The sequence below is a fragment of the Streptomyces sp. NPDC047072 genome (genome assembly GCF_040643855.1).
Taxonomy (GTDB): domain Bacteria; phylum Actinomycetota; class Actinomycetes; order Streptomycetales; family Streptomycetaceae; genus Streptomyces.
Genome location: NZ_JBEYVC010000025.1, coordinates 1 through 88240, shown reverse-complemented (window position 1 = coordinate 88240; position 88240 = coordinate 1). Strand labels below are relative to the sequence as shown.

The window sequence follows — 88240 nt, the reverse complement described above, 5'->3', positions numbered from 1 at the left end:
CACCAGGGCGACCACGGTCAGCTGCAGGGGCGGGATCGCGAAGGCGAAGGTGCTCGCGCTCTCGCCGTCGGACGCCTTGACCAGGACCCAGCCGAGGAAGGCGCCGAGCCCGAGCCCTCCGGCGGTGCCGAAGGCGGCCACCAGGATCGACTCCCAGCGGACCATGGCCCGCAGTTGGGACCGGGTCTGGCCGACAGCCCGTAGCAGCCCCAGTTCCCGGGTGCGCTCGTGGATCGCCAGGGTGAGCGTGTTGGCGATGCCCAGCAGGGCGATGAGCACGGCCAGGGCCAGCAGCGCGTAGACGAGGGTCAGCATCATGTCGATGCCGCCCGCCGAGGACTGCGCATACTCGTCGCGGGTCTGCACCTCGGGGTTGCCGTAGTGAGCGGCGACCTTCTCCACCGCCGCCTTGCCCGCGGCCGTGGAGACGCCGTCCTTGAAGGAGACGGCGACAAGGGTGTCGGAGTCCTGGGTGCGGTGCGGGGCCCAGGCCGCCCGGGTGATGACGTAGTCGCCGGCCAACTCCGAGCGACCGTAGACCGCGCGGACGGTGAAGGTCTTCTTCTCCCCGTCGGTGAAGGCGAGTTGGGTCTTGCCGCCCGGCTTGAGGCCCTGCTTGTCTGCCTCCGTCTCGGTGATGGCGATGCCGTCGGTACCCAGCTCGGTCAAGGAGCCCTGGACATCGCCCAGATCGAAGGTACGGCTCAGGGCGATCGGGTCGGTCACGGTCAACGCCCGCCCCTCGCCGTCGACTTCGGCCACTCCCCGCCCGAGTCCTACGGCGGTGTCGACCTCCGGCAACTGCTGGACGGCACCGGCGAGTCGGGGACTGAGGCCGCTGCCGCCCGCGCCGAACGAGGGGGTGCTGACGGCGACGTCACCGGCGAAGGAGCGGGACACCGTCTGGTCCATGGTGGCCTTCAGGGACGCTCCGAAGACCGTGAAGAGCGACACCACGGCCACGCCGATCATCAGCGCGCTCGCGGTGGCGGCCGTCCGCTTGGGGCTGCGCAGGGCGTTGCGCCGGGCCAGGGCGCCGGTGACACCGCGCAGCCGGTCGAGGGGGACGCCGAGCAGTCGTACGGCAACGGTGGAGGCGACGGGGCCGAGGACCACGAACGCGGCCAGGGCCAGGACCGCGCCGGCCGCCGCCAGCCAGATCGACGGCGAGACGAGAACTCCGGTGAGGGTGACGGCCACGGCGAGTGCGGCCAGTCCGCCGCCGAGGACCGCGCGGGTCCGGGACGCGGCCGACTGGTCGACCGCCGTCTCGCGCAGTGCGGCCAGGGGCGCGGTGCGCCCGGCGCGTACGGCGGGCAGCAGGGCGGAGCCCAGGCAGACGACGATGCCGACGGCGAGCGGCAGCGTCATGGACAGGGCGCTCACCACCAAGTCGCCCTCGGGGAAGGGGAATCCGATCGCCGGGAACAGTGCCTGGAGTCCGGCGGCGATGCCGATGCCTCCGGCGAGACCGGCGACCGACGCCGTCACGGCCACCACACTCGCCTCGGCCAGGGTCAGCGCGGCGACCTGGCGGCGGGAGGCGCCCAGTGCCCTCAACAGGGCGTTCTCGCGGGTGCGTTGGGCGACGACGATCGCGAAGGTGTTGTGGATCGAGAAGGTGGCGACCAGGAGGGCGACTCCGGAGAACACCAGGAGGAAGGTCGTGAAGATCCCCAGGAACTGGCTGGAGATCATGTCGGTGTTCTCCTCGGTCGACTCCTGACCGGTGATGGCCTCAACGCCCCTGGGCAGGACGGGAGTCAGCCGGTCGACCAGCCCCTGCTGGCTCACTCCGGGTCCGGCCCGCACCTGGATGCTCGCGGCCTCGCCCGGCTTCGCCGTGAGGTACCTCTCGGCGTCCGCCTGGGTCATGCCCGTGAAGGTCACCTGGGCCATGCCGTCCTCGCCGCCGAAGGTCGCGAGGCCGACGATCATGACCTCGACGGGGTCGGGCGTCCGCAGGACCGTCCGGTCGCCGATCTTCAGGCCGCCCTTGTCGGCGGTCCCCCGGTTGACGACGACCTCGCCGGACTTCTCGGGGGCGCGGCCCTCGGCGAGCCGGTACGGGTTGAGCTGCGGGTCGTCGATCCAGTTGCCGGCGACGGTGGGCGGGCCCTGGCCGCCGATCGGCTTGCCGTTCGCGCCGACCAGCTGGCCCGCGCCCTGGATGTCGGGGGCGGCGGCCGCGACGCCGGGGACCTTCTCGATGCTGTTCACCAGGTCCGTGGCGACCGGTTCGCGCACGCCCTGACTCTCCCCCGGCGTGGTGATGGCGTCGGCGCTGCGGACCACGGCGTCGGTGCCGCCGGTCGCCCTGCCGAACATGGTGTCGAAGCCGGCGCGGAGCGTGTCGCCCATGACGAGGGTGCCGGCGAGGAAGGCCACGCCGAGGAAGACCGCGAGGAAGGTGCCGGCGAAGCGGCGCTTGTGGGCGCGGAGGGAGGAGGCGCTGAGGCGGAGGGAGGCGTTCATGACGGCACCTCTGTCCCTGAGGGCAGCTCGAAGGCCTTCATGCGGTCCAGGACCTTGTCCGCTGTCGGGGATTCCATACGGTCGACCAGGCGCCCGTCGGCGAGGAAGACGACCTCGTCGGCGTGGGCGGCGGCCACCGGGTCGTGGGTGACCATGACGACGGTGCGGGCGGTCTGGCGTACGGTACGGCCGAGCAGCCCGAGGACCTCCTCGCCGGAGCGGGAGTCGAGGTTCCCGGTGGGTTCGTCGGCGAAGACCACGTCCGGCCGGCCGGCGAACGCCCGTGCCACGGCGACGCGTTGCTGCTGTCCGCCGGAGAGCTGGGAGGGCCGGTGGTGCAGCCGGTCGCGCAGGCCGACGACGTCGACGAGCGCGTCGAGCCACTCCGGGTCGCCCCTGTCCCCCGCGAGGTCCAGCGGCAGCCGGATGTTCTCCGCCACGGTCAGCGTCGGCACCAGGTTGAACGCCTGGAAGACGAAGCCGACCCGGTCGCGGCGCAGCAGGGTGAGGCGGCGGTCGTCGAGGGTGCCGAGTTCGGTGTCGCCGACGTACGCGGCGCCCGAGGTGAGGGTGTCGAGGCCGGCCGCGCAGTGCATCAGCGTGGACTTGCCGGAGCCCGAGGGCCCCATGATCGCGATGAAGCGGCCGGCCGGGAAGTCGACGCTCACCCCGTCCAGGGCCCGCACCCCGGTGTCGCCGACGCCGTACACCTTGACGGCGTCGACGACCCGGGCGGCGGTGCGCACGGCGGTCGTGGCGGTCATGCCGCACCGCCCTTGCCCGCCGTACGGCCGAACTGCTCGTCCAGGACGGACAGCCGGCGCCAGTACTCGTCCTCGTCGATCTCGCCGACGGCGAAGCGGCGGCCGAGCATCGCGATCGGCGAGTCGCCGGAGGGGCCGGAGTCGGCGGCGGGGCGCCACGGTCCGCCGTCGCCGGTCGCCCGCTACGGTCCGCGGCGGCCACGCCAGACCGTGCGGCGCAGGACGGTGACGACGCCGAGCACGGCGGCCGCCCAGATCAGCGGGAAGAAGAGGATCCAGGGGCCGGGGCCGCCGTCGCCGAAGTGAGCCAGGGTCTCCATGTCGAGTCATCTCCTCGGTGAGTTCGGTGGTGATGACTCGAGACTCGCGCCGGGGAGGGGGCCGAGTCGTCGTACGGCCAGCGACAGTGGGCGTACGTCCTGGGGAGTACAGCCGCTCTCGACTTCTGTAACTACTAGTATGTACAGTGAGCGCATGAGCACCTCGGAGCGCCTGATCGAGTCCACGCGCGAACTGCTGTGGGAGCGCGGCTATGTGGGCACCAGCCCCAAGGCCATCCTGGAGCGCGCGGGGGCCGGGCAGGGCAGCATGTACCACCACTTCAAGGGGAAGCCGGATCTCGCGCTGGCCGCGATCCGGCGGTCCGCCGAGGAGCTGCGGGCTACCGCCGAGGGAGTACTCGCCGGGCCGGGTACGCCGTACGAGCGGATCGAGGCGTATCTGCGGCGCGAGCGCGATGTGCTCCGCGGCTGTCCGGTCGGCCGGCTCACCATGGACCCGGACGTGGTCGCCAGCGACGAGTTGCGGGCACCGGTCGACGAGACGATCGACTGGATCCGTGAGCGGATCGCCGGGATCGTCGAAGAGGGCAAGGAACAGGGCCAGTTCGCGGCCTCGCTGGACGGCGAGGACATCGCGGCGACCGTTCTCGCGACCGTGCAGGGCGGCTATGTCCTGGCCCGTGCGTCCGGCTCGCCGGCGGCGTTCGACGCGGGCGTACGGGGTCTGCTCTCGCTGCTCGCGCCTCCGTCAACGCCCCGTTCTTCGTGAAGTCGTGAAGTCGTGAAGGAGTGCACCTGTATGCAGATCAACATGCACGCCCTGCAGTACGAACTCACGCTGCCCGCCGACTACGACATGGGCGTCATCCGCGGCCGCGTCGCCCGGGTCGGCCATGTGCTGGACGACTGGGACGGGCTCGGTATCAAGGCGTACCTGGTGCGGGAGCGCGGGGCGCACGGCTCGCCGGTCAACGAGTACGCGCCGTTCTACCTCTGGAACACGGTCGAGGGCATGAACGCCTTCCTGTGGGGAGGCGCCTTCCAGAGACTGGCCGACGATTTCGGGCGCCCCCAGGTGCAGCAGTGGACAGGGCTCGCGTACGAGGAGGGAGGCGCCGCCGGTTCCCCCGCCGCGTTCGCCGTACGGCGCCGTCTGGCGGTGCCGCCGGGCGTGGAGCTGAGCGCCTTCATGGCGGACACGGTGGACGGGACGGCGCGGCTGGCCGGGGAGGACGGCGTGGTGCTGGCGGCGGCCGCGGTCGACACGCGCGCGTGGGAGGTCGTGCACTTCTCGCTCTGGGAGCACGACACGCCCAAGGCCGAGGGAGACGTCTACGAGGTCCTGCACCTGTCGGAGCCCGGCCGGGGCTCGCTGCCGCGCGGCAGGCAGTGGTGAGCGCAGTCCGTACGGTCCTCGGGGATGTGCTCCCCGCGGACCTGGGCGTGGTCGACGCGCACGACCACCTGTTCCTGCGCAGTCCGCGACTGCCCGGGCAGGAACTGAACGACGGTGCCGCCGCGCGGGCCGAGCTGGCGGCGTTCCGGGCGGCGGGCGGGGCGGCCGTGGTCCAGTGGACGCCGTACGGCATGGGGCGCAGGGCCGCCGATCTGCCGCTGCTGTCCCGGGAGACCGGAGTGCACCTGGTCTGCGCGACCGGTCTGCACCAGGCCGCGCACTACAGCCCGGAGCTGCTCCGGGAGGTGCGCGGGAGCCTGGCCGAACTCTTCGTGTCCGAACTGACCGTGGGCATCGGTACATCGGGAGTGCGGGCGGGGCTCGTCAAGGTGGCCGGCGGCTTCCACTCCCTCGACGCGCACGCCCGGTGGACGATGACCGCGGCGGCCGAGGCCCATCGGACGACGGGCGCACCGATCGCCGTGCACCTGGAGCTGGGGACGGGCGCGCTCGACGTACTGGACCTGTTGTGCGGGGAGTTGGGCGTGCCGCCGCATCGGGTGGTCCTCGGCCATCTCAACCGCTCCCCCGACCCGGTCGTCCATCGCCAGGCCGCCGAGGCGGGCTGCTGGCTGGCCTTCGACGGTCCCTCGCGTGCGCATCACGCCACGGACTGGCGGATGCCGGACGCCGTACGGGCGCTCGCGGAGGCCGGCTTCGGGCATCGGCTGCTGCTCGGCGGGGACACCGTGGTGGCCGGGGCGCGGTCGGTCGACGGTGGGCCCGGGATGCCGTACCTGCTGCGTCGGGTACGGCCGCGGCTCGCGCACGAGCTGGGTGAGGAACTGGTCGACCGCATTCTCACCGAGAACCCGGCCAGGGCCTTCGCGGCGGAGTGGCCGGATCGACGGGAACCCTGACCGGAGCTCTACGGAAACGGGGGTCACCCGGCCGGTCGCTCCGGACGCGACGGGGCAACCGTCCCCTGCCAGGCTGAGACGCGTGGACGACTCCCTCTCGCGTCTCCCCTCCTCCCCCGCGCCCGTCCCACGTGAACGGCAGTGCCGGGCGCCCGTCGGGGACCCCGATGCCGGTCAGGTGTGCGGTGCCGCCGCGCGGTTCGAGATCGGGCGGCACATCGACCATCCGCTGCGGGTCTGCGCGGTGCATCTGGGGCCGTCGCTGTTGTGGGCGCGCAATGTGCTGTGGCCACCGGAGATCGCGCTGTTCAGACAGCCCCGCGTCTAGGACACCGAGATGTCCACCGACGGGCGCAACTTCGACGCCGCGGACAGGGCCTCGTGGGCCGGGTGTGCGACGAACGCCTCCAACAGGGCCGTGTCTGCGGGCTGTTCGGCGGCCGGGTAGGCGATCTGCTCGTACGCCGCCTGGAAGCGCGGGCCCCAACGGCGGGCGCCGAGACGGGCCGTGCGGGAGCAGTTGTCGACCATGTAGGCCACGTCCCTGGCGTGCATATAGGGCAGGAGGGAGTCGACGGCCTCGATGACGGACTCGTTGACGATCTCCGACCAGGGGTGGCCGCGCTCGGCGAACTCGTCGATCTGGGCGAGCATGGTGGCGACGAAGACTCCGGCGGTGAACGGGTCGACGGACAGCTCCCGTTCACCCCGGCGAGCCCGGACCCGACCACCCACGGCCCACATGGGCGAGCCACCGATCTCGCTCATCTCCCTTGCCCCGAGCCGCCGTTCGGCCAGGATCACGCTGCGCAGTTCGGTGCCGTCGGCGACCTCGTCGTAGATCTCCGCGACGATCTCGCGGGCGGGCCCGTAAGTCGCCGTGTACACACGGTCGAAGACGTCCTGCCCCGCGCTGTCGAGCGCCTCGCGGACCGCCCGCAGCCCGGAGCGGGAGATCGTGCGGGCGATCGGCCCGGTGATGTTCTCGCAGGACCTCTCGTACGCCGTGGTCTCGTCGTCGCCGTCCAACCGGTAGCGCGTGTACAGGCTCTCGACGATGCCGTGCACCGCACCGAGCAGGATGGCCCGTTCGCCGACGATGTCGGAGAGGTACTCGCTCTCCAGCGTGGTGCGGAAGGTGTACGGCGATCCGAGCGCGACCGACCAGCCGAGCGCGAGGTCGACGGCCCGGCCGTCGGGGTCGGCGTGGACGGCGTAACTGCTGTTGATCCCGGCGCCGTTGACCTCGGCGCCCTGCTGGTAGAGACGGCGCACGGAGTCGCCCATGCCCTTGGGGCAGACGGCGATCACCGGGTGCCCGGCGGGGAACTCACCGCCGGTTTCCCGGAGATGGCCGAGCAGGAAGCCGTGGGAGAGACCGATCGCGGCGCCGGACTTCAGGGCGGCGAAGATCTCCTCGTGGTGGGCGGCGAGGGCCGCGTCCGCGATCAGGAGGATCACCAGGTCGCTGTCGGCGGCGACCGCGAGCCAGTCGCCGAGGGTGCCGTCCTCCTCGGTGAAGCCGTGGGAGCGCGCGTCGGTGGCGGAGGGGGAGCCGGGGCGCAGGCCCACGGTCACCCGGATGTCGGTGCCGGTGAGGGAGTCGCGCAGGTTGAGGGCCTGGGCGCGGCCCTGCGGGCCCCAGCCGAGCACACCGATCCGGCGCACCCCGGCGAAGGCCCGGTGCAGCAGCGGGAAGAGGTGCCGGCCGCCGCGCAGGACGGTCTCCGTGCCACCGGGGACATCCATGGTTTCGAGGGGGAAGACGCGGGAGGCGTACGTGGTGGAGGTCATGGTCGAGTTGTAGGCTCCGGCGGAGTGTTGCGGCAAGCGCAACTTGTGCAGCGGGCTGTTGCGGGAAGTGAAAGGCGCAGGTCACATGGACGACCATCGGGAGCTGCGGCTCTTCCTGCATCTCGCGCAGACGCTGAACTTCGGACGGACGAGCCTCGACTGCCATGTGAGTCCGGCGACGCTGACCCGGACCGTGCAGCGACTGGAGGCGGAGCTGGGGCATCGGCTGTTCGACCGTGGCCCGCGGGGGGTGTCGCTCACGGCGGAGGGGCATCGGTTCCGTGAATACGCCGTACAGGCACTGGAGTTGTGGCGCGCGTACCGCGAGGAGCATCCCGATCCGGCCGAACTGACCGGCAGACTGGCCGTGTTCGCGACGGTGACCGCCTGCCAGGCGCTGCTGCCCGACCTGTTGGGGCCCTTCCGTACGGCCCATCCGCAGGTGCGGCTCGATCTGCGCACCGGTGACGCGGCGGCCGCGCTGGCCCGGCTGGACGAGGGCGAGGTCGACGTGGCCGTGGCGGGAATCCCGGCGCGGCTGCCGGAGGGGCTCGTCGGTCGTACGGTCGCGGTGACCGACCTGGTCCTCGTCACCGCGCGGGACCGGCCCGATCCTGATCTGGAGGGGCCGTTCGTGCTGCCGCACCGCGGGCTGGTCCGGGAGGCGGCCGACCGCTGGTTCCGCAGCCGGGGCACGGTCCCGGACGTGGCCTGCGAGCCGGACGGTCACGAGGGACTGCTGACGCTGGTCGCCCTGGGCTGCGGGACGGGCGTGGTGCCCCGGCTCGTACTGGAACACAGCGCGGTGCGGGAGCGGTTGGCGGTGGTGCCGGGCGATGCGGCGCCGGAGCGGTTCCCGATCGGGCTGTGTGTGCGGCGGGCGGATCTGCGGCGGCCGTTGGTGGCGGCGTTGTGGAGTCTGTGCGGGTGAGGCCACCGGGGGCCGGCAAGAACCGGTGTCCGGCCAGGGCCGTTTGTCCAACCAGGCCGGCCAGGGCTGTTCGTCCAGCCGGGCTAGGGCCGTCGGTCATCCTGCCGGGCTAGGGCCGCCGGTCCTCCAGCCAGGCTAGGGTCGCCGGTCCTCCAGGCGCCCCACATGCGCCACGTTCCCCCGGTCCTCCGCGTCCGCGCTCGGCTCCCCCGCGAACCACGCGTCCAGGATCTCCTTGAGTAGCGGCTCGGACGTCAGTCTCAGGCTCAGCGCCAGCACGTTCGCGTCGTTCCAGCGCCGTGCCCCGTCCGCCGTGTACGCGTCCGTGCACAGCGCGGCCCGTACGCCGGGGACCTTGTTGGCCGCGATGGACGCGCCCGTGCCGGTCCAGCAGCAGACGATCGCCTGGTCGGCCGCCCCGGCGGCGACCTCGCCCGCCGCGGCCGACGAGCAGACTGCCCACTGCGGGTCGGCGCCGGGGCGCAGCGCGCCGTGGGGCGTCACGTCGTGGCCGCGGGCGCGCAGTTCGTCGACGAGCGCGCGGGCGACCGGCTCGTCCATGTCCGAGGAGACGGAGATCCGCATGTCACGAGCCTACTCGGCGGGCGATCCGGCGCAGGACGGGTTCCAGGTAGGCCACGTGAGGTCCGGCGAGGCCGGTCAGGTCGGCCGGGGAGCGGATCAGAGCGATGCGGTCGAACTCGGGGGCACGTCCGCGAGCCCGTTCCGCGGCCACGAGAGCTTCGTACCGCTGGTGGACGAGTGGTGCAGGTCGGGGCGGTGCGAGGTAATGGACGCCGATGTGTCCTGCCTCGCCGTGGGTGACCAGGCACCGGACGAGTCGGTCGGCGGGGATGTCGAGGCCGGTCTCCTCGGCCAGTTCACGGGCGGCGTGGTCGCGCAGGGCGGTCTCGTCCAGGGGTACGTCGTCCGGGGGCGGTTCGACGGATCCGCCCGGGTACTGCCAGCGACCGACGGCCGCAGTGGCCGTGGACATGCGGCCCACGAGCACGCGGCCGTCGTCGGTCGGCTGGATCACACTCACGAACAGGGACCGCTGGACCGGGGCACCCGGAACCAGGCGCAGGGCAAAGCGGCGGTAAGTCGTGCGGGACCAGGAGACGACGAGGGTGTGCGGCGCCGGCCGGTCGAGGCCCGCGCCGACTGTGACCGGGCCGTCGAAGAGGCTGGGGTTGGCCAGGAGCGCCTGGTTCCACGCCTGGTTCATGGCCTCCAGGTGCACGGCGGACAGCGGCTGCACGGGCACCTCGACCAAGTGGATGCGCTCCGGCTCCAGCAGTTCCACTCCGTCAGCCACGGGCGAGTGCCCCGAGCGGGTCGTCCAGGACCGGCTGCCAGGCCAACTCGGCCGCTCCGACAAGGCTGTTGTGGTCGAGGGTGCAGGCGAGGATGGGGACGCCGCCGCTCTGCCCCCACAGGCTGCGCTCGGCGACGACCGCGCGCAGGCGCTCCGGGTCGGCGTCCAGGAGGGTGCGGTGGAGGCCGCCGAGGATGATCCGGTCGGGGTTGAGGATGTTGACCAGGCCCGCGAGGCCGAGGCCCAGACGGTCGATGAGGGTCTCGGTGGCCGTACGGACGGCCGGGTCGTCGTAGTGGTCGCCGACGAGGTCCTTGGCCTGCTGCAACAGCGACTGCTCGGGGCCGGGGTCGCGCCCGGCCGCCGTGAGGAAGGCCAGCGGGTCGGCCTCGACGTCCAGGCAGCCCCGGCTGCCGCAGTGGCAGGGGCGGCCCTCGGGGTTGACGGTGAGGTGCCCGACCTCCAGGGCCAGGCCCGAACTCCCGGTGTGCAGACGGCCGTCGAGGACCAGGGCACCGCCCACACCGCGGTGCCCGGTCGCCACGCACAGCAGGTCGCGGGCGCCGCGGCCCGCGCCGTGGCGGTGCTCGGCGAGCGCGGCGAGGTTGACGTCGTTGCCGGTGAACGCCGGTCCGGGGATCCCCGCCGCGCGCACGCACTCGGTGAAGATGCGGCGCACGGGGGCACCCGCGGGCCAGGCCAGGTGCAGGGGGTTCAGGGCGAGCCCGTCGGGTTCGGCGACCGCGGACGGGACGGCGAGCCCGGCGCCGACGCAGCGTCTGCCGGTCGTACGCAGCAGGTCGGCGCCCGCCTCCACGACCGAGCCGATGACCTTCGCCGGGTCGGCGTCGACGGTCTCGCGGGCGGGCGCGGTGGCGACGATACGGCCGCCGAGACCGACCAGGGCCGCGCGGTAGCCGTCGGCGTGGACCTGCGTGGCGAGGACCACGGGACCGTCGTCGGCGACGGCGAGGCGGTGCGAGGGCCGGCCCTGCGATCCGGCGGCCGCGGTCGGCCGGGCGTCGACGCGGATCAGGCCGAGCGCCTCCAGCTCGGCGGCGACCGCACCGGCGGTGGCACGGGTGACCCCGAGCTCGGCGGTGAGGACCGCCCGGGTGGGCGCGCGTCCGGTGTGCACGAGCTCCAACGCGGGCCCGAGCGCACCGCGCCCCCGGTCCAGCCGCGCTCTCGAGGTGGTCCCATCCCCCGCCGGCCGGGGGTCCGCCTTGCCGCTCATGAGGGCGAGTCTCCCATGATCCGCGACTTCACCCGGTTACCGGCCGCTGACCCGGAGCGTGATGTTCAGCCTTCCGGTCAGCCCCAACTCCGGCGGCGCGGTGCCGGGATGCACCCGGGGCACCCCGTGGTACGCGAGCCGCGAGGGGCCACCGAAGACGAACAGGTCCCCGCTGCGCAGTTCGACGTCCGTGTACGGCCTGGTCCGGGTCTCGGGGTTCCCGAACCGGAAGACGCAGGTGTCGCCGAGGCTCAGGGAGACGACAGGGGCGTCCGCCTTCTCGTCGGCGTCGCGGTGCATGCCCATGCGGGCGTCCGCGTCGTAGAAGTTGATCAGGGCGATGTCGTACCCGGTCGCCTCGACGCCCAGCGCGTCCCGTGCCGCTTCCCGGCCCAGCTCGCCGAGCCGGTCGGGGAAGGGCTTCACCGGGGTGCCGTCGCCGTCGACGACCGTGCGGGCGTAGCCGTACGGATACCAGTGCCAGCCGAGGCACACCTGCCGGGCGGTCATGGTGCCGCCGCCGGGGGTGCGGACCGTGCGCAGGCCTGCGGGCGGGCGTGCCCACTCCCGGCAGGCCGCCAGCAGGTCACGCTGCCGCTCCGCGTCCAGCCAGTCGGGGACGTGCACCGCGCCGGGGGCGACCTGGGTCCGGGGTCGGGGGAACAGCTCGGCGTCCATGAACCCATCCTGCCCGAGCGGGCCCGAGCCGCGGTGTCCTCCCGAGCGGGCCTGAGCTGCGGCTCCGCTAGCCTGGACGCACGATGACCGACCGTATGACGACCCCCTGGGGCGACCTCGCGCTCACCCGCTTCCCCGAGGACCCGCGCGAGCAGCTGCGAGCCTGGGACGCCTCCGACGAGTATCTGCTCAGGCACCTCGCGGACGAGGGGGTGCCGCTGAACGGCACGGTCGTGGTCGTCGGCGACCGCTGGGGCGCGCTGGTCACGGCGCTCGCCGCGCACGGACCGGTGCAGATCACGGACTCCTTCCTCGGCCAGGAGGCGACCCGGGCGAACCTCGCGCGCGCCGGTGTCGAACCGGGCGCCGTACAGCTGCTCACCACGCAGGATCCGCCGCCCGCCCGGATCGACGTCCTGCTGGTGCGGGTGCCGAAGAGCCTGGCGCTGCTGGAGGACCAGCTGCTGCGGCTGGCGCCCGCGGTGCACGCGGGCACGGTGGTCGTCGGCACCGGCATGGTGAAGGAGATCCACACCTCGACGCTCCGGCTCTTCGAGCGGATCATCGGACCGACCCGCACCTCGCTCGCCGAGAAGAAGGCGCGGCTCATCTTCAGCGCTCCCGACCCGGCCCTCGAACGACCGGTCAATCCCTGGCCGTACGGCTACTCGCTCCCGGAGGACATCGGCGCCGCGTCCGGGCGGGCCGTCGTCAACCACGCGGGCGTCTTCTGCGCGGAGCGGCTCGACATCGGCACCCGGTTCTTCCTCCGGCACCTGCCCGAGAGCCGTGGCAGCCGGCGGATCGTGGACCTGGGCTGCGGCAACGGCGTCGTCGGTACGGCGGTGGCGCTGGCCAATCCGGAGGCCGAGGTGCTGTTCGTGGACGAGTCGTTCCAGGCGGTGGCCTCGGCGGAGGCGACGTACAAGGCGAACGGCGTGCCCGGGCACGCGGAGTTCCGGGTCGGGGACGGGCTGGCGGGGGTCGCCGCGGGCAGTGCCGACATCGTGCTCACCAACCCGCCGTTCCACTCCCATCAGGCGACGACCGACGCGACGGCGTGGCGGATGTTCAGCGGTGCGCACCGCACGCTGCGGTCGGGCGGTGAGCTGTGGGTGGTCGGCAACCGCCATCTGGGCTATCACGTGAAGCTGCGTAAGGTCTTCGGCAACAGCCAACTGGTCGCCGGCGACCCGAAGTTCGTGGTGCTGAAGGCCGTGAAGCGGTAGGGGGCGCATGTCGGGTTCCTCAGGTTCCTCGCGTTCCTCGGTGCGGGACTTCTACGACGGGCTGGCTCCCGACTACCACCGGATCTTCGCCGACTGGGATGTCAGCATGGCCCGTCAGGCGGCGGTGCTCGACGCACTCCTGGGCCCTGGACCGCACCGGATCCTGGACTGCTCGTGCGGGATCGGCACCCAGGCGATCGGGCTGGCCCGCAGCGGGCACGAGGTCGTCGGCACCGACATCAGTCCGGTGGCCGTGGCGCGTGCCTCGCGGGAGGCCGCCGCGCGGGGCGTCCGGTTGCCGGTGGCCGCCGCGGACATGCGCCGGCTGCCGTTCGTCGCGGGCGCGTTCGACGTCGTCGTCTGCGCGGACAACGCGCTGACGCACCTGCTGTCCGCGTCGGACGTGACCGCCGCGCTCGATGAGATGCGGCGGGTGCTGCGGGACGACGGCCTGGTGGTGCTCACCCTGCGGGACTACGACGAGATCCTCCGGACCAGGCCCGAGGCCGCGCCACCGCAGGTCTCGCAGACCGACGAGGGCAGGGTGGTCACCTTCCAGCTCTGGCACTGGCACGAGGACGGCGAGCGCTACGACATGGAGCACTTCCAGCTGGTGCCGACGGCCGGGGACGGCTGGCACGTACGGGTCCGGCGAACAACCTGCTGGGCGCTGACGCGGGCGCGGCTGACGGAGTTCGCGACGGCGGCGGGGTTCGTCGACGTCGGGTGGCACGCTCCGGAGGTCACCGGGTTCTACCAGCCCGTCCTCACCGCGCGGTGCCGAGCACCTCGATGATCCGGCGGGTCGCACCGACCATCGCCTCGCGTCCCACGCTCAGGTATTTCCGTGATTCCACCGCCTCCGGGTGCGTGGCGAGGAACTCCCGAATCGCTTGTGTCATCGCGATGTTGAGGGCGGTGCCGACGTTGACCTTGCTGATGCCGCCCGCCACGGCCGCCGTCAGTTCGTCGTCGCGGACTCCCGAGGAGCCGTGCAGGACGAGGGGGACGTCCAGGGTCGTGGCGAGGCGCTTGAGGAGGTAGTGGTCGAGGGTGGCGGTGCGTTCGGTCATGGCGTGGGCGCTGCCGACGGCGACGGCCAGGGCGTCCACACCGGAGTCGGCGACGAAGGCACCGGCCTCGGCGGGGTCGGTGCGGGCTCCGGGGGCGTGCGCGTCGAGGGGCGGTTCGCCGTTCTTGCCGCCGACCTCGCCCAACTCCGCCTCGATCCACAGCCCTTGGGAGTGCGCCCAGTCGGCGGCGGCCCGGGTGGTGGCGAGGTTCTCGGCGTAGGGCAGGCGCGCCGCGTCGTACATCACGGAGCTGAAACCGGCGTCTGCCGCCTGCCGGAGCAGGTCGTCGCTCTGCACGTGGTCCAGATGCAGAGCTACGGGTACGGCGGCCTGTTGGGCGGCCGCGACGGCGGCGCGGGCGAGCGGGAGCAGGTGACCGTGCCTGAACTTCACGGCGTTCTCGCTGACTTGGAGGATCACCGGTGTGCGCAGGGACTCGGCGCCGGCGACGGCGGCCTCGATGTGTTCCAGGGTGATGACGTTGAAGGCGGCGACGGCGGAGCGGTCGGCGGCGGCGCGGGTGACCAGGTCACCGGTGGTGGCGAGGGGCACGGCTTCTCCTAAGAACGGGCGAGGATCACCGAACGGGTGAGGTGACGCGGCTCGTCCGGGTCGAGGCCGCGCGCCGCTGCCACGGCGACGGCGAGCCGCTGGACACGGACCAGTTCGGCGAGCGGGTCGAGGCCGCCGGGCACCCACAACCCACCGGTCTCGCGGACCTGTTGGGCCAGTCCCGCGGGCGCCTCGCCGAGCATCCAGGTGGCCGTACCCCGGGTCGTGATGCTGATCGGCCCGTGCCGGTACTCCATCGCCGGATACGCCTCCGTCCAGGCGAGCGCGGCCTCGCGCATCTTCAGCCCGGCCTCGTTGGCGAGCCCGACCGTCCAGCCGCGGCCCAGGAAGGTGAACTGCGTGCAGTCCACGAGCCCTTCGGGCAGCGGGGCGGTGAGCGCGGTGCGGGCGTCGGCGACCACGGCGTCGGTGTGCAGGCCGAGGTGGGCGCGGAGCAGGGTGAGCGCGGTGGTGGCGAACCGCGTCTGGACCACGGAGCGTTCGTCGGCGTAGTCGAGGACGACCGTGTCGTCGGCGGCGGCCATGACAGGGGTGCGAGGGTCGGCGGTGAGGGCGGTCGTGCGGGTGCGGCCCTTCAACTCGCCCAGCAGGTCGAGCACTTCGGTCGTGGTGCCCGAACGGGTCAGGGCGATCACACGGTCGTACGACCGTCCGCGCGGGAACTCCGACGCGGCGAAGGCGTCCGTCTCGCCCTGGCCCGCGCCCTCCCGCAGCGCCGCCGCGGCCTGCGCCATGAAGTACGACGTGCCGCACCCGACGATCGCGACCCGCTCCCCCGCGGCCGGGAGCACCGCGCGGTACCGCGCCGCCTCCTGCGCCGCGCGGATCCAGCACTCGGGCTGGCTGGTCAGCTCGTCCTCGACGTGGGTCATCCCGTACCCCTTACTCCGGCTTGATTTTTCTTGCACGATTCAGCCACGTTTCGAGCATAATAGAGCAAACGACGGAAGGGGACGAATGTCTCGGGACGCGCGATGGCAGGCGCTGCTGGAGCTGCTCGTCGAGCGGGGACGGCTGGACGTCGAGGAGGCGGCCGGTGCGCTGTCGGTCTCCGCCGCGACGATCCGCCGGGACCTCGACCAGCTGGCCGAGCAGCAGATGCTGGTGCGCACGCGGGGCGGCGCGGTGGTGCACGGGGTGTCGTACGAGCTGCCGCTGCGCTACAAGTCGGCCCGGAACGCCTCCGAGAAGCAGCGCGTGGCGAAGGCGGTCGCGGAGCTGATCGCGCCCGGCGAGGCCGTGGGGCTGACCGGCGGGACGACGACCACCGAAGTGGCCCGGTCGCTGGCCGTGCGCGGGGATCTCGGCAGCGGCTCTCCGGCCCTGACGATCGTCACGAACGCGCTCAACATCGCCAATGAGCTGGCCGTCCGTCCGCAGTTCAAGATCGTGGTGACGGGCGGGGTGGCCCTTCCGCAGTCGTACGAGCTGATCGGGCCGCTCGCGGACGGGGTGCTGTCCCAGATCACCCTCGACGTGGCGGTCCTCGGTGTCGTCGCCTTCGACGTCACGCACGGCGCGGCCGCCCATGACGAGGCGGAGGCCGCGATCAACCGGCTGCTGTGCGAGCGGGCCGAGCGGGTGGTGGTGGCCGCCGACTCCAGCAAGCTCGGCGGGCGGGCGTTCGCCCGGATCTGCGGTGTGGAGCAGGTGGACACGCTGGTCACGGACGCGGGGGCGGACGGGGAGACGGTCCGGCGGTTCGAGGAGGCGGGGGTGCGGGTGCTCACGGTGTGAGGGCGGTCTTCGGGGCACCCGCCGTTTTCGGGACACCCGCCGGCCTCGGGGCGCCTGCCGTCCTCAGCACACCCGCCGTTCTCAGGACAGCCGCGGCCGAACCTGCCTACGCTGATCGGCAGGGAGGCTGCGATGAGCGGATCACCTGGGCACGACACGGGCTATCTGCCGATCGCCGAGCACGGTCTGATCGGCGATCTGCGCAGCGTGGCGCTGGTCGGGACGGACGGCACGATCGACTGGTACTGCTGCCCGTCCTTCGACGCCCCCAGTGTCTTCGCGTCGATCCTGGACGCGGAGCGGGGCGGCCGCTTCGAGCTGGTGGCCGCGGTGCCGGCCCGGACCAAGCAGTTCTACTTCCCCGACACCAACGTCCTGATCACCCGGTTCTTCACCGAGGACGGTGTGGGCGAGGTGCAGGACTTCATGCCGGTGGACGGCGACTCCGTGGAGATCGACCGGCACCGGCTGATCCGGCGGGTGGTGTGCGTGCGCGGCTCGATCCCGTTCCGGGCCCGGGTGGCGCCGCGTTTCGACTACGGCGCCGAGCCGCACACCCTGCGGATGGTCGGGGAGGTCGCGGTCTTCGAGTCCGCCAAGCTGTCGCTGGGCCTGACCGCGACCGTCCCGCTGGAGGCCGAAGGGCCGGACGCGCGGGCCGACTTCAAGCTCGCCGAGGGCGAGTCGGCGGTGTTCGCCCTGGACCAGGTGGGTGGGGAGATCACCCCGCGCCGGTGCGCGCACACCGAGGCCGAGGAGCAGTTCGCCGCCACGGTCGCCTACTGGCGGCACTGGCTGTCCGCGTCCAAGTACCGGGGACGCTGGCGGGAGATGGTGCACCGCTCCGCCCTCACCCTGAAGCTGCTCACCTACGCCCCCACCGGCGCGATCGTGGCCGCGCCGACGACCAGCCTGCCCGAGCAGCCGGGCGGCGAGCGCAACTGGGACTACCGGTACGTGTGGGTGCGCGACGCGGCGTTCTGTGTGTACGCGCTGCTGCGGCTCGGCTTCACCGGCGAGGCCGAGGCGTTCATGAACTTCCTGATCAGGAACGTCAGTCCGACCGACCACGGCCCCTCGGGGCCGCTCCAGATCATGTACGGCATCGACGGCCGCACCGATCTGACGGAGCGTGAACTCGGCCACCTGGAAGGGCATCTGCGCTCCGCGCCGGTCCGGGTCGGCAACGCCGCCGCCGAGCAGCTCCAACTCGACATCTACGGCGCGCTGATCGACTCGATCTACCTCTACGACAAGTGGGCCAAGCCGATCTCCAGCGACCAGTGGGACGACGTGTGCACGCTGGTGGAGTGGGTCTGCGCGCACTGGGACCAGCCCGACGAGGGGATCTGGGAGACCCGGGGCGGCCGCAAGAACTTCCTGTACTCACGGCTGATGTGCTGGGTGGCGATCGAGCGGGCGATCCGCATGGCCCACCGGCGCGGGCTGCCCGCCGACCTCAACCGCTGGCGGGAGTGCCGCGACGCGATCTACCGGCGGATCATGAAACGCGGCTGGTCCGAGGCCCGGCAGGCGTTCGTGCAGCACGAGGACGGGGACGTGCTGGACGCGGCCGTCCTGATGATGCCGCTGACGAAGTTCATCGCGCCGACCGACCCCAAGTGGCTCTCCACCCTGGACGCGTTGACACAGGAACTGGTGTCGGACTCGCTCGTCTACCGCTACGACCCGCTGGCCAGCCCCGACGGACTGCGCGGTGACGAGGGCACGTTTTCCATCTGCTCGTTCTGGTACGTCGAGGCCCTGGTGCACGCCGGGCGGCTCGACGAGGCGCGGCTGGCCTTCGAGAAGATGCTCACCTACGCCAACCATCTGGGCCTGTACGCCGAGGAGATCAGCAACACCGGTGAGCAACAGGGCAACTTCCCGCAGGCGTTCACCCATCTCGCCCTGATCAGCGCGGCGTTCAACCTGGACCGGGCCCTCGGCTGAGCCGGCTCAGTGCCCGTGCTCCTCGCCGTGGCCCGCCGTGCCGGTGCGGACCGTGAAGGCCGCCGTGTGGACCTTGCCGTCGTGCTTGAAGTCCAGGAAGAGGCGGTAGCTGCCGGGGCTGGGTGCGGTGGCCGTGAAGGAGATGGCCGGGCCGGGCTTCGTGGTGCCGTCGCCGGGCTCGCCGTTGGGGTGGACGTGCAGGTAGGCGAGGTCTCCGGAGCGCAGGGCGACGAGATGGCCGTAGGCGCCGAGGTAGGGCTGGAGGTCGGTGACGGGCCTGCCGTTCCGGGAGACCGTGAGCTTCAGTTCGCCGGCCGCTCCCGTGCGCAGGGCACCGCCCAGCTGCACCTCGTAGCCGTCGACCGCGGCCGTGGTGTTCGAGGCGGGCAGTTCCTGCGGGGCGTAGGTGCCGGAGACGGCGAGGTCCGCGCCGAGGGTGAGGTTCTCGGCGTTCTTCGCGGCCGGGGTGAAGTCGGCGAAGACGCGGTAGCCGCCCGCGCGGGGCAGGGACACCGGGATGCTCCAGGTGCCGTCGGCGGCCCGGGTGGGGTGCAGGTGCCGGTAGGTGTTCAGATCGCGCGAGGCCACGATCAGGTGGAGTTCCTTCTCGTGCTCCCGGCGGTACGCGGTGACCGCGCGGCCCTCGGCGTCCCGGACGGCGAAGCGGAGGGCGGTGGTGCGGCCGGCCGTCATGCGCGGGGTTTCGAGGTCGAGGGTGTAGCCGTTCTCGGAGATCTGGAGGCCGCCCGCGGGCGGTGACGCGTCGTGCCCGGAGTGGCCGTCGCTCTCCTCCGCGTGTGCGTCGTGACGGACCGGCGCCTTGTCCTCGACGACCGGGCCGACGCCCTGGCCCACCCCGTAGGCGGTGCCGAAGGTCGCGGCCAGCGCGGCGGCGAACGCGGTGATCTTCAGTCCTGCGTGCATGGTCGGCACCTCCGCAATGGGTTCTCAACGCACTTCACAGTACCCCCGGGGGGTATAAAGTCAACCCGCCCGTCCAGCTTGCTTCAGATACCCACCAGGGGTATACAGGTATCACAGTCCAACATACCCCTTCCCGGTATCCATGAGGAGCGGCGATGACCACCACCGAACTCTCCATCGGCGGCATGACCTGCGCCTCGTGCGCGGCGCGGATCGAGAAGAAGCTCAACCGGATGGACGGGGTCACGGCCACCGTCAACTACGCCACCGAGAAGGCGAAGGTCAGCCACCCCGAGGGGGTATCGGTCCCGGACCTGATAGCGACCGTCGAGAAGACCGGGTACACGGCGCGGGAACCGGCCCCGCCGGAGCCCGCCGCCGCGGACGACGCCAGGGACGCCGAACCCGATGAACTGCGGCCCCTGCGCGAGCGGTTGGTGACCGCGGTGGTGCTGGCGGTCCCGGTCGTCGCGATGGCGATGATCCCCGCGCTCCAGTTCGAGTACTGGCAGTGGCTCTCGCTGACGCTCGCGGCGCCCGTCGTGACCTACGCCGGATGGCCCTTCCACAAGGCCGCGTTCGTCAACGCCCGGCACGGCGCGGCGACCATGGACACCCTGATCTCGGTCGGCACGACGGCCGCGTTCGGCTGGTCGCTGTGGGCGCTGTTCTTCGGCACGGCCGGCATGCCGGGCATGAAGCACCCCTTCGAGCTGACGATCGCCCGCGGTGACGGGACCGGGAACCTCTATCTGGAGGCCGCCGCCGGTGTCACCGCGTTCATCCTGGCCGGGCGCTACTTCGAGGCCCGGTCCAAGCGCAAGGCGGGCGCCGCGCTCAAGGCGCTGCTGGAGCTCGGCGCCAAGGACGTGACCGTGCTGCACGAGGGCGGCCACGAACAGGTCGTGCCGGTGGCGGAGTTGAAGGTCGGCGACCGTTTCCTCGTACGGCCCGGCGAGAAGATCGCCACCGACGGCACGGTCGTGGAGGGGACCTCGGCCGTGGACGCCTCCATGCTCACCGGTGAGTCCGTGCCGGTGGAGGTCGTCCTGGGCGACTCCGTCACCGGTGCCACGATCAACGCGGGCGGGCGGCTCGTCGTCGAGGCGACCCGGGTCGGCGCGGACAACCAACTGGCCCGGATGGCCCGGCTGGTGGAGGACGCGCAGAACGGGAAGGCCGCCGCGCAGCGGCTCGCGGACCGGATCTCCGCCGTCTTCGTGCCGATCGTCATCGCGCTGGCGCTGGGCACGCTCGGGTTCTGGCTCGGCAACGGCGCCGACGCTGCCGCCGCCTTCACCGCCGCCGTCGCGGTGCTGATCATCGCCTGCCCGTGCGCCCTCGGTCTCGCCACCCCGACCGCGCTGCTGGTCGGCACCGGACGCGGCGCCCAACTCGGCATCCTCATCAAGGGTCCCGAGGTCCTGGAGTCCACACGGAAGGTCGACACCGTCGTCCTCGACAAGACCGGCACGGTCACCACCGGCCGGATGACCCTGCTGGCCGTGCACGCGGCCTACGGCACCGACGAGGCCGAAGTGCTGCGGCTGGCGGGCGCCTTGGAGCACGCGTCGGAGCATCCGGTCGCCCGTGCGGTCGCGGACGGGGCGCGGGAGAAGCTGGGCTCACTGCCCGCGACCGAAGACTTCGCTAACGTCCCGGGGCTCGGTGTGCAGGGTGTCGTAGACGGGCACGCGGTGCTCGTCGGGCGGCAACAGCTGCTCGCCGAATGGGCGATCGAGCTGCCCGAGGAACTGCTCCTCCTGAAGGCCACGGCGGAGTCGGCCGGCCGTACGGTCGTCGCGGTCGCCTGGGACGGCGAGGCTCGGGCGGTGCTGGAGGTCGCCGACGCGGTCAAGGAGACCAGCAGGGAGGCGATCGCCCGGCTGCGGGGGCTCGGGCTCAGGCCGATCCTGCTGACCGGGGACAACCGGGCGGTGGCCGAGTCCGTCGCCCGCGAGGTCGGCATCGCCGCCGGGGACGTGATCGCCGAGGTGCTGCCACAGGACAAGGTCGACGTCGTCAAGCGGCTTCAGGGCGGGGGGCGTTCGGTGGCGATGGTGGGTGACGGTGTCAACGACGCGGCCGCGCTCGCCCAGGCCGACCTGGGGCTTGCCATGGGTACGGGTACGGACGCGGCGATCGAGGCGGGGGATCTGACGCTCGTGCGCGGGGATCTGCGGGGTGCGGCGGACGCGATCCGGTTGGCCCGGCGGACCCTGGGCACTATCCGGTCCAACCTCTTCTGGGCGTTCGCCTACAACGTGGCGGCGTTGCCGTTGGCGGCGGCGGGGTTGCTCAATCCGATGCTGGCCGGGGCGGCGATGGCGTTCTCGTCGGTGTTCGTGGTGGGGAACTCGCTGCGGTTGCGTTCTTTCCAGGCCGTGCGCCCAGGAGCTCGGTAAGGGTTGCCTCGCGGGCGGCTGCGGGTGATATGTGGCTGGTCGCGCAGTTCCCCGCGCCCCTGGGCGAGCCTTCGGCTCGGCAGGGGCGCGGGCATCAGGAGAAAACCTCAGCGGAATTCGGCGCCTTGTCGGACATCAACAGCGGTTAGTGCCAGTGCCAGTGGGCCGGGGACCAGGAAGGCCAGGGGGACCAGCATCCAAGAGCACAGTGCTGCCGTCGCGACTGCGAGGAGTACCAGGGCGCTGCCCCCTATGTCCTGTAGCGCGTCCCGGGATGCCTCTCGCACGGCGGCAGGCCAATTGGTGAGGGACTCGGGGCGGGCGCAGGATCTGAGGCCCACCACGAGGGCGGCCGTGCCGATGGCGGCGGCCACCACGGCGAATGCCGGTGCTCCCGGCAGTCCGGCACCGGCCAGCGCCAGGTCCGCCAGGAACAGCAGCGCACCCAGCAGGGCTACCGCGCCCGCCGCCAGGTCGCCGGGCCGTAGGCGTTGTCGTAGCACCGCCAAGTACCGCCCAGCGGTGGCCGGTTGTCCCTCCCCCGCGCCCCGCAGGACCGCGCACGCGGTCGACAGGGCGGCGGGGATCGTCACAACGGGCAGGCACACCAGCGCGGTTGCCAGGCCGACGCTGAGGGTGTCGGCGAACAGGGTCATCCGGGGGCCGAAGACCTCACCGGGTTCGCGTGTGCGCATGCCCGTCATCCCTTCAGTCCGGAGCTGGCCATGCCCTCCACCAGGAAACGCTGGAAGGCGAGGAAGAACAGGACGATCGGCAGCAGGGCGATCACCGACATGGCGAACATCGGGCCGAACGCGGACTGGCTGGAGGCGTCGACGAAGGACCTGAGGGCGAGGGTGAGCGTGAACTTGTCCGGGTCGAAGAGGTAGATGAGCTGGGTGAAGAAGTCGTTCCAGGTCCAGATGAAGGTGAAGATCGCCGTGGTGATCAGCGCGGGCCGGGTCAGCGGGAGGATCACGCTGAAGAAGCTGCGGAAGGGGCCGCAGCCGTCGATCCGGGCCGCCTCCTCCAGCTCACGCGGCAGACCGCGCATGAACTGCACGATGAGGAAGACGAAGAACGCCTCCGTGGCGAGGAACTTGGGCAGGATCAGCGGCCAGTAGGTGTTCACCAGGCCGAGCTTGTTGAAGATGATGTACTGCGGGATCAGGATCGCGTGGTGCGGCAGCATGATCGTGGCGATCATGAAGGCGAACAGCGGGCCACGGAAGCGGAACCGCAGCCGCGCGAACGCGTACGCGGCGAGCGAGCAGCTGATGACGTTGCCGAGGACCGCGCCGCCCGCGATCAGCAGGGAGTTGGAGAGCAGCCGCCAGATGGAGACGTCGCCCACGCCCTCGAAGGCGGTCTCGTAGTTGGACCACTCCAGATGGCTGGGCAGCAGGTCGAGGCTGGCGATGACCTCGTTCGCGGGCTTGAGCGAGGTGGCCAGCAGCCAGGCCAGCGGGTAGAGCATGACGAGCAGGGCGGCGAGTGCGCCGAGGTGGAGGGCTATCCGGCCCCAGCGAACGGGCTTGCGGGCAGCGGCACTTGAGACGACGGTCATCGGTCCCCCTCGGACGCGTAGAAGACCCAGGAGCGGGACGTGCGGAACAGCACCGCCGTGACGATGCCGATGACCAGGAGCAGCGCCCAGGCCATGGCGGAGGCGTAGCCCATGTGGGAGGCGACGAAGCCCCGGTCGTAGAGGTACATCGTGTAGACGAGGGTGGAGTCGGCGGGCCCGCCCTTGCCGGCGCTCACCGCGAAGGCGGGGGTGAAGACCTGGAAGGCCTGGATGGTCTGGAGGACCAGGTTGAAGAAGAGGACCGGGGACAGCATGGGGACGGTGACCGACAGGAACTGCCGCCACTTTCCCGCTCCGTCGACGGCCGCCGCCTCGTACAGCTCGGTGGGTATCTGTTGCAGGCCGGCGAGGAAGATGACCATCGGCGCCCCGAACTGCCAGACGGTCAGCAGCGCCACGGCGAGCAGCGCCCAACCGGGCTTGTTGACCCAGCCGCCGGTGCCGAAGAGGTGGTCGACGGTACCGCCGTCGTTGAAGATCGCCCGCCAGACCAGTGCGATGGACATCGAGGCGCCGAGCAGCGAGGGGGCGTAGAACGCGGACCGGTAGAAGGCCTTGCCCCGCTTCATGGACTTCAGGGCGAGCGCGACGACCAGGGCCAGTGCCAGCTGTGTCGGCACGGCTATGACGACGTACAGCAGGGTCGTGGTGACCGAGCGCCAGTACCGCGGGTCCTCGGTGAACATCTGCGTGTAGTTGCGCAGGCCCACCCAGTGGGGCGGGTCGAAGAGGTTGTAGTCGGTGAAGGACAGGTACAGCGAGACGGCCATCGGCAGCAGGGTGAGGACGGTCGCGCCGAGGACCCACGGGGACAGGAACACCCAGGCGGCGCCCTGCCGTTCGCGTTTGGGGCGGCGCTTCGGGGTGGTGGCGGTGGCGGGCTTCGCGCCCGTCGGGATCGCGGTGGTGGTCATGACCTCAGCTCCGCCTTCGCCTCGGTGACGTAGTTCTCGGCCGCCTCGCGGGGTGACATGCGCTCGTAGGAGACCTGGTCGTAGTCGCGCTGGAAGGTGCTCTGGAGGGCGTTGTCGCCGGAGGGCGGGGCCTGCGGCGGGTCCTTCAACTTCCCTCCCACGGACGCCTGGTAGTGGGCGACGGTCTTGTCGAAGTCCTTGAGCAGCGGCGCGGTCCGCACGCGGATGGTCTCGTTGACGGGGATGCCGCGCGTGGCGCCGAGGATCTTCGCCGCGTCCTCGTCGTTGAGCAGGAAGTCGACGAGCTGTGCCGCCTCCTTCGCGTGCGCGGTGTGGGCGCCGACTCCGAGGAACATCGACGGCTTGAAGTACTGGCCGGGCGTGCCGTCGGAGCCGGAGGGCATGGGCGCGAGGGCGATGCCTGTGGGGATCAGGGCGAGGTAACCGCTGGAGGGGGCGTCCCAGTTGAAGTCGGCGGTCGCCTTGCCGCGGCCCAGCGGGGTGTTCTCGACGGAGCCGTCGAGCTGGGTGGTCTGCTCGGCCGGGGAGACGGCTCCCTCGCGCCGGAGCCGGTCGGTGAAGGTCCACCACTCGGTCACGTCGTCCGCGGTGAAGCCCAGTTCGCCGTCCGCGGTGTAGAGGGCCTTGCCGCGACCGCGCAGCCAGACCTCGAAGGCGTCCTCGCTCTGGCCGGGGTCGGTGGCACCGGGGCGCCCGGTCTTCTCGGCCAACTCCCGCATGGCGTCGGCCCATTCGGACCAGGTCCAGGCCGCACGCGGGAGCGGTACGCCGGACTGCTTCCACGCCTTCACGTCGTAGACGACGGTCTCAGTGCCGCGGCCCTGCGGAACGGCGTACTGGACGCCGTCCACACGGCCGGTGGCGAGCAGTCCCTGGTCGATCTCGGAGGTGCGCAGGGCGGCCTTCTGCTTCGCCAGGTCCAACAGCACGCCACCGGAGGCGTATTGGTCGATCTGGCGGTAGTCGAGCTGCATCACGTCGGGCGCGTCACCGCCCGAGGCCTGGACGGCGAGCTTCTGCCTGTAGGCGTCGTACCCCGAGAACGACGTCCGCACCTGGACGTTCGGGTGCTGTTTCTCGAACAGGGCGACGGCCTGCTCGGTGCGTTCCGCGCGGTCGGGGTTGCCCCACCACGTGTAGCGCAGCACGACCTTGCCGCCGCCGACCGTCTCCCCGGATCCTCCGCAGCCGGCCGCCAGCGCGCAGAGCGCGAGTGCGACGGCCGAAGCGCAGAACCCCTTTGTCCTGTGTCCGGGCATGCCGAGGTCACCTCATCCCTTCCTCGGACTTTCTACGGCCCCCCTCGAAACTCCCCCCTTGAACTCCCCCTGGAGCAGAGGGTGTTACTCGCCGCGGTACGGCAGTGTCGTACCCGGCAGGTTGTACTCGTCCCGGCGGCCGCACATCCCGAAACCGCCGAGCCGGGTGGGCGCCGCCTCGTGAGCGGTCGCCTCGTCGAGATACGCCGGCTCGCCCGCCGCGAGGGCGTCGAGCTGGGCGCCGGTGCGTTCGGCGGTGGCAAGCGCGCCCGCCCGCCACAACTCCCGCCAGTTCGGCACCTTCTCCCGGATCAGCCGGGCGGCGGCCCGCTGGAACTCCCGGTACGGGCCGACGTCACCGGCGACCAGGGCCGCGCGCAGTCCGAGGTAGCCCTCGACGGCGAGGTCCCGGCGCCGCCGGGCCGCCGCTGCCGTCTCCGGCCCTGTGCCGGGCGGGAGTTGGGCGGCCTCGGCGTACCGCGATGGGTCCGCGAGCACCTCCGGCGGAAAGGTGAACACGGCGTCCCCGGCCTCGGGCAGACCGCTGTTCTGCATCAGCACGGTGATGCGCAGATCGCCGCCCTGCACCATGCGGTGCACGGTGCCCGGGGTGAACCAGGCGATCGAGCCCGGCTCCAGGGGGATCTCCCGGTAGCCGTCCGGGCTCAGCGTCTGCACCGCGCCCCGGCCGCCGGTGACGACGTACGCCTCCGTGCACACCAGGTGCAGATGCGGGCTGCCGCCGCAGACCCCGTCGGCGGCCTCCCAGTCGTAGGCGCTCAGATGGGAGAGGCCGACGGCGCCGGGCAGCGGGTGGGGCAGCTCCGGCTTGGGCACCATGGGGGGCTCGGTCACCACGACAGCCCCTCCAGGTGCTCACCCACCCGTTCCGCGTCCCAGGCCCCGTCGGCCACCACCAGCCGGTAGCGGTAGGCGAAGGACTCCCCCGGCGCCAGCTCGAACTCCTCGAAGAACGCCCAGGAGAACGCGACCGTCGGGAAGGGCTCGGAGCGTACGAACCAGTGCGACTCGTGGATCGCGTGCGACGGATCGAGGTTCTCGGGGGCGTGCGCGAAGACGAGGGTGGAGTGGGCGTCCACGTCGTCGTGCTCGGTGGTGAAGGCGAGCCAGGGGCTCTGGCTGCCCATCAGCTTGTCCGCGTCGGCGTCGGTGTCCGGGGCGACGACCGTGCCGCCGGTGAAGTCGCGCGGGCCGCGCCACTGGAGGCCGGTGTAGCCCGCCATCTCACGGCCCGCGGTGGTCGGCGAGCCGAAGCGCAGCGGCTCGGACCGCAGGTTGGTCAGCCGGATCGACCAGTCGAGCGCCCAGGAGCCGGCCGTCTCGTCGACCGAGTGCACGGCCAGGCCGCGCTCCTCACGGGCCCACTCCTCGCCGCCGTTCTCCACCCAGGTCAGCGCCTCCGTGACGTCCAGCCGGGACGCGGAGGCCGTGAACGCGGTGAAACCGTCGTGCCGCATCGAACCGACGCGCTCGGGCAGCGGCAGATAGCCCTGACCGTGGATGTAGCAGTTGCCGCCCCAGAAGTTCTGGCCGGAGAGATGACTCGCCGTCATCTGCAGGCCCTTGTGCCAGCGGTGGTCGTTGGGCCGGTAACCCGTGACCGTGCGGCCGGCCAGGGTGCGCACCGGGTGGGCGTAGGGCTTCTTGGCCTCGAAGGCCTCGGGGTCGGGTCGGTAGACGTAGCGGAGGATCTCCGTGCCGTTCGCCGCCTCGACGGCGATGTGCTCGCCGTGGACGTGGCTGACGCGGATGCTCATGCGCGCTCCTTGGGGGCCCAGTGGGGGTGGTCGCCGTGCATGGCCTGGTAGTAGGGGTCGCCGGGCCCGATCTCGCCCGCGAGCACGGGAGCGCCCGTGAACGCGGCCTTGTAGAGGGCGGCGGCGAACTCGAGGGTCGCACGGGCGTCGGTGCCGCTGCCGGGAGGCCTGACACCGTTGTCGTACGCGTCGAGCAGCGTCGCGAGCTGGGCGGTGTGCGAACTGGGCACGTCGGTGGGGGGCGTGCGCCAGGCCTCGGCGCGGTCGGCGGCCACGTGCGGGGCGGGGGTGTAGACCCAGTCCTCGTTGCGGTGGCCGTACAGATGGGTGAGTTCGACGGTCGCGTCGGCGCAGTCGATGCGGATGCGGCTCACCTCGTCGGGTGAGAGCACGCTGTTGACGACGGTGGCCAGGGCGCCGTTCTCGAACCGGACGAGGGCGGTGGAGACGTCCTCGCTCTCGGTGTCGTGGACCAGCCGGGCGGCCATGGCGCGGATCTCCGCCCACGGGCCGAGCAGGTCCAGGAGAAGGTCGTACTGGTGGATGCCGTGGCCCATGGTGGGGCCGCCGCCCTCGCTGGCCCAAGTCCCGCGCCACGGCACGGCGTAGTAGGCGGCGTCCCGGTGCCAGGTGGTCTGGCAGTGGGCGACCCGGGGGGCGCCCAGCTCGCCGCTCGCGATCAGCTCGCGCGCGTGGACGGCGCCGGAGCCGTAGCGATGCTGGAAGACGACGGAGGCGTAGGCGCCGGAGGCCTCCTCGGCCGCGGCGATCTCGTCGTACTCGGCGAGGGACAGCGTCTGCGGCTTCTCGCACAGCACCCAGGCGCCCGCCTTGAGCGCGGCCACCGTCTGCTCCCGGTGCAGGGAGGGCGGGGTGCCGATCAGGACCAGGTCGGGGCGTACGGCGTCCAGCATCTCGTCGACCGAGGTGAACCCGGCGACCTCCGCGCCCGCGAGGTCGCGGAAGGCGTCGAGTCTGCCCTGGTCCACGTCGACGGCGGCGACCAGTTCGACCCGCTCGGCGTGGGCCCTGAGCGCGGGCAGGTGGCTGCCGCTGACGATGGCGCCGGTGCCGACGACGGCGACCCGGCGGCGGGCTGGACGGGACATATACGGGTCCTCCTCGGGCGTCCGCAAAGGGGGACGCTGACGTGCGGGGAAAGCGCTTGCCCTCCAGGGGTCGACCCTAGATCCCCGCCGATTGTCCTAACAAGACCCCGTGCCGCGATATCGGTGAACACGACACGCACGCAATTTATTTGCTTGACTCAAGTAACTCCAATATGCTTGCCTAACTCAAGCAAAAGGGGACGGCGAGTGCGGCTCTCAGCCCAGACATCGAGGAGGAACTCATGGGACATACCGTGGCGAGACTCGCCGTGGTGCCGCTCGACAGCGAGCGGGCGCAGGACCCCGCGGTCACCGGCGCCAAGGCCGCCAACCTGGCCCGCTCGGCGGTGGCCGGGCTGCCGGTCCTGCCCGGTTTCGTCCTGGTCCCCTCCGACCGGGCGCCCGGGGCGGCCATAGGCGAGGAGGCCGTACGCGACGCCTGGCGGGCGCTCGACGCAGGGGCCGAGGCCCTCGTCGTCAGATCCTCCTCCGCGCACGAGGACACCGAGGACTCCTCGATGGCGGGCCGCTTCGACTCCGTGCTGGACGTGCGCGGCTGGGAGGCCTTCACGGCCGCCGTGCGGACCGTGCTGGACTCGGCCCGGCGGGTGCGGCCGCTGCGCCCCACCGAGGAGGCGCCCGGGGACGACGGGATGGCGGTCCTGGTCCAGCCGATGCTGCGGGCGGCCGTAGGCGGTGTGATGTTCACCGCGGACCCGGTCGCGGGCCGCACCGACCGCATGCTGGTGAGCGCGGTCGACGGCAGCACCCAGGGCGTGCGCTACCAGCTGACGCGCTTCGCCCGGCTGGTGCGCACCGAGCCCGCCGAGCCGGCCGGACAGCGGCTGCTGACCCACCGCCGCATCACCCGGTTGGTGACGCTCGCGAAGAGGACCGAGCGGGTCTTCGGCGGACCGCAGGACATGGAGTTCGGCTTCGACGCCGACGGGAAGCTGTGGCTCTTCCAGGCCCGCCCGATCACCGCGATGTCCGCCCGCCCCGCGCCCGGGGCCCGGCTGCTGGGCCCCGGCCCGGTCGCCGAGACACTGCCCGGGGTGCTCCAGCCGCTGGAGGAGGACCTGTGGGTCACACCGATGTCCCACGGTCTGACCCTCGCCCTGGACATCGCGGGCGCGGCCCCGCGCCGCACGCTGCGCAAGCTGCCGGTGGTCACCACCGTGGGCGGCCGGGTCGCGGCCGATCTGCGGCTGCTGGGCGCGGTGCCGTCCGCGCACCCGGTCCTGGACTTCATCAACCCGGCGCCGGGGGCACGCCGGGCCGGAGCCGCCTGGCGGATCGGACGGCTCACCTCCGCGCTGCCGCTGCTGGCGACCGACCTGATGGCGGACGTGGACCGCGCTCTCGCCGACATCCCGGAGACCGGCCAACTGCTCGGCGGACAGCTGCTGGACGCCGTGTCGTGGGGGCGCGAGGTGCTGTCCTCACTGCACGCCCAGGAGTCCCTGGCCGGCGCGCTGCTCGGCCCGGGTTCGGGGGCCACCGGAGCAGGTGAGGCGCTCGCCGCGCTCGCCGAGGGCCGCTCCCGCGGGCTCGACGAGGAGGAGCTGCTGGCCCGGCATCCGGTCCTGATGGCCCTGCTGCCGCCGACCCTCGGCGCCCCCGCTCCGCTGCCCGGCCACACCGGCTGGACCGCGCTCCCCCGGGGCGTGGGAGCGCTGCCGGTGCGCGAGGGGCTGCGACTGCGCATCCGGTGGGTGCAGGAGATGCAGGCCCGGATGGTCCGCGAACTGGCCGTCCGGCTCCGCGCCGGCCAGTGCGCGCCCGGGCTGTCCCGGCTCGCGCTGCTCAGCTGGGAGGAACTGGTTCTGGCGACCGAGGAGGGCGTGCTGCCCGAGGATCTGCACGAGCGGGTGCCGCGCACCCCGGACGCCGATCCGCTGCCCGCCGCGTTCCGGCTGGCCGACGGGGTGCCGGTCGCCGAACTCCCGCCCGGCCGACGGAATTCGGGCGACGGACAGGGCGCCGGCGGCGGCTTCGGCACCGGGATCGCCTGGGACGGGCGCGGGGAACGCCCCGAGCACGCGGTGCTGGTGGTGCGCTCGCTCGACCCGGCTCTTGCGCCGGTGCTGCCCGGACTCGCCGGGCTGGTCGCGGAGACCGGCAGCGCGCTGTCCCATCTCGCCGTGCTGGCCCGTGAGTTCAAGGTCCCGACGGCGGTCGGCGTGCCGGGCGCGGTGGACCGCTTCCCGGGCGGTGTCGCGCTCACGGTCGACGGCGCCACCGGCGCGGTGACCCAGCAGAACGCCGAGAACACGCAGGGAGAGGAGTCGGCGGCATGAAGAGCGTGAGAATCGTCGGGTATGCCTTCGGCGGACTGTCCGCCGCCTACGCCGGCTACTACATGGTGCTCTACCTGACCCGCTGGGAGTGGCAACGTGCCCTGATGTCCGGGGTGTTGCTGCTGGTGGTCGAGGTCTTCCTCGCGACCGTCGTCCTGCTCACCCGGTTCTCCCGGCTGGAGCAGCGGATGGAGCAGTCCGAGGCCCGCGTCGAGGAGGTGCGCCAGCGGCTCCAGCAGACCCGGGGACCGCATCCGAACCGGTTCCGCTGGATGAGTTCGGCCCAGATGCAGGAACTGGACGGCACCCAGCACACGTTCGTGTTCGTGCCGGTCCTGATGGCGGCCGGGGCCGCGCTGTCCGGCATCGCAATGGTCCTCCAGAAGCTGGCGGGCGCCACCGCCCGGCCGGGCGCGGAACGCCGACTCGCCGGACGCCTGGCCGCCCTCACCGCGCCACCGCTCGGACCGAGGGTCGGCCGTACGGCCTTGGAGGGCCGCCCGGCCGTGCCGCCCGCCCGGACCCGGACCACGCTGGTGGGTGTCGGGGCGGCCGTCGCCGGACTGGTCCTGGTACCGGTGCTGTGGACGGCGCTGGCCGACGCGACCCAGACCCGCGCCGAGGAGACCCCCGACGCGGCGGGCACGACCATGGTCTTCCGTGTCGAGACGACCGCCGCCGGCGGCGACACGGCCCTGCGGCTGGCCGCACAGGACCTCTGGGAGACCTGCCGCCGCTCCACCGCCGCCCAGAACGACCGGGCCACGCTGAGCCGTCTGGAGGACGGCGTCTACAGCGCGGTGATCCGGCCCGCCCTGCCCGATCACGACGTGATGCGGCTGCGGGGGTGCATCGAGGACGCGAGCACCAACCGGACGAGTGCGGTGGTGCTGGGCGAGGGGCAGGCGCACACGCGGAGGTGACGGCCCTCAGTGCGTGACGCGGATCTTGGACTGGCCGTGCGGGAGTTGCTCCCAGTCGTCCATGAACCGGGCCCGCAGGCCATGCCGTCGGGCGAGGGCCAGGAGGGTCTCGGTGCGGTAGTAGAAGTCCTCTCGCAGGACGTGGTGTTCCTCGCCCTCCGTGCGGTCGAAGGTGAAGTCGAACCAGCCGCCGGGGGCGAGGACCCGGCCGACATGGGCGAGGCACTCCTCGATCACGGACAGCGGTGAGTGCGAGAAGACGCTGTGGGCGTGGACGACGTCGAAGTGGGCGTCCGGGAGGAAGTCCAGTTTCAGGTCGTGGACGGGGGTGAGGACGGGCAGGCGCTTCTGCAGGCCCATCTCCACGAGCGTGCCCTGCGCGGCGAAGAGGATGTCGGGCGAGATGTCGACGCCGTAGTAGTGGCCGGGCTCCAGATGGCGGATGAAGCGCCAGCCGCCGCGCAGGTTGCCGCAGCCGATCTCCAGCATCCGGTGCTCGGGGCTGAGGCCGTGGCCGAGCAGGTAGTCGAACTGCAGGGCCCCCAGCGCGAGCCAGCGTTCGCGGTTGCGGCTGCCGACGGCCGCGTCCGGGTCGGCACGGGTGTCGGAGCGCATCACGGCCCGGTAGTAGGAGACGTGGTCCGGGTGGCGCCGGCGCAGCCACAAGTCACGCGCGGCGCGGGCCAGATGGCGGGGGACGCGGTCGGGGTGGCGCAGGGCGTAGCCGACGCGGTGGCCGAGGGCGGCTCGGTTGGCGGTGAGGTTCTTGGTGGGCACCGGGGTCTCTTTCCTGTTTCCTGTGGACGTCTTCGCTGGTCCCAGCCTCGGTGCGGCGGCCGGGGGTGCGGCTCGGCCAACAGGCTCGTGCCCGGGCGCGGTTCGGCCGACCGGCGTGTCAGCCGATCGGTTGATGCGGCGGCGCGTCGATCGCGTTAGACACGGAGCATGAACCACACCGATCCGGAGGAGCGCTGGCTGGGCGCGATCGTGCACGGGGCGTTCTTCCTGCTCCTGGGCTCCTCGTTCGTCCGCTTCCTCTCCCGCGACCAGGGCGGGGTGCGCACCGGGTGGGTGGCGGCGCTGTTCGCCGTGTTCTGCCTGCTCTACGTCCTCGGGCACTTCCTCGCCCCGCCGCCCCGTCCGGGCCTCGCGCCCACCGCACGCCATCTGGGCTGGCTGGGCGCGGTGACCGCCGTCTGGGTCGTGCTGCTCGTCCTCGCGCCGAGCGCCACCTGGTGTGTGATGCCGCTGCTCTTCGCGGGGCTGCACGCGCTGCCGCCGCGGATCGCGGTCCCGTCGGCGGCCGTGCTCACCGCGCTGGTGGTGCTCTCGGAGATACGGGTGGCCGACGGGCCGCTCAACCCGAACATGATCGTGGCCCCGCCCGCGGTCGCCGCGGTCGCCACCGCCGTACTCGTGCATCTGCAACGGCAGGGGGCCCGGCAGCGCGTGCTGATCGAGGATCTGGTGCGCACCCGGCACGAACTCGCCGTCACCGAGCGGCGGGCCGGGGTGCTCGCGGAGCGGCAGCGGCTGGCCACGGAGATCCACGACACCCTCGCCCAGGGGCTCTCCAGCCAGCGGATGCTGTTGCAGGCCACCGAGCGGGTGTGGGACGCGGATCCGGACGCGGCCCGGGGGCATGTGCGGGCGGCCGCCGAGATCACCTCCCACAGCCTCGCGGAGGCCCGGCGTTTCGTGCACGACCTGGCGCCGGCCGATCTCGCGGAACGCTCGCTGGAGGAGGCGCTGGAGGTGCTCGCCGCGCGGGACAGCGGGCCGGGGCTGACCGTGGAGTTCCGGCTCGACGGGGAGCCGGGCCCGCTGCCGGAGCGGGTCGCGGGGGCGCTGCTGCGGATCGCGCAGGGCGCGCTGGCCAACGTACGGGAGCATGCGGCGGCGACGCGGGCGGCGGTGACGCTGACCTGGCTGGACGACCAGGTGTCGCTTGACGTGGCCGACAACGGGCGGGGGTTCGCGATGCATGTGGCGGACAACGGACGGGGGTTCACGGTGGGTGAGGCGTCTTCGGGGGAACGGGGGCACGGTCTGCCCGCCATGCGGATCCGGGCGGGGCAGTGCGGGGGGACGCTCGGTGTGGAGTCGGTGCCGGGTGAGGGCACCGTAGTCTCGGTGGCCGTGCCCCTGCGCGCGGTCGAGGAGGCCGCCCTGTGACCGCATCCGCTGTGCGCATCCTGCTCTGCGACGACCACGCCGTCGTCCGTGCCGGGCTGCGGGCCCTGCTCTCCAGTGCCGCGGGCATCGACGTGGTCGGCGAGGCGGCGACCGGCGAGGAGGCGGTCGCCATGGCCGCGCGCCTCGCGCCCGACGTCGTCCTGATGGATCTCCAACTCGACGGCGGAATGGACGGGGTGACGGCCACCCGGCAGCTGACGTCGGGGCCCGAGGGCGGTCCGCGGGTGCTCGTGCTCACCATGTTCGACACCGACGCCGACATCACCCGGGCCATCGAGGCGGGCGCCACCGGCTATCTCCTGAAGGCCGAGCAGCCCGAGGAGCTGTTCGCGGCGATCCGGGACGCCGCCTCCGGCCGTACCGCGCTCTCCCGTCCCGTGGCCGACCGGCTGCTGACCCGGCTGCGCAGCCCGCGCCCCGCCCTGTCCGGACGCGAGCAGGAGATCCTCGCGCAGCTCGCCCGGGGCCTCGGCAACCGGGAGATCGCCCGCGCCCTGTTCATCAGCGAGGCGACGGTGAAGACCCATCTCGGGCGGATCTACGGCAAGTTGGGCGTCGAGACCCGGGCCGGTGCGGTGGCGGTCGCCAAGGAGCGACGGCTGCTGCCGTGAGTGGCGGCGGGAACCAGGGGTAAGCGATACGCGTTCTTACGTTACGGCAGACACCCTTGACAGCATGCGTACTGTTTCGCGACGTTTGATCCTTGCCGACACTTCGTTCGGCGGGACGCGGACAGCGCGTCGTGGGGGGATTTGGGGGGAGCGGTCGCCCATGCGATCCATGAGCAGTGACACGGACATCACCATCCACAGACCCGACGAGCTCAGCACCTCGCACCACAAGGCCTGGCACGAGGCGATGGACGCGTCGCCGGACTACGCCAACCCGTTCCTGGCCCCGGAGTTCACGGCCGGCGTCGACCGGCACCGCGGCGGCGTGCGCGTGGCGGTCCTGCACCAGCGCGGCGAGCCGGTCGGCTTCCTGCCGTACGAGCGCAACGCCGTCGGTGTCGGCCGGGCGGTGGGGCTCGGGCTCAGCGACTGCCAGGCCCTGGTGCACCGCCCCGGTGTCACCTGGGACACCCGGGCCCTGCTGCGGGCCTGCCGGCTCTCGGTGTTCGAGTTCGACCACCTCGTCGAGGGGCAGCAGCCCTTCGCCCCTTATATGACCGGGTCGTTCGCCTCCCCGGTGATCGACCTCAAGGTCGGCAGCGACGACTACCCCCAGTGGCTGCGCGGCGCCTACCCGGGGCTCGCCAAGACCACGCTGAAGAAGGAGCGCCGGCTCGCCCGCGACCTCGGCGAGATGCGCTTCGTGTTCGACGAGCGGGATCCGGCGGCGCTGCGCACGCTCATGCGCTGGAAGTCCGCCCAGTACCGCAGGACGGGCCGGATGGATCGTTTCGCCCGGCCGTGGATCGTGGATCTGGTGGAGGACCTGTTCGAGGTCCGCGAGGAGCATTTCACCGGCGTCCTGTCGGTGGTGTACGCGGGCGACCGCCCGGTGGCCGCGCACTTCGGCCCGCGCTCGCGCACGGTGTTCGCGCCGTGGTTCACTGCCTACGACCCCGAACTGCGCTACTACTCCCCCGGGTTGATCATGCATCTGCGGATGGCCGAGGCCGCGGGCCGGGACGGCATCCGCGTCATGGACATGGGGCGTGGCGACAAGGAGTGGAAGGACTGGCTCAAGACCCGTGAGCTGCGGGTCTGCGAGGGCTTCGCGACCCGTCCGCATCCGGTGTCGGCGGCGCACCGGCTGTGGCGCCGCCCGGTGCGCGGCCTGCGCAACACGGTCAACGCCCACCCGGCGCTGCGCGAGCCGGCCGACCGCCTGCTGAAGACGGTGGGCACGCTGCGCACGTCGAGCCGGACGCAGCCGGGCAGGCCGGACGGACACCGCTCGGACTCCGACTCCGACAGAGCGGGGCCGCTGGCGAGCTGAGCGGGTCGCGGGGCAGGGGACTCCCGTAGGCACGGGGTCTCCCGTAGGGGGCACGCTGCAGGGCACTCCCGTGCGGGGGCGTCCCCGCAGGAGCAGCGCCTCTCCCGCGCGCTTCAGGTCCCTCCCGCACGGCGTTCGCCAGGCCCTCCCGCCCCGCGAGGGGGCCGCGCGGGTCGCCGTGCCGTCATGGCTCCTTCTGCTACGGCCTTCCCAAGGCCCTTCCACCCAAGGGGTGCCGATGCCGTACGGCTCGCGGCTGGCAGCGACGATGACCCGGCGACTGGGACGCGAGTGCGTCTACACGCCCTCGGCCCGCCTCGCCCTGTACCTCGCGCTGCGGCGCTGGTGCCGGCCGGGCGCGCGGGTGCTGATGTCGCCGGTGAACGACGACGTGATCCTGTTCGTGGTCCTCGCGGCCGGGCTGCGCCCCGTGGCGGCCCCGGTCTCCGCGTGGGACGGCAACATCGACCCGGTCGCCGTACCGGAGGCGACCTGGCGCGGCGTGGACGCCGTGCTGACCACCAATCTGTACGGCGTGCCGGACCGGGTGGTCGAACTGCGGCGCCGGTGCGACCAGTTGGGGATCCCGCTGTTCGAGGACGCGGCGCACGCGATCGGCAGCCATGTGGACGGGCAGCCGGTCGGCACCTTCGGCAAGGCGGCCGCGTTCAGCCTCTCCAAGCATGTGGCGGGGATGGCGGGCGGTTTCCTCGCCGTCGAGGACGCCCGCGCCCGGAGGGAACTGGAGCTGCTGCGGGACGACCTGCTGACCCCGGGCCGGCTGCGCCAGGACCTGGCGACGACCCTGCGTCCGCTGGCCCGCTCCTCGGTGCGCGCGCTGCACCTGGTGCGCCCGGTGTGGCGCACGATGGAGCGGCTCGGCCTGATGGAGCGCGACGCCTTCCGCATGGACCTGCGGGCACCCCGGCTCACCGCCTCCGCCCGGGAGGCGCCGAGCCTCACGGCGTACGACCCGTGGGTCCGCGTCGATCTGCACGGCTACCGCTCACGGCACGGCGTGCTGGTCCGCGGGCAGCTGGGGCTGCGGCTCGCGGGGCTGGACGACGACCTGGCCCGGCGCCGGGCCGGGGTCACCCTGCTGGCGGGCACGCCCTGGGCCTCGCCCGCGCTGCGCGACCGTACGGCGCACGACGGACCGCTCGCCCTCTTCCGGGTCCCCCTCCTCGTCCACGACCGGGACGCGCTCGTCCAGCGGCTGGTGCGCTACGACGTGGTCTCCGGCTACCTCTACGACCCGCCGCTGGACGACTACGCGGGCGCGGAGTTCGTGGACCCCTCCCCCGACCCGTCGGCGGCCCGCTGGTTCGCCTCGCACGCGCTGCCGGCGGATCCGCTGCTGGCCCGCCGGATCGTGCACGCGTTCACCCGGGAGCGGGTCGCGGACGCGCATCCGGCGCTGCTGCGGCCGGTCCCCGGCATCACACCGCCCCGGATCGTGGGGCAGTGAGGTGCGCCACCCCGACGATCGATCAAAACATCGGGGGGTTAGCATATGAGCGCCGTCTAGCTCGAAAGAGAATTCTGTGACTGTCAAGGGCGACTCGTTCACCGACTGGAAGAACCGCGAGGAGATCGCGGAATCGATGATCCCGATGATCGGGAAGCTGCACCGCGAGCGGGACGTCACCGTCCTGCTGCACAGCCGCTCCCTGGTGAACAAGTCGGTGGTCAGCATTCTCAAGACCCACCGGTTCGCCCGGCAGATCGCCGGCGAGGAGCTGTCCGTCACCGACACGCTGCCCTTCCTCCAGGCGCTCACCACGCTCGACCTGGGCCCCTCCCAGATCGACATCGGCATGCTGGCGGCGACGTACCGCACGGACGACCGCAGCCTGTCGGTCGAGGAGTTCACCGCCGACGCCGTCGCCGGGGCCACCGGCGCCAACAAGATCGAGCGGGGCGCCGGCCGTGACGTCGTCCTCTACGGCTTCGGCCGGATCGGCCGCCTGGTGGCGCGGCTGCTGATCGAGAAGGCCGGGTCCGGAAACGGGCTGCGGCTGCGCGCGATCGTCGTCCGTGGGGGCGGCGACCAGGACATCGTGAAGCGGGCCTCGCTGCTGCGCCGGGACTCCATCCACGGACAGTTCCAGGGCACGATCACCGTCGACGAGGCCGAGGGCACGATCATCGCCAACGGCAACACGATCAAGGTGATCCACGCGAACGACCCGTCGGAGATCGACTACACGGCGTACGGCATCAGCAACGCCATCCTGATCGACAACACCGGCAAGTGGCGTGACCGGGAGGGCCTTTCGCAGCATCTGCGGCCCGGTGTCGACAAGGTCGTGCTGACCGCGCCGGGCAAGGGTGACGTCCCGAACATCGTGCACGGCGTCAACCACGACACCATCAAGCCGGACGAGCAGGTCCTGTCCTGCGCCTCCTGCACCACCAACGCGATCGTGCCGCCGCTGAAGGCGATGGCCGACGAGTACGGCGTGCTGCGCGGCCATGTGGAGACGGTCCACTCCTTCACCAACGACCAGAACCTGCTGGACAACTACCACAAGGCCGACCGCCGGGGCCGTTCGGCGCCGCTGAACATGGTCATCACGGAGACGGGCGCCGCCTCCGCCGTCGCCAAGGCGCTGCCCGACCTCAAGGCGCCGATCACCGGCAGCTCGATCCGCGTGCCGGTGCCGGACGTCTCCATCGCGATCCTGAGCCTGCGGCTCGGCCGTGAGACCAGCCGCGAAGAGGTCCTGGACTACCTCCGTGACGTCTCGCTGACCTCGCCGCTCAAGCGCCAGATCGACTTCACCACGGCGCCCGACGCGGTCTCCAGCGACTTCATCGGCTCCCGGCACGCCTCGATCATCGACGCGGGCCCCACCAGGGTCGACGGCGACAACGCGATCCTCTACCTCTGGTACGACAACGAGTTCGGCTACTCCTGCCAGGTCATCCGGGTCGTACAGCATGTGTCGGGGGTGGAGTACCCGACGTATCCCGCTCCGGAGGTCTAAGGGGTCGAGGGCAGCCGGCCCGTCTGGACCAGGAGGGTGCGGCTCCGTCGCGAGACGAACTGGCCCCGGCCCGGTGGCAGGGGCCGGGGCCGCGCGTCGCCGAGGAGCGCGCCCTCGACGGGGTCGCCGGAGAGGATCACGCCCTGCGGGCCCAGTTCCTTCATCCGCTGGAGGAACGGCTCGAAGGACGCACGGCCCGCCCCGCCGGAGTTGCGGGCGACGAGGAAGCGCACGCCGGTGTCCCGGGCGAACGGGAGGTACTCGGCGAGCGCCGCCAGCGGGTTGCCGCTCGCCGTGGCGATCAGGTCGTAGTCGTCGACGATCACGAACATCACGGGTCCCGACCACCAACTGCGCCTGCTCAGCTGCTCGGACGAGACGTCGGGGGCCGGGATCCGGGAGCTCAGGAGGGACTTGAGTTCGTGCGTGTGGGCCTGCACCGCGGAGGCCGAGGCCGTGTAGGCGGCCAGATGGGTCTCCGGGACGGCACCGAGGAGGGAGCGCCGGTAGTCGACGACGAGGACGCGGGCCTCCTCGGGCGTGTAGCGCTCGCAGATCTGCTGCGCGAGCAGCCTGAGCAGGTTGCTCTTGCCCGACTCGCTCTCGCCGTAGACGAGGAAGAACGGGTCCTTCTCGAAGTCGGCGTACACCGGCCGCAGGGTGTCCTCGTCGATGCCGAAGGCGACGCCCAGTTCCGGCTTGCTGTTGCCGGACGGCAGCCGGCCGGACGGCAGTTCGCGGGGCAGCATCCGCACGGCGGGCGCCGCGGGTCCCGGTGCCGCGTCGGCGACGGCGCGGGCGAGGACGGCCGTGGCCTCCGCCAGGCCGTCGTCGGAGTGGACGCCGTCGGCACGTGGCACGGCCGCGATGAAGTGCAGCTTCTCCGGGGTCAGTCCGCGGCCCGGAGCGTCCGACGGGACGTACTGCGCCACGGACCGGGACACCTCCGACTCCACGGGGTCGGCGAGCCGCAGTTCGAGCGTCGCCCCGATCTGGTCGCGGATCGCGGGACGCACCTCTCCGGCACGGTTCGCGGTCAGGACGACGTGGACGCCGTAGCCGAGACCGCGGTGGAGAAGGTCGGCGACGACCGGTTCGAGGGCCTCGTACTCCTCCCGGAAGCCGCGCCAGCCGTCGACGACGAGGAAGACGTCGCCCCAGGGCTGATCCGTCGCCTCTCCGCGGGCCCGGCGCTGCCGGTATTCGGTGATCGAGGCGATCTCGGCGGTCCGGAAGTACTCCTCGCGCTGGGCGAGGATGCCCGCGACCTCGGCGACGGTGCGCCGGACCTGTTCCGCGTCGAGCCGGGTGGCCACCCCGCCCACGTGCGGCAGCCCCGCCACGGCGGTCATCGCGCCGCCGCCGAAGTCCAGCCCGTAGAACTGGACTTCCTGCGGGGTGTGGGTGAGGGCGAAGGACGCCACGAGGGTGCGCAGCAGGGTCGACTTGCCGGACTGCGGGGCGCCGGTGACGAGCAGGTTGCCCGCGCCGCCGGCGAAGTCGCACCACAGGACGTCCCGGCGCTGCTCGAACGGCTTGTCCACCACGCCCAGGGGCACCACCAGCCGGCCCATGCCGCGGTATGCGGGCGCGGTGAGGCCGCGGCCCTCGACGACGGTCAGGCCGGGCAGCAGTACGTCGAGCGGCGGGGGCTGGTCCAGGGGCGGGAGCCAGATCTGGTGGGCCGGAGGGCCCTGGTTCTCCAGGCGCTTGAGGATCAGGTCCATGGGCGAGTCGGCGTCGGCCGCGCGTGGGTCGTTCCCGGCCCAGCCGGAGGCGTAGGCGGCACGGAAGCCGACCATGTGGTCGACGTCGAACTTCAGATAGCCGGAGCCGGGCGCCGACGGCAACTGGTAGGCGTCCGGTACGCCCAGGACCGCCCGTGACTCCTCCGCCGAGAAGGTGCGCAGACCGATGCGGTACGACAGGTAGGTGTCCAGGCCACGCAGCCGCTCCGCCTCCAGGCGCTGGGAGGACAGCAGCATGTGGATGCCGAGGGAGCGGCCGATGCGGCCGATGGTGATGAGCACGTCGATGAAGTTCGGCTGGGCGACGAGCAGTTCGGCGAACTCGTCGACGACCAGGACCAGGGTCGGCAGCGGGACGAGCGGTGCTCCCGCCGCGCGGGCCCGTTCGTAGTCCTGGTGGCTCGCGTAGTTGCCCGAGGCCCGCAGGAGTTCCTGGCGCCGGACGAGTTCGCCGCGCACCGCGTCGCCCAGACGGTCGGCGAGGGACAGGTCGGAGGCGAGGTCGGTGATGACGGCCGCGGTGTGCGGCAGCCGGGTCATCTCCGCGTAGGTGGCGGCACCCTTGAAGTCCACCAGGACGAAGTTGACGGTCTCCGGGGAGTGCGTGACCGCGAGGCCGAGGACGAGGGTGCGCAGCAGTTCCGACTTGCCGGAGCCGGTGGCGCCGACGCACAGGCCGTGCGGGCCCCAGCCGCCCTGGGCGGCCTCCTTGAGGTCCAGGACGACCGGCGAGCCGCCGGAGTCGACGCCCACGGGCAGGGTGAGCCGCTGGGCTCCGCGCGCGATCCAGGCCGAGGAGGGGTCGGTGTCCCAACTGTCCGGCAGCGGCAGCAGATCGAGCAGACGGGGGATGCTGTCCTCGCCGTCACCGGACCTGCTCAGCCGCCCCGCGCCGGGCAGGTTCCAGGCGGCGGTCACCTTACCGAGGAGCGCGTCGAGTTCCTCGCCCTCGTCGCCGTACGACGTCGTCCCGGTGCGTGCGAGGGCGGGCATCGCGAGCCGGACGTACCGCCGTCCCCGGGTCAGCCCGAAGCCCGGCTGTCCCGGTGGGATGCCGCCCGCGAGGTCGCTGTCGATGCGCGACTCGCGCGGGTCGGCCAGGGCGAGTTCGACCCAGGTGCCGAGGTGCAGCAGGAGGTCCTCGGGCAGGTCCCGCCAGCGGTCGGCGGAGACGGCGAGATGGATGCCGTAGTAGACGCCCTGCTGGGCGACGCGCAGGAGTTGCCGGGACTCGTCGGGGTAGCGGGCGGCGAAGTCCGGCCAGGAGTCGACGAGGAGGAAGACCTCGCCGTTGGACTCGGCCTCCAGCGCCTTCTGGGTCCGCTTCTGCCGGAACGCCTTCGGGGAGCGGATGCGCAGCGCGTCGCAGATCCGCTCGCGGCGCTTGAGGGTGGCCATGACGCCCTCGACGAGTTCGCGTACGTCCTCGCCGCCGGAGTAGTCGGCGACCATGCCGACGTGCGGCAGGGCGGCCAGGCGGGTCATCCCGTCGGGTTCGCCGTGCAGGCCGTAGATCTGGACCTCTTCGGGGGTGTGGGTCAGGGCGAGCGAGCAGGCGAGGGTGCGCAGGACCGAGGTCTTGCCGCTCCAGCGGCTGCCGACGACGCCGATGTGGGGTGCACCGCCGGACAGGTCGAGGGTCAGGGTCTCCTGGAGACCCTGGGCGGGGTCGTACATCCGGCCCAGGGGGACGGTGAGTTGGCCGTTCGGCGGCCAGTCCGGTGCGCACAGCCCGCGTTCGGGACTGATCGCGAGGGCGGGGAGCAGGTCGCCGAGCGGGAGGCTGTCGCCGGAGAAGGGGTCGGCCTCCTCGCCGCGGCCGCGGTGCCACAACGCGGCTTTGGCGAGGGGGATGTTGCCCTGGACGCCGGAGCGGAACTCGGTCGGCGTCTGCGGGGCGCCGCTCTCGCGGACGTGGCGCTGGATGTGCTGGAAGAGTTCGTTCGCGGTGATCACGCCGTCGTTGTCGACGTCCGCCCGCCCGGTGCTCAGTCCGTCGATGACCGCCTCGGTGAACACCGAATGGAACTCCCCGGAGCGGCTCTTGACCGTCTCGCCCTCGAAGGCGAACTCCAGGACGTCGGAGGCGGTCATCACATACGTGCCCTTGCCGGCCGCCTGCGCCGACAACTCGCCGTCGTCGGGCGCGAAGGGGGCCATGCCCTGGACGTAGGCGCCGCCGAAACAGCAGTCGAGGAGGAGGACCTTGCGCCGGGAGCGGCAGCGGCTCATCTGCTCCTCGATGAACCGCGCGGAGATCGCGGTCGACTCGGGCAGGTCGCGTTTGGTGCGCAGGGTGGTGAAGAAGAGGCGGCCGTGCTTGTCCCGGATGCCGTGGCAGGAGACGTAGAGCAACAGGGTGTCGTTGGGGCCGAGATCGCGCAGGACGCGCTCGATGTGCTCCTCGATCTCGGCCTTCGACTCGTTGACCAGGGGGATGACCCGGTCGAAGTAGCCGATCGCCTTGTCCTCCAGGAGCGCGCCGAGGCGCCGGGCGTCGGCCGCGGGTGAACGCAGGCGGCGCAGGCCGGAGTCGAGGTAGTCGGTGGTGGCGACGAGCAGGGCGACGCGGCTCACGGTCCCTCCGACGCGCCTACGACTGCGGGGTGTTGTCGTCGGAGCGCCGCTGGAGCCACGCCTCGATCAGTTTCCGTTGATCGGCGGCCGAGAGGCCCTCGACGACCAACGAGTCCTCCCCCACGGTGAGTTCGACCCGGCGCGCCTGCGCCCGCTGCCGCCACTCCCCCACCAGGCCGACCAGCGAGGTGAGCGCGGGCTTCGAGAACGCGCCGGTGACCAGGAGGACTCCGAGCGTGGTGACCGTCCCGCTCTTGGCGCCCTCGGGTGCGGTGTCCCCGTCCGGCCGTACGACGGACTCGGCCGCGTCGAGGAGCAGCAGCTCCTCCTGGAGCTCACGGGTCAGCGCGTCCGTCTCGACGGTGTCGCCGTCCGCCGCCTCCACGGCAACGGTGATCTGCATGGTTCCCCCGTCCCTCTGCGGTGCGTCGCACCGGCCTCGCCCACAAATGCCGTAGTCAGCATAGTCGTTGGCCTCACGCGCACCGGGACCGTGTCAGGGGTGCCGCTCGCGGTACAGGTCGCGCAGGAGGGCGATCTCGGCTCCGTGGTGGAGGAGTTCCTGGTTGACCCACCAGACGATGTCGAGGAAGGGCTCCTCGGGGTCGCTGCCGTGGGGGTAGGTGGAGCGGCCGACGGTGTCGAGGTCGGTGTCGGTGGTGCCCTCGAGCGTGGTGCGCCAAGCTGTTGCGCCCTCTTCGAAGGCGGCGAGCGCGTCGGCGGCGCCGCCGCTGATGACGTAGTCGTCCCGGGTGAGGGTGTGGGTGCCCGAGGTGTGGTCGGCGCGCAGGAGGAGCATCTCGCTGAGGTGGCTCAGGCGCCAGGCGAGGGTCGTGAACGGAGGGGGCACGGGGTGCGGGTAGGGCGCGAAGTCCCGTCCCCAGTCGCCGGTTCCGGACAGGAGAGTCGCCCGCGGTGCCGGCGCGTCGGTGCGCCGCCGGACCGACCAGCTGCCCGGTACCGGTTCCCAGAGGTACTCGTCGTCGGTGAGCGGTCCGACCTTGGTCGGGCTGCCGTCACCGCTGTCGGTCTCCGGGCCGGCCAGGCGGCCGGTCAGGCGTTCGCGCGCGAAGTCGAACTGGTCGAGCAGCGGGGTGAGTCGGGGCGCTGGTTTCACGGGTACTCCCAGGAAGAGGGTCGACCTCTCACCCTGGCAGTCCCGGCAGCGCCTCCGCCTCTCGATTTCCGTCGGTCCAACAGCCCCTTCAGTGTCCTTTGAACGCCTCCTCCAGCCACCACGCGCCCCGGTCCCGGACCACCTTGGCGTCGACGAGCAGGGGCGCGGACCGTGGACCGCCCACCCAATCCGCTACGGCCTTCAGGTCGGCTCGTGTCCGCACGGTGACCGCCTCGAAGCCGTACCCCCTCGCCACGGCGGCGATGTCCGTCTCCGGGAACTGGACGGTGTCCAGGGGATGCCCGGCGGGTCCGAAGTGGTGCACTTCCGCCCCGTACGCCTCGTCGTTGTAGACCACGACGACCATCGGGAGCCCGAGCCTGCGTACGGTGTCGAGGTCGGCCGCGCCCATCAGCGCGCCGCCGTCGCCGAGGGCGGCCACCGGCAGGCGGTCGGGCCGGGCCAGGGCCGCGCCGATCGCGGTGGCGAGACCGAGGCCGATCGACTGGAACGCCTGGGTGAAGCAGAAGCCGTCCTGGTCGGGCACGGACAGGTAAGTGCTCGGGTAGCCCATGAAGTTGCCCGAGTCGACGCCGATCACCCGTTCCGCGGGCAGGATGTCGTCGAGGGCGATGCTGAGCGTGCGGGGGTCGATCCGGTCCCGGGTGCTCGTGTCGTCGTACGGCACGTCCCGCAGGCGTACGCGGGAAGCGATCGCCTCTTGGGTCTCGGGGGTCCGACAGCCCTCCCGTTCACCTGAAGAGGCCTCCAGGGCGCGGCGCGCCGTGAGTTCGACGTCTCCGGTCACCCCGAGGTCGATGGCGCGGTGGGCGCCGAGGGCCGACGGGTCGTCGTCGACCTGGACGACGGTCGCGTGCTCGCCGATCAGGGCGCCGTGTCGCATGGTCCACATGTTCAGCGCGCAGCCCCAGCCGACGATCAGGTCGGCGGCGGCGATGAGTTCGGCCGCCAGAGGGGAGGCGAAGCCGCCGGAGACGTCGAGCGACCAGGGGTTGCGGTGGAACAGGCCGCGGGCGACGGCGGAGGTGGCGAGGAGCGCGCCGTGGCGTTCGGCGAGGGCTTGCAGCGCGTCCCTGGCTCCGGGTGAGCGGGAGCCGCGGCCGGCGACGAAGACGGGACGGCTGGCGCGCTCCAACGCCTGTGTCAGACGCACCACTTGCCCGGCTTCAGGCTCGACCACCGGTCGCGGCGGGGGCGGTGCGGCCTGCGCGAGGACACCTTCTGGTACGTCCAACTCCTGTACTTCCAGAGGGACGTTGAGGAGCACCGTACGTCGCTCGTGCAGAGCCCGTCGTACCGCGTCGCAGGCCGCTGCCACCGCACCTTCGGCGGAGGTGATGCGCATCGGGACCGCGCCCACCGCGCGGGCCAACGCCTCTTGGTCCACAGAGAAGTTGGAGGTCGGTCGAGTGACCTCGGCGGCCAGGACGACCAGAGGTGTACGGCTCTTCGCGGCCTCGGCGATGCCCGTCATCGCGTTCGTCAGGCCGGGCCCCTGGTGGACGCTGAGCGCGGCGACGGAGCCGCTCACGCGGGTGTACGCGTCGGCCATGGTCGCCGCGCCGCCCTCGTGACGCGCGGCCACGAACCGGGCCCCGGCGGCGACCATCGCGTTGGTCAGATGGAAGTTGCCGGATCCCACCACCCCGAAGACCTGGCCGATCCCGGCCGCGCACAGCGCCCGTCCGACGGCCTCCGCGACCTTCACGACCGCTCCACCAGGGCGAGCACACGCGCGGGCGAGCCCGATCCCGCGACGATGGGCAGCGGTCCGGCGATGACGACGCTGCCGGTCGCGGGCAGCGCGGCCAGGTTCTGGAGCTGGGTGAGGCCGTACTTGTCGCTGCCCATCAGATAGGAGTGGCAGGGGAACGCCGGGTCGAAGGAGTGCCCGCGACCGGCGTCCGTGCCGACCGTCTCCACGCCGAGGCCGATCACGGGCGACTCCTCGGCCACCCAGCGGGCGCACTCCGGTGACAGGCCGGGGGTGTGCGGGCCGTTCTCGTCCGCGTTGAGGAACGCCTCCTGGGAGTGCGAGCGGGCGTCCCAGCCGGTACGCAGGAGCAGCCAACCGCCGTCCGGCAGCGGGCCGTTCTGCACCTCCCACGCCTTGACGTGCTCCACCTCCACCAGGAAGTCGGGGTCCTTGGCGGCCTCGGCGGTGAAGTCCAGTACGGCGGCGGGGGCGATGAGCCGCTGGGCGGGCACGGAGGCCACGTCGGCGAGGTCCCGGCCGGTCACCCAGTGGTTGGGGGCGTCGAAGTGCGTGCCGGTGTGCTCGCCGCTGCGGAAGTTGTTCCAGTACCAGGCCGGTCCGCGGTCGTCGTAGCGGCTGATCTCCTCCAGCGCGAACACCGCCGTCTGGCCGAACTCCGGCGGCAGTTGGATCACCGGTGTCGCGGACGACAGCGGCGAGGTGAGGTCGACGATCTCGATCGAACCGCTGCGCAGCGCGGACACGAGCGAGGCGAGAACGGACGGCTGCTCGGGCATCAGGGCCTCCTCAGTCACTCCGGGAGCTGTCAGCATGTCACCGACAGTCCGGGTGAGGGGACCGAAGGACAGGGGGCAGCGGGATGGGCAGAGGTACGGCTTCCATGCTCGTGCTGGGGGCGCTGGGGCTTGCGGGGTGCGGGTCGGGGGACGACGTGACCTGGCTGCCGGGGTCGAGCGGGACGGTCTCGACGTCGGCGCAGGCATCGGCCTCGCCTTCGCGGTCGGTGTGGCCGTCGGCGTCGGCATCGAGGGCCACCTCCCCGTCGGCGTCCGCCCCTGCCGCCGGCGCTACGGCGGCTCCGTCACCCGTCCCCGTCACCGGCCCCGACCAGAAGCTGGTGACCATGACGATCACCGGCGGCTTCGCGGGCGTCCACCGGACGGTGATCCTGCACGGCGCCGGCACCGCGTACACCAGCGAGAAGGGCGAGCCCGTGGTGCGCCGCCTCAGCGAGGAGCGGTTCGTGGAACTGCGCACGCTGCTCGGCGATCCGGCTCTCGACGACGTGCCCTCGTTCTCGATGCACGCGGGGGCGGCGGACATGTTCCAGTACACGCTCACCTACGGCGGCCGGACCGTCGTCACGGACCAGCCGGAGAGGGAGCCCGCGCTCGGCCGTCTGGTCTCGGCCCTGAGCGAGCTGCTCCCCAAGACCTGAGCCAACTGTCGACAGAACCCACCTTTCACAGCTTCACGACTCTTGACCAGGCTCTAGTGTCGACACTAAGAAGGGAGGGCGAGCCGCGCCGCGGTCGCGTACGACTGCCTCGACAAGGGGGTCCAAGTGACCGGCAGGCTCTCCGGGAAAGTCGCTCTCGTCACCGGCGCGGGCGCCGGGATCGGCCAGGGCTGCGCGCTGCTCTTCGCCGAGCAGGGGGCGACGGTGATCGGCTGTGACATCGACGAGGCCGCCGCCGAGGGCACCCGTAAGGCGGCCGCGGACAAGGGGCTCGCCGTGGAGGTGCTGGCGCCGCTCGACATGACGTCACCCGGGGACGCCCGGCGGTTCGCGGACGAGGCGTTCGGACGGCACGGGCGGGTGGACGTCCTGGTGACGGCGGGGGCGATCGCCCCGCACATGGCATCGGCAGCTTCGATGGACTTCGACGCGCAGTGGACGCCGACGATGCGCGGTGAGGTCGACGTGGTCTTCCTGCCCGTGCAGGCGGTGTGGCCGCACCTGGAGGCGTCCGGGGGCGGCTCGATCGTCAACTTCGCCTCGGTGAACGCCTTTCGGGGCAGCGGCACCTTCGGGATGGTCGCGCACTGCGCGGGCAAGTCGGCGGTGCTCGGGCTCACCCGCCAACTCGCCGTGGAGGGCGGCCCCTTGGGTATCCGGGCCAACACCATCGCGCCCGGTATGGTGCGCACCCCGGCCACCGAGTCGGCGGGCGCCCACGAGGGTTCGGCCCGGGACGCCCTCCTCGCCCGCATCCCCCTCGGGCGGGTGGGCAGGCCGGAGGACATCGCCTGGTGCGCGGTCTATCTGGCGTCGGACGAGTCGACGTGGGTGACCGGGGGGAACTTCCCGGTCGACGGCGGGGTCATGGCGAAGTGACCTCGCGGCGAGGCCTTCTCACGAGGCAGCCCGGCGCCGCCGTACCGGCTTCCTCGCCACCGCGTCCTGCTCCAGCTGTTCCTCCACCGCCCGCTGCGCACGCACCGTCGCCCCCGCGATCAGCGCCGACGCCAGCTCGCCGTCCCGTTCCTCGCACGCCTGGAGGAGGCGTTCCTGGTCGTCGATGCTGTAGGCGAGGCGGCCGGTGCGGGTCAGGCTCAGATGGCGCAGCATCAGCGTGCGCAGGGCCAGCGAGTCGAGGATCTGCTTCAGGGTGGGGTTGCCGACGATCTCGGTCATCCGTTCCTGGAGCAGCACATGGCTCCAGAAGTACGCGTCCACGTCACCGTCGTCGGCCAGCTTCCGCATCCGCTCGACCCGGGTGCGCAGCTCGCCCAGCTCCTCGTCGCTCGCCCGGTCCACCAGCAGGCCCGCGAGCATCGACAGAAGGTTCTTGCGGACCTGGTAGATGTCCCGGATGTCCTGGAGCGAGGGCGCGGCGACCCGGGGCCTGCGGCGGGCCTTCATCTCGACCAGGCCCTCCTGCTCCAGCAGCATCAGGGCCTCGCGGACGGGCGTACGGCTGGTGTCGAACCGGTGGGACAGATCGACGCTGTTGAGGTCCTGGCCCGGCTCCAGCCGGCCCTCGATGATCCCGGCGCCCACCCACTCGGCGATCTGCGCGACCAGCGGCTCGCGCCGCTCCCGCAGCCGCAGGAGGCGCTCCAGCACGAGGTGCGTGTCCTGATCGGTCATGCGGCACTTCTCCCTGCCTGGTCGGGGGCGCACAGCCCACGCAACGGTGTCGACACTATCTCACTGCCCTCCCGGGACCGACGCCGGCCGCCCCTGCCTCCTGTCGACAGAGCACAACCTTTAGCGAAGGGATGGAAACCCATGAACCACGCTCTCTCCAGACGCGCCCTCGTCGCGGGCACGACCCTGGCCGCGCTCGCGGCGGGCTCCCGTACGGCGGAGGCCGGCACCGCCTCCGAGACACCGTGGGTGCCCGTGCCGGTGCCCGCGCAGGTCCCGGTCACGGAGTACCAGGTGCCGGTCGCCGGCGGCGGCAGCCTGTGGTGCTGGGACACCGGCGGCGACGGCGAGGCCGTCGTCCTGCTGCATCCCGGTTCCGGCAGCGGGGAGAGCTGGCCCTACCAGCAGCCGGTGCTGGCGGCGGCCGGACTGCGGGTGATCGGCTACTCGCGGCGGGGCGCGTACGGCTCGGTGGCGGGCACGAAGGCGCAGGCCGACACCGCCTCGGGCGACCTCGACACGCTCGCCGACCACCTGGGCCTCGGCCGCTTCCACCTCTCCGGTTCGGCGGCGGGCGGTCCGGTCGCGATCGACTACGCGCTCGCGCACGAGGACCGGCTGCTCAGCCTCACCGTCTCGGGCAGCATCATGGGGATCATGGACGCCGAGTACGAGGAGCTGACCTCGGTGCTCCAGCCCGACCCGTTCGGCGACCTGCCGGTCGACTTCAGGGAGCTGGGGCCCTCCTACCGCGGTGGCGACCGGGACGGCGTGGCCGCCTGGCTGGCGATCAACTCCCGCGCCAGGACGGCCGACGCCTTCGCCCAGTCCCTCGCGCACACGATCACCTGGTCCGCGCTGGAGACGCTGATCCTGCCGGTCCAACTCATCACCGGGGACGCCGACTTGTACAGCCCGCCCTCGGTCATGCGGCTCAACGCCGAGCACCTGCGGGACGTGGAGACGCACGTGGTCCGCGAGGCGGGCCACAACCCGCACTGGGAGCAGCCCGCCGCCTGGAACCGGCTGCTGCTGCACTTCCTCAGACGGCACCGCACCTCCTAGACGTCCAGGGCGACCAGAAAGCGGGACACCATGTTGTACGCCGCCACGGTCGCCGTCAGCTCCACCAGTTCGGCGTCGGTGAAGTCCACGCGCAGGGCGTCGAACAGCTCGTCGGGCACCTGGATCTCGCGGGTCATCGCATCGGTGTAGGCGATGACCCGCGCCTGACGGGCGTCGAGGGCGGGTTTCTCCCGGCGCACCTCGTCGAGGACGTGCTCGTCGAGTCCGGCCCGCCGGGCATCGGATTCGTGCGCGGTCCACTCGTAGGGGGCGCGGTTGAGGACGGCGATCCGGAGGATCACCAACTCCCTGATCTCCGGCGCGAGTTGTATACGTCCGCGGATGGCCCCGAGCAGACTGTTCCAGCCGTCGGCGAGCTGCGGGCTGTGCAGGAGCATGCGGTCGAGCGGGCGCAGCTCGCCGCCTCGCCGTTCCCGGATCCGCTCGGCGATCTCGCCGGTGCCTTCGGTGTCGGGGAGCCGTGCCATTCAGGGGTTTCCTTTCACAGGGGTCGGCTAGAGCGGGCCAACAGCCGCATCGCTTCCAGGCGTTCGAAGGGTCCCGCCGCCACCCGGTCGCCGAAGACCATGACCTGCTCACCGGTGAAGGTCGGCCAGCGCGGCAGCGCCCCGCCGTTCGGGTCGCCGGTCGTGACGAAGCGCGCCCAGGTGTCCGCCATGGTGCGGGCGAGGTCACGGTCGGTCTCGGTCCAGGGCCATGGGCGGCGGTCCAAGTTGTCCAAGGCATAAGGGAGTTCGGCGGTGTGGTGGACGCCGTATCCGCGTAGTCCGTCCTTGGGCGGGGCGAGGTCCAGGTCGGGCGGGAGCGGTGGGGTGCGGGTGAAGCGGTACATCCAGGTGGGGGCGGTCTCGCGGTGGGCGGTGGCCCAGTGCCAGACGGGGTAGGTGAAGCGGCTCTCGCCGGTGAACCGCCTTGCGGTCAGGCGGAGTTCGTCGGTGTCACGGACGGGGTACAGCTCGTCGGTGCCGGGTTCCACCGGGAGTCGGCGTACGGCGTCCAGGGTGGCGTACACCGAGCCCTCGTCGGTGTTGGTGCCGACCAGCAGCGGTACGGCGTGCTGGCGGCCGGCGGCGAAGACGTCGTCGCTGGGCTCGGTCAGGACGCGGCCGTCCACCACGGGTCCGAAGTGGCCGCGCAGCACCAACTCCGCGCCGTCGAGCCGCCGTAGCCCCTCGACGGACCGGCCGCCGAAGCCCTCGGCCCATCGCAGCCCCTCCTTCTGCGCGTCCTCCTGCGGGGGAAGCGGCCCTTCGGCGCGGCCGACCCCGGAGGCGCTCTGGCCGAGAGCCGCGCGGAAGAGCGGCCGGGCCGCGGAGGACGCCATGAGGTGGCAGATGTGGGCGGCTCCGGCGGAGTTTCCGGCGAGGGTCACCCGGTCGGGGTTGCCGCCGAAGGCCGCGATGTTCTCCCGCACCCAGGTGAGGGCGGCAACGATGTCGAGGAGCCCGTAGTTGCCGGACGCGCCCAGGTCGTCCTCGGCGGCCAGTTCCGGGTGGGCGAGGAAGCCGAGGGCGCCGAGGCGGTGGTTGAGGGTCACGACGGCCAGGCCCCGGGCGGCCAGAGCCAGGCCGTCGTGTATTTCCTGGCCTCCATGGCCGTAGCGGTTGCCGCCGCCATGGATCCAGATCATCACCGGCAGCCCTGCGGCGGGCGCCGGGTCAGGTGTCCATACGTTCAGATAGAGGCAGTCCTCGCTCATCACCAGGGCCCGCCGGTCGGCGAAGTTGGTGTGGTACATGATCGAGTCGCGCGGCGGCTGGGGCTGGAGGGGCGCGGGCCCGAAGTCGTACGCGCGTCGCTCACCGTCCCAGCGGGCGGCGGGCCGGGGTGGCCGCCAGCGCAGCTCGCCGACGGGCGGTGCGGCGAACGGGACGCCCCGGAACACCGCGACCCCCTCGTCCCACTCCCCGGCGAGCCGTCCCGCCGCCGTCCGCGCGCGGATCACACCGGCGCCTTGTGGAGCTTGCCGTCCTTCATGATCACCGTCAGCCGGTGGCGGTCCTGGAGGATGCGGATCTCCTCCAGCGGGTCGCCGTCGACGAGGACGAGATCGGCGAGGAACCCCGGCCGGATCAGGCCGAGTTCGTCCTCCATGCCCATGATCTGGCCGCCGTACCGGGTGGCAGCGCGCAGCGCGTCGGCCGGGGTGAAGCCGAACCAGTCGACGAAGAGTTCGAGGTCGCGGAGGTTTCGGCCGACCGGGTTCCACGCGAAGCCGTAGTCGCCGCCGGGCACCACGCGGATGCCGCGCCGGGCGAGTTCGGGGACCACCTGGCGTACGGCCGCCGCCGTGGCCTCCACCTCCATGCCCGGCTCGGGCTCGCTGCCCGCCTCGTACAGGTTGGCGTGGATGATGCCGGGGGTGGGGGCCACGAAGAGGCGGTCGCGGGCTGCTTCGAGGAGGTCGAGGGCCTCCTCGTCGGCGAAGGTGCAGTGGTAGACGGCGCGGATGCCGTGGCGTACGGCCATCTTGATGGACTCGGCGGCATGGGCGTGCGCGGTGAGCCAGACGCCGTGCTTCTGGGCCATGAACGACGCGGCCGCCACCTCGTCGTCGGTGAACTGGACGATTCTGGAGGTCCCTTGGACCACCGCGCTCTCCCCCGAGAGCGACAACTTGACGATGTCGACACCGAGTTCGGCCATCCCGGTGACGAAGCGGGCCACCGAGTCCGGGTCGGAGGCGCGGCCGTCGACGCCCGGGAAGTCGTAGACCCCCGGCTCGACCATGCCCGCGCTGCCCTCCCAGGACGCGGCCTTCAGGCGCGGCCCGGGCATCCAGCCCTCGGCGAAGGCCTTGCGGGCGGCGGTCTCCGTACGGGGCAGGCGGTTGCCTCCCGAGTAGGCGCTGGTGATGCCGTGGTCGAGGAGGACCCGGCCTGCGTGGGCGACGAGCAACACCTTCTCCTCCTCGGGCTCGTCGCGGCGGCGCGAGAGGTGCTCGAGGGTGGAGCCGAAGCCGAGGTGGGCGTGGGCGTCGACGAGACCGGGGAGCAGGGTGCCGCCGCGTCCGTCGATCACCTGGGCGTCCGCGATCCGGTCGCGGGGGATGCGGTCGCCCACCTCGGCGATGCGGTTGCCCTCGACCAACACCTGGGCAGGGAACGGGTCTTGTCCAGTTCCGTCGAAGACCTGGACGTCGACGAAGAGGGTCGAAGCCATCCTCACACCCACTGTTCCGCGGCCGGTTCGTCCTCGCCGTACGCGTCCCGCCAGGAGACGACCGGGTTGCGCAGCACCCCGAGTCCCTCGATCTCCGCCTCCACGACGTCTCCCGGCTTGAGGTAGTTGGCAAAGGGGTCCTCGGTGCTCGCGGCGACCCCGGCGATGGTGCCGGTGGTGATGAGGTCGCCCGCGCTGTAGGTCTGCGGGGAGTGGTAGGCGACGAGTTGGGGGATCGAGACGGACATCCGGGCGGTGTTGGACTTCTGCCGGACGTCTCCGTTGACCCGGAGTTCCATGTCGAGGGCGTGCGGGTCGTCGATCTCGTCCGCGGTGACGATGTACGGGCCGATCGGGCAGAAGGTCTCGATGGCCTTGGAGAAGGAGAAGACTCCGGACTCCATCTCCTTGCGCTGGATGTCGCGGGCGGTGATGTCGTTGAAGACGACGTAGCCGGCGATGTGCTCGACGGCCTGCTCGGCGGAGAAGAAGCGCCCGGGTTTGCCGATGACGATGGCGAGTTCGAGCTCGTAGTCCAGTTCCTGGGTGAGGTTGGCCGGATACACGATCGGCTGGTCGGGGCCGATGATCGCGTCGACGTTCTGGAAGAAGACGATGCCCTTGTTCACGGGGTGCGACCAGTCGACGCGGACCAGGTCCTCGTGGTGCTCACGGAAGTTGCCGGCGGTGTGGAAGAACTTCTTCGGTGTGACGGGGGCGCGCAGGGTGACGTCGGCGAGCGCGAACGTCCGTCCCGTTTCGCCGACTTGGCCCTCGCGCTCGAAGTAGGCGCGGGTGGAGGGGACGTCGAGTTCGACGACGGTGTCCGCGTCGAGCCGGCCGACCAGCCCCTCGTCGAACGTCACCAGTTTCATGAGATCTCCCTCAAAGTGTCGACACAATGGCGGCTTTGGCTTACGGTCGGGGCCCGGCCCCCGGGAATCGGTTCGCATCTTTCCCCGGGGGCCGGACCTCTGTGGTGCGGGCTGGGTCAGGCCACCGTGAGGGTGAGCGCCCCCGTGTACGTCTTCCCCGCTTCGATGGCCGTGGCGGTGCCGTCGACCGTCAGCGACACGGTCTTCCCCGAGGGTGCCGTGACCGCCGCGTCGGAGGCCAGGGTCAGGGAGCTGAGGTACGAGGTGCCGGTGACGGTCCAGGTCGATCCGGTGCCGAGGGTCACGAGGACGCCGTTGTTGACCACCGCGCTCGGCGTGTTGGTGACCTCGCTGATCTCGCGGTACTCGTCCTTGGTGATGGTCGAGACGCTGTGCTCGGCGGTGCTCGCGGAGATGACGCCCTCGACGGTGGAGCGGGTGAAGGACAGCGTGAGGTTCTGCCCCTGGAGGCTCGCGTTGCCGCCGCCCCGGACCGAGTTGTAGAAGTCGCCGGTCAGGTCGATGTCGGTGAAGGTGCCCTTGGCGTCGGTCGACTGGGAGCCGGTGGTGGTCCAGCTGGACGACTTGGCCGGGGAGCCGGTGGGCTCGGTGTAGGTGCCGATGGTCTCCGAGGACCAGGGCTGGCCGGACACGCTGACACTGCTCGGTCGGTCGGTGTCCATCAGCTGGAAGACGACGCCGTTGCCGGGGTTGATCGTGGCGCCGTCGGACCCGTCGACGGTGACGGAACCCGCGACGGCCTTGGCCACGAAGGCGGTCTCGCCGGTGGTGACCTGGGTGCCGCCGTCGATGGTGACGGAGCCCGTCGCGTACCACAGGACCATGAAGCGGCCGGAGTCGACGGTGGTCGACTTGACGGGCAGGGCGCTCAACTCGGCGCTGGTGAGGCCGATGTCGAGCGAGTCGTTGAGGGCGGCGACCGCGTCCTTCGTGCTGTCGCCGTAGTGGGCGGAGGCGCCCCAGTGGATGAGGGCGTAGTCGCCGACGTCGAAGGTGCAGCCGAGGAAGTGCTCGGTGACGTTGCCGATGGCGTACGAACCGTAGCCCTGGCCACCGGTGTTGGCGATCGTGGAGTTGATCGCCGTCAGGGTGCAGTAGCTGCCGCCGTCGACCGAGAGGGCGCCCCACTTCTCGGAGGAGATAGTGGAGTTGATGTACGACGCCTTGGTGCTCGCGCCGAGCAGGTTGGTGGTGCGGACGTTGCCCGAGAGGCCGAGCATCCACGGCACGGTGATCATGTAGCGGGTGTCGCCGGTGCCGGCCGCCGGGTACTCGTCGGGGACGACGCCGTCGGCGCAGTGCAGGGTGGAGTTCTTGACGACGACGTTGGCGGTGGCGTCGGCGATGACGGCGGTGCGGACCACGCCGACGTTGCTGATGTTCGCGCCGTCCAGGACGAGCGTGGTGTCCGCGCCGGTGCCGACGACGGAGGCGCCGTACCCGATGAAGTCGCAGCGGCCGTTGCCGTCGAAGGCGATGGTCGGGTCGGTGAGGGTGTAGCTGCCGCCGCCGGTGACGTAGACGCCGTTGAACGCCTCGCCGTTGGAGGCCAGCGTGATGCCGGTGGCGCCGGTGTCGGTGACGGTGCCGCCGAGGACGTCCGAGGGCACGGACTTGGACTCGTCGACCCCGTCGGCGTCGACGTAGATGGCCTGGCGGAAGGGGAAGGTGAGGGTGGAGTAGGCCAGGTCGTTGGCCTCGGCGACGGTCAGGACGATCTTGCCGCGGTAGGTGCCGGCGGCGATCGCGGTGGCCACGCCGCCGGAGCCGTCGGTGAGCGCGGCGAGGTCGCTGCCGGTCTCGACGCCGTTGACCGTCAACGAGAGGCTGTAGCCGTCGGGGACGGTGATGGCGCCGCCCTCGGCGATGGTGAGCCGGGTCGCGGTGGTGGTCTCGGTCAGCTCCAGGGTCTCCCCGGCGCCGACGGTGATCCGCTTGCCGGCCTTGGCGGTGGCGGCGTGCGCGCTCGCGGGGGCGACGAGCGTGGGCGCCATGGCGGCGGCCACCGCCACGAGCAGGGCGCGGGGGCGGGCCCGGTAGGTGAAGTCGGGCCCTGTCCTGCTGGTCCGTGTCACTCTGAACTCCCTTGTTCTCGGTGGGTTTTCGGGCAGGGCCGACCGCCGGAGGGGGGTGGCGGTCAGCCGGGGGAAAGAGGTGGGGACTGTCAGTCGAACCGGTTGATCAGCTCGATGAGGTTGCCGAACGGGTCCGACACGAAGGCCATCCGGCCGCCGGGACGTGGTGCGGGCCGAGGGCTCATGCGTACGCCCGCGCCCGCGGCCACGAGCCGGGCGAACTCGCTGTCGACCTCGTCGGCCGTGTCCACCGCGAGGCAGAGGTGGCCGTAGCCGAGGGTGCCCGCCGCCTCCAGCGGACTGTCGGCGAGCAGGCCGGGTGCGGCCTGCGGCCGGTGCAGCAACTCGACGCGGTAGCCGCTGTGGTGACGGAGCATCACCCCGCGCAGATCGGTGCCGGGGACGGCGAAGGCGCGCTCCTCGGTGAGGCCGAGGGCCTCGCGGTACCAGGCGACCGCGACCGTCAGGTCGGGTACGGAGACGCCGACGTGGTCGAGGCGCGCGGTCACTGGCGGGCCACTTCCGGTGGGGTCGGAACCTTCTCGCCGCGGATCAACGCCAGGACGCGGGTGCGCAGTTCGGCGAAGCGGGCGTCGGCGCGGGTGGTGAGCTGGTCGCGGTCGGTGCCGAGCGGGATGGTGAGGGTGTCCAGGACGGCGGTGGGCTTCCCGCCGAGGACGATCACGCGGTCGCCGAGGTAGACGGCCTCGTCGATGTCGTGGGTGACCACGACCACCGTGATGCCGAGCTGCCGCCGCAGTTGCAGGGTGAGGTCCTCCAGGTCGAAGCGGGACTGGGCGTCGACCGACCCGAACGGCTCGTCCATGAGCAGCACGGGAGCGTCGTAGGCGAGACCGCGTGCGATGGCCACCCGCTGCTGCATACCGCCGGAGAGCTGCCAGGGGTACTTCTCGCCGACGTCCGGGAGGCCGACCGCCGCCAGGCACTCCAGAGCCCGCGCCTTGCGGACGGCCTTCTTCACGCCCCGGCCCTGGAGCGGGAAGGCGACGTTGTCCCACACGCGCATCCACGGCAGCAGGGAGCCGCGGTAGTCCTGGGAGACGACGGCGATGTCCGCGTGGGGCTCGGTGAGCGGCCGGTCGCCGTAGCGGACCCGGCCGCCGGTGGGCGGGGTCAGTCCGGCCAGGCAGCGGAGCAGGGTCGTCTTGCCCGCGCCGGACGGGCCGACGAGGCACACGGACTCCCCCGGATCCACCCGCAGGGACACTCCGCCGAGCACGTGGTGCTCTCCGAAGCTCATGGAGAGGTCCTCGACGTGCAGGCTCGATCCGCGTGTCATACGACGACTCCGTTGCTCTTGGCGCTCTCGGTGCTCGGGGTGGGGACCGGCCGGGGCGAGCGCACGCGGGGCGCGCGCTGGTGGTACCAGCCCAGCAGGCGGTGCTCCACGAGCAGGAGCAGCACGCTCAGGCCGTAGCCGACGATGCCGATGAGGAGGGTGCCGGCCCAGGTCTCGGCGACGTGGAAGCTCGATCCGCTCTGCAGGATGAAGTTGCCGAGCCCCACGGGCGAGCCGTAGATCTCGCTGACGACCATGAGGACGACGGCGATGGACAGGGCGACCCGGATGCCGGCGAGGATCTGCGGCAGGGCGCCGGGCAGGATCACCCGGCGGAACCGGAGCAGGCGCGGGACGCGGTAGCTGTGCGCGGTCTCGTGCACGGCCGGGCCGATGGCCTGGACGCCGCTGATGGTGTTGAGGAGGATCGGCCACACCGAGCCCAGGAAGATCAGGAAGACCTTGGGTCCGGAGCCGATGCCCAGGGTGAGGATGATGACCGGCACGAAGCCGACGGTCGGGGTGGCGCGGGCGAAGTCGAGGAGCGGGCCGGTGGCCAGGCGCAGGACGCGGACCTCGCCGATGACGAGCCCGGCGCCCACGCCGACCACCGTGGCGAGGGCGAGGCCGGCCAGGATGTTGCGCAGGCTGAACAGCAGGTCCTCGACGAGTCCGCCGTGCAGGAGTTCGTCCCACAGGGTGCTCAACACCTCGGTGAGGGGCGGGAAGTAGAAGCTCGTACTGTCGGCCGTCGCGGCGAGGAGGGCGACGAACACCAGGGCGGGCAGCCACAGTTGACGCAGGACCGGTTTCCACGGCATGGGCTACTCCCCTCCCATGTGCGCGGGCGGACGCCAGCGCAGCAGCCGGTGCTCGGCGAACTGCGCGAGCAGGGTGATCGAGTAGCCGATCGCCCCCGCGGCGAAGATGTAGGCGTACGCCCGTGCCGAGGCGCCGGCCTGCTGCGACTCCATGATCATGTGGCCCATGCCGGGGAGCGTGGTGAGCACCTCGACGCCGATCGACACCAGGACCGAGGTGGTCGCGGCGAGCCTGAGGCCTGTCATGATCGAGGGCACCGCGCCGGGCAGGATCACCCGGCGGAAGCGGAGCAGACGCGGGACGCGGTAGCCGCGCACGGTCTCGTGGACCGCGGGGGTCACGGCCCGGGCGCCGTACTGGGCCTGGAGCAGGACGGGGAAGACACAGGCGATGAAGACGACGGTCGCCTTCATGCCCGGTGTCGAGCCGAGGACCAGCAGGAACACCGGCAGCAGGGCGATCACCGGGAAGGAGCGCAGCATCTCCGTCAGCAGCCGGGAGGACTCCTCGGCCGCCGCGTACACCCCGGTCACCAGGCCCACCGGGATGCCGACGGCGATCCCGACGAGCAGTCCGGTGACCGCGCCGCGCAGGGTCTCCCCGAGCGCCTGCCAGAAGGTGCCGCTGCCGAGCAGGTCCCCGAGGGCGGCGGCCACGGCGCCCGGCCCCGGGAGCGCGGTCGAACTGACCACGCCCGCCGCGGCGATCAGCGCCCACAGCAGCAACACGGCGACCAGGGCGCCGAGTTGGAGCAGTCGGACCTTGGCCATCCCTACTCCCCGGTGGTGGTGGGCGCCTGGTCCCAGTAGAGGGCGTCGTCCTTGGGCTCGGTGTCGAGCAGGTCGAACTCGTGCATCTTGGTGATGACCGTGCGCATCACCGTGGTGTTGAGGCTCTTGTCGTAGTAGTTGGTGTCGTGCTTGTCGATGAAGTCGGCCGGGACCTGGGTGTACTTCTTGTCGATGGCCTTGACGGCGTCGTGGTGCGCGTTGGCGTAGGTGATGGCCTTGGCGACGGCGTCGATGAACCTCTTCGCGGTGTCGGCGTTCTTGGCGAGGTACTCCTGGCTGGAGAAGAGCAGTCCCTGGACCATGCCGGGCACGTCGTTCATACCGTTGCCGATGGAGCGCAGCCCGCTGTCCTTGCCCGCGAAGTAGAAGGGGCCGAAGGAGAAGACGGCGTCGGTCTTGCCGGAGGTGGCCGCGTCGGTGAGCGAAGTCGTCGGCAGGGCGACGAACTTGACCCTGCTCGGGTCGCCGCCGGCCTTCTGGACCAGATACTCGCAGATGAACTGGATGGTGCCGCCGAGCGCCGAGATCCCGACGGTCTTGCCCTCCAAATCCTTGAAGGACTCGATCTCGCTGTCCTTCTTGACCAGGAGTCCGTCGGTGGGGTCGGTCTTGGTGGTCGCCGACTGGAGGCCGGTCACGATCCGGATGGGCATGTCCTGGGCCGCGCCCTTGAGGAAGCCGGAGCTGTCTGTCATGGCGAACTGGGCCTCGCCGTTGAGCACGGAGGGCGCGTTCTGCGAGGTGTCCTGGGCACCGGCCTTGATGGTGACGTCGAGGCCCGCGTCCTTGAAGTAGCCCTGCTGCTCGGCTATGTAGAGCGGTTCGAAGATGGCGCCGTTGGAGCGCAGGACGGTGATCTTCGCCTTGCCGTCGGAAGTGGTGGCCGCTCCGGAGTCGCCGCCGCAGCCGCTCAGGGTGAGGGAGGCGGCGGTGGCCAGGGCGGACAGTGCGATGAGGGTGCGCCGCCGCGGGTGTCTCGAAGTCTGCATGGAACGGCTCTCCTTTGAGCTCATGAGTGCGTGTGCGTCCGCGCGTGGCCCGCGGCGGCGTATGCGGTCGTGGATTCCCGGGGGGCCATGTAGGTGCGGAAGCGCCCCTCGGGGTCGTGCACGGCCCGGATCTCCTCCAGGCGCGCGGAGTTGGCAGGGCTGAGCCCGTGGTCGAAGCGGTCGGCGAGGTTGTTGTCGGAGAACTGGAGCCCGCTGGACAGGTGTTGGATCTCGGCGAGCAGCCCGTGCGCCCACTGCTCGTGGCGGAGGTCCTCCGCGGGGTCGGTCCAGCCGGCGTTGGGCGAGAGGTAGAGCTTGGCCTGGCTGGACCAGCAGGCGTTCGCCCGCTCGGGGAAGTGGCCCCAGAGCATCCACAGCACATGGCTGGTGGTGTCCGGGATGGAGTCGAACAGCGGCCGGGAGGCGGCCACCACCTTGTCGACGGGTTCGTCGGTCCAGATCCCGTCGAGCGCCCAGCGCATCCCGGGCGGGGTCATGCGGTCGGCGTAGTCGTACAGCGTGGCCATCGTGGTCTCCTGCGCGACCACCTCGCGGATCGTCCGGCTACGGAAGGGCGCGCCCTCCAGAGGGGCGAGGATGTTCTCGTCCGTCTCACAGAACGCGGTGGCCGTCACGGAGACGGTCTGGCGGTCGAGGCCGGGGGTGAACCCGATCTTCGCGGAGAACTCCACGGCGGGCGACAGCTCGTCGAGCATGGCGTACGACCACGCCAGCACCTCGTCCCTGAGCTCCAGGGGGTAGCTGTGCACGGTCCGCAGGATGCGGCGCGGTCGGTCGTGCAGGGCGAGGTGGAAGCGGGTGACGACGCCGAAGAAGCCGGGGCCGCTGCCGCGTGCCGCCCACAGCAGTTCGGGGTGGGTGGTGTCGGTGGCGTGCACGAGGGTGCCGTCGGCGAGTACCACGTCGATCGCCTCGATGCTGAGACAGGCGGGGCCGAGCCGCCGGGAGTCCCAGCCGTAGCCGCCGCCCAGGATGAATCCGCCGATGCCGACGGTGGGTGCGTGTCCGGTGGGGAAGAACAGCCCGTGGGGAGCGAGCCGTTCAAGCAGGGCGGGACCCGTGACCGCGGGCTGCACGGCGGCGGTGCCGGCCAACGGGTCCACGGTGATGTCCGTGAGCCGCGAGAGGTCGAGCAGCATGCCGCCGTCCCGCACTCCGTTGCCCACCCAGCTGTGTCCGCCGGAGCGGATGCCGATGGCGAGCCCTTCCTCGCGGGCGAGCCGTACGGCCTCCACCACGTCCTGCTCACTGTGGGCGAGCACGATGACGTCGGGGTACCGGTCGGGCTTGCGCTCGTTCCAGACGGCGTCCCGACGCGCCGTTTCGTAGGCCGCGTCGCCGCGCCTGAGCAGCTTGTCCCGGGACAGCTGGACCATGGACGTTCTCCTCACACGGGGTTCGAGTCGGGACACTACTGTCGACACTTTTCCGCTTCAAGGGATCAGACAACGAAAAACCTGTGGGTTTCTGCCGACACTAGGGAGTTGACGGAAAGTCATAGAGCGTGGCCGGGTTGTCCACCATCAGCAGCCGCAGGTGCGCGGGGTCGGGGGCGATCCGTTCGACCAGGTCGACGAGCAGTCCGTCGTCGGGGGCGTCCGCGGCGATGTTGACGTGCGGATAGTCGGTGCCCCACACCACCCGCTCCGGCGCGTGCGCCACCAGGGAGGCGGCCAGCGCCACCGCGTCGGCGAACGGCGGGCCCTGCCGGGAGAGCCGGTCGACGCCGCTGACCTTGACCCACACCCGGCCCCCGTCGAGCAGGGCGCGCAGACTGCGCAGCGCCCGCCCGTCCGGCCCGGCCGCGAGGTCGACGCGTCCCATGTGGTCGATCACGACCTTGCCCGGGAGGGTCTTCACCAGGTCTTCGAGTACGGCGATCTCCTCGTCGTGGACGTGGAGCTGGGCGGCCCAGCCGAGGCCGTCGACGCGTTCGAGCACCGAGTCGATCTCGGCCCGGGTGGGTGGAGTGCGCAGATGGGGAAGGAAGTTGAGCCGGAAGGCGCGTACTCCGGCCCGGTGCAGTTCCTCGATCTCGGCCCGGGTCGTGCGCGCGCCGATCAGGGCCACGCCCCGCAGCCGTCCGGTCTCCGATCCCAGGGCGTCCAGCAGTCCGGAGTGGTCGCCGCCGTGACAGGAGGACTGCACGATCACGGCCCGGTCGAGTCCCAACTGGGCGTGCAGGGCGCGCACTTGATCCTTGGGGGCGTCGAGCGGGGTGAAGGTGCGGTCCGGGGCGTAGGGGAAGACGGTGGCGGGACCGAGGATGTGGCAGTGGGCGTCGCAGCTGCCCGGCGGGAGCACCAGGGAGGGGCGGCGGGGCGAGGGGTGCGGGGGCGGGCAGCCGGGGGAAGGCGCCGACCCGGCGGGACGCGCGGGCGTCGGTGCCAACTCGGTGGGGTGCAGGGCGCGTTCAGTCACAGCGTGCCGTCATTCCGCCGTCGACGACGATCTCCGTACCGGTGACGAAGCGGGCCTCGTCGGAGGCGAGGAAGAGCGCCGCGTACGCCGTGTCGCGGCCGTCCCCCATGAAGCCGAGCGGGATCCGGGCCTGCCGCTGGGCGAGCAGCTTCGCCACATCGCCGCCCGCCCGCTGACCGGCGAGGCGGGCTTCGACCATCGGGGTGTGGAGCTGGCCGGGGACCACGGTGTTCACGCGGATGTTGTCGGACGCGCACTCCACGGCCGTCACCCGGGACAGCTGGATCACCGCCGCCTTGGCCGCCGCGTAGCCCACCTGGGCGGCGCCGGTCCACCGCAGCCCGGACGCGGACGCGGTGTTGACGATCGCTCCCCCGCCGCCGCGCCGCATGATCGGCACGGCGTACTTGCAGGCGAGGAAGGCGCTGGTGAGGTTGGTGCGGAGCTGGCTCTCCCACTCCTCCAGGGCGAGGTCGACCACTCCCCCGGCCCGGGAGCCGCCGACGTTGTTGACGAGCACGTCGACGCGGCCCGCCAGCCGCTCGCACTCCGCCAAGTGCTCCCGGACGGCGTTGGGTTCGGTGACGTCCAGCACCGCGGTGTGCGCGGTACCGCCCTCCCTGCGGATCTGCCGCGCGGTGGCCTCCAGGGAGTCCTTGTCGCGGTCGGTCAGGAAGACGGTGGCGCCCTCCCGGGCAAAGATCACGGCGGTGGCGCGGCCGTTGCCCCAGCCGGGGCCGACACTGCCGGCACCACCGACGACGGCGATACGGCCCGCCAGACGGCCCAGCCGTCGGTCGGGCAGGTCTTGGGACACGGGATCTCCCTTGCTCGAACGTGCTCGGGTTGCCGAAACTGTCGACAGTTCTAGCCAGGTGTCGACAGAAAGTAAACATGTAGGCCCTTAGAGCTGGACTATTGCGCTTAGTGTCGACACAGGGATTGGATGGGTGCCATGGAGAAGCCCCCCGTGTTCACGCCCGAGGAGATCGCCCGCTTCCGTGCCGAGTTGGCCGCGCGCCGCGCGCCCGGCGCCCATGAACCGGGCCGCTGGTCGGTGAGCCCGCTCAACCGCCGTACGGACGTGGTGGGTTCACTTCCGACGGAAGTCCGCCTGCGGGACGCGACGCTGCGCTCGGTGGAGACGCTGCCGGGTGTCGTCGCGAGCGCCGGGGCCAAGGCCGCCTTCCTGCGCCGGCTGGTCGGCAGCGGGGTGCCCGAGGTCGTCACGGCGGGCCTCGGCGGGCGCGACGACTCGGCACTCAAGGAGGAGATCGCGCTGGTCAAGGGCGAGAACCCGGACTGCCGGGTGGTGTGCCCGCTGATGCGCTCGCCGGAGGACGTCGACCGCGCGGCCGCGGCCGGTTACGACGCCGTACAGGTGTGGGTGCAGGGGTTCAGCGAGACCTCGCGGATCTACCGGCCGGCGGTCTACGCCAAGGCGTGGCGCGGCGAGGAGTGGCGCACCGAGGACATCCCGAGCGACCGGGCGGCCGTACTGGAGCGGGCGGCGCGGCTGGTGTCGTACGCCCGGGAGCGCGGCCTGGAGGTCATCGTGCCGCTGCTGATGGTGTCGTACGCGACCGAGGAGGGCCACGAGGAGGCGGTGCGGGTGCTGGCCGGGGCGGGTGCGGGCGAGCTGACCCTCTTCGACGGGCCGGGCGGGATGAGTCCCGAGGCGTACGCGCATCTGGTGCGGCTCACCCGGACTTTCGCGCCGGAGGTCGAGGTCGGGCTGCATCCGCACAACACCTTCGGTCTGGCCGTCGGTTGTGCGGTGGCCGCCGTCCGCGCCGGGGCCTCGGCCGTCGAGCTGTCGGTCAACGGCTACTGCGGCGGCCCCGGCAACGCCGACCTCGCCGCCACCGCGCTCGCCTTCGAGGCCCTCTACGGCGTCCGGACCGGGATCCGCACCGAGCGGCTCACCGAACTCGCCCGCACGGGACAGGAACTGACGGGCTATCACACCGCCTGGAACCACCCGGTGACCGGCACCCACGCCTTCTGCTGGGGCGGCCTGGACTTCATCACCCAGGAGGCGGCGATCGACCCGCTCCTCCACAACTGCGTGGAGCCGGAGTCGGTCGGGAACGTCCGTGCGGTGCCCTTCACTCCCGACAGCGGCCCCTACACGCTGGCCGACCGGCTGACGGATCTGGGTATCGCGGGCTTCGGGCCTGCCGAGGTGGACGAGATCCTCGTACGGGCAAGGGAGTTGATGGCGGGCGAGGGGCGGCTGGTCACGGACGTGGATCTGGCGGCGCTGGCAGCTGCTGTCATCCCTTCACCGCCCCGGACGTGAGGCCCTGCACGATGTGCCGACTGGCGAAGGCGAAGAGCAGCATCGTGGGCAGGATGGTGAGGACGGCCGCCGCGGACATCGAGCCCCAGTCGATGTTGAAGCTGGAGATGAAGCCGTTGAGGGCGGTGGGGACCGTCTTGTTGCTGTCGCTGTTCATCAGGGTCACCGAAAGGAACAGCTCGTTCCAGCAGTTGACGAAGTTGAAGATGAACGCGGCGACGATCCCCGGCCGCATCACGGGCAGCAGGACGCGGAACAGCGCGCCGAAACGAGAGAGGCCGTCGATCATGGCGGCCTCCTCCAGCGCGTCCGGGATGTTCTCGAAGAAGCCGCGCAGCATCACCGTGCAGAACGGCACGCAGACCGCGATGTAGACGAGGATCAACCCCAGCCGGTTGTCGACCAGTTGAAGGTCGGTCATCAGCAGGTAGAGCGGTCCGAGCGCGATGAACGACGGGATCATCTGGGTGACCAGGGCGGCCATCAGCAGCGCGGTCTTGGTGCGGAACTCGAAGCGGGCCAGCACGTACGCCGAGAGCATCGCGATCGCCGTGGCCACCGCGCCCGCGACGGTGGCCACCACCAGGCTGTTGGTGAGGTAGGTCCCGAAGTCCGCGGTGCCGAACAGGCCGGTGTAGTTCTCGAAGGAGAGGTGCGCGGGCCAGTAGTCGATCGGGAAGCGGAAGATGTCGCCGGGCGCCTTGAGCGAGGTGACGGTGATCCAGTACAGCGGGAAGACGGTGAAGAGGAGCCACAGTCCGAGGAAGGTGAACTTCACGGCCCGGCCCGCCGGGGTCTCCTTGCCGATCATGCGACGGCTCCCTTCTTCTCACGCGTCGACTTCTCGCGTGTCGCCATGAGGAAGAACACCGAGAACAGCAGCAGTCCGGCCACCACCAGGAGGCCGAGCGCGGAAGCCCTGCCGTAGTCGCCCTGTTGGGTGATCTTGATCATCCAGGTGGTCACGATGTGCGTCTCGTCGTCCGGCCCGCCGCCGGTCATCCCGAAGATCAGATCGGGGAAGTTGAAGATCCAGATCACCCGGAGGAGGACGGTGAGCGCGAGGGTCGTACGGATGTAGGGGATCGTGATCTGGAAGAGCGTGCGCGCCTTGCCCGCGCCGTCCAGCGCCGCCGCCTCGTACAGCTCGTCGGGGATCGACTGCAGCGCGGCCAGGATCATGATCGCGAAGAAGGTGACGCCGTACCAGACGTTGGCGACGAGCACGGCGGCCATCGCCTTGTCCGGGTCGGCGAGCCAGGCGATCGGTTCGTCGATCAACCCGGCTTTCTGGAGCAGGTCGTTGACCACGCCGAACTCGCTGTTGAACAGCCAGCGGAACAGGATGCCGATGAGGAAGCCGGAGATCGCCCAGGGGAAGAAGACCAGCGCCTGGTAGAGGCCCCGCAGCGGGAAGCGGCGGCGCAGCCACAGGGCCAGCGCGAAGCCGATCACCAGCTGCGGGACGATCGAACCGACCACCCAGACCGCGGTGTTGGTCAGCACGGTCCCCCAGGCGGGGTCACCGAAGACGTCCTGGAAGTTCTTCAGGCCGACCCACGAGGTGTCGGTGAGGTCGGTCAACTTCCAGTTGCGGAAGGCCATCTGGCCGCCCGCGATCATCGGGTAGTAGGTGAACACCGAGACGATGAGCACGGCGGGCGCCAGGTAGGCGGCGATGAGCAGGCCTCGGCGGGTGGTGAACTGCCATTTGCGAGCGCCCGCTTGGACGCTACGGGCCGCTGGACGGACTCTCTCGTCTACTGCCACTTCTCGGTCCAGAACTCGTCCCAGCCCGCCAGCAGCTTCTTCGGGGTCGTCCGGCCGAGGATCAGCTTCTGCACGTCGGCGTCGGCCTTCTGCTGCCACTCCGTCCACCAGGAGACCCCGCGCGGCTGGGTGACCACCAGGTACTTGTCGGGGTGCTCGGTCATGGTGACGTAGCTCGACCAGGGACCGGTCTTGTAGAAGGAGTCGCTGGTGGCCGACTTGAGGATCGGCACCAGGCTGTTCTTCTTGGTGAAGGTGGTGGACGCCTCGCCCTGTGAGAGGAACTCGACGAGCTTCACGGCTTCGGCCGTGTGCTTGCTGCCCTTCGCGATGCCCCAGCCGGCGGTTGCCAGCGGCTGGACGCTCTTGCCGCTGGGCCCGGCGACCAGCGGCGCGGTGCTCCACTGGCTCCGGGTGATCGACTTGGACTGTGCGACGGTGGCGATCACCTCGGGGTCCTGGAGCAGGAACGCCGTGGAGCCGTTGGAGAAGCCCTCGACCATCTCCGGATAGCCCCAGGAGACCGAGGACTTGGGGGACGCCTTCTTGAAGAGTTCGAGGTAGGTCTCCATCGCGTCCTCCGCCTCGGGCGCGGTGAAGATGGTCCGGCCGTTCTTCAGCTTGAAGCCGTTGGCCGGGTCGATCTGGTCGGCGACGTACGCCTCGATGATCGCGGTGGCGTTGCTGTTGGCGTTGGCGCCGCCGCGGAAGGCGTAGCCGTAACGGCGCTCGCCCGGGTCGTTGATGGCGGACGCCTGCTTGAGCAACTCCTCCCAGCTGCCCGGGGGTTGGCCGAACCCGGCCTTCTTGATGAGGTCGGTGCGGTAGAAGAGGCTCAGGCCGTAGAAGCCGTAGGGGATGAAGTAGGTGCGGCCCTTGGCGTCCTGGCTGGCCTTGACGGCGTTCTCCGTCATGGCGTCCCAGCCCTGCCAGCCGGCGAGGTCCGTCTTCATGTCGTGGAGCCAGCCGTTGTTCGACCAGGGGCCGACGGTGATGTCGCGGACCTCCAGGACGTCGACGCCGCTGCCGGACTGGAGCATCTGCTGGATCTTCTGGTCGGCCTGCTCGGTGGGCGGGGAGACCAGGTTGACCTTGATCTTGGGGTTCTGCTTCTGGAAGTCGGCGATCAGGTCCTTGAGCAGCGCGGTGCGGGTCGGGTTGGTCAGGCTCTCGACCATGGTGAGCGTGACCGTGCCGTCCGCGGCCGGGCTCATGGTGGAACAGCCGGTCAGGACCATCGCGGCGGCGGTGCCGAGCGCGAGGACCGCGGTCCTTCTTCTCATCGTGCTGACCTCTTCCCTGTGATGTCGCGGGCCCAGGCGCCGAGGGCGGGGACGCAGGCCTCGGCGAAGTACTCGTAGTCGGCCGGGGTGTTGTAGACGTGGGCGGACAGCCGCAGGTACCCGATGCCGTCGAAGCTGGTGAAGGCCGCCTCGACGGCCAGTTCGTCGGCGACCCGGTCGCGGAGCGCGTCGGCGTCCTCGCGGGTGGGGCCCAGGCCGTCCGGGAGCCGGACCAGGCGCATGCCGGGGACGGGCATGCCGACGTCAACAGCGCTGTCCGCGTGGGTGAGTCGGGCGCCGATCACCTGGGCGCCGTAGTCGGCCAGCTCGTCCATGTAGCGGCGGGCCTCGGGCCAGCTCCAGGTGCGGTCGACGAAGTCCAGGGCGGTCGGGGCGGCCAGGTAGGCGGTGGCGTCGATCGTGCCCTGCTGGTCGAAGCGGTCGGGGTACGGATCGCGGGCGCCCCAGGAGTCGATGAGCGGGTAGAGCTCGTCGCGGAGCGGACCGCGGGCGACCAGGGCCGCGGTGCCGCGCGGGGCACAGCCCCATTTGTGCAGGTTGCCGGTCCAGAAGTCGTACGTCGCGTCCGCGAGGGGGGCTTCGAGGAGACCGGGTGAGTGGGCGCCGTCCACGAGGACGGGGATGCCCCGGCGACGCGCCTCCGCGCCGATCCGCTCCACGGGGAGGCGGCGCGCGGTGGCCGAGGTGATCTGGTCGACGACCACCAGGTCGGTGGCGTCGGCGAGTTCGGCGACCACGGCCTCGTACGCCTCGTCCTCGTCCGCGGCCAGCGGCACCCGGGCGGTGCGCACCCGGCCGCCCCAGCGGCGGGCGAGCCGTTCGGCGCCCATGGTCACGGCGCCGTAGCCGTGGTCGGTGACGACGATCTCGCCACCGCGCCGCCGGGTGAGGGCCTGGTAGACGACGCTGGCGCCGGCGCTGGCGTTCGGGACCAGCGCCAGGTCACCGGCGTCGACGCGCAGGAAGGCGGCGAGGTCGGTGCGGGCGGCGGCGATCCGGCCGGGCAGCGCCGGGAACCACACCACGGGCGAGCGTTCCATCTCCGCCCGCAGCAGCGCCTGTCGCTCCTGGGCCACCAGCGGGACGGCGCCGAAGGAACCGTGGTTGAGGTGCTTGAGGGCGGGGTCCAGGGACCAGGCCGCGGCGGCGGGCCGGCCGTCAGCCAGCGTCAGCGGCGCGGGCGCGGTGGTCACCTCTGTCTCGCTCACAGGACTCCCTATCATCGGACATCACCGGGTGACTCATATGATGACTCGGCATCCTGGCATGCGAAATCGGAGGCGTACAGAGGCGGAACCGTGAAAGTCATCAGATGACTTCAGGAAGATACAGCCGAGACATCTGATGACCTGGTCCGGCTACAGTGCGCCGAGGAGCCACGGCCGCCTCGCCGGGGCCCGAGACGGGAAGAAGAGGACGCCGATGTCCGCAGTCGACAAGGCCTTCCACGGCCTACGGCACATGATCGCCACGGGACGTCTGGGTCCGGGCGAGCGCATGCCGCCCGAGGGCGAGCTGTGCGAGGAACTCGGCGTCTCGCGCGGGTCGTTGCGGGAGGCCGTACGGATGCTCGCCGCCCTGGGTGTGGTCGAGCCCCGGCACGGCTCCGGCACCTATGTCTCGCCGCTGCGGCCCGAGGACGTCATCGGCAGCCTCTCGCTGACCCTCGAACTCCTGCCGCTGTCGGGCCTGTTGGAGGTCTACGAGATCCGGCGCGTACTGGAGGCACATGTCGCCGCGCAGGCGGCCGCGCGTTGCACCCCGGAGTCGGTGGACACGCTCTTCGCGCTGATCGAGGAGATGGAGGCCACCGACGACCCGGCCCGCGCCTCGGAGTTGGACCACCGCTTCCACGCGGAGATCGCCCGGGTGGGCGGCAACCCCACGCTGGCCTCGCTGTTGGCCGTCTTCCGCGCCCGGTCCCGCAAGTACCAGGTGTTCACGCTGCCCGAGGGACCGCGGATGCAGCGCAAGAGCGACGAGGACCACCGGATCCTCGCCACGGCGATCGCCGAGCGCGACCCGGTCGCGGCGGCGGGGGCGGCGCAGGCCCATGTGGCCCAGACGGAACGGTGGTTGCGGGCCTTCATGCCACCGGTGGAGGAGAACGGCGGGACCGAGTGACCTCGCCGCCCCCGGCATGACGACAGGCCCCCGGCCGACTGGTCGGGGGCCCGCGGTGCGTGCTTCGTCAGTGCAGGCCGACGTGGGCGTTCGCGTTCGCGTTGACACCCTCCGCGGAGACCAGCGCGTCGAGGTCGGCGCAGACGGAGAGCGGGCCGACCTCAAGGTGCAGGTTCGTGGCGGCCGCGAGGGCGACACCACCGGCGACGGCGTCGAGGTCGGCCTCGTTCAGCTCGGTCGTCTCGATGTGGGGGGCGAGGTTCATGTCGCGCGGGTCCTTTCGCAGGAGCAAGGTCGAGGGAACCCCCGGTCGCAGGAGCGAGGTCGAGGGAACCCCCGGATCGAAGCATGCCCAGAGCTTCACTGCCAGTCGCCCAACTCGCCCTGCCGAGCGGGGCTTCACCACCGTCGCAAGGCGCTCACCGTTCCGGCGCGTTCCTCCACACGATTCGCCGCCGCACCGCCACGCAAACGGCATGGGCCGGAACAACCGGAACCACATCCCGGTCGCCCCATGACCGCGCGGTGAACGGTGTGCAGGTTCACGGGACTTTCGATGTCGACCGGAACCCGTGGCCGAGTGCCGCTCACCGCCCGTTCCAAAAACGTTCCAAGACCGGCGAGGGTACACTTCGGATCGCCGTACGGCCGAGGCAGCTGGAGGGGTGGACGCCATGTCGGACGCCATGTCGGTCCGCCCGGCCCGCATCCAGGACGTCGCGGCCGCGGCGGGGGTCTCCGTCTCCACGGTCTCGAACGTCCTCAACCGCCCCGAGCGGGTCAACGAACGCACCGCCGAGCGGGTCCGGGTCGCGGTCGCCGCGCTCGACTACGTCCCCCATCCGGGCGCCGCCGGCCTGCGCACCGGCCACTCGTCGTCGATCGGCCTGGTCCTGCCCGACGTGGCCAACTCCTTCTACTCCCGCATCGCGCGCGGGGCCGCGGACGCGGCCTACGACCACGGCTACGCCCTCGTCCTGTGCGACAGCGGGGACGCGCCGGAGCGGGAGCAGGGCTACTTCACGATGCTGGTCGAACAGCGTGCCGTGGGCGCGGTGGTGGCGCCGCTGAGCGCCGACCCCACCCGCCTGTCCCGGCTGCGCGAGCGCGGTATCCCGCTGGTCCTCGCCGACCGCGCGCGGCCCGCGCAGGAGGGCTGTTCCGTCTCGGTCGACGACATCGCGGGCGGCCGGATCGCCGTGCAGCATCTGCTGGACCGCGGGGCGCGCGACATCCTCGTGGTCAACGGCGAGCGCTCCATACGGCAGTGCGCCGACCGGTACCAGGGCGCCCGGCAGGCCGTCCGCACCCGGCGCGAGGCGCGCCTCGGCCAGGTCGTCGCCGAGGAGATGACGGTGGCGTACGGCACGGAGATCGCCCGCCATCTCGACGACCTCCCCGACGCCGTGTTCTGCACCAACGACTTCCTCGCTGCGGGCGTGTGCCGCGGTCTCGTCGAGCGCGGGGTGCGGATCCCCCAGGACGTCCAGGTGGTCGGCTACGGCGATCTCGACATCGCCGGTGTCGTGGGCGCCCCCCTGACCACCGTCCGCCAGCCGGTCGAGGACCTCGGCAGGGCGGCCGTCGAGATGCTGCTGGACGAGGTGGAGGCCCGCTCCGAACACGCCCACGAGACAAGGGTGTTCGCGCCGGACCTGGTGGTGCGGGACTCCACCCGGACGCCGTCAGACCTGCCCTGACACCTCCAGCGTCACCGGACCGAAAAGCCCCGAGGGAAGCTGGGAGGAGAAGGCCCACGCGGTCGGCGTGGCCTCGGCGAGATAGGGGGCCAGGGTGTTGTGCACGGTGACGTCGAGGCGGACGGTCCGCCCGGCGGTACCGGGCAGGTCGAAGCGGTACGGCGCGCAGAACGCCTCCCCCACCTGCTCGCCGTCGACGGACACCGCGACGCTGCCGCGCACCCGTCCCAGATCCAGCACGGGGTCCGCACCCTCCGGCACCTCCACGCGACGCGTGTAGGTGACACCCCCACTCCAACCCGCCAGCCCCAACTCCTGCCAGTCGCCCAGCTGGAGGGGTGCCGGGACGGTGCGCACCCGGACAGGCCCGTTCCAGGCGGAGCCGCCGCGCAGGACGGCGGTGGGGGCGGTGACGATCTCGAACTCCGTCGGTTCCGACAGGGGTTGATGGAGCGTCAACTCACCACCGGCCGGGACGAGTTCGTCGCCGACGCACGCCGGGAGCCTCAGCGGCAGGTCGAGGGCGACCGTTCCCGCCGGTGCGGTGAAGCGGAAACGCTGCTCCACCTCGCGGACGTCGTCGGTGGACCGCAGCGGCAGCACCGCCGTGCCCAGCACCGGAGCCCCGGCGAGCCACTCGGCGTCCGGCAGCGGGTGCGGTCGTACGGCGGCCCAGCAGTGCTGCAACTCCCCCCAACGGCCCTCGTGTTCGACGGTACGGCCGTGCCAGGGCCCGGTCCCGACCTCCCAGCCGGGGCCGCTGACGAGCGCGGTCCGACCCGCGTCGGCGACGAGGTCGACGTAGACCGCGTCCCGCGCGTCCGGGGCGTCGGCGACGACGTCCAGGACGTGCTCGCCGTCCGTGAGCGCGAGGGTGTGCCGGAAGAAGCTCGGGACCGCTCCCCAGTCGGACTCGTAGTACTCCGTCTTCTCCTGCCGGGCGACGACGGTCCCGTCGAGCAGGACGGTGACCCCGGTGGCGGCCCCCACGACGAGCACCGCGTCGCCTGAGCAGCCCGGGCCGCCCGTGAGACGGAGCCGGCCGCGGTAGGTCACCGGCCCTTCCGGCCGTACGCCCTCGGGCAGGCGCATGAACACCGGACGCGGTCCGAAGGTGTCCGGGCGGGACAGACAGAAGTAGCTGCCGAGCGGTGCCTCCGCGCCGCCGACCGAGATCGTCAGGGGGCGCTCCTGGGCGTCGGCCAGCTCGTACTCCAGGACGTTGCGGGCCTGTTCGACCTCCACACGGGCGGTCGCGAGGTAACCGGCGCCGGTTGCGACACAACTGCCGTTCCACCACACCCGTTTGGCCGCGGCCGCGCCGACGTGCAGGTCGGCCGGCCCGCGGTGGTCGGTCTCGACGACCGCCCGTACCCGGGCGACGGTTCCGCTCACGGGCACGGCGACGCGGACGAACTCCTCCGGCACGAGCCCCTTGTTGCCGAGCAGGCCGGGCGGGTCCGGGATGCCACGGCTCGACGAGTAGAGGGAGACCTCCCAGTCGGGGGGTGCGAGCGGCGAGGTCCCGGCCAGGACCCGTTCGACGGCTTCGGCGTCCAGGGTCGCCGGTGCCTGGCCGGCGGGCACGGGCGGCAGGACGCGGACCCGGTTGCCGTAGGTCACCCGGGTCTGCTTCCAGGAGTCCTCGAACCACCGCATGGTCCAGATCTGCGGCTCCGCGACGGACGTTGCGAGGGGCAGCGCCAGGTCGCCCCAGGTGTTGTCGAGGGTGGGGACGAGACGCCCTTCCCAGCCGGTCGAGAGGTCCATGGTCCGCTTCAACACCCGCGACACGACTGCCGGTTGCTCCACCGGAGGTCCCTCGCGCCATACGACGAGGGCGGCGGGGGCGCCGTCCAGCGGCACCTCGATGGTCGAGACGCCGTCGGCGACCGTGACCCGTCCCGGGCGACGGGCGCCGGTCGCGGGGTTCCAGATCTCGGCCTCCGCGACCGAAGCGCGCACGGTGACCGAGGAGCGGCGGGCGTAGCGGGCGGGGTCGATCTCGTGGTGGTCCCCCGGCGGATGTGCCCGGGCGTCGGGATAGGCGCCGGTGACCAGGGCGACCGCCTCCTCGCCCTTCCTGCGCACGAGCAGCGGCACCTCGCCCGTCGCGTAACCGCCGGCCGGCTCGGCGACCGCCACGGCCGCCGACTCGGCGTCGTCCACCCGTTCCAGGCGCGGATGGTCCAGCAGCCCCCGTACGACGGAGTCGTCCCCGGCGAGCCCGGCGGCCCGGGCCGGTGCGCGGCCCACGACCACGACCCGCCCGCCCGCGTCGAGGAGTTCGGTCAGCCGACGGGCCGTCTCCTCCTCCAGGACGCTCGCCGAGGGCAGCAGGACGGCGGAGTAGGCGAGGTCCCGGACGCGCAAGGCGCCCTCGTCCGCTTTCGCCCCCTGGACCGAGGCGTCGTCGATGACGTCGAAGGAGACGCGGTGCCGGTCGAGGGAACCGGGTTCGGGCCGGAGCCAGTTGTTGGTGCCGCACAGCTCCAGGTAGTGGCGCTGGGTCTCGTCGGCCTCGGCGTGGCCCGCGCCGAGACGGGCGTCGCCGAAGTGCCGGACCGGCGCGTCCAGGGGGATGAGGGCCTGCATGGTCGCCGAGGGGTACAGGACGGCGACGTCGGCGCTGTAGGTGCCCCAGGTCATGATCGAGCAGATCCGGGCGACGGCCCGGGAGAACGCGGGGTACTGCCGCCAGTAGGGCTGGCGCCAGTCGGTGGAGGGCGGGGCCCACTCGAACCAGCCGCCCGCGGTGCCGAAGTAACTGGCGTGCGGGTTGTACAGGTTGGCGCCGCTGCGCAGGAACGGCAGGAGCCAGTCGTAGGTCTCCTCCAGGGTGCCGCCCCAGCCGGAGGAGTGGAACGACTCGATCCACACCCGCTCGTGGCCGTACAGGTGGGCCATCGAGGAGTGCACCTTGGCGTCGCCGTGGTGGTCGCTGCCGGCGGCGCTGTACCAGCGGTGGGTGCGGAAGTAGTCGGTGTAGAGCTGCGTCGACTGGGCCGGGAAGCCGGAGCGGGCCGGATGGCTCTGGTCGCAGCCCAGGAGGAGGCCGCGTTCGTCGTGCCAGGAGGCGAGCGGGCGGAAGAGGGCCTCTTCGGTGAGTTCGGCGCGGACCGCGTAGTAGTCGGCGCGGATCCGCTGCGCCCGTACGGTGTCGCCGTCGCCCTCGTGGAAGAGAGCGGGGAGGTGGTCGAGGAGGTCGTAGCCGCGGCGGGCGCGGAACTCCTCGGGGAAGCGGCGGGTCCAGGAGTTGGTCGCCGGCAGTTCGTCCTGGAAGCTGCCCGCGACGACGTTGCCCAGGTACTCGGGGACCCGGCGGTCGAACTCGCGGTGGACGGTGTCGGTGAGCAGGCCGACGGCGTGCGGGTCGAGGTAGTCGAAGGCGGTGGGAACGGCGAGGACCAGGCGGACCTCGGTGCCGTCGGGGGCGTCGATCGGCGGGGCGGTGTCGGGGGACCCCTCGGCCGCCTCCGGTGCCGTGGCCGGAAGACGGGCGCCCGTCCGGTCGTAGACGCCGATCAGGCTCTCGGAGTCGTGCAGCGCGACCGATCCGCCGGTGACGACCGCCGGGCGGGAGCGCAGGGCGCGGCCCGCCGCCTCGGGGTGCCTGCGGGTGATGCCGCCCTGGATGTTGGCGCCGGAGAATCCGATCTGGTCGTAGAACCACAGCCGTGTGCCGAGGTCCCCGGCGATCTCGCAGGCGTCCCGGAAGCGGGCCCACCACTCCTCGCCGAACCACACGGGGTCGTCGGTGCGGGCGCCGAAGGTGGGGCCGGCCGGTGCCAGGTTGATCACCACGAGGTTGTGGACGCCGCCGTCCGCGAACCGGCGCAGCTGCCAGGCCAGTCGGTCGCGGGTGACCTTCGCGCCCGACCACCACCACAGGGGGGTGGGGCCGAAGTCGCGGGGCGGGTCGTCGAAGAGCTGCTGGAGGGCGGGAGAGATCACGGATCGGTCCTTCCGACGAGGGCTCGGACACTCTCATGGACCAAAAACGTTTTACATCCGCCTCACCGTAGGACACCTCAGAAGGACCCGCCAGGGCTCGTGCGGGGTGGCGGAGCGTCAGCTCCGTCCCACGAATGGCCGTATGACGCCTTGTTGGAACGTTTTTCGACTTCTATAGTCGCTCGGACCCTCTCCCCGTACGGAGCCGCTCATGGCACAGGAACCGCCGATCGAGAAGCGCCTGTGGAAGGTGGCCGCCCTCTCCGGGATGGCGTCCTATCTGGACGCCGCGCTGATCGTCAGCATCGCCGTCAATCTGGCCCTCTACCGCGACGCCTACGGCATGGGCGTGTGGATGGCCGGGGCGATCAGCGCGATCGTCACCAGCTGCATCGCCGTCGGCTCGCTCGTCGGCGGACGCCTCGCCGACGTGTTCGGCCGGCGCCGCCTCTACAACCTGGACATCCTCTGCTACGCGCTCGGGGCGATCGTCATCACCCTGGCGCCCGACGACATCACGCTGCTGGTGGGCGTCCTGCTCGCCGGTCTCGCGGCGGGCGCCGACCTGCCGACGTCGCTGGCCGTGGTCTCGGACGCGGCCCCGGACCGGGCGCGCGGGCGGCTCATCGCCTTCACCCAGGTCATGTGGATGGCGGGCATCATCGTCGTCATCGCCCTCGGCTTCGCCCTGTCCACCACGGGCATGTTCGGAGCCAGGCTGATCACCGGCCATCTGGCCGTCGCCGCCCTGGTCACCTGGCATCTGCGCTCCCGGCTGGAGCTGGCGACCGGACCGGACCCCCTACAGGACATGCCGCCTCAGGGCGCACCCCGTGCCCCCGGACTCAGGGACGTGTGGAACCGCGCCGCCCTGGTGCCCATGGCCGCGACCCTCGTCTTCTACGTCACCTGGGGTCTCGGGGCCAACACCATCGGCCAGTTCTCCACCTACCTGCTGGTCACGGTCAGCGGCGCCTCGCAGAGCATGGCCACCGGGATCAACCTGGTCTGTCTGCCGATCGGGCTGCTGCTGACGCTCGCGTTCGTAAGGATCGCCGACGGCCCGTGGCGGGACCGGCTGTTCTACACCGCGACCGTCGTGCAGGTGGTGGCGTTCGCGATCGCCTCCACCACCATGGGTGCCGTCCTCGGCATGATCGTGTTCTTCGTCCTCTACCAGCTGTCCAACCCCTTCGCCGGCGAGGCGAACTACAAGGTGTGGTCGCAGCTGACGCTGCCCGCCGACACCCGCGCCACCACCCAGGGCATCACCTACGCCCTCTCGCGCGGTGTCTTCGCCCTCGCCGCGTTCTTCACACCCGCCCTGCTCGACCAGAGTCCCGCGCTGCTGCTGTGGACGGTCACCGCCTGCATGGCGGTGTCCGCGTTCGCGGGCCTCTACATCGTCCGCGTCCTCGTACCCCGCCACTCCTCGGCGCGCACGGCGGAGGCGGGCCTGAAGGTCGCACAGACCTGAACCCACCCCGGAAGGAGCTCCGGCCATGGCGACGACCGACCCCCGTACGACAGCACATGTGCACGAACGCGACCTGACTCTCGACGAGTTGCTCCCGCCCGTGACCCGACGCCGTCCGCGGATCGGACTGGTCTCCGGCGGACTCGGTACCTACTGGCCGCAATTCCCGGGCCTGCTCCCCCAGTTGAAGGAGTCGGCGGCCTACGTCGCCGAGCGGCTGGGGCAGTGGGACGCGGAGGTGACGGACGCCGGGTTCGTCTCCGACGCCCAGGAGGGCGCGGCGGCCGCCGAGCAACTGCGCCGGGCGGACTGCGACTTGATCGTGCTGTTCCTGACGACGTACCTCACCTCGTCGATGGTGCTGCCGATCGCCCAGCGCACCCACACCCCGGTCCTGGTGGTCGACCTCCAGCCGTCCGAGCGGATGGACCACGCCTCCTTCGACACGGGCGCCTGGCTGGCGTACTGCTCGCAGTGCTCGGTGCCGGAGGTCGGCAACGTCTTCCGGCGGGCCGGGATCCCCTTCCGGTCGGTGTCGGGCTGGCTGCGCCAGGAGTCGGCGTGGCGGCGGATCGAGCGGTGGGTGCGGGCCGCCCATGTGCGGGCCGCGCTGCGGCACGGACGGCACGGGCTGATGGGGCACGTGTATCCGGGGATGCTGGATGTGCAGACCGATCCGACGCTGGTGTCGGCGACGTTCGGCTCGCACGTCGAGGTGCTGGAGTTCGACGACCTGCGGCACCGGGTGCAGAAGGTGACCGAGGCGGAGACCCGGGAGCGGGTGGAGCTGGCCCGGCGGATCTTCACGGTCGACGAGAGCGTGGTCGACGAGGACTTCACCTGGGGGGCGACCGTGTCGGTGGCCCTGGACCGGCTGGTGGAGGACTTCGGCCTGGACACCCTGGCGTACTACCACCGCGGGCTCGACGGCGAACTGCACGAGCGGCTGGGCGCCGGGATGATCCTGGGCGCCTCGCTGCTCACCGCGCGGGGCGTGCCCGCGGCCGGTGAGTACGAACTGCGCACGAGCATCGCCCAGTTGGCGTCGTCGTGCGTCGGTGCCGGCGGGTCCTTCACGGAGATCCAGGCGCTGAACTTCGAGGACGGCGTCGTGGAGATGGGCCATGACGGGCCCGCGCATCTCGCGGTGAGCGCCCGTGATCCGCTGCTGCGGGGTCTCGGTGTCTATCACGGCAAGCGCGGTTGGGGCGTCAGCGTGGAGTTCGACGTACGGCAGGGGCCCGTCACGCTGCTGGGGCTCGGGCAGGACGCCGACGGGAGCCTGTCGTTCGTGACCTCCGAGGGGACCGTCGTGCCGGGGCCGCTGCTGGAGATCGGCAACACCACGAGCCGGGTCGACTTCGGCCGGGATCCCGGGGAGTGGGTGGACGCGTGGAGCGCGACGGGGGTCGGGCACCACTGGTCGCTGGCGGTGGGCACGCACGGAGCCGACTTCGCCGCGGCGGCGAGCCTGTTGGGGATCGACCACCGGGAGGTCTGAGTCGGGAGGTCTGATCAGGGCGTGTCGGCGCCGCGCACCCGGGCCAGGACGTCTCTGATCATCTCCGCGCTGATCATGAAGTGCCCCCGGGCGATCTCCTCCGCCCGCTCGGGCTCGCCCGCCGCGATCGCCTCGTACAGCGCCTTGTGGTCGTGGCTGCCCCGCTGGAAGTGGGTGCGCTCCCCCTTGCCCCAGGGCTCGACCGGGAAGCCGAGGCTGATCCGGGCCAGCAGGTCGCGGCTGAGCAGGACGATCTGCGGATTGCCCGTGGCGGCGCCGACTGCCTGGTGGAAGGCGCTGTCCGCGGCCTGCTCGTCCCGGGGTGTGCGGGCGGACAGATAGGCGTTCAGGGCGTCCCGCATGGGGTCGAGGTCCTTCGGCCCGCGCCGCCGGGCCGCCGTCGCGGCCACCATGCCCTCCACCAGACTGCGCAGGTCGAAAAGCTGCTCGAACTCCTCCCAGCGGGGCAGCAGGGTGTGCCGTACGGCGGCCGCGGTCGACTCGGTCCAGCTGTCCCGCACATACGCCCCGCCGTTGCGCCCCCGCCGGATCTCGATGACGCCGATCGCCTGGAGCCGGCCGATGGCCTCACGCACCGTGGGGCGGCTGACGTGCAGGAGCGTCGTCAGTTCGCGTTCGGCGGGCAGCCGCTCGCCGGGCAGGAAGTCCCCGACGGCGATCGCGGTGAGCAGCCGGTCGGCGACCTCGTCGACCGCCGAGGTGACGCGGACCGGGCGCAGCGCGGACGCCGCGTTGCCACCGAGCAGGACGCGGTCGAGCACCCGGGCGAACTCGTCCCCGGACTCCGGTGATCCCTCAGCTGCGGATGTCAGTTGTCCTCCCCCGGATCGCCGTTTCTGTTAACGCGCACGGGCCACGTAAACGTGCCGTTACGTCTTGCCCTGGCCCGGCTAAAAGGTCTTGTGCGCTGACCTTTTACGCCACGACTATCTCATCCATCCCGTCGCACTCCAACGATTTTCAGACTGCGGTCGGCCGATTCCGACCGGTCTGGGAGGCTTCTCCGTGGCGATACCCGAACCGAACCACACCGGAACCGTCGGCTTCAACGGCTATTCCACCTGGTACCGGATCACGGGCGAACCGGGCAGGACACCCCTGGTGGTCCTGCACGGCGGACCCGGCGCCGGTCACCACTACACGCTCAGCATCGCGGGCATCTCCCGGCAGGGCCGCCAGGTGGTGCACTACGACCAGCTCGGCACCGGCTTCTCGACCCATCTGCCCGCCAAGGGCGCCGACTTCTGGACAGTCCAGCTCTTCCTCGACGAACTCGACAACCTGCTGGCGGAGTTGGGCATCGCCGACGGCTACCACATCCTCGGCCAGTCCTGGGGCGGGATGCTCGCCGCCGAGCACGCGGTGCGCCGGCCCGCCGGGCTGCGCGGGCTGGTCATCGCCAACTCCCCCGCGTCCATGGAGCTGTGGCTCAAGGGGGCCGCCGAGCTGCGTGCCGAGCTGCCCCCGGAGGTCCAGGAGACCCTGCTCGCCCACGAGGCGGCCGGGACCACGGACCACCCCGACTACAAGGCGGCCGAGCAGGTCTTCAACGAGCGCCATGTCTGCCGTCTCACGCCCAACCCGCCTGAGGTTCAGGCCACTTGGGACAACATCGAGGCCGACCCGACGGTGTACCACACGATGAACGGGCCGAACGAGTTCCATGTCGTCGGCACCCTCAAGGACTGGTCGGTCGTCGACCGGCTGCACCTGATCGAGGTGCCCACCCTGCTGGTGTCCGGACGGTTCGACGAGGCGACTCCCGAGACCGTCCGCCCCTTCGCCGACCACATCCCCGATGTGCGCTGGCACCTGTTCGAGCACTCGAGCCACATGCCGCACGTCGAGGAGGAGGAGCTCTACCTCCGGATCGTCGGCGAGTTCCTCGACTCCACCGACTGATCCCGGGAGTTGTCCGCCATGTCCCCCATCGCCAGACGGAGTGCGCTCGCCGCCACCGCCGTCGCCCTCACGCTCACCGCGGCCGCGTGTTCGTCCTCCTCCGACTCGGGCTCCGCCTCGAACCCCAGCGCCTCCGGCTCCGGTTCGTCCGTCTTCCAGGCCCAGCACAAGGGCGGCACCCTCAAGCTGGTCGCCCACGCGGCCGCGGGCAGCTTCGACCCGCAGGTCAACTACACGCTCCAGTACTGGCAGTTGTACCAGTCGATGTACGACGGCCTGCTCGCCTTCAAGAAGGTGAACGGGCAGCAGTCGTTCACCGTCGTCCCCGACCTGGCCACCGCCATGCCGAAGATCAGCAACGGCGGCAAGACCTACACCTTCACCCTGCGCAAGGGCGTCACCTTCTCCAACGGCAAGGCGCTGACCACGGACGACGTGGTGGCGTCCTTCGAGCGCATCTTCAAGGTCTCCAGCCCGACCGCGGGCACCTTCTACAACGGGATCGTCGGCGCCGACGCCTGCTTGAAGAAGCCGGCCTCCTGCACCCTGCCCAAGGGCGTGGTCGGTGACGCCAAGACGAACACGGTCACCGTCAACCTCACCGCCCCGGACCCGGAGTTCGCCTACAAGCTGGCCGTCCCGCACGCCAGCATCGTCCCCAAGGACTCGCCGGCGAAGGACGCGGGCACGACCCCGCTGCCGACGACGGGCCCCTACATGGCCGCGTCGTACGACCCGAACCGCGCCCTGAAGCTGGTCCGCAACCCGCACTTCAAGGAGTGGTCGCGCGAGGCCCAGCCGCAGGGCTACCCGGACGTCATCGACTACACCTTCGGCCAGACGGTGGAGTCCGAGGTGACCGCCGTGGAGAACGGCCAGGCGGACTGGATGTTCGACGCCCCGCCCGCCGACCGCCTCAACGAGATCGGCACCAAGTACGCCTCCCAGGCGCATGTGAACCCGCTGACCGCGTTCTGGTACGCGACCCTGAACGTCAACATGGCTCCGTTCAACAACAAGTCGGCGCGTCAGGCGATCAACTGGGCCGTCGACCGTTCCGCCGTGGTCCGGCTGTACGGCGGCACGAACCTCGCCTCTCCGGCGTGCACGATCCTGCCGCCGGGCTTCCCCGGGCACGTCGACTCGTGCGACTACACCAAGGGCGGCGGCACCACCTGGAAGGCCGCCGACATCGCCAAGGCGAAGGCGCTGGTAAAGCAGTCCGGGACGGCCGGGCAGGAGGTCGGGATCGTCGTCCAGGACGACGACGTCAACAAGTCGATCGGGCAGTATCTGCAGAGCCTGCTCAACCAGATCGGCTACAAGGCGACGCTCAAGCCGCTGTCGGGGAACATCCAGTTCACCTACATCCAGAACACCAAGAACAAGGTGCAGTTGGCGCTGACGTCCTGGTACCAGGACTACCCGGCGGCCTCGGACTTCCTCAACGTCCTGTTGTCCTGCGCGAGTTACCACCCGGGCAGCGACTCCAGCATCAACATCTCCGGGTTCTGCGACAAGGGCATCGACGCCAAGATGCAGACCGCGCTCACGACCATGCAGACCGACACCGCGAGCGCGAACAAGCAGTGGGGCGCCATCGACCAGCAGATCATGGGCGAGTCGCCCGTCGTGCCGCTGATCAACCCCAAGATGATCGACTTCACGTCGACGCGGGTCGGCAACTACCAGTTCAGCAAGCAGTTCTACATGCTGGTCGGGCAGCTGTGGGTGAAGTGACCCTCTCCGAGGCGACGGGGGTCCGGCGCTCGCCGGGCCCCTGGCGGACCGCCGCCTCCGACCTGCTGCGCAACCGGGCGGCGCTCGCCGCGGCCGCGGTGCTGCTGGTCGTCGTGGTGGCGAGCCTGTGCGCCCCGCTCTACGCGGACCACATCGCCCACACCGACCCCTTCCAGTCCCATGTCTCCGGCACCACGGTCGTCGGCGGGAAGACCGTGCCGGTGCTCACCCCGAGCAGCACCGGCCTCGGCCTCGGCGTCACGCCCATCGGCCCGACCTGGGACCCCGCCCACTACTTCCTCGGCTCCGACAACCAGGGCCGGGACGTGATGGCCCGCCTGCTCTACGGCGGTCGTACGAGCCTGTTCATCGGGTTCACGGCCGCGGTGCTGACCTGTGTCCTCGGGACGGCCGTCGGAGTCGTCGCCGGGTACGCGGGCGGGATCGTCGACGCGGTCATCTCCCGGATCCTGGACGTCATTTGGGCGTTCCCCGTGTATCTGCTGGCCATCTGTCTGTCGGTGGTCCTGCTCACCAACGGGCTCAGACTCGGTCCGCTGACCGTGGACGCGGGAAGCCTCTGGCTGCCGGTCACGATCATCGCGGCGATCTATGTCCCGTACATCGCCCGGCCGTTGCGCGGTCAGGTGCTGGTGCTGCGGAACAAGGAGTACATCCAGGCGGCCATCGGCTCGGGCGCCCCGACCGCGCGCATCCTGCGCCGGGAGGTGCTGCCGAACGTGGTGCCGACCGCGCTGGTGTTCGTGCCGCTGATGACCGCGCTGGCCATGCTCACCGAGTCGGCGCTGTCGTTCCTGTCGGTCGGTGTGCAGCCGCCGGACGCCAGTTGGGGCACGATCATCGAGGACGGCCTCGGGCTGCTGTACACCCGCCCGACCGTGACGATCGCCCCCGGTCTGCTGATCGCGGTGACCACGGCCGCGCTCAACGTCCTCGGCGACGGCGTGCGCGACGCGCTCGACCCGAGCGCCCGACTGCGCGGAGGGGCGTGACCATGCTGTATTTCGCCCTACGGCGGTTCGGTTCCGCGCTGTTGGTGATGTTCGCGATCAGCGTCCTGGTGTTCCTGATCTTCTTCGCCACTCCCGGGGTCGACCCGGCCGCCCGTATCGCGGGCCGCAACGCCGACCCGGCGACGCTCGCCCAGGTGCGCCACTCCTTCGGCCTGGACCGGCCGTTGCCCGTGCGCTATCTGCTGATGATGCGTCACCTGCTGGTCGACCGGGACCTGGAGTCGTTCGTCAACCGCGGCTCCAAGGTGATCCCGCAGATCGTGCAGGCCACCCCGGTCACCCTCTCGCTGGTGATCGGCGCGGCCCTGATCTGGATGACCGCCGGCGTCCTCATGGGCGTCGCGGCGGCCACCCTGCGCGGAACGGCGGCCGACCCGCTGATCATGCTGGTCGGCGTGGTGGGCGTCTCGCTGCCGGCCTACTGGCTCGGCGAGGTCGTCAACCTCCTCACCCAGAAGCAGCTGCACGACTCGCTCTTCTCCTGGGTACCGCCACCCGGTTACGTCGGCCTCGGCAACCCCGGCCAGTGGGCCCTGCATCTGCTCTTCCCCTGGCTGACGCTGGCCCTGCTGTACGCCGGGATCTACGCCCGGCTGCTGCGCGGCGAGGTCGTCACCGCGCTCGGCGAGGACTACGTCCGCACCGCCCGCGCCAAGGGCCTCTCCGAACGGCGGATCCTGCTGCGGCACGCGCTGCGCTGCTCGCTGATCCCTATCGTGTCGCTGTTCGGCCTGGACTTCGGGGCGCTCGTGGGCGGGGCCGCGCTGCTGACCGAGGTGGTCTTCGGCCTGCCCGGCATCGGCAAGCTCACCTTCGACGCCCTCCAGAACCTGGACCTGCCCGTGATCATGGGGACCGTCCTGTACGCGGCGTTCTTCGTGGTCCTCGCCAACGCCCTGGTGGACATCCTGTACGCGCGACTCGACCCGAGGGCCCGCCATGCCTGACGAACCCCTGCTGGACGTACGTGACTTGAGGGTGCGTTTCCGCACCCGCCAGGGTCTGGTCACCGCGGTGGACGGACTCTCCTTCGCGGTCGCGCCCGGTGAAGTCCTGGGCGTGGTGGGCGAGTCGGGCTCGGGCAAGAGCGTGTCGATGCTCGCCGTACTGCGGCTGCTGACCAACCCGAACGTCGTGGTGTCGGGTGAAGTCCTCTTCCGTGGGCGGAACTTGCTGACCCTGCCCGACAAGGAGATGCGGGCGGTACGGGGCCGGGAGATCGCCATGGTCTTCCAGGACCCGATGACCGCGCTCACCCCCGTCTACACCGTGGGCTGGCAGATCGCCGAGCAGATCCGGGCGCACGAGCCGGTCTCCCGCAAGGAGGCGAAGGCCCGTGCCGTGCGGCTGCTCTCGGACGTCGGCATCCCGGACGCGGCCTCCCGCGTGAACGCCTACCCGCACGAGTTCTCCGGCGGCATGCGGCAGCGCGCGGTCATCGCGATGGCGCTGTCCTGCAAGCCGTCGCTGCTGATCGCCGACGAGCCGACCACGGCCCTCGACGTGACCGTGCAGGCGCAGATCCTGGACCTGGTACGGGATCTCAACGAGAGCGGCTCGGCGGTCGTGCTCATCACCCACGACATGGGCGTGGTCTCGCAGATCGCCGACCGGGTGCTGGTGATGTACGGCGGCCGGGCGGCCGAACAGGGCCCGCGGAGGGCCGTCTTCCACGGGCCGCGGCACCCGTACACCTGGGGTCTGCTCGACTCGGTGCCCCGGGTGGGCGGTGCCCGGCTGCGGCGGCTGCCGACCATCGCGGGCACGCCCGTCTCACCGGGCGCGATCCCGGAGGGCTGCGCGTTCGCGCCGCGCTGCCGGATGCGGCACGACCGGTGCGAGGAGCGCCCCGCGCTGGCCGCGGGCAACGGCGACAGCACCCACCTGGACGCGTGCTGGCTGCCGCCGGACGACCGGGCGGGACTGCGGCGGGCGGCCAAGCATGATCCAGGGTGGTCCGAAGCCACGCACGACAAGGAGGCGACGTCATGACGGCACAGGACATCGTGGCGGTCCGGCCCGACGCGCGGCCCGCCGGAGACGTCCTGCTCAGGGCCACGGACGTCACCAAGCACTACACCCTCTCCCGCCCCCGACGCACCCTGCGCGCCGTGGACGGCGTCTCGCTGGAGGTGCGCACCGGCGAGACCCTCGGGGTGGTCGGCGAGTCCGGCTGCGGCAAGTCCACGCTCGGCCGCTGTCTGGTCCGCCTCACCGAACTCACCGGCGGCACGGTCGAGTTCGACGGCCAGGACATCTCGACGCTGTCCGCACGCCGGCTGCGTCCGGTCCGGCCCGGCATGCAGCTGGTCTTCCAGGACCCGCAGGCCTCCCTCAACCCCCGCCGCCGCGCCGGGGACATCGTGGCCGAACCGCTGCTCGTGCACCGGTACGGCGACGCGGGCGCGGTGCGCCGCCGGGTCGCCGAGCTCTTCGACGTCGCAGGACTGGCGGCGGCCCATCTGGACCGGTATCCGCACGAGTTCTCCGGCGGGCAGCGGCAACGCATCGGCATCGCGCGGGCGTTGGCGACCGACCCCAAGCTGATCGTCGCCGACGAACCGGTGTCCGCGCTGGACGTGTCGATCCAGGCGCAGGTGCTGAACCTCTTCGCCGACCTCCAGGAGGAGTTCGGGCTCACCTACGTCTTCATCGCCCACGACCTCGGTGTGGTGCGGCACGTGTCGGACCGGATCGCGGTCATGTACCTCGGGGAGATCGTCGAACTCGCCGACACCGAGGCGCTGTTCACGGCACCGGCCCATCCGTACACGCAGGCGCTGCTGTCGGCGGTGCCGGACATCGACGACGGTACGCAGACCGCGTCCAGGGAGCGCATCGTGCTGACCGGGGAGGTGCCCAACCCGGTGGACAAGCCGTCGGGTTGCCCGTTCCGGACCCGTTGCCCCTACGCCCGGGAGATCTGCGCGACGGAGCGTCCCCGGCTCACGGCGACGGCCCCCGGGAGGCTGGCGGCCTGCCATTTCCCGCTCACCGGCTGAGCGTTCAACCGAACGGTTGAATCCAAGAGCAGCCTATGGACGACGCGGAACGGCGCGCCCGGTCGGCAGACTGGCCGCGCCGCCGCGTACGGAAGGTGGCGGCGGAACCAGGAGGCCCCCCCCCACCAAGCCCCGCAACTTCAGCAGGCGCCGGCTGCTCACGACCGGCGCCGGTGTCGCGCTCGGCGGCGCCGCCGCCGTCGCCGCGCAGAGCCCGGCGAGCGCGGCCCCGGCCGTCGGCTCATCGCTCACCGGCGTCCGCGAGGAGACCCGCTCCCTCGACGAGCTGTACGAGGCGGCGATCGCCGAGGGCGGCAAGCTCGTGCTGTACCAGGGCGGGGACGTGGACAGCCAGGCGGCCGGAGTGCGTGCCGGATGGGCCGCGCGCTTCCCGAAGGTCGAGCTGACGGCCGTCGTGGACTACAGCAAGTACCACGACGTCCGCGTCGACAACCAGCTCGCCACCGGCACCCTGGTCCCCGACGTCGTCCAGCTCCAGACGCTCCAGGACTTCACCCGCTGGAAGCGCGAGGGCAAACTGCTGCGCTACAAGCCGGCCGGCTTCTCCAAGGTCCACCAGGGCTTCAAGGACCAGGACGGCGCGTGGACCGCGCTGATGGTCATCGCCTTCAGCTTCATGTACGACGTCCAGGGCGCCGGAGCCGACGCGCCCAGGACCGCGCTGGACCTCGTCGACCCGCGCTGGAAGGGCGCCATCGCGTCGGCCTACCCGCACGACGACGACGCGGTGCTCTACCTCTACTCCCTCTACCAGCAGCGGTACGGCTGGGACTGGGTCGCGAAGTTCGCGGCGCAGCAGCCGCAGTTCGCCCGCGGCACGAACACGCCCGGCGCCGCGGTGAGCGACGGGACGAAGACCATCGGGGTCGGCGGCTCGGGCAGCCTGCTCTCCTCGTCGACCACCGTGAAGTGGGTCGTGCCCGAGGGCGACCACCCCTTCATGGCGTGGGGCCAGCGGGCCGCGATCCTCAAGAAGGCCGCCCACCCGGCGGCCGCCAAGCTGTACCTGAACTGGCAGCTGTCCGAGGAGCGCCAGAAGGCCTCCTTCAACGGCTGGTCGGTGCGCACGGACGTCACCCCGAACTCCGCCCTCAAGCCGGTGTGGACGTTCCCCAACGCGCATGTCGACGGCTTCCCGCGCTTCATGGAGGACCGCGCCGGGATCGAGCGGCTGAAGCAGACCTTCGCCCTGTACTTCGGCGAGGTCCAGGGCGCCCCGTCGCCGGGCTGGCTCGGCCTGCACCCCGGGGTCTGAGATCAGCGCGGGCACGGCCCTGTCCGGGCGTTTACAGCGGACACACAGGTCACGGCATAGGCTGCTGCATCTGTTGTCGCATCCGCCCGGCCCGCCCCAGGGAGCAGCAGCCGTGCCCACCCTCGCCGTTCGCCGGCCACCCCTGCCGACGCGGTTCGTCCCGCACCTGGTGTTCCTGGTCGCCGTGGCCGGCACCCTCGTCCGCCTGGTGCGGCTCAACGACGAGCTGTGCTGGCGCGTCGCCCCGCCCACCGCCGCGCTGGCCCTGCTGTACGCGGTCGGGCTGGCCCGGTGGAACCGACTGGGGCGGGTGACCCGGCCGGCCCTGTTCGGACTGCTCCTGCTGCTGTGGTCGTCGGTGACCTGGGCGCTCCCGGCACCGCTCACCTCCGGCTACGCGTGGCTCGCGGTGCCGTTCGCCGTACTGGCGCTGCGGATGCCCACGCGCGCGGAGCGGGCGGCGGCGCTCGGCGTCATCACAGTCCTGCTGACGGCGGCCCTGCTGAAGGCCGACGGCGGTCTCGACCCCGACGCGCTCGCGCCCCCGCTGGCCGCGGTCCTCGCGACGATGCTCCTCTACCGCGAC

General features: G+C 71.5%; 77 protein-coding genes and 2 pseudogenes. 33 read left to right on the top strand and 46 right to left on the bottom strand.

Annotation, left to right across the window (positions count from 1 at the left end):
* The 3 genes and pseudogenes from ABZ896_RS14305 to ABZ896_RS14295 all read right to left on the bottom strand — a co-directional run.
* Window positions 1–2475, bottom strand: a 2475-nt coding sequence (locus ABZ896_RS14305) for an FtsX-like permease family protein (RefSeq protein WP_360927170.1), incomplete at its 3' end; no start/stop codon positions are given.
* Window positions 2472–3239: an ABC transporter ATP-binding protein gene (locus ABZ896_RS14300; protein WP_360927167.1), complete on the bottom strand. Its 768-nt coding sequence runs from the start codon at window positions 3237–3239 to the stop codon at window positions 2472–2474. The genes ABZ896_RS14305 and ABZ896_RS14300, both read right to left, overlap by 4 nt.
* Window positions 3236–3559: pseudogene (locus ABZ896_RS14295) on the bottom strand (SHOCT domain-containing protein). Before ABZ896_RS14295 ends, ABZ896_RS14300 begins: the two are co-directional and overlap by 4 nt.
* A 154-nt stretch (window positions 3560–3713) precedes the next feature.
* Here ABZ896_RS14295 and ABZ896_RS14290 point away from each other — a divergent pair.
* The 4 genes from ABZ896_RS14290 (at window position 3714) to ABZ896_RS14275 (ending at window position 6164) form a co-directional block, all read left to right on the top strand.
* Window positions 3714–4289, top strand: coding sequence for a TetR/AcrR family transcriptional regulator (locus tag ABZ896_RS14290; RefSeq protein WP_360927164.1), 576 nt, complete (start codon window positions 3714–3716; stop codon window positions 4287–4289).
* A 42-nt stretch (window positions 4290–4331) separates the two neighbouring features.
* A complete protein-coding gene (locus tag ABZ896_RS14285) occupies window positions 4332–4916 on the top strand; it encodes a DUF4865 family protein (protein WP_360927185.1) in 585 nt (194 codons plus the stop codon).
* The gene (locus ABZ896_RS14280) at window positions 4910–5836 is read left to right on the top strand and encodes a phosphotriesterase (RefSeq protein WP_360927162.1); all 927 of its coding nucleotides are present in this window, start codon (window positions 4910–4912) and stop codon (window positions 5834–5836) included. Before ABZ896_RS14285 ends, ABZ896_RS14280 begins: the two co-directional genes overlap by 7 nt.
* A gap of 82 nt (window positions 5837–5918) precedes the next feature.
* Window positions 5919–6164, top strand: coding sequence for a hypothetical protein (locus tag ABZ896_RS14275; protein ID WP_360927159.1), 246 nt, complete (start codon window positions 5919–5921; stop codon window positions 6162–6164).
* Here ABZ896_RS14275 and ABZ896_RS14270 read toward each other — a convergent pair.
* Window positions 6161–7630: a ketol-acid reductoisomerase gene (locus tag ABZ896_RS14270; protein ID WP_360927157.1), complete on the bottom strand. Its 1470-nt coding sequence runs from the start codon at window positions 7628–7630 to the stop codon at window positions 6161–6163. The genes ABZ896_RS14275 and ABZ896_RS14270 overlap by 4 nt on opposite strands.
* Window positions 7631–7715: 85 nt before the next feature.
* Here ABZ896_RS14270 and ilvY point away from each other — a divergent pair, with 85 nt between their 5' ends.
* Window positions 7716–8561 (top strand): HTH-type transcriptional activator IlvY, encoded by an 846-nt coding sequence (gene ilvY, locus ABZ896_RS14265; RefSeq protein WP_360927155.1) that lies wholly within the window; start codon window positions 7716–7718, stop codon window positions 8559–8561.
* 135 nt (window positions 8562–8696) lie between these two features.
* On the opposite strand, the gene ABZ896_RS14260 is transcribed toward ilvY, so the two are convergent.
* From ABZ896_RS14260 to ABZ896_RS14245, 4 genes are read right to left on the bottom strand one after another with little or no spacing between them, the layout of a single operon-like run.
* Window positions 8697–9146 (bottom strand): RpiB/LacA/LacB family sugar-phosphate isomerase, encoded by a 450-nt coding sequence (locus ABZ896_RS14260; protein WP_360927152.1) that lies wholly within the window; start codon window positions 9144–9146, stop codon window positions 8697–8699.
* 1 nt (window position 9147) lies between these two features.
* The gene (locus ABZ896_RS14255; protein WP_360927149.1) at window positions 9148–9879 is read right to left on the bottom strand and encodes an NUDIX domain-containing protein; all 732 of its coding nucleotides are present in this window, start codon (window positions 9877–9879) and stop codon (window positions 9148–9150) included.
* Window positions 9872–11116, bottom strand: a complete 1245-nt coding sequence (locus ABZ896_RS14250; RefSeq protein WP_360927146.1) for an ROK family protein — start codon at window positions 11114–11116, stop codon at window positions 9872–9874. Before ABZ896_RS14250 ends, ABZ896_RS14255 begins: the two co-directional genes overlap by 8 nt.
* Window positions 11117–11152: 36 nt before the next feature.
* Window positions 11153–11794, bottom strand: a complete 642-nt coding sequence (locus ABZ896_RS14245) for an alpha-ketoglutarate-dependent dioxygenase AlkB (RefSeq protein ID WP_360927143.1) — start codon at window positions 11792–11794, stop codon at window positions 11153–11155.
* 95 nt (window positions 11795–11889) lie between these two features.
* On the opposite strand from ABZ896_RS14245, the gene ABZ896_RS14240 reads away from it, so the two are divergent.
* Window positions 11890–13023, top strand: coding sequence for a methyltransferase (locus ABZ896_RS14240; protein WP_360927182.1), 1134 nt, complete (start codon window positions 11890–11892; stop codon window positions 13021–13023).
* 7 nt (window positions 13024–13030) lie between these two features.
* Window positions 13031–13819: a class I SAM-dependent methyltransferase gene (locus ABZ896_RS14235; RefSeq protein ID WP_360927140.1), complete on the top strand. Its 789-nt coding sequence runs from the start codon at window positions 13031–13033 to the stop codon at window positions 13817–13819.
* Here ABZ896_RS14235 and ABZ896_RS14230 read toward each other — a convergent pair.
* Both ABZ896_RS14230 and ABZ896_RS14225 read right to left on the bottom strand, forming a co-directional pair.
* Window positions 13791–14648, bottom strand: coding sequence for a class II fructose-bisphosphate aldolase (locus ABZ896_RS14230; RefSeq protein WP_360927137.1), 858 nt, complete (start codon window positions 14646–14648; stop codon window positions 13791–13793). The two genes, ABZ896_RS14235 and ABZ896_RS14230, sit on opposite strands and share 29 nt — an antisense overlap.
* Window positions 14649–14656: 8 nt before the next feature.
* The gene (locus tag ABZ896_RS14225) at window positions 14657–15541 is read right to left on the bottom strand and encodes a sugar isomerase (protein ID WP_360927134.1); all 885 of its coding nucleotides are present in this window, start codon (window positions 15539–15541) and stop codon (window positions 14657–14659) included.
* A gap of 85 nt (window positions 15542–15626) precedes the next feature.
* Between ABZ896_RS14225 and ABZ896_RS14220 the strand changes: the two genes are divergently transcribed.
* Window positions 15627–16406 carry a DeoR/GlpR family DNA-binding transcription regulator gene (locus tag ABZ896_RS14220; RefSeq protein ID WP_360927131.1) on the top strand — a complete coding sequence of 260 codons (780 nt, stop codon included), beginning with the start codon at window positions 15627–15629 and terminating at the stop codon, window positions 16404–16406.
* A gap of 132 nt (window positions 16407–16538) precedes the next feature.
* On the top strand, window positions 16539–18359 hold the full coding sequence (locus tag ABZ896_RS14215; RefSeq protein WP_360927128.1) for a glycoside hydrolase family 15 protein: 1821 nt from the start codon (window positions 16539–16541) through the stop codon (window positions 18357–18359).
* A 6-nt stretch (window positions 18360–18365) separates the two neighbouring features.
* Here ABZ896_RS14215 and ABZ896_RS14210 read toward each other — a convergent pair whose 3' ends face one another.
* Window positions 18366–19283 carry a hypothetical protein gene (locus ABZ896_RS14210; RefSeq protein ID WP_360927125.1) on the bottom strand — a complete coding sequence of 306 codons (918 nt, stop codon included), beginning with the start codon at window positions 19281–19283 and terminating at the stop codon, window positions 18366–18368.
* A gap of 155 nt (window positions 19284–19438) precedes the next feature.
* Here ABZ896_RS14210 and ABZ896_RS14205 point away from each other — a divergent pair, with 155 nt between their 5' ends.
* Window positions 19439–21688: a heavy metal translocating P-type ATPase gene (locus ABZ896_RS14205; protein ID WP_360927123.1), complete on the top strand. Its 2250-nt coding sequence runs from the start codon at window positions 19439–19441 to the stop codon at window positions 21686–21688.
* A gap of 107 nt (window positions 21689–21795) precedes the next feature.
* Here ABZ896_RS14205 and ABZ896_RS14200 read toward each other — a convergent pair whose 3' ends face one another.
* The 7 genes from ABZ896_RS14200 to ABZ896_RS14170 form a co-directional block, all read right to left on the bottom strand.
* Window positions 21796–22392, bottom strand: coding sequence for a hypothetical protein (locus ABZ896_RS14200; RefSeq protein WP_360927120.1), 597 nt, complete (start codon window positions 22390–22392; stop codon window positions 21796–21798).
* Window positions 22389–23255: a carbohydrate ABC transporter permease gene (locus ABZ896_RS14195; RefSeq protein ID WP_360927117.1), complete on the bottom strand. Its 867-nt coding sequence runs from the start codon at window positions 23253–23255 to the stop codon at window positions 22389–22391. The genes ABZ896_RS14200 and ABZ896_RS14195 overlap by 4 nt, the downstream gene beginning before the upstream one ends.
* On the bottom strand, window positions 23252–24190 hold the full coding sequence (locus ABZ896_RS14190; RefSeq protein ID WP_360927114.1) for a sugar ABC transporter permease: 939 nt from the start codon (window positions 24188–24190) through the stop codon (window positions 23252–23254). The genes ABZ896_RS14195 and ABZ896_RS14190 overlap by 4 nt, the downstream gene beginning before the upstream one ends.
* Complete coding sequence (locus tag ABZ896_RS14185; protein WP_360927111.1) at window positions 24187–25470, bottom strand: ABC transporter substrate-binding protein; 1284 nt, start codon at window positions 25468–25470, stop codon at window positions 24187–24189. The genes ABZ896_RS14190 and ABZ896_RS14185 overlap by 4 nt, the downstream gene beginning before the upstream one ends.
* Before the next feature lie 84 nt (window positions 25471–25554).
* Window positions 25555–26310 carry a cupin gene (locus ABZ896_RS14180; protein ID WP_360927179.1) on the bottom strand — a complete coding sequence of 252 codons (756 nt, stop codon included), beginning with the start codon at window positions 26308–26310 and terminating at the stop codon, window positions 25555–25557.
* Window positions 26311–26321: 11 nt separating this feature from the next.
* Window positions 26322–27248, bottom strand: a complete 927-nt coding sequence (locus ABZ896_RS14175; RefSeq protein WP_360927109.1) for a PmoA family protein — start codon at window positions 27246–27248, stop codon at window positions 26322–26324.
* The gene (locus ABZ896_RS14170; protein WP_360927106.1) at window positions 27245–28357 is read right to left on the bottom strand and encodes a Gfo/Idh/MocA family oxidoreductase; all 1113 of its coding nucleotides are present in this window, start codon (window positions 28355–28357) and stop codon (window positions 27245–27247) included. The genes ABZ896_RS14175 and ABZ896_RS14170 overlap by 4 nt, the downstream gene beginning before the upstream one ends.
* Window positions 28358–28599: 242 nt before the next feature.
* Here ABZ896_RS14170 and ABZ896_RS14165 point away from each other — a divergent pair, with 242 nt between their 5' ends.
* Complete coding sequence (locus ABZ896_RS14165) at window positions 28600–30657, top strand: PEP/pyruvate-binding domain-containing protein (RefSeq protein WP_360927103.1); 2058 nt, start codon at window positions 28600–28602, stop codon at window positions 30655–30657.
* Window positions 30654–31580: a hypothetical protein gene (locus ABZ896_RS14160; protein ID WP_360927100.1), complete on the top strand. Its 927-nt coding sequence runs from the start codon at window positions 30654–30656 to the stop codon at window positions 31578–31580. The genes ABZ896_RS14165 and ABZ896_RS14160 overlap by 4 nt, the downstream gene beginning before the upstream one ends.
* A gap of 6 nt (window positions 31581–31586) precedes the next feature.
* Here the strand turns inward: ABZ896_RS14160 and ABZ896_RS14155 are convergent, their stop codons facing one another.
* Window positions 31587–32357 (bottom strand): class I SAM-dependent methyltransferase, encoded by a 771-nt coding sequence (locus ABZ896_RS14155; RefSeq protein ID WP_360927097.1) that lies wholly within the window; start codon window positions 32355–32357, stop codon window positions 31587–31589.
* A gap of 168 nt (window positions 32358–32525) precedes the next feature.
* On the opposite strand from ABZ896_RS14155, the gene ABZ896_RS14150 reads away from it, so the two are divergent.
* From ABZ896_RS14150 to ABZ896_RS14130, 5 genes are all read left to right on the top strand, one after another.
* Window positions 32526–33755: a sensor histidine kinase gene (locus ABZ896_RS14150; RefSeq protein WP_360927094.1), complete on the top strand. Its 1230-nt coding sequence runs from the start codon at window positions 32526–32528 to the stop codon at window positions 33753–33755.
* Entirely contained in the window at window positions 33752–34387 is a 636-nt protein-coding gene (locus ABZ896_RS14145; protein ID WP_360927091.1) for a response regulator transcription factor, read from the top strand. Before ABZ896_RS14150 ends, ABZ896_RS14145 begins: the two co-directional genes overlap by 4 nt.
* Window positions 34388–34547: 160 nt before the next feature.
* A complete protein-coding gene (locus ABZ896_RS14140) occupies window positions 34548–35720 on the top strand; it encodes a GNAT family N-acetyltransferase (protein ID WP_360927089.1) in 1173 nt (390 codons plus the stop codon).
* Window positions 35721–35958: 238 nt separating this feature from the next.
* A complete protein-coding gene (locus ABZ896_RS14135) occupies window positions 35959–37188 on the top strand; it encodes a DegT/DnrJ/EryC1/StrS family aminotransferase (RefSeq protein ID WP_360927086.1) in 1230 nt (409 codons plus the stop codon).
* A gap of 76 nt (window positions 37189–37264) precedes the next feature.
* Window positions 37265–38710, top strand: coding sequence for a glyceraldehyde-3-phosphate dehydrogenase (locus ABZ896_RS14130; protein WP_360927083.1), 1446 nt, complete (start codon window positions 37265–37267; stop codon window positions 38708–38710).
* On the opposite strand, the gene eccCb is transcribed toward ABZ896_RS14130, so the two are convergent.
* The 6 genes from eccCb to ABZ896_RS14100 all read right to left on the bottom strand — a co-directional run bounded on the left by eccCb (window position 38707) and on the right by ABZ896_RS14100 (window position 47015).
* Complete coding sequence (gene eccCb, locus ABZ896_RS14125; protein WP_360927081.1) at window positions 38707–43035, bottom strand: type VII secretion protein EccCb; 4329 nt, start codon at window positions 43033–43035, stop codon at window positions 38707–38709. The two genes, ABZ896_RS14130 and eccCb, sit on opposite strands and share 4 nt — an antisense overlap.
* Before the next feature lie 16 nt (window positions 43036–43051).
* Window positions 43052–43438 carry a hypothetical protein gene (locus tag ABZ896_RS14120; RefSeq protein ID WP_360927079.1) on the bottom strand — a complete coding sequence of 129 codons (387 nt, stop codon included), beginning with the start codon at window positions 43436–43438 and terminating at the stop codon, window positions 43052–43054.
* 93 nt (window positions 43439–43531) lie between these two features.
* Entirely contained in the window at window positions 43532–44152 is a 621-nt protein-coding gene (locus ABZ896_RS14115; RefSeq protein ID WP_360927076.1) for a DinB family protein, read from the bottom strand.
* A gap of 88 nt (window positions 44153–44240) precedes the next feature.
* Window positions 44241–45881, bottom strand: a complete 1641-nt coding sequence (locus ABZ896_RS14110; protein WP_360927074.1) for a thiamine pyrophosphate-binding protein — start codon at window positions 45879–45881, stop codon at window positions 44241–44243.
* Window positions 45878–46666 carry a cyclase family protein gene (locus ABZ896_RS14105; protein ID WP_360927071.1) on the bottom strand — a complete coding sequence of 263 codons (789 nt, stop codon included), beginning with the start codon at window positions 46664–46666 and terminating at the stop codon, window positions 45878–45880. Before ABZ896_RS14105 ends, ABZ896_RS14110 begins: the two co-directional genes overlap by 4 nt.
* 37 nt (window positions 46667–46703) lie before the next feature.
* Complete coding sequence (locus ABZ896_RS14100; protein WP_360927068.1) at window positions 46704–47015, bottom strand: hypothetical protein; 312 nt, start codon at window positions 47013–47015, stop codon at window positions 46704–46706.
* Between ABZ896_RS14100 and ABZ896_RS14095 the strand changes: the two genes are divergently transcribed.
* Window positions 47014–47328: a hypothetical protein gene (locus tag ABZ896_RS14095; RefSeq protein WP_360927065.1), complete on the top strand. Its 315-nt coding sequence runs from the start codon at window positions 47014–47016 to the stop codon at window positions 47326–47328. The two genes, ABZ896_RS14100 and ABZ896_RS14095, sit on opposite strands and share 2 nt — an antisense overlap.
* 126 nt (window positions 47329–47454) lie before the next feature.
* Entirely contained in the window at window positions 47455–48228 is a 774-nt protein-coding gene (locus ABZ896_RS14090; RefSeq protein WP_360927063.1) for an SDR family oxidoreductase, read from the top strand.
* Window positions 48229–48246: 18 nt separating this feature from the next.
* Here ABZ896_RS14090 and ABZ896_RS14085 read toward each other — a convergent pair whose 3' ends face one another.
* A complete protein-coding gene (locus ABZ896_RS14085; RefSeq protein WP_360927060.1) occupies window positions 48247–48984 on the bottom strand; it encodes a GntR family transcriptional regulator in 738 nt (245 codons plus the stop codon).
* 141 nt (window positions 48985–49125) lie between these two features.
* On the opposite strand from ABZ896_RS14085, the gene ABZ896_RS14080 reads away from it, so the two are divergent.
* Window positions 49126–50049 (top strand): alpha/beta hydrolase, encoded by a 924-nt coding sequence (locus ABZ896_RS14080; protein ID WP_360927057.1) that lies wholly within the window; start codon window positions 49126–49128, stop codon window positions 50047–50049.
* Here the strand turns inward: ABZ896_RS14080 and ABZ896_RS14075 are convergent.
* The 13 genes from ABZ896_RS14075 to ABZ896_RS14015 form a co-directional block, all read right to left on the bottom strand.
* Window positions 50046–50537 (bottom strand): carboxymuconolactone decarboxylase family protein, encoded by a 492-nt coding sequence (locus tag ABZ896_RS14075; RefSeq protein WP_360927054.1) that lies wholly within the window; start codon window positions 50535–50537, stop codon window positions 50046–50048. The genes ABZ896_RS14080 and ABZ896_RS14075 overlap by 4 nt on opposite strands.
* A 14-nt stretch (window positions 50538–50551) precedes the next feature.
* A complete protein-coding gene (locus ABZ896_RS14070; protein WP_360927051.1) occupies window positions 50552–52015 on the bottom strand; it encodes a carboxylesterase family protein in 1464 nt (487 codons plus the stop codon).
* On the bottom strand, window positions 52012–53232 hold the full coding sequence (locus tag ABZ896_RS14065) for an amidohydrolase family protein (protein WP_360927049.1): 1221 nt from the start codon (window positions 53230–53232) through the stop codon (window positions 52012–52014). Before ABZ896_RS14065 ends, ABZ896_RS14070 begins: the two co-directional genes overlap by 4 nt.
* Window positions 53233–53234: 2 nt before the next feature.
* Window positions 53235–54107 carry a fumarylacetoacetate hydrolase family protein gene (locus ABZ896_RS14060; protein ID WP_360927046.1) on the bottom strand — a complete coding sequence of 291 codons (873 nt, stop codon included), beginning with the start codon at window positions 54105–54107 and terminating at the stop codon, window positions 53235–53237.
* A gap of 116 nt (window positions 54108–54223) precedes the next feature.
* Complete coding sequence (locus ABZ896_RS14055; RefSeq protein ID WP_360927043.1) at window positions 54224–56203, bottom strand: hypothetical protein; 1980 nt, start codon at window positions 56201–56203, stop codon at window positions 54224–54226.
* 89 nt (window positions 56204–56292) lie between these two features.
* Entirely contained in the window at window positions 56293–56712 is a 420-nt protein-coding gene (locus ABZ896_RS14050; protein ID WP_360927040.1) for a VOC family protein, read from the bottom strand.
* Entirely contained in the window at window positions 56709–57503 is a 795-nt protein-coding gene (locus ABZ896_RS14045; protein WP_360927038.1) for an ABC transporter ATP-binding protein, read from the bottom strand. The genes ABZ896_RS14050 and ABZ896_RS14045 overlap by 4 nt, the downstream gene beginning before the upstream one ends.
* Window positions 57500–58324, bottom strand: coding sequence for an ABC transporter permease (locus ABZ896_RS14040; protein ID WP_360927035.1), 825 nt, complete (start codon window positions 58322–58324; stop codon window positions 57500–57502). The genes ABZ896_RS14045 and ABZ896_RS14040 overlap by 4 nt, the downstream gene beginning before the upstream one ends.
* Window positions 58325–58327: 3 nt before the next feature.
* On the bottom strand, window positions 58328–59095 hold the full coding sequence (locus tag ABZ896_RS14035) for an ABC transporter permease (RefSeq protein ID WP_360927033.1): 768 nt from the start codon (window positions 59093–59095) through the stop codon (window positions 58328–58330).
* 2 nt (window positions 59096–59097) lie between these two features.
* On the bottom strand, window positions 59098–60105 hold the full coding sequence (locus ABZ896_RS14030; protein ID WP_360927030.1) for an ABC transporter substrate-binding protein: 1008 nt from the start codon (window positions 60103–60105) through the stop codon (window positions 59098–59100).
* A gap of 20 nt (window positions 60106–60125) precedes the next feature.
* A complete protein-coding gene (locus ABZ896_RS14025) occupies window positions 60126–61502 on the bottom strand; it encodes an FAD-binding oxidoreductase (RefSeq protein WP_360927027.1) in 1377 nt (458 codons plus the stop codon).
* Between the two features lie 100 nt (window positions 61503–61602).
* Window positions 61603–62547 (bottom strand): amidohydrolase family protein, encoded by a 945-nt coding sequence (locus tag ABZ896_RS14020; RefSeq protein ID WP_360927024.1) that lies wholly within the window; start codon window positions 62545–62547, stop codon window positions 61603–61605.
* On the bottom strand, window positions 62540–63364 hold the full coding sequence (locus ABZ896_RS14015) for an SDR family NAD(P)-dependent oxidoreductase (protein WP_360927021.1): 825 nt from the start codon (window positions 63362–63364) through the stop codon (window positions 62540–62542). The genes ABZ896_RS14020 and ABZ896_RS14015 overlap by 8 nt, the downstream gene beginning before the upstream one ends.
* A 138-nt stretch (window positions 63365–63502) precedes the next feature.
* Here ABZ896_RS14015 and ABZ896_RS14010 point away from each other — a divergent pair, with 138 nt between their 5' ends.
* The gene (locus ABZ896_RS14010) at window positions 63503–64849 is read left to right on the top strand and encodes a hypothetical protein (RefSeq protein ID WP_360927018.1); all 1347 of its coding nucleotides are present in this window, start codon (window positions 63503–63505) and stop codon (window positions 64847–64849) included.
* Here the strand turns inward: ABZ896_RS14010 and ABZ896_RS14005 are convergent.
* The 4 genes from ABZ896_RS14005 to ABZ896_RS13990 are packed head-to-tail and all read right to left on the bottom strand — an operon-like array spanning window position 64824 to window position 69131.
* Window positions 64824–65660 (bottom strand): carbohydrate ABC transporter permease, encoded by an 837-nt coding sequence (locus ABZ896_RS14005; RefSeq protein WP_360927015.1) that lies wholly within the window; start codon window positions 65658–65660, stop codon window positions 64824–64826. The genes ABZ896_RS14010 and ABZ896_RS14005 overlap by 26 nt on opposite strands.
* Window positions 65657–66619 (bottom strand): sugar ABC transporter permease, encoded by a 963-nt coding sequence (locus ABZ896_RS14000; RefSeq protein ID WP_360927012.1) that lies wholly within the window; start codon window positions 66617–66619, stop codon window positions 65657–65659. The genes ABZ896_RS14005 and ABZ896_RS14000 overlap by 4 nt, the downstream gene beginning before the upstream one ends.
* On the bottom strand, window positions 66610–67902 hold the full coding sequence (locus tag ABZ896_RS13995; RefSeq protein ID WP_360927009.1) for a sugar ABC transporter substrate-binding protein: 1293 nt from the start codon (window positions 67900–67902) through the stop codon (window positions 66610–66612). The genes ABZ896_RS14000 and ABZ896_RS13995 overlap by 10 nt, the downstream gene beginning before the upstream one ends.
* Window positions 67899–69131, bottom strand: a complete 1233-nt coding sequence (locus ABZ896_RS13990; RefSeq protein ID WP_360927006.1) for an aminotransferase class V-fold PLP-dependent enzyme — start codon at window positions 69129–69131, stop codon at window positions 67899–67901. Before ABZ896_RS13990 ends, ABZ896_RS13995 begins: the two co-directional genes overlap by 4 nt.
* A 214-nt stretch (window positions 69132–69345) precedes the next feature.
* Here ABZ896_RS13990 and ABZ896_RS13985 point away from each other — a divergent pair, with 214 nt between their 5' ends.
* A complete protein-coding gene (locus ABZ896_RS13985) occupies window positions 69346–70047 on the top strand; it encodes an FCD domain-containing protein (protein ID WP_360927003.1) in 702 nt (233 codons plus the stop codon).
* Between the two features lie 67 nt (window positions 70048–70114).
* On the opposite strand, the gene ABZ896_RS13980 is transcribed toward ABZ896_RS13985, so the two are convergent.
* Window positions 70115–70312 carry a hypothetical protein gene (locus ABZ896_RS13980; RefSeq protein ID WP_360927000.1) on the bottom strand — a complete coding sequence of 66 codons (198 nt, stop codon included), beginning with the start codon at window positions 70310–70312 and terminating at the stop codon, window positions 70115–70117.
* Between the two features lie 409 nt (window positions 70313–70721).
* Here ABZ896_RS13980 and ABZ896_RS13975 point away from each other — a divergent pair, with 409 nt between their 5' ends.
* The gene (locus ABZ896_RS13975; protein WP_360926997.1) at window positions 70722–71747 is read left to right on the top strand and encodes a LacI family DNA-binding transcriptional regulator; all 1026 of its coding nucleotides are present in this window, start codon (window positions 70722–70724) and stop codon (window positions 71745–71747) included.
* On the opposite strand, the gene ABZ896_RS13970 is transcribed toward ABZ896_RS13975, so the two are convergent.
* A complete protein-coding gene (locus ABZ896_RS13970) occupies window positions 71733–75701 on the bottom strand; it encodes a glycosyl hydrolase (protein ID WP_360926995.1) in 3969 nt (1322 codons plus the stop codon). The two genes, ABZ896_RS13975 and ABZ896_RS13970, sit on opposite strands and share 15 nt — an antisense overlap.
* A gap of 211 nt (window positions 75702–75912) precedes the next feature.
* Between ABZ896_RS13970 and ABZ896_RS13965 the strand changes: the two genes are divergently transcribed.
* Window positions 75913–77178, top strand: a complete 1266-nt coding sequence (locus tag ABZ896_RS13965) for an MFS transporter (protein ID WP_360926993.1) — start codon at window positions 75913–75915, stop codon at window positions 77176–77178.
* A gap of 25 nt (window positions 77179–77203) precedes the next feature.
* Window positions 77204–78679: an L-fucose/L-arabinose isomerase family protein gene (locus tag ABZ896_RS13960; protein ID WP_360926990.1), complete on the top strand. Its 1476-nt coding sequence runs from the start codon at window positions 77204–77206 to the stop codon at window positions 78677–78679.
* A 14-nt stretch (window positions 78680–78693) separates the two neighbouring features.
* On the opposite strand, the gene ABZ896_RS13955 is transcribed toward ABZ896_RS13960, so the two are convergent.
* Window positions 78694–79461, bottom strand: coding sequence for a FadR/GntR family transcriptional regulator (locus ABZ896_RS13955; protein WP_360926988.1), 768 nt, complete (start codon window positions 79459–79461; stop codon window positions 78694–78696).
* A gap of 244 nt (window positions 79462–79705) precedes the next feature.
* Here ABZ896_RS13955 and ABZ896_RS13950 point away from each other — a divergent pair, with 244 nt between their 5' ends.
* The 8 genes and pseudogenes from ABZ896_RS13950 to ABZ896_RS13915 all read left to right on the top strand — a co-directional run.
* On the top strand, window positions 79706–80602 hold the full coding sequence (locus tag ABZ896_RS13950; RefSeq protein ID WP_360926985.1) for a proline iminopeptidase-family hydrolase: 897 nt from the start codon (window positions 79706–79708) through the stop codon (window positions 80600–80602).
* A gap of 18 nt (window positions 80603–80620) precedes the next feature.
* Window positions 80621–82342, top strand: a complete 1722-nt coding sequence (locus ABZ896_RS13945) for an ABC transporter substrate-binding protein (protein ID WP_360926982.1) — start codon at window positions 80621–80623, stop codon at window positions 82340–82342.
* Window positions 82330–83355, top strand: coding sequence for an ABC transporter permease (locus ABZ896_RS13940; protein WP_360926979.1), 1026 nt, complete (start codon window positions 82330–82332; stop codon window positions 83353–83355). The genes ABZ896_RS13945 and ABZ896_RS13940 overlap by 13 nt, the downstream gene beginning before the upstream one ends.
* A gap of 2 nt (window positions 83356–83357) precedes the next feature.
* Window positions 83358–84323 (top strand): ABC transporter permease, encoded by a 966-nt coding sequence (locus ABZ896_RS13935; protein WP_360927176.1) that lies wholly within the window; start codon window positions 83358–83360, stop codon window positions 84321–84323.
* Entirely contained in the window at window positions 84316–85368 is a 1053-nt protein-coding gene (locus ABZ896_RS13930; protein WP_360926976.1) for an ABC transporter ATP-binding protein, read from the top strand. Before ABZ896_RS13935 ends, ABZ896_RS13930 begins: the two co-directional genes overlap by 8 nt.
* Window positions 85365–86378, top strand: coding sequence for an oligopeptide/dipeptide ABC transporter ATP-binding protein (locus ABZ896_RS13925; RefSeq protein ID WP_360926973.1), 1014 nt, complete (start codon window positions 85365–85367; stop codon window positions 86376–86378). The genes ABZ896_RS13930 and ABZ896_RS13925 overlap by 4 nt, the downstream gene beginning before the upstream one ends.
* 154 nt (window positions 86379–86532) lie before the next feature.
* Entirely contained in the window at window positions 86533–87654 is a 1122-nt protein-coding gene (locus ABZ896_RS13920) for an ABC transporter substrate-binding protein (protein WP_360927173.1), read from the top strand.
* 112 nt (window positions 87655–87766) lie between these two features.
* Window positions 87767–88240 (top strand): annotated as a pseudogene (locus tag ABZ896_RS13915) (sensor histidine kinase); the annotation flags it as partial.

Coding starts and splice junctions, on each gene's coding strand:
- ABZ896_RS14300 (WP_360927167.1), bottom strand. CDS start 3,239: ATGACCGCCACGACCGCCGTGCGCACCGCCGCCCGGGTCGTCGACGCC.
- ABZ896_RS14290 (WP_360927164.1), top strand. CDS start 3,714: ATGAGCACCTCGGAGCGCCTGATCGAGTCCACGCGCGAACTGCTGTGG.
- ABZ896_RS14285 (WP_360927185.1), top strand. CDS start 4,332: ATGCACGCCCTGCAGTACGAACTCACGCTGCCCGCCGACTACGACATG.
- ABZ896_RS14270 (WP_360927157.1), bottom strand. CDS start 7,630: ATGACCTCCACCACGTACGCCTCCCGCGTCTTCCCCCTCGAAACCATG.
- ilvY (WP_360927155.1), top strand. CDS start 7,716: ATGGACGACCATCGGGAGCTGCGGCTCTTCCTGCATCTCGCGCAGACG.
- ABZ896_RS14260 (WP_360927152.1), bottom strand. CDS start 9,146: ATGCGGATCTCCGTCTCCTCGGACATGGACGAGCCGGTCGCCCGCGCG.
- ABZ896_RS14250 (WP_360927146.1), bottom strand. CDS start 11,116: ATGAGCGGCAAGGCGGACCCCCGGCCGGCGGGGGATGGGACCACCTCG.
- ABZ896_RS14245 (WP_360927143.1), bottom strand. CDS start 11,794: ATGGACGCCGAGCTGTTCCCCCGACCCCGGACCCAGGTCGCCCCCGGC.
- ABZ896_RS14240 (WP_360927182.1), top strand. CDS start 11,890: ATGACGACCCCCTGGGGCGACCTCGCGCTCACCCGCTTCCCCGAGGAC.
- ABZ896_RS14235 (WP_360927140.1), top strand. CDS start 13,031: ATGTCGGGTTCCTCAGGTTCCTCGCGTTCCTCGGTGCGGGACTTCTAC.
- ABZ896_RS14225 (WP_360927134.1), bottom strand. CDS start 15,541: ATGACCCACGTCGAGGACGAGCTGACCAGCCAGCCCGAGTGCTGGATC.
- ABZ896_RS14220 (WP_360927131.1), top strand. CDS start 15,627: ATGTCTCGGGACGCGCGATGGCAGGCGCTGCTGGAGCTGCTCGTCGAG.
- ABZ896_RS14215 (WP_360927128.1), top strand. CDS start 16,539: ATGAGCGGATCACCTGGGCACGACACGGGCTATCTGCCGATCGCCGAG.
- ABZ896_RS14210 (WP_360927125.1), bottom strand. CDS start 19,283: ATGCACGCAGGACTGAAGATCACCGCGTTCGCCGCCGCGCTGGCCGCG.
- ABZ896_RS14205 (WP_360927123.1), top strand. CDS start 19,439: ATGACCACCACCGAACTCTCCATCGGCGGCATGACCTGCGCCTCGTGC.
- ABZ896_RS14200 (WP_360927120.1), bottom strand. CDS start 22,392: ATGACGGGCATGCGCACACGCGAACCCGGTGAGGTCTTCGGCCCCCGG.
- ABZ896_RS14195 (WP_360927117.1), bottom strand. CDS start 23,255: ATGACCGTCGTCTCAAGTGCCGCTGCCCGCAAGCCCGTTCGCTGGGGC.
- ABZ896_RS14190 (WP_360927114.1), bottom strand. CDS start 24,190: ATGACCACCACCGCGATCCCGACGGGCGCGAAGCCCGCCACCGCCACC.
- ABZ896_RS14185 (WP_360927111.1), bottom strand. CDS start 25,470: ATGCCCGGACACAGGACAAAGGGGTTCTGCGCTTCGGCCGTCGCACTC.
- ABZ896_RS14180 (WP_360927179.1), bottom strand. CDS start 26,310: ATGGTGCCCAAGCCGGAGCTGCCCCACCCGCTGCCCGGCGCCGTCGGC.
- ABZ896_RS14175 (WP_360927109.1), bottom strand. CDS start 27,248: ATGAGCATCCGCGTCAGCCACGTCCACGGCGAGCACATCGCCGTCGAG.
- ABZ896_RS14170 (WP_360927106.1), bottom strand. CDS start 28,357: ATGTCCCGTCCAGCCCGCCGCCGGGTCGCCGTCGTCGGCACCGGCGCC.
- ABZ896_RS14165 (WP_360927103.1), top strand. CDS start 28,600: ATGGGACATACCGTGGCGAGACTCGCCGTGGTGCCGCTCGACAGCGAG.
- ABZ896_RS14160 (WP_360927100.1), top strand. CDS start 30,654: ATGAAGAGCGTGAGAATCGTCGGGTATGCCTTCGGCGGACTGTCCGCC.
- ABZ896_RS14150 (WP_360927094.1), top strand. CDS start 32,526: ATGAACCACACCGATCCGGAGGAGCGCTGGCTGGGCGCGATCGTGCAC.
- ABZ896_RS14140 (WP_360927089.1), top strand. CDS start 34,548: ATGCGATCCATGAGCAGTGACACGGACATCACCATCCACAGACCCGAC.
- ABZ896_RS14135 (WP_360927086.1), top strand. CDS start 35,959: ATGCCGTACGGCTCGCGGCTGGCAGCGACGATGACCCGGCGACTGGGA.
- ABZ896_RS14120 (WP_360927079.1), bottom strand. CDS start 43,438: ATGCAGATCACCGTTGCCGTGGAGGCGGCGGACGGCGACACCGTCGAG.
- ABZ896_RS14105 (WP_360927071.1), bottom strand. CDS start 46,666: ATGCCCGAGCAGCCGTCCGTTCTCGCCTCGCTCGTGTCCGCGCTGCGC.
- ABZ896_RS14095 (WP_360927065.1), top strand. CDS start 47,014: ATGACGATCACCGGCGGCTTCGCGGGCGTCCACCGGACGGTGATCCTG.
- ABZ896_RS14100 (WP_360927068.1), bottom strand. CDS start 47,015: ATGGTCACCAGCTTCTGGTCGGGGCCGGTGACGGGGACGGGTGACGGA.
- ABZ896_RS14085 (WP_360927060.1), bottom strand. CDS start 48,984: ATGACCGATCAGGACACGCACCTCGTGCTGGAGCGCCTCCTGCGGCTG.
- ABZ896_RS14080 (WP_360927057.1), top strand. CDS start 49,126: ATGAACCACGCTCTCTCCAGACGCGCCCTCGTCGCGGGCACGACCCTG.
- ABZ896_RS14075 (WP_360927054.1), bottom strand. CDS start 50,537: ATGGCACGGCTCCCCGACACCGAAGGCACCGGCGAGATCGCCGAGCGG.
- ABZ896_RS14065 (WP_360927049.1), bottom strand. CDS start 53,232: ATGGCTTCGACCCTCTTCGTCGACGTCCAGGTCTTCGACGGAACTGGA.
- ABZ896_RS14060 (WP_360927046.1), bottom strand. CDS start 54,107: ATGAAACTGGTGACGTTCGACGAGGGGCTGGTCGGCCGGCTCGACGCG.
- ABZ896_RS14045 (WP_360927038.1), bottom strand. CDS start 57,503: ATGACACGCGGATCGAGCCTGCACGTCGAGGACCTCTCCATGAGCTTC.
- ABZ896_RS14040 (WP_360927035.1), bottom strand. CDS start 58,324: ATGCCGTGGAAACCGGTCCTGCGTCAACTGTGGCTGCCCGCCCTGGTG.
- ABZ896_RS14035 (WP_360927033.1), bottom strand. CDS start 59,095: ATGGCCAAGGTCCGACTGCTCCAACTCGGCGCCCTGGTCGCCGTGTTG.
- ABZ896_RS14030 (WP_360927030.1), bottom strand. CDS start 60,105: ATGCAGACTTCGAGACACCCGCGGCGGCGCACCCTCATCGCACTGTCC.
- ABZ896_RS14025 (WP_360927027.1), bottom strand. CDS start 61,502: ATGGTCCAGCTGTCCCGGGACAAGCTGCTCAGGCGCGGCGACGCGGCC.
- ABZ896_RS14010 (WP_360927018.1), top strand. CDS start 63,503: ATGGAGAAGCCCCCCGTGTTCACGCCCGAGGAGATCGCCCGCTTCCGT.
- ABZ896_RS14005 (WP_360927015.1), bottom strand. CDS start 65,660: ATGATCGGCAAGGAGACCCCGGCGGGCCGGGCCGTGAAGTTCACCTTC.
- ABZ896_RS13995 (WP_360927009.1), bottom strand. CDS start 67,902: ATGAGAAGAAGGACCGCGGTCCTCGCGCTCGGCACCGCCGCCGCGATG.
- ABZ896_RS13985 (WP_360927003.1), top strand. CDS start 69,346: ATGTCCGCAGTCGACAAGGCCTTCCACGGCCTACGGCACATGATCGCC.
- ABZ896_RS13980 (WP_360927000.1), bottom strand. CDS start 70,312: ATGAACCTCGCCCCCCACATCGAGACGACCGAGCTGAACGAGGCCGAC.
- ABZ896_RS13975 (WP_360926997.1), top strand. CDS start 70,722: ATGTCGGACGCCATGTCGGTCCGCCCGGCCCGCATCCAGGACGTCGCG.
- ABZ896_RS13965 (WP_360926993.1), top strand. CDS start 75,913: ATGGCACAGGAACCGCCGATCGAGAAGCGCCTGTGGAAGGTGGCCGCC.
- ABZ896_RS13960 (WP_360926990.1), top strand. CDS start 77,204: ATGGCGACGACCGACCCCCGTACGACAGCACATGTGCACGAACGCGAC.
- ABZ896_RS13945 (WP_360926982.1), top strand. CDS start 80,621: ATGTCCCCCATCGCCAGACGGAGTGCGCTCGCCGCCACCGCCGTCGCC.
- ABZ896_RS13935 (WP_360927176.1), top strand. CDS start 83,358: ATGCTGTATTTCGCCCTACGGCGGTTCGGTTCCGCGCTGTTGGTGATG.
- ABZ896_RS13930 (WP_360926976.1), top strand. CDS start 84,316: ATGCCTGACGAACCCCTGCTGGACGTACGTGACTTGAGGGTGCGTTTC.
- ABZ896_RS13925 (WP_360926973.1), top strand. CDS start 85,365: ATGACGGCACAGGACATCGTGGCGGTCCGGCCCGACGCGCGGCCCGCC.